Origin of the sequence: Psychrobacter sp. R86515, from assembly GCF_042466315.1 — a bacterium.
Lineage (GTDB): Bacteria > Pseudomonadota > Gammaproteobacteria > Pseudomonadales > Moraxellaceae > Psychrobacter.
In genome coordinates this window covers 346,030-461,372 of record NZ_JAXHCC010000001.1, presented here as the reverse complement: position 1 = coordinate 461,372, position 115,343 = coordinate 346,030, and the positions used below count along the sequence as shown (strand labels likewise).

The 115,343-nt window shown below is 43.0% G+C and carries 89 protein-coding genes, 2 pseudogenes and 1 riboswitch (1 of these 92 running past the window's edge); of the genes and pseudogenes, 59 read left to right on the top strand and 32 right to left on the bottom strand.

All coding sequences use genetic code 11. The annotated features are described in order from the left end of the window. The 8 genes from nusG to SJY28_RS01870 all read left to right on the top strand — a co-directional run. On the top strand, positions 1-29 hold the 3' portion of the coding sequence (nusG, locus tag SJY28_RS01905; RefSeq protein ID WP_057761729.1) for a transcription termination/antitermination protein NusG. Its footprint begins 502 nt before the window's first position; only the last 29 of its 531 coding nucleotides appear in the window; the start codon falls outside the window, past its left edge; it ends in the stop codon at positions 27-29. A 90-nt stretch (positions 30-119) separates the two neighbouring features. Continuing rightward, complete coding sequence (gene rplK / locus SJY28_RS01900; RefSeq protein WP_057761727.1) at positions 120-551, top strand: 50S ribosomal protein L11; 432 nt, start codon at positions 120-122, stop codon at positions 549-551. Beyond that, a complete protein-coding gene (gene rplA, locus SJY28_RS01895) occupies positions 551-1,252 on the top strand; it encodes a 50S ribosomal protein L1 (protein ID WP_057761725.1) in 702 nt (233 codons plus the stop codon). The genes rplK and rplA overlap by 1 nt, the downstream gene beginning before the upstream one ends. Positions 1,253-1,709: 457 nt before the next feature. Next, on the top strand, positions 1,710-2,237 hold the full coding sequence (rplJ, locus tag SJY28_RS01890) for a 50S ribosomal protein L10 (RefSeq protein WP_057761724.1): 528 nt from the start codon (positions 1,710-1,712) through the stop codon (positions 2,235-2,237). A 120-nt stretch (positions 2,238-2,357) separates the two neighbouring features. After that, positions 2,358-2,729, top strand: a complete 372-nt coding sequence (gene rplL / locus SJY28_RS01885) for a 50S ribosomal protein L7/L12 (RefSeq protein ID WP_057761722.1) — start codon at positions 2,358-2,360, stop codon at positions 2,727-2,729. Between the two features lie 764 nt (positions 2,730-3,493). Continuing rightward, positions 3,494-7,612, top strand: coding sequence for a DNA-directed RNA polymerase subunit beta (rpoB, locus tag SJY28_RS01880; RefSeq protein WP_201568644.1), 4,119 nt, complete (start codon positions 3,494-3,496; stop codon positions 7,610-7,612). Positions 7,613-7,763: 151 nt separating this feature from the next. Next, entirely contained in the window at positions 7,764-11,981 is a 4,218-nt protein-coding gene (gene rpoC / locus SJY28_RS01875) for a DNA-directed RNA polymerase subunit beta' (protein WP_102090387.1), read from the top strand. A 166-nt stretch (positions 11,982-12,147) separates the two neighbouring features. After that, positions 12,148-12,672: a DUF6586 family protein gene (locus SJY28_RS01870; protein WP_290178582.1), complete on the top strand. Its 525-nt coding sequence runs from the start codon at positions 12,148-12,150 to the stop codon at positions 12,670-12,672. Between the two features lie 158 nt (positions 12,673-12,830). Here the strand turns inward: SJY28_RS01870 and SJY28_RS01865 are convergent, their stop codons facing one another. Next, positions 12,831-15,467 carry a penicillin-binding protein 1A gene (locus tag SJY28_RS01865; RefSeq protein WP_379543243.1) on the bottom strand — a complete coding sequence of 879 codons (2,637 nt, stop codon included), beginning with the start codon at positions 15,465-15,467 and terminating at the stop codon, positions 12,831-12,833. Positions 15,468-15,660: 193 nt separating this feature from the next. Here SJY28_RS01865 and pilM point away from each other — a divergent pair, with 193 nt between their 5' ends. The 11 genes from pilM to SJY28_RS01810 all read left to right on the top strand — a co-directional run bounded on the left by pilM (position 15,661) and on the right by SJY28_RS01810 (position 32,669). Continuing rightward, positions 15,661-16,716 carry a type IV pilus assembly protein PilM gene (pilM, locus tag SJY28_RS01860; RefSeq protein ID WP_296208230.1) on the top strand — a complete coding sequence of 352 codons (1,056 nt, stop codon included), beginning with the start codon at positions 15,661-15,663 and terminating at the stop codon, positions 16,714-16,716. Then, entirely contained in the window at positions 16,716-17,375 is a 660-nt protein-coding gene (locus SJY28_RS01855; protein ID WP_296208229.1) for a PilN domain-containing protein, read from the top strand. The genes pilM and SJY28_RS01855 overlap by 1 nt, the downstream gene beginning before the upstream one ends. Beyond that, positions 17,372-18,091, top strand: a complete 720-nt coding sequence (locus SJY28_RS01850; protein WP_379543242.1) for a type 4a pilus biogenesis protein PilO — start codon at positions 17,372-17,374, stop codon at positions 18,089-18,091. The genes SJY28_RS01855 and SJY28_RS01850 overlap by 4 nt, the downstream gene beginning before the upstream one ends. Continuing rightward, positions 18,091-18,624, top strand: a complete 534-nt coding sequence (locus SJY28_RS01845) for a pilus assembly protein PilP (protein WP_379543241.1) — start codon at positions 18,091-18,093, stop codon at positions 18,622-18,624. Before SJY28_RS01850 ends, SJY28_RS01845 begins: the two co-directional genes overlap by 1 nt. A gap of 27 nt (positions 18,625-18,651) precedes the next feature. Next, positions 18,652-21,006, top strand: coding sequence for a type IV pilus secretin PilQ (pilQ, locus tag SJY28_RS01840; RefSeq protein ID WP_379543240.1), 2,355 nt, complete (start codon positions 18,652-18,654; stop codon positions 21,004-21,006). 203 nt (positions 21,007-21,209) lie between these two features. Then, the gene (gene aroK, locus SJY28_RS01835; protein WP_102093188.1) at positions 21,210-21,770 is read left to right on the top strand and encodes a shikimate kinase AroK; all 561 of its coding nucleotides are present in this window, start codon (positions 21,210-21,212) and stop codon (positions 21,768-21,770) included. Between the two features lie 75 nt (positions 21,771-21,845). After that, positions 21,846-22,967, top strand: coding sequence for a 3-dehydroquinate synthase (gene aroB / locus SJY28_RS01830; protein WP_379543239.1), 1,122 nt, complete (start codon positions 21,846-21,848; stop codon positions 22,965-22,967). A 130-nt stretch (positions 22,968-23,097) separates the two neighbouring features. Beyond that, positions 23,098-24,186: a hypothetical protein gene (locus SJY28_RS01825; RefSeq protein WP_379543238.1), complete on the top strand. Its 1,089-nt coding sequence runs from the start codon at positions 23,098-23,100 to the stop codon at positions 24,184-24,186. 865 nt (positions 24,187-25,051) lie between these two features. Further along, complete coding sequence (gene gltB, locus SJY28_RS01820) at positions 25,052-29,515, top strand: glutamate synthase large subunit (protein WP_379543237.1); 4,464 nt, start codon at positions 25,052-25,054, stop codon at positions 29,513-29,515. A 231-nt stretch (positions 29,516-29,746) separates the two neighbouring features. Then, entirely contained in the window at positions 29,747-31,168 is a 1,422-nt protein-coding gene (locus tag SJY28_RS01815; RefSeq protein ID WP_379543236.1) for a glutamate synthase subunit beta, read from the top strand. Between the two features lie 289 nt (positions 31,169-31,457). After that, entirely contained in the window at positions 31,458-32,669 is a 1,212-nt protein-coding gene (locus SJY28_RS01810) for an FUSC family protein (protein WP_379543235.1), read from the top strand. Between the two features lie 83 nt (positions 32,670-32,752). Here SJY28_RS01810 and SJY28_RS01805 read toward each other — a convergent pair whose 3' ends face one another. Beyond that, entirely contained in the window at positions 32,753-33,886 is a 1,134-nt protein-coding gene (locus SJY28_RS01805; protein WP_057761690.1) for a PotD/PotF family extracellular solute-binding protein, read from the bottom strand. A gap of 375 nt (positions 33,887-34,261) precedes the next feature. On the opposite strand from SJY28_RS01805, the gene SJY28_RS01800 reads away from it, so the two are divergent. Further along, positions 34,262-35,089, top strand: a complete 828-nt coding sequence (locus SJY28_RS01800; RefSeq protein ID WP_379543234.1) for a 3-oxoacyl-ACP reductase — start codon at positions 34,262-34,264, stop codon at positions 35,087-35,089. 196 nt (positions 35,090-35,285) lie between these two features. Here the strand turns inward: SJY28_RS01800 and SJY28_RS01795 are convergent, their stop codons facing one another. Then, positions 35,286-36,116, bottom strand: coding sequence for a Cof-type HAD-IIB family hydrolase (locus SJY28_RS01795; protein ID WP_379543233.1), 831 nt, complete (start codon positions 36,114-36,116; stop codon positions 35,286-35,288). A 299-nt stretch (positions 36,117-36,415) separates the two neighbouring features. Here SJY28_RS01795 and SJY28_RS01790 point away from each other — a divergent pair, with 299 nt between their 5' ends. The 4 genes from SJY28_RS01790 to SJY28_RS01775 all read left to right on the top strand — a co-directional run bounded on the left by SJY28_RS01790 (position 36,416) and on the right by SJY28_RS01775 (position 39,288). Then, positions 36,416-36,922, top strand: coding sequence for a hypothetical protein (locus SJY28_RS01790; protein ID WP_379543232.1), 507 nt, complete (start codon positions 36,416-36,418; stop codon positions 36,920-36,922). 452 nt (positions 36,923-37,374) lie between these two features. After that, positions 37,375-37,848 (top strand): BLUF domain-containing protein, encoded by a 474-nt coding sequence (locus tag SJY28_RS01785; protein WP_379543231.1) that lies wholly within the window; start codon positions 37,375-37,377, stop codon positions 37,846-37,848. A gap of 372 nt (positions 37,849-38,220) precedes the next feature. Beyond that, positions 38,221-38,700: a BLUF domain-containing protein gene (locus tag SJY28_RS01780; protein ID WP_191114249.1), complete on the top strand. Its 480-nt coding sequence runs from the start codon at positions 38,221-38,223 to the stop codon at positions 38,698-38,700. Positions 38,701-38,808: 108 nt separating this feature from the next. After that, positions 38,809-39,288, top strand: a complete 480-nt coding sequence (locus tag SJY28_RS01775) for a BLUF domain-containing protein (protein ID WP_379543230.1) — start codon at positions 38,809-38,811, stop codon at positions 39,286-39,288. Between the two features lie 129 nt (positions 39,289-39,417). Here the strand turns inward: SJY28_RS01775 and parC are convergent, their stop codons facing one another. After that, entirely contained in the window at positions 39,418-41,724 is a 2,307-nt protein-coding gene (parC, locus tag SJY28_RS01770; RefSeq protein WP_379543229.1) for a DNA topoisomerase IV subunit A, read from the bottom strand. Between the two features lie 457 nt (positions 41,725-42,181). Here parC and SJY28_RS01765 point away from each other — a divergent pair, with 457 nt between their 5' ends. The 6 genes from SJY28_RS01765 (at position 42,182) to SJY28_RS01740 (ending at position 50,777) form a co-directional block, all read left to right on the top strand. Then, positions 42,182-43,975: a von Willebrand factor type A domain-containing protein gene (locus SJY28_RS01765; RefSeq protein ID WP_379543228.1), complete on the top strand. Its 1,794-nt coding sequence runs from the start codon at positions 42,182-42,184 to the stop codon at positions 43,973-43,975. A gap of 353 nt (positions 43,976-44,328) precedes the next feature. Then, positions 44,329-46,056, top strand: coding sequence for an AMP-binding protein (locus tag SJY28_RS01760; protein ID WP_191114245.1), 1,728 nt, complete (start codon positions 44,329-44,331; stop codon positions 46,054-46,056). A 509-nt stretch (positions 46,057-46,565) separates the two neighbouring features. After that, positions 46,566-48,365 (top strand): AMP-binding protein, encoded by a 1,800-nt coding sequence (locus SJY28_RS01755; RefSeq protein ID WP_379543227.1) that lies wholly within the window; start codon positions 46,566-46,568, stop codon positions 48,363-48,365. Between the two features lie 181 nt (positions 48,366-48,546). After that, entirely contained in the window at positions 48,547-49,263 is a 717-nt protein-coding gene (rph, locus tag SJY28_RS01750; RefSeq protein WP_379543226.1) for a ribonuclease PH, read from the top strand. 118 nt (positions 49,264-49,381) lie between these two features. Continuing rightward, complete coding sequence (locus tag SJY28_RS01745; RefSeq protein WP_379543225.1) at positions 49,382-49,873, top strand: hypothetical protein; 492 nt, start codon at positions 49,382-49,384, stop codon at positions 49,871-49,873. Positions 49,874-50,138: 265 nt separating this feature from the next. Further along, positions 50,139-50,777, top strand: a complete 639-nt coding sequence (locus SJY28_RS01740; RefSeq protein WP_379543223.1) for a hypothetical protein — start codon at positions 50,139-50,141, stop codon at positions 50,775-50,777. 111 nt (positions 50,778-50,888) lie between these two features. Here the strand turns inward: SJY28_RS01740 and hemJ are convergent, their stop codons facing one another. From hemJ to serB, 6 genes are all read right to left on the bottom strand, one after another. Then, entirely contained in the window at positions 50,889-51,323 is a 435-nt protein-coding gene (gene hemJ, locus SJY28_RS01735; RefSeq protein ID WP_057762639.1) for a protoporphyrinogen oxidase HemJ, read from the bottom strand. A 40-nt stretch (positions 51,324-51,363) separates the two neighbouring features. Then, positions 51,364-52,389 (bottom strand): biotin synthase BioB, encoded by a 1,026-nt coding sequence (gene bioB / locus SJY28_RS01730; protein ID WP_379544891.1) that lies wholly within the window; start codon positions 52,387-52,389, stop codon positions 51,364-51,366. Positions 52,390-52,772: 383 nt separating this feature from the next. Further along, positions 52,773-53,279 (bottom strand): SCP2 sterol-binding domain-containing protein, encoded by a 507-nt coding sequence (locus SJY28_RS01725; RefSeq protein WP_102090478.1) that lies wholly within the window; start codon positions 53,277-53,279, stop codon positions 52,773-52,775. Positions 53,280-53,485: 206 nt separating this feature from the next. Continuing rightward, positions 53,486-53,878 carry an AciT family ciprofloxacin tolerance protein gene (gene aciT, locus SJY28_RS01720; protein ID WP_379543221.1) on the bottom strand — a complete coding sequence of 131 codons (393 nt, stop codon included), beginning with the start codon at positions 53,876-53,878 and terminating at the stop codon, positions 53,486-53,488. A 282-nt stretch (positions 53,879-54,160) separates the two neighbouring features. Beyond that, the gene (locus SJY28_RS01715; protein ID WP_379543220.1) at positions 54,161-55,156 is read right to left on the bottom strand and encodes a DUF368 domain-containing protein; all 996 of its coding nucleotides are present in this window, start codon (positions 55,154-55,156) and stop codon (positions 54,161-54,163) included. A 367-nt stretch (positions 55,157-55,523) separates the two neighbouring features. Then, complete coding sequence (serB, locus tag SJY28_RS01710) at positions 55,524-56,714, bottom strand: phosphoserine phosphatase SerB (RefSeq protein ID WP_379543219.1); 1,191 nt, start codon at positions 56,712-56,714, stop codon at positions 55,524-55,526. 449 nt (positions 56,715-57,163) lie between these two features. Between serB and SJY28_RS01705 the strand changes: the two genes are divergently transcribed. From SJY28_RS01705 to SJY28_RS01680, 6 genes are all read left to right on the top strand, one after another. Beyond that, positions 57,164-58,621 (top strand): hypothetical protein, encoded by a 1,458-nt coding sequence (locus SJY28_RS01705; protein WP_379543218.1) that lies wholly within the window; start codon positions 57,164-57,166, stop codon positions 58,619-58,621. Positions 58,622-58,807: 186 nt separating this feature from the next. Continuing rightward, the gene (locus SJY28_RS01700; RefSeq protein WP_057761656.1) at positions 58,808-59,044 is read left to right on the top strand and encodes a PA3496 family putative envelope integrity protein; all 237 of its coding nucleotides are present in this window, start codon (positions 58,808-58,810) and stop codon (positions 59,042-59,044) included. 316 nt (positions 59,045-59,360) lie between these two features. Further along, entirely contained in the window at positions 59,361-59,918 is a 558-nt protein-coding gene (locus tag SJY28_RS01695; RefSeq protein ID WP_101206057.1) for a UPF0149 family protein, read from the top strand. A gap of 108 nt (positions 59,919-60,026) precedes the next feature. Beyond that, positions 60,027-60,467, top strand: coding sequence for a YbjQ family protein (locus SJY28_RS01690; protein ID WP_379543217.1), 441 nt, complete (start codon positions 60,027-60,029; stop codon positions 60,465-60,467). 93 nt (positions 60,468-60,560) lie between these two features. Next, positions 60,561-61,067: a YbjQ family protein gene (locus SJY28_RS01685; RefSeq protein WP_296208188.1), complete on the top strand. Its 507-nt coding sequence runs from the start codon at positions 60,561-60,563 to the stop codon at positions 61,065-61,067. 306 nt (positions 61,068-61,373) lie between these two features. Beyond that, positions 61,374-62,297 (top strand): bile acid:sodium symporter family protein, encoded by a 924-nt coding sequence (locus tag SJY28_RS01680; RefSeq protein ID WP_179799341.1) that lies wholly within the window; start codon positions 61,374-61,376, stop codon positions 62,295-62,297. Positions 62,298-62,548: 251 nt separating this feature from the next. On the opposite strand, the gene SJY28_RS01675 is transcribed toward SJY28_RS01680, so the two are convergent. Continuing rightward, positions 62,549-63,643 (bottom strand): formate/nitrite transporter family protein, encoded by a 1,095-nt coding sequence (locus tag SJY28_RS01675; protein ID WP_379543216.1) that lies wholly within the window; start codon positions 63,641-63,643, stop codon positions 62,549-62,551. Between the two features lie 260 nt (positions 63,644-63,903). Between SJY28_RS01675 and SJY28_RS01670 the strand changes: the two genes are divergently transcribed. The 4 genes from SJY28_RS01670 to SJY28_RS01655 all read left to right on the top strand — a co-directional run bounded on the left by SJY28_RS01670 (position 63,904) and on the right by SJY28_RS01655 (position 70,624). Further along, positions 63,904-66,873: a valine--tRNA ligase gene (locus tag SJY28_RS01670; RefSeq protein WP_379543215.1), complete on the top strand. Its 2,970-nt coding sequence runs from the start codon at positions 63,904-63,906 to the stop codon at positions 66,871-66,873. A gap of 127 nt (positions 66,874-67,000) precedes the next feature. After that, positions 67,001-67,279, top strand: a complete 279-nt coding sequence (locus tag SJY28_RS01665; RefSeq protein WP_379543214.1) for a hypothetical protein — start codon at positions 67,001-67,003, stop codon at positions 67,277-67,279. A 94-nt stretch (positions 67,280-67,373) separates the two neighbouring features. After that, complete coding sequence (locus SJY28_RS01660; protein WP_379543213.1) at positions 67,374-69,269, top strand: protein kinase; 1,896 nt, start codon at positions 67,374-67,376, stop codon at positions 69,267-69,269. Positions 69,270-69,325: 56 nt separating this feature from the next. Further along, positions 69,326-70,624: a VWA domain-containing protein gene (locus tag SJY28_RS01655; RefSeq protein ID WP_379543212.1), complete on the top strand. Its 1,299-nt coding sequence runs from the start codon at positions 69,326-69,328 to the stop codon at positions 70,622-70,624. Positions 70,625-70,733: 109 nt separating this feature from the next. On the opposite strand, the gene SJY28_RS01650 is transcribed toward SJY28_RS01655, so the two are convergent. Further along, complete coding sequence (locus tag SJY28_RS01650; protein WP_379543211.1) at positions 70,734-71,630, bottom strand: ABC transporter substrate-binding protein; 897 nt, start codon at positions 71,628-71,630, stop codon at positions 70,734-70,736. A 174-nt stretch (positions 71,631-71,804) separates the two neighbouring features. After that, a riboswitch (TPP riboswitch) is annotated at positions 71,805-71,921 on the bottom strand. On the opposite strand from SJY28_RS01650, the gene SJY28_RS01645 reads away from it, so the two are divergent. From SJY28_RS01645 to SJY28_RS01635, 3 genes are all read left to right on the top strand, one after another. After that, complete coding sequence (locus SJY28_RS01645; RefSeq protein ID WP_379543210.1) at positions 71,882-72,043, top strand: hypothetical protein; 162 nt, start codon at positions 71,882-71,884, stop codon at positions 72,041-72,043. (Overlaps the previous riboswitch by 40 nt.) A gap of 298 nt (positions 72,044-72,341) precedes the next feature. Then, on the top strand, positions 72,342-72,764 hold the full coding sequence (locus SJY28_RS01640) for a YbaN family protein (RefSeq protein WP_379543209.1): 423 nt from the start codon (positions 72,342-72,344) through the stop codon (positions 72,762-72,764). A 243-nt stretch (positions 72,765-73,007) separates the two neighbouring features. Continuing rightward, entirely contained in the window at positions 73,008-73,217 is a 210-nt protein-coding gene (locus SJY28_RS01635) for a cold-shock protein (protein WP_045453470.1), read from the top strand. 296 nt (positions 73,218-73,513) lie between these two features. Here the strand turns inward: SJY28_RS01635 and SJY28_RS01630 are convergent, their stop codons facing one another. After that, positions 73,514-74,638, bottom strand: coding sequence for a YeiH family protein (locus SJY28_RS01630; protein WP_379543208.1), 1,125 nt, complete (start codon positions 74,636-74,638; stop codon positions 73,514-73,516). 220 nt (positions 74,639-74,858) lie between these two features. Here SJY28_RS01630 and SJY28_RS01625 point away from each other — a divergent pair, with 220 nt between their 5' ends. Next, positions 74,859-75,788: a LysR substrate-binding domain-containing protein gene (locus tag SJY28_RS01625; RefSeq protein ID WP_379543207.1), complete on the top strand. Its 930-nt coding sequence runs from the start codon at positions 74,859-74,861 to the stop codon at positions 75,786-75,788. A 124-nt stretch (positions 75,789-75,912) separates the two neighbouring features. Here SJY28_RS01625 and SJY28_RS01620 read toward each other — a convergent pair whose 3' ends face one another. Together SJY28_RS01620 and SJY28_RS01615 are read right to left on the bottom strand one after the other, a co-directional pair. Next, positions 75,913-76,374, bottom strand: coding sequence for a universal stress protein (locus SJY28_RS01620; protein WP_057761630.1), 462 nt, complete (start codon positions 76,372-76,374; stop codon positions 75,913-75,915). A gap of 99 nt (positions 76,375-76,473) precedes the next feature. Beyond that, on the bottom strand, positions 76,474-76,935 hold the full coding sequence (locus SJY28_RS01615; protein WP_379543206.1) for a universal stress protein: 462 nt from the start codon (positions 76,933-76,935) through the stop codon (positions 76,474-76,476). 295 nt (positions 76,936-77,230) lie between these two features. On the opposite strand from SJY28_RS01615, the gene SJY28_RS01610 reads away from it, so the two are divergent. Then, the gene (locus SJY28_RS01610) at positions 77,231-80,311 is read left to right on the top strand and encodes an insulinase family protein (protein WP_379543205.1); all 3,081 of its coding nucleotides are present in this window, start codon (positions 77,231-77,233) and stop codon (positions 80,309-80,311) included. A gap of 82 nt (positions 80,312-80,393) precedes the next feature. Here the strand turns inward: SJY28_RS01610 and SJY28_RS01605 are convergent, their stop codons facing one another. Further along, complete coding sequence (locus SJY28_RS01605; RefSeq protein WP_379543204.1) at positions 80,394-80,957, bottom strand: NUDIX hydrolase; 564 nt, start codon at positions 80,955-80,957, stop codon at positions 80,394-80,396. A 557-nt stretch (positions 80,958-81,514) separates the two neighbouring features. On the opposite strand from SJY28_RS01605, the gene SJY28_RS01600 reads away from it, so the two are divergent. Beyond that, on the top strand, positions 81,515-82,249 hold the full coding sequence (locus tag SJY28_RS01600) for an NUDIX hydrolase (protein WP_379543203.1): 735 nt from the start codon (positions 81,515-81,517) through the stop codon (positions 82,247-82,249). A gap of 10 nt (positions 82,250-82,259) precedes the next feature. Here the strand turns inward: SJY28_RS01600 and SJY28_RS01595 are convergent, their stop codons facing one another. From SJY28_RS01595 to nhaA, 3 genes are all read right to left on the bottom strand, one after another. Further along, the gene (locus SJY28_RS01595) at positions 82,260-83,648 is read right to left on the bottom strand and encodes an oxygenase MpaB family protein (protein WP_379543202.1); all 1,389 of its coding nucleotides are present in this window, start codon (positions 83,646-83,648) and stop codon (positions 82,260-82,262) included. Positions 83,649-83,725: 77 nt separating this feature from the next. Further along, a complete protein-coding gene (locus SJY28_RS01590) occupies positions 83,726-84,328 on the bottom strand; it encodes a DUF2799 domain-containing protein (RefSeq protein ID WP_379543201.1) in 603 nt (200 codons plus the stop codon). 227 nt (positions 84,329-84,555) lie between these two features. Further along, a complete protein-coding gene (nhaA, locus tag SJY28_RS01585) occupies positions 84,556-85,758 on the bottom strand; it encodes a Na+/H+ antiporter NhaA (protein WP_102091810.1) in 1,203 nt (400 codons plus the stop codon). 464 nt (positions 85,759-86,222) lie between these two features. Here nhaA and SJY28_RS01580 point away from each other — a divergent pair, with 464 nt between their 5' ends. Then, positions 86,223-86,978 (top strand): TSUP family transporter, encoded by a 756-nt coding sequence (locus SJY28_RS01580; RefSeq protein WP_057761611.1) that lies wholly within the window; start codon positions 86,223-86,225, stop codon positions 86,976-86,978. Positions 86,979-87,096: 118 nt separating this feature from the next. On the opposite strand, the gene SJY28_RS01575 is transcribed toward SJY28_RS01580, so the two are convergent. The 3 genes from SJY28_RS01575 to radC all read right to left on the bottom strand — a co-directional run bounded on the left by SJY28_RS01575 (position 87,097) and on the right by radC (position 92,961). Next, positions 87,097-88,473, bottom strand: a complete 1,377-nt coding sequence (locus SJY28_RS01575; RefSeq protein ID WP_101206037.1) for a dicarboxylate/amino acid:cation symporter — start codon at positions 88,471-88,473, stop codon at positions 87,097-87,099. A gap of 524 nt (positions 88,474-88,997) precedes the next feature. Beyond that, complete coding sequence (locus SJY28_RS01570; protein WP_379543200.1) at positions 88,998-91,928, bottom strand: acyl-CoA dehydrogenase; 2,931 nt, start codon at positions 91,926-91,928, stop codon at positions 88,998-89,000. A gap of 349 nt (positions 91,929-92,277) precedes the next feature. Then, positions 92,278-92,961 carry a DNA repair protein RadC gene (gene radC, locus SJY28_RS01565; protein ID WP_379543199.1) on the bottom strand — a complete coding sequence of 228 codons (684 nt, stop codon included), beginning with the start codon at positions 92,959-92,961 and terminating at the stop codon, positions 92,278-92,280. Positions 92,962-93,089: 128 nt separating this feature from the next. On the opposite strand from radC, the pseudogene coaBC reads away from it, so the two are divergent. Together coaBC and SJY28_RS01555 are read left to right on the top strand one after the other, a co-directional pair. Beyond that, positions 93,090-94,470, top strand: a pseudogene (gene coaBC / locus SJY28_RS01560) (bifunctional phosphopantothenoylcysteine decarboxylase/phosphopantothenate--cysteine ligase CoaBC). 80 nt (positions 94,471-94,550) lie between these two features. Continuing rightward, on the top strand, positions 94,551-95,333 hold the full coding sequence (locus SJY28_RS01555) for a sulfite exporter TauE/SafE family protein (protein WP_238069312.1): 783 nt from the start codon (positions 94,551-94,553) through the stop codon (positions 95,331-95,333). A 32-nt stretch (positions 95,334-95,365) separates the two neighbouring features. On the opposite strand, the gene SJY28_RS01550 is transcribed toward SJY28_RS01555, so the two are convergent. The 3 genes from SJY28_RS01550 to SJY28_RS01540 form a co-directional block, all read right to left on the bottom strand. After that, positions 95,366-96,280 (bottom strand): histone deacetylase, encoded by a 915-nt coding sequence (locus tag SJY28_RS01550; protein WP_379543197.1) that lies wholly within the window; start codon positions 96,278-96,280, stop codon positions 95,366-95,368. 127 nt (positions 96,281-96,407) lie between these two features. After that, the gene (locus tag SJY28_RS01545) at positions 96,408-97,232 is read right to left on the bottom strand and encodes a hypothetical protein (protein WP_379543196.1); all 825 of its coding nucleotides are present in this window, start codon (positions 97,230-97,232) and stop codon (positions 96,408-96,410) included. A 30-nt stretch (positions 97,233-97,262) separates the two neighbouring features. Further along, complete coding sequence (locus SJY28_RS01540) at positions 97,263-98,372, bottom strand: hypothetical protein (protein WP_379543195.1); 1,110 nt, start codon at positions 98,370-98,372, stop codon at positions 97,263-97,265. 175 nt (positions 98,373-98,547) lie between these two features. On the opposite strand from SJY28_RS01540, the gene ccmA reads away from it, so the two are divergent. From ccmA to ccmE, 5 genes are all read left to right on the top strand, one after another. After that, positions 98,548-99,177: a heme ABC exporter ATP-binding protein CcmA gene (ccmA, locus tag SJY28_RS01535; protein ID WP_379543194.1), complete on the top strand. Its 630-nt coding sequence runs from the start codon at positions 98,548-98,550 to the stop codon at positions 99,175-99,177. 84 nt (positions 99,178-99,261) lie between these two features. Further along, on the top strand, positions 99,262-99,969 hold the full coding sequence (locus SJY28_RS01530; RefSeq protein WP_379544889.1) for a heme exporter protein CcmB: 708 nt from the start codon (positions 99,262-99,264) through the stop codon (positions 99,967-99,969). Between the two features lie 286 nt (positions 99,970-100,255). Beyond that, a complete protein-coding gene (gene ccmC / locus SJY28_RS01525; RefSeq protein WP_290175925.1) occupies positions 100,256-101,044 on the top strand; it encodes a heme ABC transporter permease CcmC in 789 nt (262 codons plus the stop codon). A gap of 16 nt (positions 101,045-101,060) precedes the next feature. Further along, positions 101,061-101,282 (top strand): heme exporter protein CcmD, encoded by a 222-nt coding sequence (ccmD, locus tag SJY28_RS01520; RefSeq protein ID WP_057761592.1) that lies wholly within the window; start codon positions 101,061-101,063, stop codon positions 101,280-101,282. Positions 101,283-101,525: 243 nt separating this feature from the next. Further along, positions 101,526-102,026: a cytochrome c maturation protein CcmE gene (gene ccmE, locus SJY28_RS01515; RefSeq protein ID WP_379543192.1), complete on the top strand. Its 501-nt coding sequence runs from the start codon at positions 101,526-101,528 to the stop codon at positions 102,024-102,026. A gap of 100 nt (positions 102,027-102,126) precedes the next feature. Here ccmE and SJY28_RS01510 read toward each other — a convergent pair whose 3' ends face one another. The 7 genes from SJY28_RS01510 to SJY28_RS01480 all read right to left on the bottom strand — a co-directional run bounded on the left by SJY28_RS01510 (position 102,127) and on the right by SJY28_RS01480 (position 110,631). Continuing rightward, positions 102,127-102,975, bottom strand: a complete 849-nt coding sequence (locus tag SJY28_RS01510; protein WP_379543191.1) for an aldo/keto reductase — start codon at positions 102,973-102,975, stop codon at positions 102,127-102,129. A 349-nt stretch (positions 102,976-103,324) separates the two neighbouring features. Further along, positions 103,325-104,302, bottom strand: coding sequence for a MetQ/NlpA family ABC transporter substrate-binding protein (locus SJY28_RS01505; RefSeq protein WP_379543190.1), 978 nt, complete (start codon positions 104,300-104,302; stop codon positions 103,325-103,327). A 170-nt stretch (positions 104,303-104,472) separates the two neighbouring features. Further along, on the bottom strand, positions 104,473-105,129 hold the full coding sequence (locus tag SJY28_RS01500) for a methionine ABC transporter permease (RefSeq protein ID WP_370587210.1): 657 nt from the start codon (positions 105,127-105,129) through the stop codon (positions 104,473-104,475). Positions 105,130-105,178: 49 nt separating this feature from the next. Next, a complete protein-coding gene (locus SJY28_RS01495; RefSeq protein ID WP_057761581.1) occupies positions 105,179-105,949 on the bottom strand; it encodes a methionine ABC transporter ATP-binding protein in 771 nt (256 codons plus the stop codon). Positions 105,950-106,205: 256 nt separating this feature from the next. Then, positions 106,206-108,335, bottom strand: a complete 2,130-nt coding sequence (locus SJY28_RS01490; RefSeq protein ID WP_379543189.1) for an ATP-binding protein — start codon at positions 108,333-108,335, stop codon at positions 106,206-106,208. 85 nt (positions 108,336-108,420) lie between these two features. Further along, on the bottom strand, positions 108,421-109,143 hold the full coding sequence (locus SJY28_RS01485; RefSeq protein ID WP_057761578.1) for a response regulator transcription factor: 723 nt from the start codon (positions 109,141-109,143) through the stop codon (positions 108,421-108,423). A 258-nt stretch (positions 109,144-109,401) separates the two neighbouring features. Then, positions 109,402-110,631 carry an efflux RND transporter periplasmic adaptor subunit gene (locus SJY28_RS01480; protein ID WP_379543188.1) on the bottom strand — a complete coding sequence of 410 codons (1,230 nt, stop codon included), beginning with the start codon at positions 110,629-110,631 and terminating at the stop codon, positions 109,402-109,404. Between the two features lie 679 nt (positions 110,632-111,310). Between SJY28_RS01480 and pilG the strand changes: the two genes are divergently transcribed. From pilG to SJY28_RS01455, 5 genes and pseudogenes are all read left to right on the top strand, one after another. Continuing rightward, on the top strand, positions 111,311-111,688 hold the full coding sequence (gene pilG / locus SJY28_RS01475) for a twitching motility response regulator PilG (protein ID WP_114701589.1): 378 nt from the start codon (positions 111,311-111,313) through the stop codon (positions 111,686-111,688). A 161-nt stretch (positions 111,689-111,849) separates the two neighbouring features. Beyond that, a complete protein-coding gene (locus SJY28_RS01470) occupies positions 111,850-112,212 on the top strand; it encodes a PleD family two-component system response regulator (protein ID WP_296208133.1) in 363 nt (120 codons plus the stop codon). A gap of 3 nt (positions 112,213-112,215) precedes the next feature. Continuing rightward, positions 112,216-112,746: a chemotaxis protein CheW gene (locus SJY28_RS01465; RefSeq protein WP_379543186.1), complete on the top strand. Its 531-nt coding sequence runs from the start codon at positions 112,216-112,218 to the stop codon at positions 112,744-112,746. Between the two features lie 315 nt (positions 112,747-113,061). After that, positions 113,062-114,336: pseudogene (locus SJY28_RS01460) on the top strand (methyl-accepting chemotaxis protein); the annotation flags it as partial. 70 nt (positions 114,337-114,406) lie between these two features. Further along, positions 114,407-115,342 carry a protein-glutamate O-methyltransferase CheR gene (locus tag SJY28_RS01455; RefSeq protein ID WP_296208128.1) on the top strand — a complete coding sequence of 312 codons (936 nt, stop codon included), beginning with the start codon at positions 114,407-114,409 and terminating at the stop codon, positions 115,340-115,342. The last annotated feature ends 1 nt before the right edge of the window (position 115,343 follow it).

Here is a 115,343-nt window from a genome sequence, read left to right as displayed (position 1 = left end):
AATTTAGTAAAGTTGAAAAACTGGACTAAATTAGCAAAAAATTCATCAACCGGGGAGCTGTTAGTCAATTAGGTATATACCACGTTGATTTGGCGCTATTACCCATTTAGGAGAGTATCATGGCTAAGAAGATTGATGGTTACATCAAACTGCAAGTGCCTGCAGGCAAAGCAAATCCTTCACCACCTATTGGTCCAGCTTTGGGTCAAAAAGGCGTGAACATCATGGCGTTCTGTAAAGAATTTAACGCTGCGACCTCAGGCCAAGAGCCAGGTCTACCGATCCCAACTGAGATCACAGTATACAGCGACAAGTCTTTTACCTTCATCATGAAGTCACCACCAGCTGCATACTTACTACGTAAGGCTGCTGGTATTGCTAAAGGTTCAGGTACACCGAACACTGCTAAAGTTGGTAAAGTTGACCGTGCACAACTAGAAGACATCGTTAAGACTAAGAATGCAGATTTAACTGCAGCTGATCTTGACGCTGCTGTCCGTACCATCGCTGGTACTGCACGTTCAATGGGTATTACCGTGGAGGGTGTATAATGTCTAAGCTAACCAAACGTCAAAAAGAAATTCAAAGCCGTATTGATAATGAAAAACAGTACACTATTGAAGAAGCGGTTCAAATCCTAAACGATTTGCCAGCGCTAAAGTTCAAAGAGTCTATCGATATCGCAGTAAACTTGGGCGTTGACCCACGTAAATCTGACCAAGTAGTTCGTGGTGCAACCAACCTACCTGCTGGTACTGGTAAAACCAAACGCGTTGCTGTATTTGCTCAAGGCGCTGCTGCTGAAGCCGCTAAAGAAGCTGGTGCAGACATCGTTGGTTTTGAAGACCTAGCAGAGCAAATCAAAGCCGGTAACATGGACTTTGATGTTGTTATCGCAGCTCCAGATGCAATGCGTGTTGTTGGTCAGTTAGGTACTATCCTAGGCCCACGTGGTCTAATGCCTAACCCTAAAGTTGGTACAGTAACGCCAAACGTTGCTGAAGCTGTGACTAATGCGAAAGCTGGTCAGGCTCAGTACCGTGTTGATAAAGCTGGTATCATCCATGCAACTATCGGCCAAGTTGGTTTCACTGCTGATCAAATCGAGCAGAACGCTCAAGCGATTCTTTCTGATCTAAAGCGTGCTAAGCCTGCTACTTCTAAAGGTACTTTCATTAAGAAAATTACCTTGTCTAGCACGATGGGTCCAGGTCTAACGATCGACGCTGTTCCTTATCGTACTGCTAAATAATTAAAGTTTTTATCTTCAAATATTTTGAGTGATAAACACAAACAGTTTTTAAAGAATTAGGTCAGCGTAGTATTTGCTACGCTGTCTAAGACCGTAGGTAGAGAGTAGTTTAGAGTCATAGTTAGCGATCTTCGGATAGTTGCTTATGATAATAAGTCACTTTTGTTAATCGACGACAGATGAAAATCTTAGTTGTCCTACGCAGACGGTGGCCCACACAGTTTAAGACACGAGCGAATAGGGCGATAAGGTTATTTATAACCTTCAAACTATTACTCAACGTCATTCTGATAACGGTGCCGTAATCAGTCGTTACCAGTAGATGCTTTTTTTATTAATTGAATCCACTGGTAATGTGTCGTATCAAGTCAGTCTTAGCTTACAGTTTGAGCGCATAAAAACCTTGTTTTTGGCACTTTTATTATAAGTCGATTGATAAGATTAAAGGAGTCAACTTATGGCATTAACGCTAGAACAAAAACAACAAGTTGTGGCTGAAGTGTCTGAAGTTGCTGCTAATGCTTACTCAGCAGTAGCTGCCGAATATCACGGTATTGGTGTTGCACAGCTTACTAAGCTGCGCGAACAAGCTCGTGATAAAGGTGTTGTTTTGAAAGTGGTAAAAAATACACTAGCAAAACGCGCTTTTGAAGGCACTAAGTTTGAGAGCATGTCAGACCGTATGACTGGTCCACTACTTTTGGCTTTCTCTATGGAAGATTTGGGATCTGCTGCTCGAGTCGTTTTCGACTTCAGCAAAGATAACAAAGCTTTAGAGACCAAATTAGTATCAGTCGGTGGTGAAGTTTATGGTCCAGAAGAGCTAGAGCGCGTATCGAAGCTACCAACTCGCGACGAAGCAATCTCTATCTTGATGGCTACTATGAATGCACCAGTGACCAAGCTTGTCCAGACTATGAACGCTGTTCCTGGCAAGTTCGTTCGCACTGTAGCGGCAATCAAAGACGCAAAAGAAGCTGCTTAATTGCTTGTTTTAACGTAACTTTAACATCGCTAATTTTGGTTGCATTTTATTGTCACATTAGGCAAGCAATCAAGGCGATATTAGAATCAATTAATTTTTATCAGATAACGGAGAGTTCTCATGGCACTATCTAAAGATGACGTGTTAAATGCAATCGCTGAAATGTCAGTAATGGATATCGTTGAGTTAATCAGCGACATGGAAGAAAAATTCGGCGTAACAGCTGCTGTTGCTGCTGCACCTGCTGCTGCTGGTCCTGCTGCTGCTGCTGCTGAAGAAAAAGACGAGTTTGACGTAGTTCTTGCCAGCTTTGGCGAGAAGAAAGTTGGCGTAATTAAAGCCGTACGTGAAGCTACTGGTCTTGGCCTAAAAGAAGCGAAAGATTTGGTTGAAAGCGCTCCAGCTCCAATCAAAGAAGGCGCATCTAAAGCTGAAGCTGAAGAGTTGAAAAAGAAACTTGAAGAAGCTGGTGCAACTGTTGAACTAAAATAAGTTTAACACTGTACGAAAAAAAGCTGGTAATGCCTTGCATTGCCAGCTTTTTTTTACTATAATTCGTAGCTTGACCTTTTGTGTCTGCCAACATACGTATGCAACATCACGGTGGATACCCATCAAAAGGACAGACGATATACATGCAAGCACACATGCCAGTTTTTGAAATCAGTTAATATGAGCTAAACGTCTGTAGATGTTTGGCATTTTTTTGTGTCTGCATGCTTTCCTATCAACACTATAGTTTATACTGATTCTAAAAGTTATAGTTACCCCGATTATTAATCCTGAAAAAAGCGGTATTCTTAAAAAAGCTGTTGATCATAAGTTGCCTACTTGATGTGGCATGACTGTCGATATTTAGTCTCATAGACAGTTTGTATGTGTAGGGAACATAGTTCGGTGATAAGTAGTCTAGATGGCAAGTAGTATAGATGCAATCTTAATAGACATTATTTCCCAGCAATGTATTTGTAAATTAAGCCTGATAGGCAATGCGTTACAGATTATATAATATTGAATTTTTTGGTTGCAATAGTCATATAGACTGATTCACTTACCATGAATCTAGCAAGCAACGACGATATTAAATGAAGTGTGCTAGGTAAGCACTGAAGAGTAAAGTAGTAATTGACAGAAAAGACATGAACTGAACACGAAGACCCGTTTTATATTATCGTTTACGTCGTCACGTTTGCATCGTATTTATGCATACTGGCCACGCTTTTAATTTGTTTCCACGTTTACTGTAAGGACTCTCGATGGCATATTCTTATACTGAAAAAAAGCGTATTCGCAAAAGTTTTGCTGAATTGCCCACTGTAATGGACATTCCCTATTTACTGTCTATTCAAGTAGATTCTTACGAGCAATTTTTGCAAGAGCACAAAAAGCCAAAAGCTCGTGAGAATACTGGTTTGCAAGCTGCGTATTCCTCTATTTTCCCAATTGAGAGTCACTCTGGTAACGCAGAGCTACAATTTGTTGAGTACTATTTAGGCACGCCTGAATTTGATGAGCGTGAGTGTATCTTACGTGGTTCAACGTTTGCTGCGCCTATGCGTGTCAAAATCCGTTTGATCATCAAAGACAAAGACAGCAAAGACAAAGATAGCAAAGCTGCTATCAAAGATATCCGTGAGCAAAGCGTCTATATGGGTGAGATGCCTTTGATGACGGCTAACGGTACTTTTATTATCAATGGTACTGAGCGTGTTATTGTATCTCAGCTACATCGTTCACCTGGTGTGTTCTTTGATCATGATAAAGGTAAGTCGCATTCAAGTGGTAAGGTGCTTTATAACGCACGTATTATCCCTTACCGTGGTTCATGGTTAGACTTTGAATTTGATGCAAAAGATTTAGTATTTGCTCGTATTGACCGTCGCCGTAAACTACTTGCGTCAATCATCCTACGCGCACTTGGTCTAACAACTTCTGAAATCCTAGATTTATTCTTTGATAAAGTTGCTGTTTATAAAGGCGAAGAGCAGTTTGAAATTGATTTAGTTGCTGATCGTCTACGTGGCGAAATGGCTCAGTTTGATATCGTATCACCTGAAGGTGACGTTATCGTAGAGCAGGGCAAACGTATTAACGCACGCCGTATCCGTCAGCTTGAAGAAGCAGGTATGACGAAGATTGCTGTGCCTGATGAGTATTTGTATGAGCGTATCTTAGCAGAAGACATCGTTGTTAATGACGAAATCATCGCTAAAGCAAATACGCCAATCGACCATGAATTATTGGTTAAATTGAGCGCGTTTGAAGCCAGTGAATCTATCAAAGAATTCAGCATTCTATTCACGAACGATATCGACCAAGGTAGTTATATTGCTGATACGCTACGTGCTGATAGTACATCAAGCCGTGAAGAAGCGTTGATCGAAATCTACAAAGTAATGCGTCCAGGTGAGCCACCAACGGTCGAAACTGCTGAGAAACTGTTTGAAAGCATGTTCTTCAACGCAGATCGTTATGACTTATCAAACGTCGGTCGTATGAAGTTCAACCGTCGTCTTGGTTTAGAATTTGATAACACTGATGATCCTGATATTCAGCGCGAACGCAGTGTATTGACCAACGATGATATCGTTAACGTTCTAAAAGAGCTTATCGAGATTCGTAACGGTCGCGGCGATGTCGATGATATTGACCATCTTGGTAACCGCCGTATTCGTTCAGTAGGCGAGATGGCAGAAAACCAATTCCGTGTTGGTCTAGTACGTGTTGAGCGTGCCGTAAAAGAGCGTTTAAGTTCAGCAGAGTCAGACAACCTGTCACCACAAGATTTGATTAACTCTAAGCCAGTAGCGGCTGCGGTTAAAGAATTCTTTGGTTCAAGCCAGTTGTCACAGTTTATGGATCAGAACAACCCGTTGTCTGAAGTTACCCATAAGCGCCGTGTATCAGCGTTAGGACCTGGTGGTCTAACTCGTGAACGTGCAGGCTTTGAAGTACGTGACGTACATGATACCCATTATGGCCGTGTATGTCCTATTGAAACTCCTGAAGGTCCAAACATTGGTCTGATTAACTCACTAGCAACATTTGCTAAAACCAACAGCTTTGGCTTCTTAGAAACGCCTTATCGCCGTGTGGTTGATGGTAAAGTGACTGACGTTATTGAGTATTTATCAGCAATCGAAGAAGTAGGTACTGTCATTGCACAGGCTGATTCTCCGATGACTGAAGATGGCGCGTTATCTGACGAGATGGTCAGTGTACGTAGCTATGGTGAATTTGTTCGTATGCCGCCAGAAAAAGTGACGCATATGGATGTATCACCAAGTCAGGTAGTATCGGTTGCAGCAGGTTTGATTCCGTTCCTAGAGCATGATGATGCTAACCGTGCCTTGATGGGCTCGAACATGCAGCGTCAGGCTGTCCCTACGCTACGTGCTGATAAGCCGTTAGTAGGTACTGGTATGGAGCGTCACGTTGCTCGTGACTCTGGTGTCTGTGTTATCGCTAAGCGTGGCGGTGTGATTGAAGATGTTGACGCATCACGTATCGTTGTTCGTGTAAACGAAGACGAGATGACTGCTGGTGAAGCGGGTATCGATATCTATAACTTGATCAAATACACGCGCTCTAACCAGAACACTTGTATCAACCAACGTATCATCGTTAACCAAGGTGACGAGATTGCTTTGGGTGATATCTTGGCTGATGGTCCTTCAACGGATCTTGGTGAGCTAGCATTAGGTCAGAACATCCGCATTGCATTTATGCCGTGGAATGGTTACAACTTCGAAGATTCAATCTTGTTATCTGAAAAAGTAGTTAAAGAAGATCGTTTCACTACGATTCATATCCAAGAATTGACTTGTGTGGCTCGTGATACCAAGCTAGGTACAGAAGAGATCACTGCTGATATTCCAAACGTTGGTGAAGCAGCACTATCAAGTCTTGATGAAGCAGGTATCGTCTATATCGGTGCTGAAGTTGACGCTGGTGATATCCTAGTTGGTAAAGTGACGCCAAAAGGTGAAACACAACTAACGCCAGAAGAGAAACTACTACGGGCTATCTTTGGTGAAAAAGCGGCTGACGTGAAAGACACTTCACTACGTGTACCAACTTCAAGTAAAGGTACGGTTATTGATGTACAGGTCTTCACCCGTGATGGCGTTGAAAAAGACGCACGCGCAAGAGCGATTGAAAAATCGCAGCTTGATAGCTATCGTAAAGATTTGAAAGAAGAGCTACGTATCTTTGAAGAAGCAGCACGTGGTCGTATTGGTAATCTATTAGATGGCCAAAAAGTCAGCGGCGGTGCTGGTCTAAAAGCTGGTACGGTTATGGCATTGGCTGATATGAAAGATATGAGCCTTGAGACATTGCTTGATATTCAGCCAGTAGAAGAAGAAATCTCTGAGCGTCTAACGCAAATCGCTGATTACTTGGTTGATAAGCAAAAAGACATCGATGTGAAGTTTGCTGAGAAAAAACGCAAATTGACTGCTGGTGATGACTTGCAACATGGCGTACAAAAAATCGTTAAAGTATATCTAGCGGTTAAGCGTCGTATTCAGCCTGGTGATAAGATGGCTGGTCGTCATGGTAACAAAGGTGTTGTATCGCGCATCATGCCAGTTGAAGACATGCCTTATGATGAAAATGGTAATACCGTTGACATTGTATTGAACCCACTTGGTGTACCATCTCGTATGAACATTGGTCAGGTTCTAGAGACGCATTTGGGTATGGCAGCGAAAGGGTTGGGCGAGAAGATTGACGGTATGCTCAAATCGCAAGCAGCAATCAAAGAGCTACGTGACTTCTTGGACAAAATCTATAACCAAGTAGGCGGTGAGCAAGTTGATCTTGATAGCTTGAGTGATGATGACATCATGGCGCTAGCAGACAACTTACGTGGCGGTGTACCGATGGGCACAGCAGTATTTGACGGCGCAAGAGAAAGCCAAGTTAAAGATTTGCTCGAGCTTGCTGGTATGGATCGCGATGGTCAGCAGACGTTATATGATGGTCGTACAGGTCAGAAGTTTGACCGTAAAGTAACCGTTGGTTACATGTACATGCTCAAGCTTAACCATTTGGTTGATGACAAAATGCATGCGCGTTCAACCGGTTCTTATTCTCTAGTAACGCAGCAGCCATTGGGTGGTAAAGCTCAGTTTGGTGGTCAGCGCTTCGGTGAGATGGAAGTGTGGGCACTAGAAGCATACGGCGCGACTTACACGTTGCAAGAAATGCTAACAGTGAAGTCGGATGACGTTGAAGGCCGTACTCGTATGTACAAAAACATCGTTGATGGTGAGCAGTATATGGATCCAGGCATGCCTGAGTCGTTCAACGTACTGACCAAAGAAATCAAATCACTGGGTATTAATATTGAGTTAAAACAAAGCAACTAGCCCGTTGTTTAACTTAGTTGTCCACTAAAGGCAGTCTGCTTTATTGCTGCTGCTTTTAGTGATTTGTCTCAACCCTATTCATTGCCTTCATTCATCTTATCTGCGTCAATGGTACGCTGTCAGATGATTATAAAGATAACGGAGAAGCAACTTGAAAGATTTACTCGATATCATGCAAAGCCCTACCGGCAACGGTAACCAAGAGTTTGATAGCATTCAAATTACTTTAGCCTCACCTGACGTCATTAAGTCATGGTCGCACGGCGAAGTAAAAAAGCCTGAAACCATCAACTATCGCACGTTCAAGCCTGAGCGTGATGGTCTTTTTTGTGCCAAAATCTTTGGCCCAGTAAAAGACTTCGAATGTTTATGTGGTAAATATAAGCGCCGTAAGTTCCAAGGCGTTATCTGTGAAAAATGTGGTGTCGAAGTTACCACTGCGAAAGTCCGTCGTGATCGCATGGGTCATATCGACCTAGCCAGTCCAGTTGCGCATATTTGGTTCCTAAAATCATTACCAAGCCGCATCGGTCTATTGTTAGACATGACGCTACGTGATATCGAGCGCGTTCTATATTTTGAAAGCTATATCGTGACTGAGCCTGGTCTGACCTCTTTAGAGAAGTATCAGTTGCTTGACGACGAAGATTATTACAAAGCACTTGAAGAGTTTGGCGATGAATTCACTGCCAAGATGGGTGCTGAAGCAGTTCAAGACCTATTAAAAGACATCGATATCGATCTTGAAATTGATGAGTTGCGCGAAGCGATTCCACAAACTGGTTCTGAGACTAAGCTTAAGAAGATGTCTAAGCGTCTCAAATTATTAGAAGCATTCCGTGATTCTAATAACAAGCCTGAGTGGATGGTAATGAACATCTTGCCAGTACTACCACCAGATTTGCGTCCTCTAGTACCGCTAGAAGGTGGCCGTTTTGCGACGTCAGATCTAAACGATCTATATCGCCGTGTGATCAACCGTAACAATCGTCTTAAGCGTCTGCTTGAGCTAAGCGCACCTGATATCATCGTACGTAACGAAAAACGTATGTTGCAAGAGTCAGTAGATGCGTTGCTTGATAACGGTCGTCGCGGTCGTGCCATCACTGGTAGTAACAAGCGTCCATTGAAATCTTTGGCTGATATGATCAAAGGTAAGCAAGGTCGTTTCCGTCAGAACTTACTTGGTAAGCGTGTCGATTACTCTGGTCGTTCGGTTATCGTTGTAGGTCCAACACTACGTCTACATCAGTGTGGCCTACCTAAGAAAATGGCACTAGAATTATTCAAGCCATTTACTTATAACAAACTATTGTCTCATGGTTTGGCGACTACGATTAAAGCTGCCAAAAAGATGGTAGAGCGTGAAGAGCCACAAGTGTGGGATATGCTGGCCATGGTTATCCGTGAGCATCCAGTACTTCTTAACCGTGCGCCAACCCTTCACCGTTTGGGTCTACAGGCATTTGAGCCAGTATTGATCGAAGGTAAAGCAATCCAGTTGCATCCGCTTGTTTGTACTGCATTCAACGCCGATTTCGATGGTGACCAAATGGCCGTTCACGTGCCATTGACGCTTGAAGCACAGCTTGAATCACGTGCCTTGATGATGTCTACCAACAACATCTTGTCACCTGCGAACGGTGATCCGATCATCGTACCATCTCAGGATGTTGTACTAGGTCTATATTACATCAGTCGCTCGTCTATCAATGCCAAAGGCGAGAGCATGATTTTTGCGACCGTTAACGAAGCATTGCGTGCAATTGGTTCAAACGACCTACATGTAAACGCCAAGATCAAAGTGCGTGTTACTGAGACGCAAATTGATGAAGAAGGTAACGAGACCAAAGAAATCAGTATCAAAGATACGGTTGCTGGTCGTCTACTTATCTGGAATATCATGCCTAAAGGTATGACGTTTGATGAGTGTAACCAAGAGATGACGAAGAAAAACATCTCTCGTTTGATCAACTCTTGCTACCGTAAAGTTGGCGTAAAAGAAAGTGTTATGTTTGCTGACCAATTGATGTATCTTGGTTTTGCTCAAGCAACACTATCTGGTGTGTCTATCGGTATCGACGACATGGTCATTCCACCACTTAAAAAGCAAATCATCGAAGTGGCAGAAGGCGAAGTTCGCGAAATCGAAGATCAGTTCGAGCAAGGTTTCGTAACTGCTGGTGAGCGCTATAATAAAGTAGTTGATATCTGGTCACGTACTAATGACAAAGTCGCTAAAGCGATGATGGACAACTTGGCAACAGATAAAGTTATCAACGCACAAGGTGAAGAAGACGAGCAGAAGTCATTCAACTCGATCTTTATCATGTCAGATTCTGGTGCTCGTGGTAGTGCGGCACAGATTCGTCAGTTGGCAGGTATGCGTGGTTTGATGGCTAAGCCGGATGGCTCAATCATTGAGACGCCGATTAAAGCTAACTTCCGTGAAGGTTTGACTGTACTACAGTACTTCATCTCAACTCACGGTGCACGTAAAGGTCTAGCGGATACGGCACTGAAAACGGCTAACTCGGGTTACCTAACTCGTCGTCTGGTTGATGTGGCACAAGATTTGGTTATCACTAGCGACGATTGTGGTACTGAAGAAGGCCTACTCATGAAACCACATATCCAAGGTGGTGAAATCATTGAGAAGCTAGGTGAGCTAGTACTGGGTCGTGTGACTGCTCGTGACGTTACTTATAACGATGATGCTGATAAAGTATTGATTCCAGCTGGTACATTGATCGATGAGTACTGGGTTAACGTCCTTGATAACAACGCAATCGATGATATCTGGGTACGTTCAGTAATTACGTGTGATATCGAACATGGCGTATGTTCACAGTGTTATGGTCGTGACCTTGCACGTGGTCATAAAGTGAATATCGGCGAATCAGTCGGTGTTATGGCAGCTCAGTCTATTGGTGAGCCGGGTACTCAGTTAACCATGCGTACGTTCCACGTGGGCGGGGCAGCGAGCTCAGCATCTGTAGACAACAGCATCTCTGTACGTAATGCTGGTCAAGCGCACTTTGAGAACATGAAAACAGTACAGCATACCGATGGTCACTTAGTCATCGTATCGCGTTCAGCCGAAATCGCATTGACCGATGAGCTTGGCCGTGAGCGTGAGCGCTATAAAGTACCGTACGGTTCAAGCGTACTTGTGAAAGACGAAGAGCAAGTTGAAGGCGGTCAAACTATCGCTAAGTGGGATCCGCATACGCATCCAATCATTACAGAATTTGCTGGTACAGCACGCTTCAGTGACATCACTGATGGTATGACTGCAACAGTAAAAGTTGATGATGCGACTGGTATGAGCTCATTTGAGATTCTAGCTACTCGTGACCGTTCAAGCTCAGCAAAAGACTTACGTCCTGCGATTATCTTGAACACTGACGAAGGCAAAGAAGTGGTTTACTTCTTACCAGCTGAAACTATCATCCGCGTAAGCGATGGTGAAAAAGTAGCAGCAGGTTCGATTCTAGGCCGTGTACCACAAGCGTCTTCTGGTACGAAAGATATTACCGGTGGTCTACCACGTGTTGCTGACTTGTTCGAAGCACGTCGTCCAAAAGATCACGCCATCATGGCAGAAATGACTGGTGTGGTAAGCTTTGGTAAAGAGACTAAAGGTAAGAACCGCTTCATTATTACTAATGAAGATGGCGAAGTACATGAAGAGCTAATCCCGAAATGGCGTCAAATCAACGTCTTTGAAAACGAGACGGTAGCACGTGGTGAAGTGATCGCTGATGGTCCACAGAACCCACATGATATCTTGCGTTTGAAGGGTCAGACTGCACTTGCTGATTACATCGTCAACGAAGTACAGGACGTTTATCGCTTGCAGGGTGTAAAAATCAACGACAAGCACATCGAAGTTATCATTCGTCAGATGCTGCGTAAAGTTGAAATCACTGACGGCGGCGACTCAAGTCACTTCAAAGGTGATCAGGTTGAGTATGCAGATATCAAAGCATTGAATGCGAAGCTAGAAGCGGAAGATAAATTCCCAGTACAGTTTGAGCGTCAATTACTAGGTATCACCAAAGCAAGTCTAGCAACTGAAAGCTTTATCTCAGCGGCCTCTTTCCAGGAAACAACCCGTGTACTAACTGCGGCTGCTGTGACTGGTAAAGTGGATGAGCTACGTGGTCTGAAAGAAAACGTGGTTGTTGGTCGCTTGATTCCTGCAGGTACTGGTCTTGCTTATCATAAAGCACGTAAAGAAAAAGCAGATCAGAAGCTACAAGATAAAGATTTGAATGCAGCGTTTGATATGACTGCAAGCACTGATAGCAAAGACTTTGCAAGCTTCGACGAAGCATTTGCTCAAGAGTTAAATCAAGATAATTAATCGTATTAAGTATTTTGATTCATTCTTAATTTGATAAAAAAGCCAGCCTAAGTTGCTGGCTTTTTTGTGCGTATAAAAAACTGAGAAAGGCATGGTGCTATCATCTAAAAAAATAGTACACTGGAAATAGGCTCTAATTCACTACTTATAAAAGGATAATTAGCAAATGGCAGGTAAAACTCGCGTCGCCAAATATCAAGCAGATCGAACCAATCAAAAGTTATATTTTTGTCGTTTATCTTGCCAATCTGCAGGAAGTACCAATGATAAGCAGTTATACCAAGCACACTGTGAGACTGCTATTTTTCACTTGCATGGTGCTTTATTGGCATTCATTCAGGAGCTCGGTCATTTCTATAGCCTAAATATGACGGCGCCAACTTTGCTCGATATTGAACAAGCGCTAAGCGAGCGTACCCAAGTATCTCCTGAGATTCAGCGTTTGCAGCAACTGCAACAGCAAGGTTTTATCGCCAATATAGAGCGTGCTTATCAGCGTTGTCTTTATGCGGTACCGCCAGATACTATCGTCGATGAAGCACCAAGTAGCCAATCAGCGTCGCCAGACTTGATTGTCAATGTCGTCACTTTATCCAATCAATGGCTGCCTGATGAGACCACAATACGGGAATGGCGCAATCAGCTTTTAGAGCTGATTGAACAACTGCGTGCAGGTATGGTCGAGTTCTAATAGGAAGTTCACCAGAAGATTTATTCTTGATCGCTATTTATTGAACCATTTGAAAGGATGATTAAGTAGGGTAGATCATAGTCTACAGCGCATAAAAAAGGCTTATTCAGTCATTACTGAATAAGCCTTTTATTATTAATTGAGAATTGTCTTGTTTATCACTCTGGCATCGGTGGCATACTTTCAACGGGTGTCACCGTTAATGGATTCTCCGGTACGCTGTCATCACTACGATTGCTGCTTGATTTCGTTGATGGTGGAGTGCTGGTATCTTCAGTAGGCTCTGGAACCGAAGGCTTACGCTGCTGGGTTTGAGTCTTGACTGGTTTCGCTGATTTATTGGAGGCATCGTTAACTAGGACGCCATCATCAGTCATCTCTATGATGTCTTGCTGTTGCTTTCTGGATTTTGAGCGGTTATTGATAGATACCCACTGGCTTGGAGTGTCTTTGAGCTGGGCTTTCATAAAGTCCATCCATACTGGTAGCGCTGCCACACCACCATATTCACGGCGGCCCATAGTAGATGGTTGATCGAATCCCATCCATACTACTGTCGCATTGGTAGGATGAAATCCTGCAAACCACGCATCTTTGGCCTGATTGGTGGTACCAGTTTTGCCACCGATATCATCACGTCCTAATGCTTTTGCTCTTACCGCTGTACCGCGTTGGACTACATCGCGTAGTATATCTGCCATCTCAAAAGCGACTCTCGGTTGCAGTATACGAGGTGCTTGTTTGGCTCTCACATATTGTACGGCAGGCGCTTTTAGACGGTCTGATTGTGGACCTGCGTTATATACCGTTAAATCAAGCTCTTTATCTGTTGTTTCACTATCATCATTACCTTCTAATGATGAATTATCGGTAGTTATTTCATTAGTACTATCATCAAGCGCTTCAATTGACTTCTCATACTCTTCAACTAAGCTGCTATTAACCTTTTCAAGTTTTTCGTTAAAGCATAGTGCACATGCTTGACGTGGATTTGCCTGAAACAACAGCTCGTTTTTATAATTGTAAATTTGTTCAATAAAGTAAGGTTGGACACGATGACCACCATTCGCGAAAGTTGAGTAAGCCGTAGCCATTTGTAAAGGTGTGGCTTGTCCGGCTCCAAGTGCTAATGACAAGGTTGTTGGTAGTTTCTCTTTATCAAGACCGAATTCATCTAATAGGTTGCGCGTACTTGAGATACCGATAGCTTGTAACAAGCGAATAGATACGAGGTTACGGGATAAATATAAACCACGACGTAAAGTGATATCACCTAAGAAACGTTCATCAGAGTTTTTGGGTTTCCAGTCACCTACTTGGATAGCTCGGTCAGACACGATAGTATCTGGGCGATAACCTTTCTCTAAAGCAGCGGTATAAACAAGTGGCTTAATAGTTGAGCCAGGTTGACGCCAGCCCTGTAGAGCGCGGTTGAACTTACTGTGGTTAAAATCAAAGCCACCAACCAATGCATTGACAGCACCAGTCTCTGGATTCAACGAGACCAAACTGCCTTGAATTTTAGGTATTTGACCTAATTGCCAGTTCCCATTTGAAGTAGGTATCACACGAACGATATCGTTTTTCTTAACAACTTGACTGGCATTGCTAGGGTAATAACCAATACGGTCAGCAGAAATATATTTACGTGCCCATTTCATACCAGACCAATTAACGGTCACTTCTTCACCAGATTGTAGGACTGCGTCAAAACTACGAGAATTGACTTTAGTCACCTTGGCAGGAGACATATTGCTGTAACGTCGGAAGTTTTCGAGAGGCTCATCATTTGCTTCAGCCCCGCGCCAACCATGGCGATGCTCATAGGCAATCAATCCTGTTACTACTGCTGCTTCTGCATCTGTTTGTGCTTTACTATCTACTGTGAGACGTACGCGCCACCCACCGTGCATGACTTGATCGCCATAACGTTCGACTAAAGAAGCTCGCGTCATTTCTGCCAAATAAGGCATATTTACATCGAGCTTTTCTTTATATAGGTTGATACCTATAGGAGAGTTGACCGCTTCATCGTACTGAGCTTTGGTAATATAGCCAAGCTCATGCATGCGTCCAACAATCCAGTTACGGCGAGTCAATGCGCGGCTAGGATTGGCAACAGGGTTATACTTAGAAGGGGCTTTTGGTAGACCTGCTAACATCGCCATTTCAGCAATAGTTAGATTGTCTAATGACTTACTATAATATTTTTTGGCCGCAGCGCGGATGCCATAGGCGCCTTCACCCAGATAGATCTTATTGACATATAGTGTCAAGATGTCATTTTTGTTCAGTTCGTCTTCGATCTTCCGCGCCAAAAACAACTCTGTTAGTTTGCGGTTTAAAGTACGTTCTGGACTTAAAAAATAGTTTTTAGCGACCTGCATCGTAATGGTAGAGCCACCGGTTTGACCATCGTCATCAGTGACTGCTTCGGTGACAGCGCGACCAAGACCTTTAATACTAATTCCGCTATGCTGAAAGAAAGAAGCATCTTCGGCTGCTAAAAAGGCATGAGTTAAATCTTCAGGAATCTCATCAAAACTAACTGGTAACGATAAACGATTGCCATATTGGCCGATTAATTTATCATCACTACTATAAATCTGTAATGGCATTTCTAGTTTGGCTGTTTTAATTTCTTGCGTACTAGGTAGGGTTGGTGACAAATACATGGCCATCCCATAAAAACCAATAGGTACAGCAAGTGCTAGAACAACTGCCAATGCTAGGCAAGCAATAAAGAGTCCCACTAAAAAACGAATGAGACGAGCGGTAGCATTTTTCTTGGCCATAATAAGACTTATTAGTTAGAATTTGTAGCAGACAATATTATTATACCTTGAACAAAATGAGCAGGTAATAATAAATGTGTAAGTTAGCCTTAATATATTTTTAAATGCTTGAATCTATCAATTAAGTAAAGTATTGTATTCAATTATTACAAATAACTATCAGATTGTACACTTAATATAAGGTATAGAGTTTGTGAGGCTATTTACTTCGAAAAGTCGACATTTGATTGGTGTGGATATTTGTGCCACCTCAGTAAAGTTGGTTGACATACAGCGCCAACAAGGCATGTTCCACCTAAAATCTTATGGTATTGAAAGGCTGCCAGAAGGTGTCGTCATTGATAAGCTTCTAGCAGATACGGAGGCAGTTGGCAACATTATAACGAGTCTGGCAAAACGTTGCCAGGTATCGGGTAGTAGTGCTGCAACTGCGGTCTCAGGGTCTGCAGTGATCACTAAAATCATAGATATGGATATGGCACTTAGCGATGTTGAGCGTGAGGCTCAGATACGTCTAGATGCTGACCAATATGTGCCTTATCCATTAGAAGATGTCAACTTAGACTTTGAAGTATTAGGACCATCTTTGGTCAGCGAAGATATGGTTCAGGTATTGCTTGCTGCTTCTCGCTCGGAAAATGTTGACCAACGTGTAGATGCTTTAGCGTTCGGTGGGATGCAAACAAAAGTCATGGATATCGAATCGCATGCAATTGAGCGTGCGTTTGGATTGATGGTGGATAGTCTCCCAAATGTACCAGAACTGGTGGCTTTGATAGACATAGGTCATAATCAAACTACTTTATATATCGCCAAAAATGGTGAGTTTATCTATAGTCGGGAACAGTTATTTGGAGGTGTTCAATTAACAGAAGCCATACAAAACCGCTATGGCTTATCGGCAGAAGAGGCGACGCTGAGTAAGCGCGAGCGCACATTGCCTGATGATTATTATCCTGAAGTTTTGACACCCTTTATAGAAAACACTATTCAGCAAATCACTCGCTCTCTACAGTTTTACTTCTCATCAAGCCAATATAGCAGCATCGATCATGTAGTGCTCGCAGGGGGCAGTAGTTCCATTGCAGGTCTTGCTGGTATGGCACAACAAAAGCTAGGCGTTACTGTCAGTGTTGCTAATCCATTTACTAATATGACTATTGCACCAAATATTGATAATGAGCAATTGGCTATTGATGCTCCAAGTTTAATGGCTGCATGCGGTCTTGCGTTGAGGAGCTTTGACTAATGGCTCGTATTAACCTTTTACCTTGGCGACAAGAAGAACGTGAACGTCGCAACAAAGAGTTCATCACTTTAGTAGTTGCAGTTACGTTGCTAACTTTATTGGCAGCCTTTGCTTCATGGAGTTATTTTAACAATGAGCTTGATGAACAGCTTGATGCCAACGCTTTGATCGAACAAGAAAACACTCGCTTAGACACAGCGTTGACTGAAATTGATAGTTTAGAACAGCGTCGTGACGATATTATTTCACGCATGCAAGTTATTCAAGATTTACAAGGTCGACGTCCTGTCCCTGTACGCCTATGGGATGATCTTGCTAAAGCTATTCCACCAGCGCTATATCTAAATAACCTTAAACGTGAAGGCGATGTCTTAACTTTAACAGGTTTAGCAGATAATCCAAATATTGTATCAAGCTTAATCCGTAACCTTGATAGTAGCAAATGGATGGGTAACTCAGCAGTAAGTAACATTCAACAGAATATTACCGCTTATCAAGCTGCACCAGCTCTCAATAATACAGTTGAGACAGGTGAACAGCCACGTCCTGTGTATCCTGAAGACAGTTACGTACAGTTTATAGTGACGACTAAAGTCCAGTCAGAGACACCTAACCCTGATGACGCTGATACTAGTGCTAGTCTTGGAGGTGAGTTATGAAGCTTATCCGTAAAAAAAGCCTCACTAAAACCAAAAAATCTGCTTTAAAACCAAAAAAGCAATTTGATTTAAATGAGTTTCGCCGTAGCTTTGAGTCGTTAGATTCAGAAAATTATGGCAGTTGGCCATTACCAGTAAAAGTGACAGTAATTGGCCTTATTATTATCTTTATCGCAGCTTTGTCATGGGCCTTACCGATTAGCAGCAAAATTGATGCAATTAATGCTGCTGAGGCTCAACAACGAACCTTACTTGATAGCTATCGTGAAAAAGAGTCGCGCGCTCGTCATTTAAAAGCTTATCAGGCGCAAGTGGTTCAGATGGAAACTGAGTTTAATACTCTATTAGATCAGTTGCCAAAAGATACTCGTGTGTCAGAATTGGTAGAAGGCATAAACATGACAGGCGTTGGTAGTAATATCCGTTTTCAAGATATTTCGGTAGAGCCTGAGATTGAAAATGAATTCTTTATTGAGCAACCAATACGTATTGCTGCGTTAGGTGAATATCATCAGTTTGGCAGCTTTATTAGTGGTCTTGCCGCACTTCCTCGAATTATCACTATGCATGATTTTGAAGTCAGTAATCCGCAGCCTACTTTGGATGTTTTACCAGAGCTTAACTTAGTCTTGCAAACTAAGACTTATCGCTCTAAAGAGGCGACTCTTGAAAGTGATGAAGCCGTCCCTACTGATGCAAATGCAGGAGGCAACTAATGAATATTCAAAGAATGCCCATGCTGTTGGCTCTGAGTTTTACGGTTTTATCTATAGCTGGATGTAGTGATCGAATAGGTATGGCAGAGCAGTCAATGACTGATATCCGCAATCAGCCTGCACAGCCTATTGAGCCGCCACCCAAAGCTGAACTAGTAGAGGATTTTGTTTATAGCGCTAGTTCTCAGCGTAGTCCTTTTTTACCGCCAAGCTTGGTCAGTGTGCAAGGGGCTAGAACCTCTATTGAGGGTGTACGTCCTGATATTAACAGAATAAAAGAACCACTTGAGCATTACGAACTGTCGCAACTGATTTTTCGAGGTGTAGTAATTTCGCCTGAAGGTCAGCGATATGCGTTAGTACAACGTCCCGATGGTTCAGTTGCCAGTGTTAAAGTAGGCGATTATCTTGGAATGAACGACGGCCGTATTGTTGAAATCACGCCGACCCAGATTAACTTGATTGAAATTGTGCCAGATAGCCGCGCAGGGTTTGTAGAAAAACCCCAGTCGCTGGTATCCCCTATAAGCTAAGTCGGCAGATTTTTTGAGGAATAAATAATGACAGTACGCAATAACAAGGTAATGATGATGAGCAACCGCGTTTCTTCTGCTTTTGCTATTTCAGCACTGGCAGTCAGTATGGTGGCTGTGACTAATAGTGCTTATGCTGCGCAGCGCATTGATAGTGTTTCTGTAGTACAGACTGCACCTGCAGTGACTCAAATGCGTTTGGGATTCACAGGGTTGCCAGTATTGCCTGCAGCTTATCAGCTTGATGATCCTAGTCGCTTGGTGCTAGATTTCGAACAAGTGCAAAATGGACTTAGCAGTCGTTTTAATGAATATAACGTCGGTGCAATCAATGATGTGACTACGCTAAGTAGCGATAGTACCACACGTCTCATTGTCGGTTTAAAAGAGTCAGGAAATTATACGACAGCGATTGAAGGCAATGATTTATTACTGACAATTACTGATCCTAATCGTCCAGTTATTACCAGCGACCCGATTCAAGATGTACTTAATAACAATCATAGTATGACAACGACCGCAGTCGTTACGCCTATTGTTGAGAACTCTACTGTACCAGTGGCACCTGTACGTACTACGAGCAAGGCAGTAGTAAAAAATGAAGTGCCAGCTGATACGATGGTAGTGAGAGTAAACCCACTATTAAATCCGCAACTCGCTGCTTCACAGGTAAGCAAACAGTATAGCTATGACGGACTAAGTGCAGTCAATTTTTCGGCAGGTAATGATGGAGGTGGTAATGTAAGTGTTGTACTTGCTAACGAAGCCATCCCAGTAGATGTACAGCGCCAAGGTAAAAAGCTTGTCATACGTTTGACTGGTAGCACAGTTCCGAGAAATTTATTACGTCGTTTGAATATTAATAGTGGTCTTGTTGATAGTGTTGATACTAAGAATCAGGGTCAAAACGGTGTCGTCACCATCAATATGACGGATGATTACGAGTATCAGGCTTATCAATCAGGTAACCAGTTAAATATTAGTATCAAGAAACCTGAATTGTTACGTGAGCCAACGCTTGAAGAAAGAGTCTATAGTGGCGAACCCTTATCGATGGAGTTCCAAGATGTTGAGATCCGTAGTGTCTTAGATATTTTGGCACAGTTTACTGAGATGAATATCGTTGCGAGTGATTCTGTTGCCGGCAACATCACTTTGCGTTTGATCAATGTTCCTTGGGATCAAGCGCTTGATATTATTTTGAAAAGTAAAAATCTTGGTAAACGTGAAAATGGTAATGTGATTTTGGTTGCGCCTTCTACTGAACTTGCTGAGCAAGAGGCTCGCGAGCTTGAAGCGCAGCAAGCTGTTGATTCGTATGCGCCTTTACGCAATGAATATATTCGTCTGAACTACGCGAAAGCACAAGATGTATTGACTCTTATTTCTCAAGGCAGTGGATCATCTAGTAATAGCGGCAATAACTCCAACAGTGCTGACGATAACAATACGTTATTATCTAATCGTGGTACGGTAACGATTGATGAACGCACCAATACTTTGATTATTAAGGATGTGGCTGACAGCATTGAAAATATCCACAAATTAATCAGTAAAATTGATATTCCTGTTCGCCAAGTTATGATTGAAGCACGTATCGTTAGCGCGTCTGATACCTTTAGTAAAGAAATTGGTGTACGTTGGGGTATATTATCAAACGGTGCAGCCAACAACCGTAGTTTATTGGTTGGTGGTAGCGATCAAACCCTATGGGATTTAAAAGATTTCGATGTAGAAACAACGACGGTCAATGGGCAAACGGTTTCTTATCCTTCTTATGATATTAGTCGCCCTGATAACTTAAACGTCGATTTAGGCGTTTCTAACCCAGCTGGCAGTATCGCTTTTGGTTTGCTCAGTATGTCTGATGTAATGCTTGATCTTGAGTTGTCAGCGCTACAGGCGGATAACCGTGGTGAAGTTATTTCTACACCAAAGATTCTGACCGCGGATAAGCAGACAGCGAAGGTTTCTTCTGGTACTCAGATTGCTTATCAAGAAGCCTCAGCAAGTGGTGCAACAACGACTAGCTTCAAAGAGGCTGCGTTAAGTTTAGAGGCTACACCAAACATAACGCCAGATGGTAAAATTGGTTTAAAGTTGGTAATCACAAATGGTACTCCGACTATTATTAATAGTCAGGTTGCAATTTCTCAGGATTCTATTTCCACCAACGTCATTATTGAAGATGGTCAAACAGTCGTGTTAGGTGGTGTTTTCAAAAACCGTACCAATAACGAAGTAACGAAGGTTCCTTTCTTAGGTGATTTGCCTTATATCGGTCGTGCTTTCCGTAAAGATGTACGAAACAACACTAAAGAAGAGCTACTTATCTTTGTGACTCCAAAGCTTATTAATGATGGTACTAGCCGTATTAACTGATTTAGTTTTTTTAATCTTTCATTGAAAAAGTAAGCCATAGTGCTTGCTTTTTTTATGCGCGAAATTAGTGGTTTTCGTGTTGCAATATTTATGTAGGTACCGATGAATAGTGTGCTCTAAATTTTACTCACAATAATCACGGCTCATTACTAGCCAGAATAACAATGACGTTGTATCATACCTAATTTAGCTGAGTAAGTATTATGGGGCAGGAATTACCGTCGGTGTTTTTAGTGGGTCCGATGGGAGCAGGGAAGACGACAATCGGAAAACTGCTTGCCAAGCAGTTAGGTCGCACTTTTGTAGACAGCGATTGGTATATTGAATCGCAGACGGGTGCCGACATTGCTTGGATATTTGCCAAAGAAGGCGAGGCAGGTTTCCGTGAGCGTGAAACGCGTGCCATTGATGAATTGACCCAAAACTCTCAAATCGTATTAGCGACCGGTGGCGGTGCAGTCATGTGTGCTGAAAACCGAGAGTTCCTAAAACAGCGTGGCATCGTCGTTTATCTTAATGCACCTGTTGAGGTGCAGCTGGCACGTACCTCTAAGGACAAGTCTCGACCATTATTGCAGCAGCCTAATCCTAGAAAAATATTGCAAGATTTGTATAGTGCTCGCGATCCACTCTATCGCCAAGTCGCCCATATTATTATGCCTACTGGTCACACGTACCCACGCCACATGGTCAATCAATTGATGCAGCAGCTAGAATCATTCGTCGATTGCACTACCGACGCATCAGCGCACCAAGAAGATTAGTAATAGACTGGCAACTACGATTGATATGCAGACTCAATTACTTTTACCTCATCGAAAATGCTTTAGGAGTATCACATGGTAATGCCGTTTCATGATGGCCTAATAGTTCATACGCAAAGTCATGATTATCCTATTGTCATTACTGAACAATCTGCGACTGAACAATCTGCGACTGAGCATAGCAGTATGGCGAAGCAGATCATGCCTTATATCAGTGGCCTTCAGGTTTTGATTGTCACTAATGATACTGTGGCACCTTTATACTTAAAAGCATTAGAAGATGAGCTAGCAGGGCAGTTTGTGGTAAAGGTGTGCGTATTGCCAGATGGTGAACAATACAAAAATCAGGCAAGTATTGATCAGATTTATGATGCGCTGATGACAGAACACTTCAATCGCGATGTGACACTTATTGCTCTTGGAGGTGGTGTAATCGGTGATATGACTGGCTTTGCTGCTGCTAGCTTTATGCGCGGTGTCAATTTTATTCAAATTCCAACGACACTATTGTCACAAGTAGATTCTAGTGTTGGTGGTAAAACAGGTATTAATCATCCGCAAGGTAAAAATATGATTGGTGCTTTTTGGCAGCCGCAAATGGTGCTTGCCGATATGAGTACGCTTAAGACACTGCCTGCGCGTGAGCTATCGGCTGGAGTGGCTGAGATTATTAAATATGCCCTTATCATGGATGAGGCATTTTTAACGTGGCTTGAGGCAAACTTGTCTGCAATGATGGCGCTTGATTTGGCAGTACTCGGTGAAGCTGTAAAGCGCTGCTGTCAGTACAAGGCCGATGTAGTGGCACAAGACGAAAGAGAGTCAGGTGTGCGCGCGCTATTGAACTTTGGTCATACTTTTGGTCATGTGATTGAAACATATGAAGGCTATGGTAATTGGTTACATGGCGAAGCAGTGGCGGCTGGTATGGTACAAGCAGCTGAGCTATCGCAAAAAATTGGTTGGCTAACTGATGATGAAGTTGTACGTATTAAGCGTGTTTTAGAATTGGCAAACTTACCTATTACGCCACCAGCTATCGATGTAGACACTGCTTTAGATTTAATGGGCCACGATAAAAAAGTGAAACACGGACAAATCCGCCTAATTTTGTTAAAATCAATTGGCGATGCGGTAATGACTAATGAGTTTGACGGCGAACTATTACATGAAGTTTTGTCAAAACATAGCGCGTAACGTCTCAAGAATTTATCGTTTATATATTTATACTAAAATCTCGTACTTATAGCCAACTGGTTAGCTGTACCTCTGTTTAAATAAGCATTTATACCATGCTGTAAAACATGTTTTTACCAAGGACCGCCTCATGGCAACATCAAAAACAAAAACGCGTACTGCTAGCCAATCATACAGTCGTCAAGCACTGATTTGGCTAATAGTGACCTTGCTTCTAGGGGTAGTCACAGCGTTAGTATGGATGTTTAGTCAAACGCCAGCCATGGGTGCCAAAATTGAGAATGCACCGATATCAGCGCCAGAGATTTTGAATGAAGAGTTTGAACAACCACTAAAAGTCGAATCGCTACATGAGCTAGATACGGATGTACAACCGATTAACTTTGATGCAACGATTCGAGATTTGCGCGATTATCCTGATGAGTTCAAAGACAAGCGTTATCTGCTAGCTAATAAAGGCAAGTGGACTGTTCAAGTAATGAATGTCGCTGAAAACGATGTGATTGTTAGTTACTTAGAAGGCCGTCAAGATCGCGATAAATTTGCTTATTTCCGTTATCTTGATGATGAAAAGCAAGTCCGTTATATGCTGACTTATGGGATTATGAGTAGCCCGCAAGAAGCGGTAGGAGCAGCAAAGTTAATAGACTTTAAGCTACCTACGAATGTACGTGTACTGCCAGAAGAGATTAATCGGTATGTTAGTATCATTGATAATTATGAGCGTCCTGATCCAGTAAAAGATCTAAGTACAAAGCGTACACGTGCCGTCGACTTAAAACCTACCAAGCGCGAAGTGCCTGCTCGTTTGCAAGAAGAAGCTGATGATACCGCTGCTCAAGCAGCTAGTGCTAACAGTAATCGAGGTAACCAAGAAAGCGCTAATGGTAGCAGTACTCAAGAGAGTATTCGTCAGTCGGTAGATACCTCTGCCACGTTATCTGTTAGCGAAGAGCGTACAGTTGGTGGTGAGACGCAGACAATATCTGAATCATCGCCAAAAGACGAAAACAACGCAAGTAAGCCTGCGCCAGAAAACAAAAAGCCTGCGGCACCGGCGGAGAACGCTACTAGTAAGAAGCCACCAGTCGTGCCAACGCCTAAACCCCCTAGTAGCACAAACAATAATTCAAATGCTAATGGCAAAAGTGCTAACGCTAATCCTCCCAAAAATAATAGCGACAGTATAAAAGCGCTAATAGAAGACAAGAGTAATTAATTTTTGCCTGATTAATTAAACCCACTAGCTATTTGGTTAGTGGGTTTTTTTTAGCACTATACAAAATAGTTTTATCGTCATGATAAACGGCAAGCTACTACTGCTAAATATTATCAAAGCCTTTTGCTAAATGTCATTTATATAGTTTGCATTAAAATTTTAATAGCAGTTTTATTTGTCTCATAACCAATAGTAATAAGTCCTCTTACAATTTATGGCTGATGAATCGATAGAAAAGACTAGATTTTTCGACAATCATTAACTAATATAACTGTGGGCGACGTTCTGTATAGTTATCGTAAAAAATGTCTATTTAACAACTATTTAGTGGTTTTTTCTTAGTTTTTAGAGTTCTTTACTAAATATTATTGTCTCAAGCGCGGTTACTTACTATCTATAATAAGGTTATCGTAAGTGACGCAACCTCTCTTATTGTCACTCTTTTTAGGGTAAACAAAGTGCTTGAATACAGAGCGTCAGATATTCAAGATAAACAAGTGCACCGTTATTAAGTTATTGTATGCTTAGCTCTAAATGCTAGACATGACAATATAACAAATGATGCTTAAATGAATGGCATTAGATATCACTGATTGAGTAACTGGCATTTAAGGGCGTAGATTCTCCCGTTGCCAAGGGCTGCTACTTACTATCTTTTGATACACGGACCACATGTCAAGACATCAGCTAATGACCAGGAGGGTCAAGGGTTTTACTTTCTCTTAGAGTATGATGTCTATCGAGCATTGCACTATTTGCCAATTCGAACACACGAATATCCACTATCAGCCCGTTCTGCTTACGGGTACCAACTTATACTCCGCATTGGAAATGTAAGTTGCCCGTCTACTTAAAAGGACAAGCTATGTCAATGATTTCCTCACAAACACACCTGGCCACGCCAGATGATTTTTCTGATAATTGCGGTTTTGGCCTAATTGCCCATATTGAGGGTGAAGCGAGCCATGATTTGGTAAAAACTGCCATTCATAGTTTAAGTTGTATGACACATCGCGGCGGTGTTGCTGCTGACGGTAGAACTGGTGATGGTTGTGGCTTACTATTAGCGACGCCTACCGATTTCTTTAAACAGATTGCTGACGAGCAGCAATTTTCCATTACGGACAACTTTGCTGTCGGTATGGTGTTCGTTAATTTAGATAGCGATAAAGCCGAGCATAGCCAACAAGTATTAAGCGATGAGATTACAGCCCAAGGATTAGAAGTGGCTGGCTGGCGTGATGTACCACTCGACTTGAGTATTGTTGGTGAGATTGGTCGTGAGACATTGCCAGACTTTAAGCAAGTGTTTGTTAATGCGCCAGATGACTTGGCTGCTGACGACTTCAACCGTAAGCTGTTTGTTGCACGCAAAAAAGCAGAGCAGCGTTTGACGGATGATGAGCTATTTTACGTTTGTTCATTGAGTTGTCAGACCATTATTTATAAAGGCTTGGTAATGCCTTCAGATTTACCAGCGTTTTTCTTGGATTTGCAAGATGAGCGTTTGGCGTCACATATCGTAGTCTTCCATCAGCGTTTCTCAACCAATACCTTGCCGCGCTGGCCATTGGCACAGCCATTCCGTTATCTTGCGCACAATGGTGAGTTAAATACCATTACAGGTAACCGCAACTGGTCTAAAGCTCGTACGCCAAAGCTAAAATCAGACAAACTGCCTAACTTGAATGAGCTGACACCACTTGTAAATAGTACCGGTTCAGATTCATCTAGCTTAGATAATATGCTCGAAGTGCTTATGTCTGGTGGTATGAATCTGTTCCATGCAATGTCTATCTTGGTACCGCCAGCGTGGCAGAACGTTGATAGCATGGATATGGATCTGCGTGCGTTTTATGAGTTTTACTCACAGCATATGGAAGCGTGGGACGGTCCAGCAGGTCTAGTCATTCAAGATGGACGCTATGCGGTCTGTATGCTCGATAGAAATGGTCTGCGCCCATCACGTTGGGTAACCACTAAGAATGGTTATATCACTGTTGCATCAGAAGTGGGCGTTTGGGATTACGAGCCACAAGACGTGTTAGCCAAAGGTCGCGTTGGACCTGGTCAAATGCTGGTCATTGATACGTTGACTGGTCAAATTCTAGATACAACAGCTATTGCAACTTTACTAAAAACGGCGCATCCATATCGCAAATGGTTGCGTGAAGAAGCGACGCGTGTCCGTGATGATGAACGTCTAGAAGAAACGTTGGCGACGCAAGCGTGCCGAGGTGATAAACTCAAAGCACTACAAAAGATGTATCACATCACTAATGAAGAGCGTACAGAAATCATTCGCCCTAATGCTGAAAATGGTCAAGAACCAGTCGGCTCAATGGGTGACGATACGCCAATGGCTGTACTGTCGCAGCAAATTCGCCATGTCGGTGATTTCTTCCGCCAACAGTTTGCACAGGTGACCAATCCGCCAATCGATCCATTGCGTGAATCAATCGTGATGTCGTTGCAGACCTGTTTAGGCGCTGAGACTAACGTATTTGCGCCATCTGCGAGAGATGCGCATCGTATTATTTTGTCATCGCCAGTATTGTCAGCCAGCAAAATGCAGCAGCTTGAAACCTTGGATGATCCAGCGTTCAAGATGGCTCGCATTGATCTGAACTATGACCGTACTTTAGAGTTATCTGATGCTATCGTGGCTATTTGTGAGCAAGTGGCAGATAACATTCGCTCAGGTAATACATTGATTGTCTTGTCTGATAAAGATATCGATGCAGACAAAGTACCCGCTAACGCCATTATGGTTACTGGTGCTGTGCATCATTATCTAATCGCGCAAGGTATCCGTACTGATGCTAACTTAATCATTGAGACGGGTCTTGCCCGTGACTCGCATCAAATAGCGGTATTGATTGGCTTCGGTGCAACTTGTGTATATCCATATCTAGCATATGATGTCATTGATGATTTGGTCGCGACTGGTGAGCTACTTGGTGATCCGATTCAGGCCCGTGTTAATTTCCGCAAAGGCTTAGATAAAGGTTTGCTAAAAATCTTGTCAAAAATGGGTATCTCTACCATTGTTTCTTATCGCGGTGCGCAGTTGTTTGAAGCAGTCGGCCTATCAGAAGAAGTCGTCAATTTATGCTTTAAAGGCGTACAAAGTCGTATCAAAGGCGCTACCTTTGCAGACCTTGCTGCTGATCAAGCACAATTGGCTGCCAATGCGTTTAAGCGTCGTGCCCCTCTAGATCAAGGCGGTCTGCTTAAGTTCGTCTTCAACAAAGAGTACCATGCCTTTAACCCTGATGTGATTAACAGCCTGCATACCGCGGTGCGTACTGGTGATTATGATAATTACCGTAATTATGCCGATCTAGTTAATAGCCGTCCGGTTGCGACCTTACGTGATTTATTGCAACTGAAAACTGACAATAGTATCGATGTCAATGAAGTGGAAGATATCTCTGAAATCTTGACGCGTTTTGACTCAGCTGGCATGTCATTAGGGGCGCTATCTCCTGAAGCGCATGAGTCAATTGCGATGGCTATGAATACCATCGGTGGTCGCTCAAATTCTGGTGAAGGCGGTGAAGATCCTGCGCGTTATGGCACATTGCGCAACTCAAAGATCAAGCAAGTTGCCTCTGGTCGTTTTGGGGTCACACCTGCCTACCTTCGTTCCGCTGAAGTCATGCAGATTAAAGTAGCTCAAGGTGCCAAGCCTGGTGAAGGTGGACAGCTACCTGGTGGTAAAGTCAATGCGCTGATTGCACGTTTGCGTTATTCAGTGCCAGGTGTGACTTTGATTTCACCGCCGCCGCATCATGATATTTATTCTATCGAAGATTTGGCACAGCTGATTTTTGATTTGAAGCAAGTCAATCCAGATGCACTGGTATCGGTTAAGTTGGTTTCACGTCCAGGTGTCGGTACGATCGCGACAGGCGTTGCAAAAGCCTATGCCGATCTGATTACTATCTCGGGCTATGACGGTGGTACGGCAGCGTCTCCGTTATCGTCTATCCATCATGCAGGCTCGCCATGGGAGCTAGGTTTGGCTGAGACTCACCAGTCTCTACGAGTGAATGGGTTACGTGATAAGGTACGTGTCCAGACTGACGGTGGTCTAAAAACAGGACTGGATGTAGTAAAAGCTGCTATCTTGGGTGCAGAGAGCTTTGGCTTTGGTACCACGCCGATGATTGCAGTTGGTTGTAAGTACCTTCGTATCTGTCATTTAAATAATTGCCCGACAGGTGTTGCTACTCAAAAAGCCAAGCTGCGTGATGAGCATTTCATTGGCGAAGCAGAAATGTTGATTAACTTCTTTAAGTTTGTCGCAACCGAAACGCGTGAGTGGTTGGCAGCGCTAGGTGTTCGTAGTATGGAAGAGCTGGTCGGTCGTACTGACTTGCTCGATATCTTAGAAGGTAATACGGACAAGCAGCGTCATCTTGATTTAACGCCATTGCTATTTAGTCACCCAGCCAGCGTAGGCAAAGCCCAAACTTGTCAGGTTGAGCGTAACGAGCCGTTTGATAAAGGCTTGCTTGCTGAGCAGATGATTAGCGATATGCTTGTGAATATTCGTAAAGGGGCAGGCGGCGACTATAGCTATTTCGTTGGTAACTGTGACCGTTCTATCGGTGCTCGTATTTCTGGTGAGATTGCGCAAGTCTGGGGCAACCTTGGCATGAGCGATATGCCAATTAAGCTTCGTCTAACTGGTACGGCAGGACAAAGTCTGGGTGTATGGAATGCTGGTGGCCTAAATATCGAGCTTGAAGGCGACGCCAATGACTATGTGGGTAAAGGTATGGCAGGCGGTGAAATTGTGATTTATCCGCCGAAAGACTCAAACTTTGTAGCACAAGAAACGGCCATCATTGGTAATACCTGTCTCTATGGTGCAACTGGCGGTAAGCTATATGCTGCTGGTACAGCAGGTGAGCGTTTTGGCGTTCGTAACTCTGGTGCACATGCAGTCATCGAAGGCACAGGCGACCATTGCTGTGAATATATGACGGGCGGTATCGTCACGATTCTTGGCCGTACTGGACTCAACTTCGGTGCTGGTATGACGGGTGGTTTTGCGTATGTACTCGATATGGAAGGCGACTTCTTTGACCGTTGCAACCATGAGCTAATCGATCTAAACCGTATTTCAAGCGAGCAAACAGAAGAGCATCGCATTCATTTGCAACAAGTGATTGAAGCTCATGTAGATAAAACAGGCAGTGCATGGGGTCAGACAATTCTGAACGACTTTGAGCACTATGTTCGTAAGTTCTATTTGGTGAAGCCAAAAGCGGCGAACATTGCAAGCCTTCTTAAAACTACCATGGCCGACCCACAATAGCCGATACGTAACTGCCTATCGTATCAATGGAATGCATTGATGGATTGTATTGATGGATCGGCAGTCGCTTTAATCAGGTTAGCCAGCGTTCCGTTTTTAGAGACGTTTTAACTCACAGGTTTTCAGCAGGTACGTGACAGCAGCGATATATGTCTTAAATTTTAGACAAACCAAACATCGTTGACTGTCGCCACCCACTGCAAAAGAGCCTTATATAAAAGAGATAGCACCATGGCAAAACGCTTAGAAAATAACTTCCAGTTTTTAGATGTACCGAGATTTGATCCAACCAAAAAAGACATTGCAACGCGTTCAACAGAGTTTGTTGAAATTTATAAACCTTTCGAAAACGAAGCTGTTGCTCAGCAAGCGCATCGCTGTCTTGAGTGTGGTAACCCGTACTGCGAGTGGAAATGTCCAGTACACAACTATATTCCTAACTGGCTAAAGTTGGCGACAGAAGGTCAGATATTTCAGGCAGCTGAATTGTGCCACCGTACCAATACCTTGCCTGAAGTATGCGGACGAGTTTGCCCACAAGATCGTCTATGTGAAGGCGCTTGTACGTTAAATGATGGTTTTGGTGCAGTGACCATTGGTAATGTTGAAAAATATATCAACGATACTGCGTTTGCACTTGGCTGGCGTCCAGATATGTCTGAAGTCGTTTGGACAGATAAAAAAGTCGCTATCATTGGCGCGGGACCAGCAGGTCTGGGTTGCGCGGATATTTTGGTCAGAAATGGTGTCAAACCAGTCGTCTTTGATAAGCGCCCTGAGATTGGTGGCTTACTGACATTTGGTATTCCTGAATTCAAAATGGAAAAAGACGTCATGCGCAATCGTCGTGTGATCTTTGAAGACATGGGTATCGAATTCCGTTTAGAGACAGAGATTGGTACAGACGTCACGATTGATGAGCTATTGGCTGAGTATGATGCGGTCTTTATGGGTATGGGTACATACACCTATATGCGCGGCGGCTTCGCTGGTGAAGAGCTGACAGGCGTCTACGATGCGTTAGATTACCTGATTGCCAACGTGAACCGTTGCAATGACTGGGAAAAAAACGCTGAAGAGTACATCGACTTTAAAGGTAAAAAGGTGGTGGTACTTGGTGGCGGCGATACAGCAATGGACTGTAACCGTACCAGTATCCGTCAAGGCGCCGAAAAAGTAGTTTGTGCTTATCGCCGTGACGAAGAAAACATGCCAGGTTCACGCCGTGAAGTGGTCAATGCTCGCGAGGAAGGCGTCGAGTTCTTATTTAATCGTCAGCCAACCGAAATCATTGGCTTAAACGGTAAAGTTAACGGCGTAAAAGTCGTTACTACTCAGCTAGGTGCACCAGACAACCGTGGTCGTCAACGCCCTGAGCCAATTCCTAATTCTGAAGAGATCATCCCATGTGATGCAGTCATCATGGCCTTTGGTTTTAGACCAAGTCCTGCTGATTGGTTTGAGTCTCAGCAGGTGGGGATGGACAGCTCTGGTCGTGTACTAGCAGCCGAAAAGCAAACCTTCAAATTCCAGACTCAGAATCCTAAAATCTTCGCTGGTGGCGATATGGTGCGTGGTTCTGATTTGGTTGTGACCGCGATTTGGGAAGGCCGCGAAGCTGCGGAAGGTATTCTAGACTACCTAGAAGTGTAATACGCTAGCGCAATAGACTATTATTCATTAACACTGACGCAGTTCTCAATGAAGAATTTGACGAGTCATTTGATAAGTAATCTTCAATAGCGTAGATTTCAATATAGTGTGCTAGGATATTTTTTATAACGCCTTTTACCTGTGAATAATAGGTAGAAGGCGTTATTTTTTGCCCGTCATTTTACTGATAGAATATTAACTTATACTTACCGCTAGTTATTGAGATATTTTAATAACCCTTTATTAAGATGTCTCACTTAAATATTCCACCCAAAAAGAGTAGCCTTGCGTGAAACCCACCCTTTATCAGCGTATTACTGCTCCATTTGTCGAACCCTATGTTCGCTACCAACATGCAGATATCCTACATGCCACCCGATTAGGTACGGCTGTGATACTGGCTTTATTGGTCAATAAAATCACCAATCTTCCGCACGGTGAATGGACGACTATTACCGTATTTATTATTCTAGGGTTATTGCAATACCAAGGCGCTATTTATACTAAGGCGAAAGAGCGCGTGATTGGTACTTTATTAGGTATTGGTACTGCGCTTGGGGTGTTATGGTTTAATCAAAATGCGGGTGCATGGCTATGGGTAGACTATGCGCTTATTGGTTTGCTCAGTGGCATTATTGGCTATCTAGCCGTCAGACAGCTCGGGTATACAGGACTGTTAACGGGTATCACTATGTTGATGATTGTCTCTGATTTAGGCAATAATAGCATTGGTCAAGACGGCATCTACCGCGCATTAAATATCTTACTGGGGACAGGCGTTTCGGTAGCAGTGACGCTGATTTTACCGCTCAAATCAACGTTGATGTGGCGATTTTTATTGAGTAGCAATCTTGACGCGTGTAGTAGCCTCTATGCTGGCGTAGGTCATCATATTGACGCAACGGATGGGGTAGTGGACGACTCTAACCAAAAGTTAAACCCAGCGGCTTTTCCTGTTAAGGAAATACCCGTTGATAGAGCATTGGTCACAGCGTTACAGCAGATCAATAAACGCTTGCTAGCCGTGCGCCCCCATATCGCGGCGACAGCTAGTGAGTCAGGAATCGAAAAAGAAACATTAGAAACGATCCAGCGTACTCATCGTAATATTATCGGAACGATTGATCTACTGTTAAGTGCGGCACCGCGCTTGGCAAATATCGAAATTGATGAAGAAAACCATGTTTTATTGGTACATTATCAGCATGAGCTAACCCAAGCGATGCAGCATATGGCAGCGGTATTACGTAGTCCAAGTGATGAAGTATTTCGACCCATTACTCGTATTGCTGTCTCGGAGTATCCAAGCGTACAGCATCTGGCGTTTGAGTGGCAGGGCTATTTTTGGTTGACACAAACCTTGCAGACTCAGTTGCAGCAGCTGAGTGATTTACTACAAACATCGAAGCCGCATTGGTTTGCTGCATCTGGTCTGGGCTATCAACGCCGCGAGCAGCGCCGGATGAAAGAGCAGGGCGGCGAGACGGATTTACATTTATAACGAACAAAAAAACGCTGACCATTTAGGATCAGCGTTTTTTATTTTAAAAGATTACTTTATTCTAAAATGCTAAATCAAAACTATTAACGACCAGTCTTTAGCTTATCCCAGTACTGTTGATACACTTGCAACGCTTCATCACCTACATCTTCTTGGAACTCAGCTTTTGCTAAGACTTCTTTAGAAGGATAAATCGTTGGATTGTTTTGGACGCTCTCATCCATCAGCTCACGCGCTGCTATGTTTGGTGATGCGTAGCCGATCTCTTCGCTAACGATTTTTGCATTTTCAGGACGCAACAAGTAGTCAATAAACTTATGTGCTGCATCAACTTGCTTGGCGTTTTTTGGAATGACAAAGTTGTCCATCCATAAGATAGCGCCTTCGGTTGGATACTTATAAACCAAGCTAGTCAAACCTTCGTCATTGGCCATGACTGCTTCACCATTCCATGTCATACCAAGCGCAGTCTCACCCTCGATATACGGCATACGTGTCGCATCAGAGTTAAAAGTTTTGACGTTTGGCATCAACGTGGTGAGCTTATCGTAAGCGGCTTCGATTTCGTCAGGATTGCTACTATTACCTGAGTAGCCAAGAGTCAGCAGTGCCATACCAAAGACTTCACGCACGTCATTGGTCAGCATCACCTGACCTTTATACTTAGGGTCCCATAGGTCATTCCAGCTATTGACAGTTTTCGGATCGACACTGTCACCGTTAATGGCTAGACCGGTGCTGCCCCACATATAAGGGATAGAGTATTTGTTATCAGGATCAACTTTGGTATTGGTAAATGAGGTATCAAGGTTTTTAAAATTGCTCAATTTAGATTTATCTAGTTCTTGCAACAGCCCTTCTTTCGCCATTTTTTCGACGTAATAAGTCGATGGAATCGCTAAGTCATACTGACTAGAATCATCCAATAGTTTGAGCTTGGCATACATCGCTTCGTTAGAGTCAAATGTGGTGTAATTAACTGAGATGCCAGTCTCTTCTTCAAAACCGTCTAAAATCTCTTGCGGCATATATTCTGACCAGTTGTAAAGGTTCAGTGTCTCATTGCTCGCCGCAGCACTGCCATCCGCTGCATTATCAGAGTTGCTACAGCTGGCAAGCACTAAGCCGACAGCCGCTGCTAACAATGCTTTAGGCACTATTCGACCGACACTAGCCGAGGTGTGAGTAGTTGGATGGGACGACGATAAATGGGTCAAAATATCTCTCCTAAATAAAGATAATGCAAATCAGAAAAATTCAATAAAAAAACCAAAAAGATAAAAGCCTGACATGGCCAATAAAACTATTATGGTCATTAATTTACACAATTTAAAGGGTTATTATTAAGGCAATACTTAATAATACTAATAAAAATAGCCAGTTGGGCTAATGAGATGAGTAGAAAAACTAACTCAATGACAGCTAATTCTGAGTAGAATTGCTAGCGAGCTGCTAACGTCGAATCGAAAAAAGATAGCATATAACCATGCTATGATTGGCGCAGGCCGAAGTATGACGAACATCATCTAAGCAGATATAAGCCTTTGGCTCTAAGACACTAACCATACCATAATAATAAGGGATACAGCACAATGACCGAAAGTACCTCAACTCAAAACACCTTGAATAAAAGCCACTCAGTTATACCAGCATTGCTTACGGATAAAGTCGCCATAGTCACTGGTGCCAGTCGTGGGCTTGGTGCACAAATTGCACAGCAAATGGCAGCAGCAGGCGCTATCGTTTGCGTCAACTACCTCAATAGTAAACAGGCTGCTGAGGCGGTAGTGGCTGATATCATCGCGACAGGCGGTCAAGCATTTGCTTATCAGGCGGATGTCACCGAGCTTGAGCAAGTACAAGGCATGGCAGCTGAAGTCACCGCTCGTCATGGTCGTATCGATATATTGGTCAATAATGCCTTGCCAAGTTACCAGTTCAATCCAAGCGCTGCGTACACCAGTATTGAAACAGTAAAGTGGTCGCACTTTTCACAACAAATGGATGGTATTGTTAAAGGTGCGGTCAATATGGTGCAAGCGGTGCTGCCGCAAATGAAAGCGCAGCAAGTAGGCAAAATCATTAATATCTCAACCAACCTTGTCTATAATCCGGTGGTTACTTATTACGACTATACGACTGCTAAATCGGCGCTAATAGGGCTGACACGTAACTTGGCATCTGAATTGGGGCAGTATGGTATCCGCGTCAATCTACTGGCAGGCGGACTTTTAAAGACGACTGATGCGAGTAGCCTGACGACAGAAGAGGTATTTGATTATATCGCGACTACAACACCGCTGCGCCAAGCGACTTCGGTAGCTGATTTTGCCAATTCAGTATTGCTCATGGCGTCTGATTTGAGCATGGCTATTACTGGACAATCTATCGCCGTCGATGGTGGATTGACTATGCCTTAATTGAGGCCTTAACTGATGCCTTAACGTTCGATTAGACTGGTAGAAGAAAAAATGATCGTCAAGGTATTGGAGTCATTGCTAAAGATTTCATTTGTATTTTCTATATAAAATTAGCTCATAACAAAAAGCCCTTACTACTCGGTTAGTAAGGGCTTTTTTTAAATGAACGTTAATGGCTTTATGTGCCTGAACAGTCTTACGACTTCATTGCTAACTGATTAAGCACGGTTTGAATACCATACTCTTCGATCGTCCCAGTGACGAAATCAGCGCGTTCTATTAAAGCTGGCTGTGCATCTCCCATTGCGACAGCAAAGCCAACCAAGTCGAACATTTCTAAGTCATTCATACCATCACCAAATGCCATACATTCGCTTGCATCTACCGCATAGTACTCGCACATATCTTTGATACCGCGGGCTTTTGATGCATCTGCTGGCAAGATATCGGCACCAATCTGATGCCAATGTACCAGCTTTAAATCATACTGGGCAAAATCGATGTCTTGCATCTTTTCTTGTTGATTGTTAAAAAATACCGAGCACTGATAGACAGTATTTGATTTGTAATATTCAGGGTCAAGAATCGAATTGGGTGTGACCGCATTGAACTCGCGTAAACGTTCATTTTCACCTGACCAAGCGATATGAGTGGCAGAGTCAAACTTATGAATCAAATCACTCTGCTGGCATAGGCGTACGATTTTATCTGTCTGTTCAGCAGTTAATGGGTAGTGGCTGATTCGGCCGCTTTTATCAAAACTATATTGTCCATTCATACAAATAATGGCGTCCAATATATCTGCATCAAGCAACGCTAGAATGTCTTCAGGCAGTATGGCTTTAGAACGACCAGTGGAAATCACTAGCTTAATATCGGTATCTGCAAGCTGCTCAAGCGTCGCTTTATTGTGTTCAGCGATGATGCCGTTACGGCTCAAGGTATCATCGATGTCAAAAAAGATGATTTTTGGGGTCGAAATCTTAGTAGTCATACTTTCTTTGGCAATCTTATCTTCGATAAACATGATGATCCTATTATTTTTAGTCGTGTAGATACAATGATTCAGATACTACTACAACATACCCAATCAGATAAATACCTATCGAGTAACCTATGATGCTGCAAATATGCTTATTGAGACAGTATTTGGATGTAGCCTGTAGAACCGCTCATTGCTTGTCCAGAGGATTAACAAAAATGCTAAACGATATGATTAACTTAACCGTGTTTATTTATTATAAAGTTATATTCAATTATCAAAACTAATCTACGAAATAAGATGGACTATCGTTATTAATGCATCAGCTATCTAAAGGAACAAGTATGAACTTTTTCACCTTAAAATCGGTTACAGTTTTGGCAACAGTAGCTTTATCTGCTAAAGCTTTTGCAATGGATGTTGAATTTAATGATGCTGCTTGGGATGGCAAGAAAATACCTGAGGGGCAGCAATGTTTAAACTATGATGGTAAAAGCCCAGCCACGCCTAGCATGACTGTTTTAAACATTCCTACAAGAGCTGAAAGCTTGGTGTTCGTCTACAACGATGTAAGCAATAAACGTATGCAGCATGGTGGCCATGGCATTGTCGAGTTTGCACTACCAGAGGGTGCTACGAGCGCAGAAGTGCCACGAGTATTTGGTCATACTTACGAAGTACCAGTAGGTATTGAGATGGTCGCAGAATACCGTAACCGCAAAGGTGAGGCGGGCGGTGCATATAAGCCGCCTTGCTCTGGCGGCAAGAACCATCTGTATACGGTAGATGTACAAGCATGGCAGGGCGATTCGGTACTTGCTGAAACAACAGTTGAGATGGGTCGTTATTGATACGTTAGCTATTCAATTAATATGCAACAATTAGTATGCAACAAAGCCGTCTATACAAAACTGTTTATACATAGCGTAGACGGCTTTTCATTGAGGGCAGGTTATGTTTGATATACCTATAAACAGGCTAGCTTAATAGACATTAAAGACCCTGATTAATGCTTGCAGGGCTTAGTCTATAAGCAAACGTGGCTCAGTCATATGAGGGCGTTGAGGCAGGGCTATAGGAGAATATAGATTAGGCTTGTTAACTATTTGAATAATGCCAAGATACTGAACGTGACAACTTTGTAGTATAATTTTACTACTATGGATATCGGTATGCTATATCATTGAAACTTCTATGTTATAAATCTAAAAAAATCATAGCAAATGATAAAAAACGTTATTAATTATACTTTATCTTAAAGTATACCTTGATTTGAATGAATTTTTTATAAATAAGGTTTCTTATGAACATAACTACAAGCCAACCTTCAGAAGATAGAAAAAGGCATGGCGAGCATATTCTTATCCACATGACATATATCGCCAAAAATGTCGATCTAGATTCGGGGATTGAGCTGACTCGCGCACTTGAGTACTGGCGCAGATATTTTGAAGAAAACGATATCGTTTCAGCTTTAGTCATTAGTGAAGGTTATTTCGTTCAAAGTTTTCAAGGGACAAGGCCTGCTATCAATACTGCCTTGGAAAAGATACTTGACGAGCATTCAACTATTGTCCCTAATATTGTGAATATAGAGGAAATCGAATCGCGCCAATGGAAAGGGTTTTTAGTTAAACATCTAACCTCAAGCGTTGAAGATGAAGAGCATGCCCTAAAGAACTTCTCAGCAGGCTCTGACTACAATCCTTATCTAATGAAAAGCTCTCAGATTGAAAGCTTCTTGAAGGCGGTTTTTGAAAATGCTGAATCTAATTAATTTTTAATGAGTAGCATTTATTTCTTGAATATTTGCCTCTTATAGTTGTTAGTAGCACTTGCCCTAGCTAGAATAGAAAAGTCGTCCATACGTTTGTATAGGCGGCTTTTTTTTGAAAGCAAGTTAGCAGTATCGGTACAGGATGTTTTCTTAGCAATTGGACAGAATATTGGCGGATGTTCATAAGTGACTATTCATAAGTGACTCTTACAGGACTTAACTACTAAAAACGCCTTGGTGATACCTGTTTTTGTCATGTTATTTTAAGGTATGGATGATAAGAAGCTGGTCAATTCCCAAGAGTTTTATTGATTATACTTTATGATAGAGTGTATATTAATTTATATACCTACTATATAAATGGATTTTCTTATGCAAATAACGACCAGTCAAACGTCAGAAAATAGGAAAAGACATGGCGAGCATCTGCTGATTAGCCTAACGTATATCGGTAAAAACATCGAAATGAAAACAGGTATAGAGTTGACTCGTGCTCTTGAACAGTGGCGAAGATACTTTGAGGAAAGTGGGTTAGTTGCAGCGCTTGTGATCAATGACGGTTACTTTGTTCAAAACATTCAAGGTTCAAGACCGGCGGTTAACGCTGCTCTAGCGAAGATAATTGATGAGCATTTCAAGATTATTCCTAATGTTGTCAAGGTTGAAGAAATAGAAGCGCTTCGGTGGGATGGGTTCGTAACCAAACACCTGACGGAAAGTGCCGAAGATGAGGAGTATGCCTTAAAAAGTTTCTCAGCAGGTTTTGACTTCAATCCTTATCTAATGAAAAGTACTCAGATTGAAAGCTTTTTGACAGCAATATTTGAAGGGGCTGAATCCGATAGGTTTTAAGTGAGTAGCATTTACATATCATAAGAGTCATCTATTTTAATTGGCGTAAAAAAGCCGTCTATAAAGTGTCTTTTGATTTAGATAATTTTTTTATAAATAAGGTTTCTTATGCATATCACTACCAGCCAACCTTTAGAAAATAGAAAAAGACATGGTGAGCATATTACTCTAAGCCTAACGTATATTGGCAGAAATAGTGACAGTAATAATGGAATAGGGTTGGCTCGTCTGCTTGAGCAATGGCGAAGGAATAATGAAAAAAGTGGTGTAACCTCAGCGCTTGTCGTGAATGACAATTACTTTATTCAAAATATTGAAGGTCCAAGACCTCTTATCAATGAAATACTAGTAAAATTAATCAGTGAGTACTCTTACCTAGTACCCCACCTCAGTGAGATTGAGGAAATAGAAGAACGTAGGTGGGATGGGTTTTTAATAAAATATTTAACATCAAGTGCAGAAGACGAAGCATATACCCTAAAAAGCTTCTCGGCAGGTGCTGACTTTAATCCGTATCTAATGAAAAGCACTCAGATTACAAGCTTCCTGAAAACGATCTTTGCGGTTAGTGAATCCAATAAATCTTAAGTAAATTCTTGATTTTGATTGTCATAAGAAAGCCGCCTATACATTGTGTATGGGCGGCTTTTTAATAGGAGCTGTTTAATTTTATCAGCTAAGTTTTAAACTAGGATTTCCAAAATTTAACTAGTCAAACTAGCCAACCTCAACACTCGTCACGTTCTGAAAGCCTCTTGGCAACTGTCCACCACGATTACCGCGAACACCCGTATAGTTAGCCAAATCATTTGGCTTGAGTGTCACATGGCGTTTGCCAGCAGTAATGACAAGGCTGTCTTGCTGACTAAGTGGTGTGATTGCGAGCACTTCTTCACCGTCTTTTAATTTAATAAGTTTGTTCCCTTTACCGCGAGCTTGTTCAGGCAAATCATCAAGGGCAAATATCAGTAGATACCCTGCATTGGTTGCAACGGCAACATGATCAGGTGTCACACGTATATTGCTATTTTCACCTTCGGCATTGGCGGCCGTCTCTACTGGTGCGTCGATACGTGCAACAGGGAGCAAACGACTATCAGTTGCTAGGTTAATAACGTTTTTACCGGCTTTTTGATTGCTATCGAGATTACCAATGGTATTGATAAAACCATAACCTGCTGAGCTGGCAAGGATAATGCGTTGCTCGTTATCACCCGTTAATAGCTGCTCAAAGCTAGCGCCTGCTGGCGGCTTTAATACACTGGTCAATGGATCACCTTGACCACGCGCAGACGCTAAGTTGTGCGCATCGATACTATAGCTACGTCCCGTACTATCGAGTACGTAAATCCTTTCGTTTGATTTGCCGCGCACGTGCGCTTGATAGCTGTCACCTGAGCGGTAACTCATACCAGCAGCATCGACATCATGGCCCTTGGCGGCACGAATCCAACCTGCCTTTGATAAGATGGCAGTGACCGGCTCACTTGGTACGAGGTCTGACTCTTTTAGTGCCTGAGCTTCTTCGCGTTCTGCTAATGGCGACACACGCTCATTACCGTGTTCTTTCATATCGGCGGTAAGCTCATCGATCATCAGATTGGTTAGACTATCTGGATTGTCTAAGTACTCTTGAATGATGGCACGTTCGGCAGCAAGTTCGTCTTGCTCGCGGCGCAGCTCAATCTCTTCTAATTTTGCCAACTGACGCAAACGAATATCCAAGATAGCATTGGCTTGAATGTCAGTCAGGTCATAGTCCTGCATCAAGGTTGCTTTTGGATCGTCCTCTTCACGAATGATGCGAATCACTTCATCAATATTCAGATAAGCAATCAGCAAGCCCGCCAAGATATGCAAGCGTTTATCAATTTTATCTAGGCGATACTGTAAGCGTCGCGTGACCACCGAGCGGCGACAGATTAACCATTCTTCCAAGACTTCTTTTAAGTTTTTCACCTGCGGCTTACCATTTAAGCCAATCATATTCATATTGACGCGGTAATTGCTTTCTAGGTCAGTACTGGCAAATAGATGACTCATGACACGATCGACATCGACTCGCGTTGAGCGCAACTCAAGGACGATACGACAAGCGTTTTCGTGATCTGATTCATCGTGAATGTCGGTCACCCAAGGCAGCTTCTTATCAGTCATAAGCTTAGCAATTTGCTCTTGGATTTTGTTGCCCGAGACTTGGTAAGGAAGCGCATCAATGATGACGAGATTCTTTTCTTTAGAGTCAACATGAAAGGTGGCGCGCATCTTATAACTGCCGCGTCCAGTCTCGTACATCGCTTGCAAATCTTTTTTGCTGGTGATGATTTCCGCTGGTGTCGGTAGGTCAGGTGCGGGTATCGATTGGGTAAGCTGCTTGATCGATAGTTCAGGATTTTTAAGCAATCGAATAGCCGCGCGTACCACTTCATTAAGGTTATGCGGCGGAATATCCGTTGCCATACCAACCGCGATACCTGTCGTACCGTTTAATAAAATATTAGGCAAGCGGGCAGGTAGGGTAGTTGGCTCTTGCATCGTACCATCGAAGTTATCTTGCCAATCGACTGTACCTTGACCCAATTCTGCCAGCAACGTATTGGCATAAGCTGACATTTTGGCTTCGGTATAACGCATCGCGGCAAAAGATTTCGGATCATCTGGGCTACCCCAGTTACCTTGACCAGTGATGAGTGGATAGCGATAGCTGAACGGCTGAGCCATCAGTACCATCGCTTCATAACATGCACTATCACCATGCGGATGATATTTACCCAATACGTCACCGACCGTACGCGCGGATTTCTTCGCCTTGGCAGAAGACTTTAGCCCAAGCTCGCTCATAGCATAGACGATGCGACGCTGGACAGGTTTTAGACCGTCAGCGATATTTGGCAACGCCCGATCCATAATGACGTACATGGCATAGTTGAGGTAGGCCTGCTCAGTGAATTCTGCGACTGAACGAGTATCCATCGGCTCATTGGGAATAGTTGGGGCGATCGTATGATCAATAACATCAGACATAAAATAGGATTCACTTATCAGTTTTAATAGGTATAGATAGTTGGTTCAAGCATAAAAATAGGATAGTGCTATCGTAAAGGATATTGCACCAATTAAAAAGACGTATGTCAGAATATACGACATCTCGTGACGTGCTTAAAACAAGCGCTTATAAGGGTCTTTTATAGTGTGGTGATTCATAGCTTTTATAGATTAAGTTAAGTATAGTAAATCTAATATTTGTTTTTTATATGGTTAATAAATGCCTTAAGGTTGAATTCTTTTTATTTAAGACATTTTGTCTATCATCAATCTGAAAACAGTAGGTTTAGAATAGCTTTAATGCAAAATTAATAACTGAAAGTATGACAGTTAATAGATTGAATAAGGCGGCCGCTTTGCCTATTTAAATAGCGTTAACCATATATTGACACGGACAAGTCGCTACTGAATTATCTTGCAATAAGGAATTTCTGTTATGTCATTTGACCCTTTATCTAAAATTTCCGCCTCTACAATGCTAAAAAACGAAAGTAAGCACCTAGGGAAAAACGCTACTAGAAATGTACTATTGATTACTGCTATAGCCAGTCTAGGATTGACAGCCTGTAGCCCTTCACAAATGAGCAAAACGCTACCAGCTGAGACAAGCAGCACAGTCAATCAAGATGCAGCAGTGGTGTCAGAGTCTATCATGGCGTCACCCAGTGTTAAGCCCTCAGTCATCAGCCAACAGATGATGATACGTTCTGCGGCGCAGACAGGTATCGTACGCCCATTACCGAGCATCATAGTCACGCCAGAGGCAAAAGACAACTATCAAAAAAACGCAGCCAATCCTGTACATCGAACTACGGATATGGCGGTATCCACTTTGTCTATCGATACCGATACGGGCAGCTACGCCAATGTGCGCCGCTACCTAAACGAGGGTCAACTACCGCCTGTTAATGCCGTACGGGTAGAGGAATTGATTAATTATTTTAACTATCAATTTGATGATGGTAAACGCTTAGGTAGTGCCCCGTTTATTGTGTCAACTGAGGTAGTAGACTCACCTTGGGATAGAGCAGATCAAGATAATAAAATCGTAAAGGTTGGCATCAAAGCCGTTGATAGTAGCTGGTCGCAAAAAACAGATAAGCAATCTATGCCCCCTGCCAATCTCGTATTTTTGGTAGACGTGTCAGGATCTATGTCGTCACGCGATAAGCTGCCATTGGTACAGTCGTCGCTTAAGCTGTTGACAGAGCAAATGCGCGCTCAAGACAGCATCAGTATCGTGACCTATTCAGGTAGTACTAGTGTGGTATTGCCTGCGACCAGTGGTGACCAAAAAGCAAAAATATTGGCTGCAATCGAGGGATTAAATGCCTCAGGCTCAACCAATGGGGAAGATGCTCTTAAATTGGCCTACAGGCAAGCTGAGCAGGGTCTAAAGAAGAATGGTATCAATCGAATCATGATGTTAACGGATGGCGATTTTAACGTTGGTATTAGTGATGTCGATGAGATGCTTGATTTGGTCAAAGCCCATCGCGATCGCGGTATCTCTTTATCTACCGTTGGCTTTGGTCGTGGTAACCTTAATGATCACATGATGGAACAGATGGCGGACAACGGCAATGGAAATTACAGCTATATTGACAGCTTAACTGAAGCAAAAAAAGTCTTTGGTGATGAATTAGCCGCGACATTTAACACCGTCGCTAAAGACGTAAAAGTCCAAGTTGAGTTTAATCCTGATGTGGTGAGTGAGTGGCGCTTGATTGGTTATGAAAATCGCGTACTGGCTGAAGAAGACTTCAATAATGACAAAATTGATGCAGGGGAGCTCGGGGCAGGCAAGGCAGTTATCGCCTTGTTTGAAGTGACACCAAAAGGTCAAAAAGGGTTATATAGCGATCGCCGTTATGCTAATAGCAATGCCAGTATTAGTTCGAATAACAAACAGAATTCTAATGAGCTTGGCTATCTAAAAATTCGTTATAAAGCACCGACAGGAGGTAGATCCAAACTGATTAGCCAACCGATTAATAAAGCTAGCCACGCTTTAAATAAAGCCAGTATCGATACCCAGTTTGCGATGGCAGTAGCAGGATTTGGCCAACGCTTGACTCAAAGCGATTATATTAATGACTGGCAGTACAGTGATAGCACTAAGCTTGCCAAAAGTAGTATCGCAGATAGACCAAGTAGCGATACTGATGGTACTCGTCGCAACTTTGTGACGTTGACTGAGCTGGCGAGTGCGCTAAAAAATAGCCGATAGTGAACAGTTATCGTGTCGGGATGGTCATTAGGGAGCAAAAATCAAGGGTCATATTTTCTAATAGCTTGACTGATATTTTTAGTCTAATATATTGATATTTATAGGGATATTGAGCGTCAAGCCTATTTGAGAACTGGTGTAGCAATCTTTTGTATTGAGTACTATGTATAAAGTGTGTATGTTAATGAACAAAGGGCTATTTACCGCTATATTGTTCGCTCAGCACTATACAAATATGTCGCAGCCTTGCTTTTTATCATAACGATAGGCAAGAATCTGACGTTTTGTATATTTATCACACTGTGATTGGCGTGGGTTGACGGTAATGTATTATTACTAGGAGAGAAAAGATTATGGAAAATCAAGGAAACTTAACCCGTCGTGACGATAAAGTTTGGCTAAAAACGTATGAAGAACTTGGTCTGGAGTATGACATTGAGTTGCCAGCCGACAATACGTCACTTATCGATATTTTCGAAAAAAGCTTCGCTGAAAATGCTGATAAAACTGCCTATATCTGCATGGGTTCATCGTTAAGCTTCCAAGAAGTGGATCTATACAGCCGTCAAATGGCCGCTTATCTACAGTCATTAGGATTGGTCAAAGGCGATAAAGTTGCGGTCATGATGCCCAATATTTTGCAGTTACCCATCTCTGTCATCGCTGTACTACGTGCAGGCTTTACTTTAGTTAACGTCAACCCTCTGTACACTACCAGAGAGCTTGAGCATCAGCTGACTGATTCAGACGCCAAAGTGCTGATCATGGTCGAGAACTTTGCCAAAACCTATCAAGACATCGGTCGCAATGTGGTCGATAAAGTCGTGATTACGGGTATGGGCGATTTGATGGGTACGCTCAAAGGCTTTATGGTCAATACGGTCGTCCGCCATGTCAAAAAAATGGTACCAGACTATAGCATTTCTAATAGCGTTAGTTTCAAAAGTGCATTAAAGCAAGTCACCGCTAGTAAATATAAGCGCCCAACCAATATCACGCTTGATGATATCGCTGTCCTACAATATACCGGTGGTACGACAGGTGTGGCGAAAGGTGCGATGCTAACGCACAAAAACTTGGTGGCAAACTTAATTCAGTCTAATACCTTTTTAGGCACCGCTTTTGATGATTTCGATCAAAGAGGTGAGCAACCTGTGATTATGACGGCATTGCCGATGTATCATATTTTCTCATTCACCGTATGTGGTATGTTCGGTCTGTATCGCGGTTGTGTTGTATTATTAGTACCAAACCCACGCGATCTTGATAGCTTGTTAAAAGCATATAAAGCCAATCCACCAGCATTCTTCCCAGCGGTAAACACGTTGTTCAACGCACTTGCCAATAACGAAGAATTTATCGCGATGGATCATAGCAAGCTGCGTCAATCGATGGGCGGCGGCATGGCAGTATTGAGTCCAACGGCGGAAAAATGGCGTCAAGTAACTGGCAATATTATCATTCAAGGTTATGGCCTGTCTGAAACAGCACCAGTAGCGACCTCTAACCCTAGCAACAGTAAAACATTCACGGGTACCATTGGTGTACCGATGCCAGCAACAGATGTGGCAATTTTGGATGATGCAGGTAATGAAGTAGCACTTGGTGAGCGCGGTGAGATTAGTGTTCGTGGTCCACAGGTCATGAAAGGTTACTGGAACCGTGAAGATGCTACTGCCGAAGTCATGACAGCAGATGGATTCTTCCGTACTGGTGATATCGGTATCATGGCTGACAACGGATATGTGACCATCGTCGATCGCAAAAAAGATATGATTTTGGTTTCTGGTTTTAACGTTTATCCAAACGAAGTCGAAGAAGTCATGGCTGGCCATCCTAAGATTTTGGAATGTGGTGTCATCGGTATTGAAGATGAGAAAAGTGGTGAGATTCCTAAGATCTATGTTGTCCGTAACGATCCAAGTCTGACCACCGAAGAAGTTCTTGAGTACGGTAAAGAGAACTTAACAGGTTATAAACGTCCTCGTCGTGTTGAATTTATTGATGAGCTACCAAAATCGAACGTTGGTAAGATTTTGCGCAAAGATCTACGCGTACTTGAAGAAAAAAACCACGGTTAATTTGCTGATACACGTACCTAGAAAGTTGTTTGATAGCTGCGTGTATTAACTAAAGGCACATGTGAAAGTAACGCTCGATTAGATACTGTAGTAACTAAAGTAGTAACCAAAAATGATAAGGCTGCAACCATGCTGTCTTATCATTTTTTTGTCTTTATCGCTTTTGACATTTGCGGATGACAGCTACTATTAATAGAGAATATCTATTAAAACTGCTATAGTGCCCATCGACGTATTTTTGTTTTTATCCAAAAAACCGTACTAGTTTTACTTAAGACAACTAGTGAAATCATGGTAGTAAATATCGTTTTCGACTTGGTCGTGCTGAGTGGTAGTATTATTTATCATAGACCCAGTAACACACTTTAATTTGCAAAGCTTATGAATGAAAAACCCGATCATACTTATCTATTTCTTATTCATAAGCTTCTGCTGTCAGCGATAATCATAAAAAATGGTGTTTCCATTAGCATATTCAATGTTTTTAACAGTAACATTTAGGGAAAATTATGACGGATAATATTAATAAAAAAACGACAGATAATAGCGCTGCAATTGATGATAAAGCCAATACTACCAACGACGTTTACCAAAGCAATGCGTTTCCTACTATGCCTACCATCGACAGTGATAGTCCGTGGCTGAGTGCTTATGAGCGCTATAGCATTGATGCTACTATCGAGATGCCAGAAGACAGTACCTCTTTGCTTGATGTGTTCGAGCGTAATTTTAGCCGTTATGGCCAAAAACCTGCCTATATCTGCATGGGCTCATCGATTACTTTTAAGCAATTAGATCTATATAGCCGACAGATTGCTAGCTATTTGCAGTCAATAGGACTGGTCGCAGGCGATAAAGTTGGGGTAATGATGCCCAACGTCTTGCAGTATCCAGTAGTCGCTTTGGGTATCATTCGTGCAGGAATGGTGTTGGTCAATGTAAACCCTCTATACACCAGCCGTGAGCTATCACATCAGCTGCATGATAGTGGTGCTAAAGCGCTATTTATCGTTGAAAACTTTGCCAAGACGTATCAAGATGCCGAAGACAAAGGTCAGGTAGAGCATGTAGTCGTGTGTACTATTGGCGATATGCTAGGTACGATTAAAGGAGCCGTGGTCAACCTTGTGGCTCGTCATGTCAAAAAGATGATTCCTGCTTATAGCATACCGAATAGCGTGAGTTTTAAGCATGCCTTAAATGCTGAGTCAGCAAGCAAATACCAACGCCCTGAGTTAAACTTAAGCGATGTGGCCTTGCTGCAATATACTGGTGGTACGACGGGAGTAGCGAAAGGCGCGATGCTGTCTCACGGCAATCTAGTCGCCAACATGCTACAGGTCAGTGCGCTGATGAACAGTGCATTTGACGATGATATAGATGGTAGAGACGTGATTTTGACTGCACTACCGTTATATCATGTATTCTCATTTATGGTCTGCGGTATGTGTAGTATGTATCAAGGTTATGCCTCGCTACTCATTCCGAATCCGCGCGATCTTGATGGACTTATCAAAGAGATGGCCAAGTACAAGCCAGCGTTTATCCCTGCCGTAAATACCTTGTTTAATGGCTTAGTACACAAAGATAACTTTGCTGATTTGGACTTTTCTAACCTAAAAGCGTCTATCGGCGGTGGTATGTCAGTATTGCCTAGCGTAGCGAAAGAGTGGCACAAAATCACTGGTCTGCCTATCGTTGAAGGTTATGGCTTGTCTGAGACCTCACCTGTCGTAGCATTTAATCCGATGACTATTGCAGAATTTACTGGAAAAATCGGTATTCCTGCGCCTAGTACGGATATTGTGCTCATTGATGATGACGAAAATATAGTAGCGATGGGCGATCGTGGTGAAATCTGCGTAAAAGGTCCACAGGTCATGATTGGTTATCAGAATCGTCCGAAAGAAACTGCTGAATCCTTTACGGCTAGCGGTTATTTAAAAACGGGCGATATCGGCATTATGGACGAAAAAGGCTTTATCAAAATTGTCGATCGCAAAAAAGACATGATTTTGGTCTCTGGTTTCAACGTCTATCCAAACGAAATTGAAGAGGCGATGAGTGAGCATCCAGCAGTCGTAGAATGCGGTGCTATTGGTGTACCGAACGATGATCGCGGCGAAGAGCCAAAACTGTTTGTGGTCAAAAAAGGTGACGTGACTGAAAAAGAGCTACTAGAATATGGCAAAAAACAACTGACTGGCTATAAGCGCCCACGTCATATACAGTTCGTTGACGAATTACCAAAGTCGAACGTTGGCAAAATCCTACGTAAGGAATTGCGTAAGATGGAAGGGTTAGAATAGTTTATATCTGACATTCTGTTGATAACGGTGGCGTAATGGCAGGAGCGAATCTTGCTATTGCGCCGTTGTCACGTTAGGATATCTTAAGATTTTAGTCGACTACATATCTATCAATGTGTTTACTAAAGACTGATAGGTATTTTTATGACACTGCTTTTATAACATTGTACTAGGAATTTTTATGCGTATTGACAATCGTGAGCTTGACCAACTTCGCTCGATCAGCTTTGAGCGCCATTATACGAAGCATGCTGAAGGGTCAGTATTGGTAAGTTTTGGCGATACCAAAGTACTATGTACTGCCAGTGTAGAATCTGGTGTGCCGCGCTGGCTCAAAGGTAAAGGCAAAGGTTGGATCACAGCTGAGTATGGTATGTTGCCACGTGCGACCAACACGCGCAATCAGCGTGAAGCGGCTCGCGGTAAGCAGTCAGGTCGTACGCAAGAGATTCAGCGTTTGATCGGTCGTAGCTTACGTGCCATGATTGATCTGAGTAAGCTTGGTGAAAACACCATCTATCTTGATTGCGATGTGTTGCAAGCGGATGGTGGTACTCGTACGGCTAGTATCACTGGTGCTGCAATTGCGCTTATCGATGCGCTAGAGAGTATCCAAAAGGCCAAAAAAATTAAAGCAGATCCGCTAATTGGACTGGTTGCGGCGGTCTCTGTTGGTATGAAAGATGGCGAAGCATATCTTGATCTGAACTACGAAGAAGACTCTAGCTGTGATACCGACTTGAACGTTGTGATGACCCAAAAAGGCGAGTACATTGAGCTGCAAGGTACTGCTGAAGAAAAGCCGTTCACTCGTGCTCAAGCAGATGCTATGCTGTCATTAGCTGAAAAAGGCATTGCCGAATTGATTAAAATGCAACAGACGGCGCTTGGTTGGTAGACTAGCGTTTAGATACAACACACTATCTTTGTTTTTAGTGTCAATAACTGCCTGTTAGCTGCTAATAGGCAGTTTTTTAATAGAAAATATTCGTACATTACGTAATAGGTAACAACACATGCTCAAGCTGACTGATGATGGCGCCAAAATCACCTTACAAGGGCAATCAAATGCTGCTGATAATGGCATGTTTTGGTTTGGTTCTGCATTATTGGTAGGGGCCGTCGCAGTCGCCATGGCGATGAGCTTATTGCCTGAGCGTCTAGCCATTGGTGCACTTGCCCTGCTTATCATTGGTAGCTTTATTTTCAATAAAAAGCGCCAACAGCATAAAAAGGCTATGAGCGGTATGATTAGCAGTGGCACATTGTGGGTAAGGGCTGGCGAGTTGGTCCATGACAATCTAGGTAAGCGTGAACATATTCATTTAACTGACGGTGATAAGATAACGCTGATTGGCGAGCAATTACAGGTTATCGATAGCAGTGACGTCCGCAAATATCATATTACCGGTTTTGAGAGTGCTCAAGAAGCAAAAGCTGCAAAAGCTATCCTAGAAGGGCAAGCGCTAACGAAACGTCATGTAAATATTAAAATGAAGAGTAATTAGTATCTTTTCTCAATTTCATACTCTATGAAAGCATAGTTATTATCTTCGTGCTATCCAAACTTCCAACTCAAGTGTCATCTTAAATTTTACTCGACGCGCGTCTTCCTAATATCGTAATCTATCAGTATATTTATACCGTCTATCACCTATCGCAGGCGAATAGTGCTTGCAGATTTGTGGCTAAATGGTTTATAAGTAGGATTATAAAATTTGTCTTTCTTATTATTGATACTGTCATTGAGATTTAGTTGACAAGGAGTTAGTCATGTCGCGTTTGTCTATACCGTCAGTCGCCGCGTCGTGCGGTTTTTTACTATTTACCTGCGGTATGATAGGGCAAGCCCATGCAGATAGTATGAGTATGCTTATCGCCCAAAAATCTATTCAACCAACGATGAATACGTCCTATCGTTATCCTGAGGTACAGCGTTCAGCACCTACGGTCTTACCGGCGTTTTTATCAGGCAACTATGACAATGTCGATAGCGAGTATCTACCGCTATTAAGCAATGCCGAGACGCAGAGTAGTATGGCAGCACGTGAGGTGGTCAGTACCGCCCGCAAAATGGCACTTAACGAGCGCACAATTATTCAAGGTGGCTGCTGGGATTATTTAAATGCGGTATTTAATCGGGCAGGGGTATCGCGCAATACCATACACAAAGGCACTTATGCGCAAGGGCCCTATGCTAGTAGCAGCGAGATTGAAGCAGGCGACTGGCTCTATTATATCAATCATGGTTACAATGGCGTCGAGCATAGTGGACTGTTCGTCGGTTGGGTCGATGAGCGTGCCAAGCAGGCATTGATACTGAGCTATGCTGGCGAAAATCGCCGTGAACCAGCTCGTTATCGCGTTTATGACTTAAGCAATGTTTATCAAATTATGCGCCCTAGTATTTAGTGTTCGATATTTCCAGTTTGATAACACGGTCTATAATTGAATAAAAAAGCGTCCGCAACTCATTAAAGTTACGGACGCTTTTATTTTGCATGTTAAAGGGTTTTTCTAATATTAAAACGGTTTTACCACGACTAGAATCACGATAATCACTAAGGCAAAAACAGGCACTTCATTAAACCAGCGCCAGAATTTATGCGTTTTATAATGTGGATTATCAATTAGCTTCTTACGATAAAAGCCGCAAGCACCATGATAGCCTGACAGCAGCACTACTAATAGCAATTTAACATGTAGCCAGCCTTGGGTTTTATAGACATCCCATCCCAGCCCCAACATCCATAGACCAAAGATCCATGTCGCTATCATCGATGGGGTCATGATACCGCGATATAGCTTGCGCTCCATAATGGCAAAGCGCTCATGACTGATGCTATCGTCGCTCATCGCATGATATACGAACAGGCGCGGCAAATAAAATATCGCCGCAAACCAGCAGACCATCGAGATAATGTGTGCCGCTTTAATCCAGTTAAAATAATCTGCCATCATAGTTTCTCTTGCTTAGCTTATATTTTTTAGCGTGGGCTTAGTCTGCCAATACAACTTGTGTTTGATGACCACTCATAGCATCCATTACAGGCAGTACTTTAGGTGCTCTTGGAGCGGCAAACTGTTTGGTTAGACCAAGCTCACGCATGAGTCTGTCATCGCCTGATTGACTTGCATTACCGGTGGTAAGAAGCTTGTCACCATAAAAGAATGAGTTAGCACCTGCCATAAATGCCAACGCTTGCTCAGAATCAGATAGACTTTCGCGGCCAGCAGATAGACGCACATAGCTAGTCGGGCAGCAAATACGGGCGACCGCAATAGTACGAATCCACTCAAGTACAGATAGCTGACCCTCAGCCAATACTTTGTCACCAATTGGTGTCCCTGCAATAGGCACCAGTAAGTTGACTGGAATTGATTCAGGCGCTTTTGGCATTTTTAGCAGCTCAAGTACCCAATCGATGCGGTCATCACGGCTTTCGCCCATACCAACGATATTACCACTACAGACATTAATGCCAGAGTTACGCACGTTTTCTATCGTGTCTAAACGCTCATCATAGCTACGCGTGCTGACGACTTGTTCATAGTAGCTGCGCGAAGTATCTAGGTTATGGTTGTAGTAATCCAACCCTGCATCGGCCAACTGTGTTGCTTGATTGGTATCGAGCATACCTAGCGTCATACAAGTTTCAAGTCCCAATGCTTTGACTTCTTTGATCAGCTCAACCACATAAGGCATGTCTTTGGCACTTGGATGTTTCCACGCGGCACCCATGCAGAAGCGCGATGAGCCACTGTTTTTGGCACGCTTGGCCGCAGCGATGACTTTGTCAACTTCTATGCGCTTTTCTGCTTGTAGTTTGGTGGTGTCGCGATGGTGACCTGACTGTGAGCAATAGCCGCAATCTTCAGGGCAGTTGCCCGTTTTGATAGAGAGTAGCGTGCTGATTTGCACTTCATTAGCAGTGAAGTGCTTTCTATGGATGGTCTGTGCTTGTAATAACAAGTCCATTAGAGGTAAATCAAACAGTTGCTCGATTTCTTCACGGCTATACATGGTAGCTACTTTACTATCAGTTTGAGTCGCGTCTGTGGCTAGATTGGCCAAAAAATCACTATTGGTCGTATCTGGCTGAGTAGCTACATCAGTTGGCTGGTTGGCGTCAGGTTCGGAGATGCTAAGCAATCCTGCCATAAGGTAAGTCCTTTTATAAGAATGAGAGGGTATTAAATAAAACCAATGTTTTTATCTATTGTCATTTATAAGGTAACAAAAAAGGTTGCCGTATAGTATACCGCAACCTTTTTAGAAAATCAGAACACTGCTAGACAGTATGTATAATTGTCACAGTAGCGCACATAAATAGTAACTATACGTTTGGCTATTTAGTTCTATATCATCCATTCTACCAATGACTACCGCTCAGTGCACCATTCTATTTATTTACCAAGTTTGTGCTTAGCAATACCAACCCAATGCTCAGCAAATTTCTGTGCTTTATAAGCGTAAGGCTTGGCTTTTTGGATATATGGTTTGCACTCTTCTGGGATAGCTGGAACGATATGCTTAGCAAGTTTGTTGAACCACATCATTAGGCTATAGTCGCCTTCGATGCTCAAGTTACCTTCTTGTACTGCAGTCATAAAGGCAGGCAAGCTACCTTTGGTTAGGAGTCTAACGCCAGTCATAGAGTCTTTGAAAGTGATGGTCAAATCGGCTTCTTTTGCATGACCGCTTTGTTGACTGAACTGTCCATTGTCAAAGCTAAAAGAACGGGCGATATCTGACTCAGTACTAGCAAACTCAATCGTAACTTGACGATCAGCGAATAACGCTTTGACGTCTTCGTTATCGCTATCAGCTAACATAGACAAACGATAGCCAACGACAGCCAATAAAGCATCTAATGGATCAGATTTGATATCTAATACAGGAACAGTAAACATAGCAGAACTCCTAAAGAAATGAGGCATAAAAATAAAGCGTACTTTATACCAGTTTTTATGACAAATATATAACTGGATTATAAACTATCACAGGGTGTCAACTCTTTAGGAGTTAAGTAGAGAGCGTTAAGTATCTTGTAACATTCGATATCACTGACGTAAGCAAGGTATTGATATAGACAAACAGAGGTATAAATAGGACAGTTTTAACGGAAACGTGGCTGATAGTTATCATCGTAGACAGGAGTGTGTTCGATATAGCGTGCGGCTTCTAGCTCACGTTGCTGACTAACTGTTTGGCTCACATCATCATAGCGTAATGCCCGATACAGTACCCAAGCTGCTAACGGTAACCAACTGATGCTCATAGCGATGATATAGCGATGCCATGATGATAGCTCCATCAACATAGGGCGACCTGCTAATATATTTTGAATCAACTCAACGGTGAACCAATAAGCCATACCGCCAAATAGATATAGCAGTAGCCAACGATATGACGATAAGGCGAGCACCACTACTAAACTGGCTAGCAGCCCATAACCAAGCCATGCCGCGCCGTTCCATGCCTCTATACCGATAAAAGAAAATATAGTCATTAACATCATTCATCTCGCTATTCATAAGGTGAATTCCAATGAGACTATTATGAGAGGTTATTGAGTAAAGCTGAAGAGGGTACAGGCGACTTTGCGACAACCGTTGACGTTTGGTTTTTTGGCTTGTTTTGTGATATTTGATGGCTAGATGTTAGGCTAAGCGCCTTAAAGGTAGGCGCTTATTTTGAGGAATATGGAAATGGTTTTGCTGGACTAGGAAAGCGTTTATTAGCTAGCAAACCACACTAAACTAGAAAACAGGATTGACAGTTTGCTAAATACTTAGACTCGATTGGTACGATTACCCCACCACGATAATAACGAAACTAGGATAGCACCGAGTAGCATAAGTCCTACTGTCGTTGACCACTGTGCGCCAGTAGGGTATTGCCATGGCATGACATTATGGACAGCTTCAGTATTTAGCGAGCCTAGCGCATCTACTTTCCATGGCCATACTTTTATTAGAGAGCCTGCAATAAAGCCTGTCAGCAATGCCAAAGTAGCTTGGTAATAATGCGAAAGTAGCCACTTAAGTGCGCGCGTGAATAGCAATAGCCCAGTCGCCATACCCGCAATGACTGTGAAAATGGCACTTAGATTCATGGTATTGACTGCTTCTAATACCGCATCGTAAGCGCCTAGCAATAGCAAAATAAACGACCCTGATATGCCCGGTAGGATCATGGCACAAATAGCGATTGCCCCTGCAAAAAACAAATACGGTAAGCTAGGCGTGGTCGTGAGTAACGGCATACTACTAAGGACCACAGCGGCAATAAGCCCAGTCGCGAACAGTGCGACACGCCCTATATTCCAGCGTTTAATTTCACTGAGTAAGATAAATACCGTTGCGACGACCAGTCCAAAAAAGAACGACCAAATAAGCAATGGTTGGTTGTCCAATAAATGCTTAATGATACCGGCTAAGGTCGCAAAGCTAGTGGCAATGCCTAGTAGCAAACACAATAGAAACGTCGCATCTACTTGTCGCCAAATAGCCGCGAATCCTTTTATGCCACCTTCCTGACAGAATATCGTCCAAAGATTGGGGCCGATACTGCCAAGTGCGTTAATCAAGCGCTCGTAAATCCCTGCAATCAACGCAATGGTGCCGCCAGAGACGCCAGGCACAATATCAGCTGCGCCCATGGCCATACCTCTGACATAGATACCTACCAGCTGTTTTGGGCTATCGGTACGTACAGGTACCGTATCTTTTTCTAGTGGCGTTGGCGCTGACGGCTGAGTTGGCCGTGGAGGTTGTGGTGCCGTCATGGGCATTCCTTTATCATTTAAAAATAAGTGTCATCTGAAAGTAAGCATTAGCTAAAAATAAGTAGCATCTAAAAATGAGTAATAGTTAAAAATGAGTAATAACTAAAACAGGCGTTAGCTAAACATCAGTATGAATAGAATATTGTATTAATTATCATCACGTACTAGGGCGTGTCTTCTATTCACTTAATAGGCATCTAACTGAACTAAAAATGGCCAATTTTTACCAAACATCGTCAAATAGCTAGTTAATATATCGATACTATCTACGCTGCTTTTCTTGTTTAAACCATGCCCTAAAGCATAAAAGCTAGATTAATGACAAAACATTAACCTAGCTTATGAAATGGCATAAAGCGTTCTACAATTACTCAGTAGGCGCTAGTGCTGGATAGCCAAGAGCGTACAGAGTACCTTCAAGTCCTGTCACGTTGATAGCGGCATCAGCACGTGCTTGAACGATTGGTTTGGCATGATAGGCCACACCCAGATCGGCCAATGCCATCATCGGTAAGTCATTTGCACCGTCACCAACACAGACCACTTGTGACATCTCAATGCCTAAGCGCTCAGCGGTATGCTCAACGATAGCAGCTTTTTTGGCACCGTTGACAATAGGCCACTGTACATGACCAGTCACTTCACCTTCTTCGATATCTAGAGCGTTGGCATGTACTTCATCGATACCCAGCTGCTCAGCGATATAACGGGCAAAATAAGTAAAGCCGCCCGAGACCAGCACCGTATGATAGCCCAGTGCTTTTAGCGCACTAATCGTCGTGCGCGCACCAGTCGATAACGTTAAGCGGCTACAGATATCATCTAGCACGTCAGTAGAGGTGCCTTTTAGCAAAGCCACACGCTGAGCAAACGATTCATCAAAATCAATTTCACCGCGCATTGCTGATTCAGTGATGGCTTCAACTTCTTCGCCAATCCCAGCCGTTTTTGCTAGCTCTACGATGACTTCTTGCTCGATCAAGGTTGAATCCATGTCAAAGCAGGCAAGCTTATGTGTCCGTAGCATATGACCGACAGACAAGATATGACAGTCTACGACGTTTATGTTGCCTGTGCTATCTGCACTGCGTGTATTGTTATATTCTTCAGTTAGGTCACGACGCAAGCGAGCGGTCAGCTGATCATCAATGATGTGAGCGGCTGCTGTTTTTTTGCCAGGATGCATTAGTGTGTCAGTGACTGGCGCTAACAGATAACGGTAGACCTGAGTATGGGTAAAGGGTAGGCGCTGTGCGTCCGCTGCTGTGGGCTCTGTATCAGATACCGTGATATTGACGAAGCTAGCGTCAGTATCTTCGGCAACGGTCACTAGATGCCAACTTGGCTGTTCGTCGACCCACGACTGAACGTACTGATGAATATCTAACGCGGATACCTGAGTCGGCAGTACTACGATGAGCGCAAAAACAGGTAGCGACTGTAGCGCATCAAAGTCTTGCAAATTGGTATCTTCGGGTAATAATGCCGCAATAGAATCAACGGCTTGTTGCCATGCTTTGCTGTCTTTTGGTAACGAATAAGATGTATTTTTTGGCATGGCTCAATTGTCCCTTGTATGCTCATATAAGATTAGGAATAATAACAGTTTTACTGGGCAGCGCCTATAGATGACGCGCAAAGTAACAATGATGCTAAAAAACAGATTTTATGGCGTAAGAAGCCATAGAAAATGCAATAAAGTTATTATGATAAATTTATAAAGCGCTCACGCTATAAGGCTTATTATGGTGATATAGTAGATGAGATAAGCTGGCTGTTTATCAACGGTGCTTTCTTATTAACGATGCCTTTGCAAAAGATTGCAAGGCAAAAGATAGCGAAGCTGGCAACAATATTGATGGTGTCGATAGTCGTTAATAATCAGTACTGCTTTATAACTACGTGCGCATCACAGTTGGCGCACATCACAATTGTTTAAAAATTAGCCAAAAAATGAGCAGTAGCCTCGTTTTTTAATTTCTTCTCTCCAAAAAAGTTTAACATATCATGACGTATTTAGCGCCGCGGCAAGGGTTGTTTGCCATTATTCTTCTGGTTAGTTTTTGTTTGCAGACGCTGTTATTGGTCATTAGTACTGACCAACAGCTGAGCAATAGTCGTGCGTTAAAAGGCGAGCAGATGGTCGCCCAGCTGATTGATGAAGCAAGGTTGTCTTTAGAAAATAAAGACCGTGTGAGTTTAAGCGTTATTGCCAATCGTTATACCAGCGAGCAAGACGTCACACGGATACTGATTAAAGACAACAACGATGATATCTTGGTGCCAGTAGGCAATGCGCCGATGCAGCAAGGTGACACCATTCGCCAAATCGCCACCAATGGCGATGCAGTCATCGGTAGCGTTGCACTGACCCTAAAAGACGTCAGCAAAGGCGAGATTATCGCCATGCAATGGCCGTTTGTTATCGGTACTATGCTGTTACATTTACTGCTTTGGTTGATTTATGGTTACCTCGCTCGTCCGACCAAAGAGCAAATAAATGCATTAAGTCGAGATATCCAAGAATTGTATCGCGACCAATACAGACTAGTCGATCAACGCGGCTATGACCGTGAACTTGAGCGCCAGTCAACGGGTCAATCAGCGTCTCATTTAGCAGACAGTCAAGTAGCGACTGACAATACGGTTAATGCCACAGATGACGAAGTGACTAATGCGCGCAAGTTTAATGTGCATAACGAAGTGAACGAGTATCTTAGAACCCAGCAAAACCAAGAGGCAGGTAGTGATACTGACAATCTAGAGAGTGCGAGTGAAGGTAGCGAAAGCGAAATAGCAGATACAGACGGTGTTGCTTCGCAAGTTGCCAGCCATACGTCTAAGCTATCTGCCACACGGTCTGTTGATAGCGTCAAAGTCCAAGTGGTATTCCATGATGAGTTCAATATGCTTGAACGCCTTGCACCTGCGCAGCGTCTGCCTTATCTAGCACTCTGCACCCAGCTGCTTAATCAAGCCGTGACTGAGTTGTTAAGACAACCATTGCTATTGGGCGTGAGTGCGATGAATGAAGCGCACTTTGAAGATAATGGCGCAAGTGTGGTACTAAAGGCTGATAATAGCCATGCAAAAGTGGCACTCGCAGGCGTGATGCTTGCCAAACTATATTTAATGCTCAACAAAATTATCCACGACAAGCATATTGAGCTGTCGCGCTTTGCTTTGCCAGCGAAAGCAGGCGTGAGTGATGACGCGCAGTCAGAGCCAATGACTCACTTGCTCCAGAGTATCGGCAAAAAAGAACAGCTATTAATACTATTGCCAAACGCCGGTCTCAAGCAAATCAGCAATCATGTACAAGTACATAACATCATGCGCCCAACCACTGTCTATGAGCGCGAGTGTGCGATATTTGATGGTGCTAATGACTCATTGATTCAGCGTTTGGCCGATGTGCGCAACGCAGTTCTAATGATTGAAGATGAGGACGAGCTACACATTTAATGCCGACTGTATTTGGTCATTTATATTACAATTGTCTATTATATAGCCTACTGGACTATCTTAATCGTAGAGTTGAAATGTACCATATTGCGAAAAAGGATTGACAACATTCAATAGAGACTTTATAAGGCATATATATATTGATGTATTCTTAATACCCTTGCCTAAAAATGATAGGAGTTTGTCATGAGTGACGCTGATATTGACGACGATTTTGATGATGATTTTGTCGACGATGATGATGCAAAGATGGTTGAAGAAGCTGAGACGAGCGTACGCACACGTTTAAGTAGTCTTGAAAAACGTCGGCTAATCGATAATTTGCTAGAAGAAAAGCGTTTGGCTAAAGAGTTAAAAGACGATCTAGACGACATAGACAACTTCGATGAAGACGGCGATGATTGGGATGATGACGATTTTTAATTTGTCGGCATCAGTCGTTTCAGTGGACTAAAGTGCTCTAATGGCTACTTTAATGACGGTAACTACTTTAATGACAGCGACTATTTTAATGACTAAAATCATTTAACCAGTCAAGTTGGTTGCCTGCTGTTTGCTACTTTTCTAATTTTCTAAGGTTGCTCGCAACCAGTTCATCTCGATAATACTTACCTGATAAAGGTTGCTTGAGTTTGGTTAATTAAGCAGCCTTTAGTCTTAAAATAAGTACTCGTCCTCTTTTATTTAACCGATCGCCCACTGCGATTGATGACATCTATCTGCTAAGGAAAACCAAATTATGAGTAACCAACTAAGTTTTGATGAATTACTAGACTATTTGGACAATCAAGAAAGCCAGTTCGTGCTAGATAGTGTCGCAGCGCATGGTTTTTTGACGGCGACGGTTATCGGTCGTCCATTGCCTAACTGGATGGATGCCCTGTTCGAAGGTCACGTAAGTGAGATTCCAGACAACGTCATCGATGGCATCAAACGCTGGCGCGATTCGATCATGGCTGAGCTAAAAAACGAGACGCCGATCGAATTACCGTTTGGTGAAGATGCTGGTAACGAAGAAGTGGCGGTTGATTTCTCTGACGAGTCAGACATCGTTGCTTGGTCAATCGGTTTTGTCGATGCCATGTATGGTGACGAAGCAAGCGATTGGTTCGAAGATCAAGAAACGGCAGAAGACGTAGCAGTATTGACCTTGCCAATGATCGTACTAAGCGGTATCGATGATGAAGATCCAGAGCTGTCTGAGATGCGTAAAGACGAAGATAAGATGGTACAGATGGCCAATAGCATCGAAGGCAATTTGACTGAATTGTTCTTATTGTTCCATACCAACGATTAGTAATGCTAAGAAACAGCACTATTAGCAGTGCTGTTTCTATTTTGCTTATGCTGTATTACAGTGCTTTGATTTACCCTGTATTTTATTAGTCACCGATAAGGTCATCCTATGACTGTGCAACTCTCTAATCTTGAACACTTACCTAACTATCAAATTACTGAACGCCTAGACGTGGTTTACGGTAGTACCGTGCGCTCAAAGCACGTGGGTAAGGATCTATTTGCTGGGTTAAAAAACATCGTTGGCGGTGAGCTGACGGCTTATACCGAGCTATTAGAAGAGTCACGCCAAGAAGCAATCGATCGCATGATTGTCAAAGCAGAGGCGCTCGGTGCTGATGCGGTGGTCGGTCTACGTTTTTCGACTTCTAGTATCGCCCAAGGTGCCTCAGAGCTGTTTGTCTATGGTACGGCGGTCAAGGTCGCGCCGATATCACAGCAGCAGTATCAAACCCCGCCAAGCGATGGTTACAACCATTCTAGTCAAAATGTGAGTACTCAGACCCAAGTCGCACCCGATGATTTACCGCGTTTCAATCCTTTTGGTTAATCCTATAATACTAAAAGCTACAATGCTAAAAACTATAATACCAAATCCTATAATGTTAAAAGCACCGATGCTTTTTATGATGAGAAACGTGCCATGAATGATTCACTCACGCAAGTGCTCATCAATTATGGGCCGTTTGTCTTCTTATTCGCGGCTGGCTGGTTCTTTGGGTCGCGCCATGAGCGTCAGCATTTGGCACAGCTAACAGTAGCAGAGCAAGCATTGGGCGATATCACTGTCTCAAGCGAACGTTTATACCGTCCCAAGTTAGCAGCGGGTAGTGAAGGCGAGTTGGTGCTTGGTAGTGTCGTCATCGCTCAAGATTATTTCAAAATGATTATCGCTCGCGTATTAAGTGTCTTTGGCAAAAACTTAACCACCTATGAGACTTTGCTAGATCGTGCCCGTCGCGAGGCCATCGTTCGTATGCGGACTGAAGCAAAAGCCAAAGGCTACACGCATATCTATGGATTACGTCTTGAGGTAACCAATGTCAACCAATTAGGCAGTATGGTCGAAGCCATCGCCTACGGTACAGCGGTTATCAGTATCGACCATATTCACTCTACATCTGCTATAAATCACAAAACCTCCGCTTAAATCATTTCTAGTTTATTTTCAAGTGTAAAAACCTATAATTGACTGACGAGTAGTCAGAAAAATCAAAACCATACACTTTTACAACGATATACTGAATTTTGTCGTTCCGTTATTATTTCGGTTCGTAGTAACCAGTTTTATCAAAAATTGTCGGTTTGAAAAGCACGACTGTATGGAAAAGTGTCATATAAAGAGCTGACAACGTCGGTGGCTTTTACCCAAGATATCAGCAGGATTGGCTGATTGAGCATGACGAGGTTGTCATAAACCTGCCCGTGTAAGGGCTCTATCTACAAGGATGTAGTTATGGAAGGTGTTGAGTTAGTCACGTTTATAAATGCAAAAGTCATTCCTATTAGTATCTTTTTGATTATGATGGGAATGGGATTGTCCTTAGTTACCAATGATTTTAAGAGAGTCGTCAAATACCCTAAAGCAGTCGCCATAGGCTTGACCAATCAGCTAATATTCTTACCGCTCGTAGGTTTTGCCTTGGCAACCACCATGTCTCTCGAGCCAGAATATGCCGTCGGGGTTATGTTGCTGGTACTGTGTCCTGGTGGCACGACATCGAATCTATTTACCTATTTAGCCAAAGGTGATGTTGCACTTTCGGTCACCATGACCGCTATTGCCAGTGTCATTACCGTATTTACTATTCCTATCGTCCTCAGTTTTTCGCTCGTATATTTCATGGGTGCGGGTAGTGAGTTTCAGTTGCCAGTGGTCAAGACCATGATCAGCCTAATCGCTCTGACTATCTTACCCGTCAGTATTGGTATGTTGATCAAACGCTATGCCCCTAACGCGGCAGACAAGGGACAGGTGATGGTGTCTCGTTTTGGCGTGATATTTTTGAGCTTCTTGGTACTTTTCTTAAGCTATGTGCAACGAGACATTATCGTTGAAGCGTTAATCGCTACTGGCCCTGTGGCATTGATATTGAACGTATCGACGATGGCGCTTGGTTATTACACCAGTAAATGGTTCGGTCTAAATCCTGCGCAAAGACGCTCGATTACTATGGAAGTCGGCCTGCAAAACAGTACGCTTTCAATGTTTATGGCACTGACGCTATTGGCCAATTATAAGATGTCAATGACGCCAGCCATTTATACACTAATCATGTTCTTGACCGCTGGTATCATGGTCAGAGTATTTACTGCCCAGCACAATAAAGCCAAAAGAACCGAGATAGAAAACAGTGTATTGGCAGCACGTAGAATGTAAGAGGTTTAAGATAACCGTAGTAACGCATTGTTGCGCCAGTTGAGACAATTCTTGGCAAACAAGCAGCAGTTTATAGTGCAATAAAAAAAGCCCATAATCCGCTTCGTATATTGAAGCAGGTTATGGGCTTTTGCGTTTAATGCTCGTTTTAACTCAAACCAGTTTTGGCTCAAACCAGTTTTGGCTCAAATCAGTTTAACTCAAATCAGTTTAGCTCAAATCAGTTTAGCTCAAATCAGTTTAGCTCAAGTCTAAAATCTTCGTCTGTCCATTTTCGCTCTTGCCTCAGCGGCTTGTTCTTTCACTTTTTCAATTTCAAATAAGAACGTACGGTTTTTGAGTACCGCGACGAATACCACACCGCCGACCGTATTGCCCACCAGTACCACGACTAAAAATACCAAGTAGCGCCAGAGACTGACGGTATTGCCATATAGCAGCGCTGAAAATACCTCGATATTACCCACGATACTATGATGCAAGCCTAAAAACCCAATACTACCAGTAATAAGCGTCACCAGTACGATACGGCTAAGTGTGTCCCGTGCAGAGGTCACTAGCCATGCAGCCACGCCCATCATCCAGCCTGCCAACACCGCGCTACCAAAGATAACCCACCACTCAAAACCTAAGATATGCTCGGCATAGACATCGATAGCATGGTCTGTAAACAGGTGCATATGAAGCCCCAGACCAATCATTAACGCTGCAAAGATACAACCGCCAACGATATTACCAGCGATGACGATACCCCATAGCCGCAGGAGCTTGTGCAGCGGTTCAATTTTATTTAAGACAGGCAGGCTCAAGAGGGACGTCTGCTCTGTAAATAATAACGATTGACCAATCACCACGATAATAAAGCCGATTGGATATAGCAGTGACGACAGCACCATGGCATAGCGACTTGGTATCACGTCATTGAGTAGAGCAAACGCTGATAAAATCATAAAAAAGCTGATGCCAATCTCTAGCCCAGCCGTAAAAGCACTGGTAAATAGCGAGCCAAGTGAACGCTCAAAGGTTTCTTTTGCGTGGATAACCTGCTCGACTAAGATGCTGGCGTAGCTTTTTGCTTGGCTTAGATTGTCATCACTGGCGACCTTTTTGATGGTTTCTTTGTCTTCGTCGCTGATTTCTTCTGGCAGGTCGTCATTTTCTAAGTCTTCGGTGGCTTTGATAGGTTCGTCTGCTTCCTTGTCTACCTCAATGTCTTTAGAAGAATCGCTGCTTTTTTCTAGCGTATCGTCACCTTCAGGCACAGGAGTAGTGGTACTCGCATTTGTACGCTCATCGTTTGGTCGGTTAGCCTGAGAATCATGGTCATGCTCGGTATCTTGGGACACGGTTGGCTCGCTGGTTATAGGCTAATGATTTTGCTACGTAAGTAATCTCTATTATATTTCTCATTCTTCGGATTGCTGTTGTTAATTGATTAACAATTTGAGTAATAAATCACCTTCAAGCTTTATAAATTACCTTACCATCTAACAAAATCTGCCTATCTGCGTTAAAATCACACTATCAACTATTTTTCCTGTTTTTATAGCGTTTTGCGCTATCTCATTTTGACCACATTCATTATCAACAATAAGATTACCCTATTATGAGCAATCCTAATACCGATACCAGCATTGATAGCAATGCGAAAACCAATTTGACCCAGTCGATCCAAGCGGCGCTAAGCCAATTAGAGAGCGCCTACAATCCTGCGGAAGTCGAAGCAGGTATGTATCAAGGCTGGGAAGAAAGCGGCTATTTTCAGCCGACTTTTGATAAAGACGAGTCGTTTTCTATCGCGCTGCCACCGCCAAACGTCACGGGCTCGCTACACATGGGTCATGGTTTTAACAACGCTATTATGGATGCGCTCACCCGTTATCACCGCATGGATGGTGACAATACGCTATGGCAGCCAGGTACGGATCATGCGGGTATCGCGACTCAAATGGTTGTTGAGCGTCGCTTGGAGGCGCAAGGCATCAAGCGCCGTGATATGACGCGTGAAGACTTCATCGATAAAGTATGGGAATGGAAAGAAGAGTCGGGCGGCAATATCACTAGCCAGATTCGCCGTTTGGGCAGCTCGGTTGACTGGTCGCGTGAGCGCTTTACCATGGATGATGGTTTGTCCAATGCAGTAAAAGAAGTGTTCGTACGCCTGTTTGACGATGGACTTATTTATCGTGGTAAGCGTTTAGTTAACTGGGATCCAAAGTTCCAAACCGCATTATCTGATTTAGAAGTAGAAAACCATGATGAAAAAGGCAGCTTGTGGCATTTCCGCTATCACTTCACGGATACAGAACTATTAACTCAAGATGGTAAAAACTATCTAGTGGTTGCTACTACGCGTCCTGAAACGCTTCTTGGTGATACCGCTGTCGCAGTCAATCCTAGCGATGAGCGTTATGCACACTTAGTCGGCAAAACCATTACCTTGCCAATTACGGGTCGTGTCGTGCCTATCGTCGCTGATGACTATGTCGAAAAAGACTTCGGTACGGGCTGTGTCAAAATCACCCCAGCGCATGATTTTAACGATTATGAATTGGGTCGTCGTCATAGCTTGCCATTGATTAACATCCTTGATGAGCGCGCCAATATTTTGCCAGCGATGGAAGTCTATCCTGATCTGCAAACACGTGAGCCAGAGCTAGAGACTACGCCGAGCGAATATGCAGGACTTGAGCGTTTTGCGGCGCGTAAGTTCCTTGTAGAGCAAGCAGGCGAGCAAGGCTGGTTAGAAGATATCGAAGACTATGCACTCAAAGCCCCGCGTGCTGAGCGTGGCGGTACGATCGTTGAGCCGTGGTTGACCGATCAGTGGTATGTCGCGGTCAAAGAGCTTGCTAAGCCTGCGATTGATGCAGTAGAAGACGGCAGCATTGAGTTCGTCCCTGCACAGTACAAAAACATGTATATGGCGTGGATGACCGATCTACAAGACTGGTGTATCAGCCGTCAGCTGTGGTGGGGACATCGTATCCCTGCATGGTATGACGATGCGACAGGTGAAATCTATGTCGCCCGTGACGAAGCAGAAGTGCGTAGCAAATACAACCTAAGCGATGACGTAAAACTGCGCCAAGATGATGATGTGCTCGATACGTGGTTTAGCTCAGGTCTATGGACGTTCAGTACGCTTGACTGGGCAGACGTCAACGCCGATCCACGCGTGATGGACACTTTCCATCCGACCAGCGTGCTCGTAACAGGTTTTGACATTATCTTCTTTTGGGTTGCGCGCATGATCATGATGACCATGCACTTTGTGAAAAACGAAGACGGCACGCCGCAAGTACCGTTTAAGACCGTCTATGTGCATGGTCTGGTACGTGATGGCAACGGTCAAAAAATGTCAAAATCAAAAGGTAACGTCTTAGATCCGATTGATCTGATCGACGGTATTGAGCTAGAAGCGTTGGTGGAAAAACGTACCAGCAATATGATGAACCCAAAAGACGCGGCCAAAATCGAAAAGCAAACGCGTAAAGAGTTCCCAGAAGGCATCCCAGCGTATGGTACGGATGCACTGCGCTTTACCTTTACCTCACTTGCCAGTACCGGTCGCGATATCAACTTTGATCTAAAGCGTGTCGAGGGCTATCGTAACTTCTGTAATAAAATCTGGAACGCCAGCCGCTTTGTACTGATGAACTGTGTCGATGGTGATAGCAATGCTAAGCCGATTGACCAAACGGCAAACACTGATGTATGGGAGTTACCAGAAAAATGGATCATGAGTCGTCTAAACTCTACCATTACTGATATCCATCAACATTTCGCTCAATATCGTCTCGATATGGTCAGCCAAGATATCTATGAGTTTATCTGGAATGAGTACTGTGATTGGTATGTTGAGCTTGCCAAAGCCAGTCTAAATGATGACTCGGTATCGGACGAGCGTAAAGCGCAAATCCGCTATGTACTACTGCACGTACTAGAGACTGCGCTACGTTTCACCCATCCAATTATGCCGTATCTGACTGAGCAAATCTGGCAGACCATCGCACCGCTACTGGGTCGCAAAAACACCGACAGCATCGTGGTTGCTGACTATCCACAGACCGATGCCAGCCAAATCAGTGAGCAGACCGAAGCGGATATGGCATGGCTACAGGAGCTAATCGCGAGCGTCCGTAACATCCGTGGTGAGATGAAACTGGGTAATGCAGTACGTCTGCCAGTGTTACTACAAAACGTCTCTAGCGATGAAGAAGCGCGTCTATCACGTATCAAAAACCAGTTCAAAGCGCTTGCCAAAGTCGAGAGCTTAGAGATCGTCAAAGAAGGCGATGAGGTGCCACTGTCATCATCAAGTATGGTCGGTCAGCTACGTGTACTCGTACCGATGAAAGGTCTGATCGATCCAACGGCTGAGCTGGCACGCTTAGGTAAGTCATATGATAAGTTGAAAGGTCAAGCCGAAGGTATCGCGCGTAAGCTAGGTAATGAAGGCTTTGTGAGTAAAGCACCTGCGGAAGTGGTCGATGCTGAGAAGGCGAAATTGGCTGAGCTAGAAGGGCAGTTGACCGCGATGACGGCGCAGATGGAGCAGTTGAAAGCGTTGTAACATTTTTAACTTAGACATGAAAAGCCACCTAATTTTAGGTGGCTTTTTTATTTTTCTAAAAATAAGTCTACAGTTATCTGTATAGTTGTATTATTAGTCAGATGTAATTCAAAAAAGGAGCTTTACTATGGATGAGTCATACTACAACAAATTTATAAGACTGCATGAGACGAGCGATAGTGTGGAAGCTAACGAATATCTGGAGTGCGAATGGGTACTATTAAATGTGGTCAAAACACAAGTTTCTGAGGAAAGTTGGAACACATATTATGTTCTTGGTTGGAATAAAAAAGTAGAAGATATTAAGCGAGGCAGGTCTTGGAAGGAAAGGATGGACACAGATATTGAGAACTATAAAGAAGGTAGAAAAAAAGCTGTTCCAGATGATTTAGATGCTTTGTTCTAATCAGTAGGAGGGTGTCAAAAGTAGATAGTATAAACGACATCTTCTAAAGGTACTGACAGATAATTAATTATATAAATATAAAAGAGTTTGGATAATGAGTTTTAAAAATATAAAAGTTGGTAATGTTATTAAGGGAAACTATAGTGATTGGGTATTAGATAAAAAAATAGGTAAAGGAGGTAATGGAGTAGTGTGGTCAGCTTCTCAAAAAGATATGGAATCTGAAAAGATAGCTATTAAGTTTGTTCGTTGTGGACAAGATTATCAGAAACAGCGATTTGAAAGAGAGGTTACTACGCAATCAAGCTTTGATCACGAATCCATCATAAGCATATATGAATATCATACAGGATTAAATAATTGTTGGTTTTCAATGCCTATTTGCACCTCGGCCTCTAGTCTGCTAAATAATAAAAATGCAACGGAAGTATGTGATGAATATCTAAATATAGTCTCTTCTGTAAATTATATCCATAGTAAAGGTATGGCTCATAGAGATATTAAGCCTGACAACATACTTAATTTAGATGAAAACCTTGCTTTAGCTGATTTTGGTTTGATATCAGCTCCTTTAAGGTGTAAAGATAGACGTATTACTCAGGTTAAAAATAAACTTGGTAATTTTGCAACTATCGCTCCTGAATTAAGATTTGTCAAAGATATTAATGCTGATTTTAGACCAGCGGACGTTTACTCCTTAGCTGTTACTCTATGGATGTTTCTAACTAAGGATAAAAATGGGTTTGATGGACAATATGCTATTTCAGCTAAAAGTAAGCTAGAACTAGCTCTAAAAGATGAACGATTAGAATTGAGAGACCTACATGATCTACTTGAGAAAGCTACAGAAAATGACCCTAATCTAAGGCCAAATATTGAAGAGTTTGAAGAAAATCTAGTGAAATGGATAGAAGCGACTAAAGACTTTGCTGCTCTTATATCCTCAAAATGGACAAATCTTCAAGAGGAAATAAACCCATATAATGCTCATTACTTAGTATTTAATGATGTAGACGTTATTGTTTCTGTTTTAAATAAGATTGTTCGAAATGACACAGCTGTGCATCATTGTTTCTTACCTAGGATGGGTGGGTTAGATTTGATTAGAGCTGAAGTCAAAGAAAATGGAGAAATAAGGCTACTAATGGATGGCGGCTCTAACTATGACTGTCTTCCAAAGGCATTACATTATGTCAATTATCAATATAAACCTTCGGAAAGCTATTTTTTTCTCGAAACAAAACCAATTGAAAAGCCTATTAATTCAGAATTATATAAAAATAATGAGGTAGTAGATTATACAGAGTTTGAAAATGGAGATTTGACCTTTGCTGAAGTGCATAATAACAGCATTTGGCAGGGTAAATATATTTTTGGCGATACTAGAAGTGTTACAAGGGTATATGAAGGTAGTTTTCTTTTCGTCTTCAGGCATTCTCTATACAATTCACTTCCCTCAACATATGATGCCAGACATTCAGAAATGGGCTTTGATAAATTTCGAAGTTGTTATCCAAAACCTTATTCAGAAGTACATATTAAACCTGAACCGCCACAATTTCTAGAAAATGATAGTAGTTGGGAAAATGACCCAGAGTTTTATATATATTTGAATTCATTAGATGTACCAAGGATACTATTATTATTAGAGAAATGGCCTACTGATGAAAAGAGTGATGATAACGAATGGGGAGTTATAGGCTCAGGGAGTCTGTTTAAATTTGCTATAGATCATTTATCTGCAGATTTTAGCTTTCTAGAAGAGTTGAATCGCAAAGAGCTATTAGAGTTAGTTTCTATCATGTATCTAGGGAGAGAGACATATGGAAAAAGAACCACCCGAGATATATGGACTTTCCATCTAAAACATGTGAAAAACGAATCAGATGAAGAGTTGAGAAGAATTATCAAAGATAAAATGCCTTCTGCTACCAAAGAGTATATTAGTCAGGGTTTGAAAGCTTTAGGAGCTGAGCAAGCTGACTATTAAAAGTAACGATAAAATTTAGGCTTCTGAAGAGCTTTTGTATGAATAAGAGGAACACCATGAACCATCTCACTGTCGGACAACGCGCGCCTTTAAGCAACCTTGCTATTGACGATACTGCACCCATCACGCTCAAGTTCACCCGCCAAAGCCCGATAGAGATGGATATCAGCTGTTTTGCCTTAGACGCAGCGGGCAAACTGATCAATGATGATTACATGGTGTTTTATAATCAGCCAACCTCACCATGCGGGCAAATCAAGCTCACCCATTACGAGTCGCAGCCAACGGCGAGTAAGGGCATCCAAGCCGAGTTTGAAGTCAATCTATCCAAACTGGCTACTAATATAGACAGCTTGTTTTTTGTATTATCAGCCGACACGCCGCTCAATCAAATTCAATCGTTAGAGATTGGCATTTGGCAGCAGTCGCAAAAGGCGCAGGCAGAATATCAAGCAGCCGACTTTGCCCAGCAGCAAGCCAGTATGCTAATGCAGCTTTATCGTAAAAGTGGTGTTTGGCGGGTTTCTAACGTGGCGCAAGGCTTTAATGGAGGACTTGCCGCCATCGTGCAGCATTTCGGTGGCGATGTAGAAGAAGGTAGTCCGCAAGTACTCGAGGCGACCGCAACGCCAGTTCAAGCAAAGCCATCGTTAGAGAAGGTCATGCTAGAAAAAGCGCCAAAACTGGTCAATCTGGCCAAAAAAGCCACGATATCGCTTGAGAAGCGCCAATTGCAGCAATTAACGGCAAAAGTGGCGTTGGTGCTAGACGCTTCAGGCTCAATGAATAGACAGTACAAAAAAGGCCGCGTGCAAGAGGTGGTCAATCGCATATTGCCATTGGCAGTGAACTTCGATGACGACCAAGCGCTAGACTGCTGGGCGTTTGCCCGAGATCCGCAGTATTTGGGCGAGATTGGACTGAGCAACTATGACGGTTTCATTAACAACGCTCATGGCGGTTGGCGTAAATGGGCACTTGGCCCGCGCATCAACAATGAAGCAGAGGTCATGAAAGCCGTGACGGAGTTTTATCAAAAGGACGGCTTGGATGTGCCTGTCTACGTGCTATTTATCAGTGATGGCGGGGTAAATGACAACCGAGGTATCACGAGAGTCATGACGGAAGCCGCGAAACTACCGATATTTTGGCAGTTTGTGGGCTTGGGTGGTCGTGGTTATGGCATTCTCAAAAAACTAGACGACATGACAGGGCGCGTGATTGATAATTGCGACTTTTTTGAATTAGATGACTTGGACGATATCAGCGAAGAAGCCTTGTACGAAAATATGCTAGAAGAGTTCCCATTGTGGCTAAAAGAAGCCAAGCAACTTGGTATAGTCACTACATTATAAAAGTATGACTGCGTTGATCTCATTATTCGATGACAGCTAAATAAAAAACCGCCATAGCAAACACTATGGCGGTTTTTTGTTATTTAAAATATCTTAAAATCTAAAATATCTATAGTGCCCAAAGCGATTGGTACTGCCCATCAGTCAAGGTTACGATATCGATTTCGGCTAGCATCTCGCGCAGTTCTTCCCACTTACTTGCATCAGGCTTGATAGGCGTGAGCAATCTGCCCAGCGTATTATCAATGATGGCATCCATCAGCGCATCGACTTCGGTTTTACTATAGTCGTAATACATACGGTGGGCAGTGGCTGGCTCATTTTTACACAGTTCGGTCATTTGATTGGTCACTTGGATAAAGGTATCTATTGCGTCTTTTTTCGCGCTATAGATCTCATCTGTCGTCAGAATCTCTAACGCTGAGAAGTTCGGATAGGGTGACAGGTGTTGATCGATAAATTCAAAATCCAACCCTTCATGAGTCGCCTCAACGCCCTCAAAATTATAAAAGCATAGCCATGCGCCATCTAGGCTTGGGTCTTCTTGCAAGTTTTTTATATGATAAAAGTCTTTTTGTACAAAGCTCACATTATCACGGCTGATACTAAAGCCATCTTTCTTGGTATAGCGCGCTAATATCTCAAAGCCAATACGATTGGTTTTTTCTTCAGCAGCAGGGGTGCAGATGCGGATTGGCTGATTGTTTTTTAGCTTGTCCATGCTAGCGCGTTGCATCAATATGCCGCCATCGGTCTCAAAAAAGCAGCCTAGCGCACGTAGATTAGGCGCGTAATGCTCAAACAGATGGATAGGCTCATTGACATGCAGATCGATGCTTTGGTTCTGTAATTCGGCAAAGCCATCATAGTGGTCATCTGGTTCGATAATGGTGATATTAAGCCCTGCCTGCTCATACGCCCCCGTGGTCACACCAGCGATAAAGGGCAGATGATCAGGGTTTAAAAACCATTCGAGGGTCAGTGTAAGTTTGGTGGTCGGCTGCATGGTTGTTTCCTTTTTGATTATGGAAAACAATCAGACTGATACTATTAAAGTAAAACAAGAAAGGCCAAATAAGAAAGACGAGGTCTCGATGCTAACTGTCAGATGCTCGGCGTTTGATATGGTTATCATCACCAGTACATCATCTATAGACTGCTCTTATTTATAGACCTCTGAGGGTATGTCACGCTTGTTTCCTACGTCAGTGCTAACTGCTTCAGGTTCACGGGTATATCTCAGCGATGATGTGGGCTGTGTCTACAGCGTTAAATCAAAGCACCCCGACAAGATTGATTGGTATTGCATTATTTTTGGTCAGTACCGCTAATGAATCGGTACTGCTAATGGCTATTATCGATAGCTACTGCGTCATCATAGACGACTTACGAGACGTGATGCAAGCGTATCGGAAATGACGATGACAGGTAATGACTGGTGTTCGTTAACCGCTCTTTATAACAGCTGTTGCTTATCACGGCTTTTTATAAGCGCTTTCAATCGACGTGTTAATAGAAGAGTACAGCATTTATTATTGGTACTTACCCAATTACTAACCAAACATACCTATCAATAGCAAAAACCTTATATAAATAGTCTTGTGCGCAGACGGGCGATATTGCATGATTAGCCTTCTATGCCACGGCTTTACAATAGGCGCTACTCTAAACAATTGACATTTGGCATAACTGACAACTTACACGACCGACAACTTATATGACCGATAATAAAAAAGCGTTCTATTACCGACCTAAGACTGATCAAGCCAACAGCCCAATGCTGCGTTGGACTTTTGTGACGCTTGGTTGGCTGTTTTTTATCTTAGGGATTATCGGTATATTGTTGCCAGTGATGCCCACAGCGCCTTTTATCTTGCTAGCAGCAGGTTGCTGGGCGCGCAGTTCTCGACGTTTTCATTTTTGGTTGATTAATCATAAATACTTTGGCAAATTCGTCCGTGACTGGGAGGAGAATCATGCCGTTCCGCTTTATGCCAAGTGTTTAGCGACGGTTATGATGGCAGCATCAACAATTATGTTATTTTATCGTTTGCCTGCCGATATGATGTGGATGGCATGGGCGGTAGCCGCTGTCTGTAGTGGGGTAGCGATATATTTGTTCCGTTTACCAAATGCTTAAATCCGTTGCAATTTGCGCCAAAATCAGCCAATAAACGGCTCTGGTTACACGAAACATGAGATAAGACTTGCGATACTGGGATGTACCCCTTATAATACGCCCAAGCTTAAGAGCAGTTCTGCACCAAATCATTACCTCGTAGTATTAGTTATAATCCTTCGTTTTAATATTTATCGTTCAGTAGCTATTTGCAAGCGTTACCGGTCACTAGACCATTAATAAATTTAAAAGTAGGATTATACTATGTCAGACGTTCAAAAAGGTACAGTTAAGTGGTTCAACGAAGCTAAAGGCTTTGGTTTTATCGCTCCAGAAACTGGCGCAGACGTTTTTGCTCATTACAGCGAAATCACTGGTTCAGGTTTCAAAACTTTGGCTGAAGGCCAAGAAGTTGAGTTCACTGTAACTCAAGGCCAAAAAGGCCCACAAGCACATAACATCGTTGCTATCTAATTTGTCTTTATAGGCAGATAGATGAATAGATGTAGAAAAGCGAACCTTCGGGTTCGTTTTTTTTCGTCTATGTTTTAGTATTTAGAGACTTGGTATTTACAGCATTAGTGTTTAGAGCATTAGTACTTAAGAGATTGATATTTAAGGTACTAAAGTTAGTACTAGTCCAAGATTAAAGGTTTTAGCCAATCATATTAGACCGAATGACAGATACAAAAAGGCCTCCAACTATAGATAGTCGGAGGCCTTTTATATTATGCAGTGACATCAGCTGTTAAGAATGAATATTTAGCTTATTATATAAAGCTAATACCGATATTAATCAGACCACCACCCAGTATTAACCAACCAAACATAATAGCACCCAAGATAAGCGGTCTAACGCCAGCTTGCTTGATCGCACTTAGATGAGTAGTCAGACCTAATGCAAACATGGCCATCGTAAGTAGTACATCATCTAGCATCACCATACTGCGTACGATACTCCCTGACATTGGCACCCACGTATGTATCAATACAATGCCGATAAAAATAAATGCGAACCATGGCACTTTGACTTGTTTGACCCGAGTCATAAATGACGCTGTCTCGTTTTTACTGCTCTTATCTTTTATAGTCGAATTATCTACGGTGCGATCTTTGGTTAGCGCAAACGATAACACAAGCAGGAAAGGCGCAAGCATCATGACGCGTATCATCTTGGTCACGACAGCGGTATCGCCAATCTCAGTATTGATTGCATTGCCCGCGACCACAACTTGTGCGACCTCATGGACGGTTGAGCCAGTGTACATGCCATATTGCTGAGCGCTGAGCCACGGTTGTAACCAACCGAGATGATATAAAAAAGGATAGAGCAGCATCGCGATAGTACCAAACACCACCACAGTTGCCACGGCGATAGTGACCTTGTGAGCTTGCGCGTTGACGACTGGCTCTGCAGCAATAACGGCAGCAGCACCGCAAATACTTGCCCCTGAGCCAATCAAGATAACCGTTTCTTTATCGACTTTTAACCATCTAGTACCTAACCAATAGGTCAGCAAAAAGGTTGACGTCAGTACCAGTGCGTCAGTCATAATCGCTGGCATACCGACGCTCGCAACTTGTGTCATGGTTAGCTTAAACCCATAAAACATAATCGCAAGTCGCAGTATCTGACCCTTTGCAAAGCAAACGCCGCCGTTTAAACGTTCAGTGAATTTGGGATAGATAGTATTGCCCAAGATCATGCCTAGCAAAATCGCTAGCGTTAAAGAGGACAAGCCAACGATACGTCCGTTTGACCATACATCTAAACTGCTGTCCAACCATAAGCAAAACAAACTACCAATCAGAACGACTACCAATCCCGTTAAGTGACGGTGATTAGGGGTATAGTTATGAACGGAGTTGCTGACTGATTGGACGAATGTGTGCATGATGCGGCATCCTATTACTTATATTAAGATAAGCATAAGCTTATGAATAGACAGTATATGCCCGCCACATTTATAATAAAAACAGATTAATAAGATATAAACTATCGATTTTTTAGGTTAAAGTTTATGATAGAAGTCGATATACCGCATATGAGCATCAAAAAAGACAAACATCACGAACAAAACAGCGTAAAAACTGACATAAGGCATCATTGATAACATGAAAAAATCTGTGCAGACAATGCCAAAGATTACGCTTAAGCAGCTTGCTGTTTTTGTCAGTATTTATCAGACAGGTAGCACCAGTCGCGCCAGTGAGGAGCTGCATTTATCACAATCAGCAGTTAGCAGCGCACTGACAGAGTTAGAGTCTAGACTACAGATGCCGCTATTTGAGCGCGTCGGCCGTCGGCTCAATCAACACCCCAATGCTCATCCTATTTATATACAGGCACAGGCTATCTTGGGTCAGTCGCTCACGCTTGAGCATTATCATCAGTATCAAGCAGGACAGATTCACATCGGTGCCAGTACCACTATTGGTAATTACGTGCTGCCATCTTTACTTGGTAAGCTATATGGGGCGCTACCTGATGCCAATGTCGATATGTATATTGCCAATACGCAAGAGGTAGTGAGCGAGGTTGAGCAACTAAATATCGATATCGCGCTGGTAGAAGGAATGCCGCGTCCGGTAGATATGAAAGCTATTGAGCAGCGCGAATGGCGTACCGATACGCTAATGATATTTGCCAAGCGTGATAGCAAGTGGCTAAAGGGTATAGCTACCTATAGCGAAGACGAGGACTGCTATCAGCTGACCATTAATCAGCTAGCGCAATTACCGTTACTGGTACGTGAGGCAGGGTCAGGCACACGGCAAATTATCGATGAGCAATTGCTTAAGTATCTACCCAATGCAGAAGTGGTCAAGGCGATACATCAGTCTGAGGCCATTAAACATATGGTGAGTGCAGATATTGGTCTTGGTTGTCTATCGCAGCATGTAATTGAGACAGAATTGGCAACAGGTGAGCTGGTACAAGTAAATGTAGCAGGAATTGATCTATCGCGTACATGGTGGCTAGTCTGGCACAAAGCTCGACACCAGAGCCCCATTTGGCAAACCTTTATAGATATTATTCAATAGGGTTAAACGATGAGTCTGGATGAACCTAAAATCTATTAGCCATAAAAAAGCGCAGCGTTAAAAGTTACGCTGCGCTTTTTTTTGAGACATGCTTTAGATAATATAAAACAATCAAAGCATATTGTTATGCTGAAACAGGCTTGTCCAGTCGCACCACAAAGCTGTCGCAAGGTACATTGGGCAAGATATTATCCGCAGTTGCGCCACTGATCCATGCAGCGATACCAGTACGCTTATGACGACCGATGACCAATAGATCGACATCGTGTTTATGACAGTAGCTGACGATACCTTCACTACTAGAGATGGCAGTTGTGACTTCCGACGTTGCTGCATTTAGCTGATTGCGTTCAAGGAATTGCGCCAGCTTTGCACGTGCTTCTTGGCAGCGTTCATCATCAATCTCATCGTAAAGGCTAGAGGCAGGCACCAGCTCATAGCCGAAGCCAACCATGGTGTCTTTGACAATATGCAAAACAGATAGCTTAGAGCCTGGACGGTTTTCAACGATGCGCTTGGCCTTTTGGGCGACTATATCTGCATCAGAGAGTAAGTCGGTAACCAGTAAAATATGTTCGTAACTCATAGCGTCTTCCTCATGTCAGATAGTATTTACTATAGCACTACTCTAGGGCGCTGTTAAGTAAAGCTTGTCGTCTTTAGCAGCGGATGAGAGCGATGCCAATTATTCCAAGACAGGCTGATCAAGTTTCACCACTAAGCTATCGCAAGGGACATTTGGCAAGATACTATCAGCGGTCGCACCCACCAACCAAGCAGCAATACCATGGCGCTCATGGCGTCCAATGATAAGTAAATCGACCTCTTTTTCACGGCAATACTTAATGATACCTTTACTATTAGAGATGGCAGCGGTGACCTCAGAGTTGATTGCTTCTAGCTCGTTACGTGCCAAAAATTGCGCCAGCTTAGTCCGTGCTTCTTGCCACTTCTCACTATCGACATCACCCGAGAGGCTAGAGGCAGGCACGAGCTCATAACCGAAGCGCACCATATCATCTTTGACTATATGCAAGACGGACAGTCTGGCTTCAGGAGAGCCTGCGAGGATATGCTTGGCTTTTAGCGCCACTTTGTCTGCATCGGACAGCAAGTCAGTGACCAGTAAAACGTGTTGGTAGCTCATAAAGTACTCCACTCCTGTTAATAGTTAACTTTATAGTAGCAGCGCAGGTTGTCTTTGTTAAGTGATAAATCCATAATAAAATTGTGGATATATATAAATTTGTAACTATAAGGCTCTGATAGCTAAGTTGATAGCCACGTAGATTATGTGGTGGATTATTGCGTGACTGCTGCCTTGACTTATCCATGTCGCAGCCCCACTAATAGCGCTAAGCCAACTCTTTTTTAGCCAATTTATTACTCTATTTTCCCTGACAGTCAGGGCACTATACGCATAATAAGCGATAAGGATAACTATGACGGATACGCCATTTACTGCTGATTTAACCTTGCATCCAGCATTTGAGCTGATTGAGCATCGCCATATTGAGGCGCTATCGATGGATGTGCTGATCAGTCAGCATGTAAAAACAGGAGCGATGCATTATCATCTGGCACACCCAAGTGATGAAAATGCGTTTTTGGTCGGTTTTCGCACCCAGCCGATGGATTCAAAAGGCGAGGCGCATGTCTTAGAGCACGTGGCATTATGTGGTTCGAACAAATTTCCAGTACGTGATCCGTTCTTTTCGATGATTAAACGTTCATTAAACACGTTTATGAATGCGATGACCGCAGCCGATTGGACGGCCTATCCGTACGCGACGCAAAACAAAAACGACTATTTTAACTTGCTCGCTGTCTATCTAGATGCGTCGTTTTTCCCCAATATCCATCCGCTCGATTTTGCCCAAGAAGGCATCCGTGTAGAGCTTGATGAAAATGATAAGCCGCAGTTTAAAGGTATCGTTTTTAATGAGATGAAAGGCGCGATGAGTGGCGAGATTGATCAGCTATATCATACGGTTGCTCATCATCTGTTCCCAACGACAACCTATCATTATAATTCAGGCGGCGATCCTGCCGATATTCCTGACTTGACACATACTGAGTTGACCGAGTTTCACCAGAGCCATTATCATCCGTCAAACAGCGTCATCATGAGTTTTGGTAATATCCCTGTTGCTGAGACGCAAGCGAAGATACACGAAGATGCCTTGATTCAGTTTGAAGCAGGTAAAAAGCATGTATCGCGTCCTGAGCAGCGTTTGTCTGCACCAATCAGTGCGGTCGATACTTATACTGCTGACGAAGCAGGCCCAGATCAGACGCATCATGTGGTTGCTTGGTTACTACCATCAATTACCGATCCTAAGCAGCGCTTAGCATTGCGTCTATTAGAAGGCGTATTGATTGAGCATGCAGGTTCGCCATTGCGTGCTTATCTTGACAGCCATCCACTAGGTAAAGCGCCAAGTCCGCTATTGGGTCTTGATGACAGTCATTATGAGATGGTCTTTTATACGGGACTGCGCGGCTCTAACCCTGAACATGCCGAAGCGGTTGAGCAAGGTATTATCGACTTACTGACCGAAGTAGCCAATTCACCAGTCGATGATGAGACAATCGAAACCATTCTGCATCAGATTGAAATTGATCAGCGTCACATCGGCGGCGATAGCATTCCTTATGGTCTAAACCTCATGCTAGAGGGCTTTAGTACCGCCATTCATGATGGCAATCCTATCGACGTTTGGGAAGTAGACGAGCATCTACAGTGGCTACGCGAGCAAGTTGTCGATCCACAGTGGCTACCGAACTTGATTAAAATGCATCTATTGGACAATCAGCATCGCGTACGCGTAACGATGACCCCTGATAGCGAAAAAACAGCCCGTTTGGCAGCAGCTGAGCAGACTCGTTTAGATACTATCGCGATGGACTTGACTGCTGATGACAAAGCTATCTTGAAGCAACAAGCCTTAGATTTGGCTGCACGTCAAGCTGCGCCAGATGATTTAAGCTTATTACCAAAAGTAGGTCTAGAAGACGTACCAACGGATATTAGCTTTAAAGAAGGCATCCAAAAGCAGGTGCGTTTGAGCGGGCAAGACAGCACGCTATTTGAGTATGAAGCTGGCACTAATGGTATTTATTATTATCAAGTGATTGTCCCGCTCACTGAAGCAATCGGCAATGCGAGCGCAGATGAGCTACCAGTCAATGATGTGATTAATCATCCATTGTTACCTATTTATTTAAGTCTATTGTCTGAGCTAGGTACTGACTCGCTTAGCGCTCATGAGATGCAAGCCAAGCAGGCCGCGCATTCTTCTGGTGTGACCGCTCGTATTAGCCAACGTACCAACGTCGATGATAGCCAAGCGATTAGCAGTTATTTTGTGGTGGCAACGCGTGCGTTAAATCGCAAGCCTGAAGCGATTGATTTGCTCAAAGAAGTGATGGAGCACAGTATCTTCTCTGAGCATGACCGTATCAAAGAAATCTTGCAACAGCGCCAGGCGGGTTGGCAGTCAAACTTAGCGGGCTCAGGGCACTCTTATGCGATGCAAACGGCCAGTCGTGGTATGAGTCGCCAAGCGCAGTTGGAATATGTGCGCAGCGGTCTACCAGCATTGAACGCGCTTAAAGATTTCTTAGCACATGCTAGTACAGATGATGCCCAGTGGGATCAATTGGCTACGAGCTTGATGGATTTACATCAACGTCTGATCAGTTTGCCTAAGCATGCCGTTATTATCTGTGAAGCAGAGCAAACCGAACGTTTAAGCAGCTTAATCGTTGATAGCTGGAAAGACAGCCAAGCGACGACTGCTTCTAATGATCTAACGAACGCAGCAGCAAATATCCCAAGTGAGTTTGCAAACCTGCAATTAGATACTGCGTTAAATGGTGCGACTGATACAGTCAAAGCATTAGAAAATGGCGACGATGTTAAAAACGACGTGCTTGATGTTGCAAATCTAGCATGGCTAGTACCAACCAATGTCTATCATAACGCTAGTGCTTATACTGTACCTGCTGCTGACCATCCTGATACCGCTGCACTCATGGTATTAGCGCCTTACTTACGTAACGGCTATTTGCACAGTGCGATTCGTGAGCGCGGCGGTGCCTATGGCGGCGGCGCAGGTTACGATGCCAATGCTTGTGCCTTTAAGTTCTTTAGCTATCGTGATCCACAATGTGCTGAGACCTTTGCTCACTTTGATGCCAGTATCGAGTGGTTATTAAACGAGCCACAAACCGATGAGCAATTAGAAGAAGCTATTTTAGGTATTATCTCAGGCATGGATAAGCCGGGCTCTCCTGCAGGCGAAGCAATCAAAGCGTGTTTTGCTAACTTGCATCATCGCGGTGTCGACTGGCAGCGTAAAATGCGTGCGTCAATATTGGCCGTGACGGTTGCTGATTTGCAGCGCGTTGCCAAGCAATATCTGCAAGGTCAAAAGCATGTACGTGCAGTGCTAGCGCCTTACGACAAAGAAGAGGCAGTAAAAAGTCTTGGTTTTGAGGTTTGTAGAATAAAGAGCTAAGACAAGTAGGTTTGTTCTTGATTAAAAGTTAAGCACAAAAAAGCCAAGCATCATGCTTGGCTTTTTGTGGTTAGGTAATTGATTAATATCGCTTGATACTCAAATCTTTGCCAATTTTGTCTTGATGAATCGGAAATTCTGACAACTCGTTATACTGCTTACGATCAGCAAAGTAGCTTTTTAAAGTACGGCGAATGGCTTCAAACGCCAGTGTATCCCATGGGATATCTTCTTCGCTAAACAGTGCACAGTTGAGACTTTCTGAGCCAATACCATACGCACCATCTTTTAGATCGGCCAGATAGATAGAGTAGATCTGCCCAATATCTGGCAAATCATAAATGCAGTATAGATGCGGATTCAGTACGATGGCATCAGCTTCTTCGTAGCTCTCGCGTGCTGCGCCTTCAGCCATGGTCTCGCCATTTTCCATAAAACCTGCAGGTATCGTCCATAGTCCGTACTGCGGCTCAATAGCACGGCGGCAGAGTAGTACTCTATTTTCATGTACCACCAGCGAGCCACAGATAACTTTTGGGTTTTCGTAGTGGATATAGTGGCAATTGGGGCATACCAAACGCGGCATATTGTCCGTAGGTGGGATTTTTCGTTCTGCTTCATGACCGCATTGGAGGCAATAGCGCATATCAACTACCTTGTTATAAAAGTTATTGTGTATGATGTTTTTTATAGGTTATAAGACCTATATTCTGAAGTGCTGCTATCATCGTTTCGAGATAAGTTAGATACAAGGACGGTGAGACAAGTACTACAAGCAGTAAACTGAGTGAACCTGACGATAAACCTAACTTAAACGTACCTGACTTATATAAGATCGACTATATAAGATATTATTCTAAAGAGCAGCTATCGTCTTAAGATAGCACATATTATCGATGGACAGAATCACGATAACAGTAACGCATCATTTCACAGATAGGCTGACTACTATTAGTTAATAGGGCCGTTATTGAGCATTGATAAGCAATGAATCAGTCACATAAATAGCATGCAGCCACTATTATATTGCGCTAGTCTAGTGAGTGTTCAGTAATTATTGATATCAAAACCGCTAATAAATCGAGCGGTCGAAAACAATAGATAGATTATTGATTGTATTTATTAGTCGCGATTTTAATAATAGAAAACAAGAAAGATGCTGTTGATACCGCTTAGCAACGATAAAAATATAGGGCAATTATAATGTTACTCCCACCGGAGGCTGTAAGCTTCGATAACCTGTCAGTTGCTGTACCTACTTTTATTCGTCATCCGACGCTTCGTCAATTAGCCGAGCGAGTGCAACACGAGACATTAAATGCGCTGACAAGTCCAGCGATGTACGAGGCAAATAACGCCTCTTATAGCTCTCGCATTTTAGATAGTCTATATCAGACACCGATTGCCGATGCATCAATACTGGTCGCTATTACTCATGAGCGCAGGCCTAAATTATTATTAACACGCCGCGCCGCCCACATGAACAGTCATGCGGGTGAAGTGTCTTGTGTGGGTGGTAAGCATGATCGAGGCGATGGCAATAATGTCGTCACCGCATTGCGTGAAGCCTGTGAAGAAACAGCACTACCGCCCAATAAAGTCCAATTACTTGGTCAGCTACCGATCCAAACGTCCAAAAGTGGTATGAGCGTACGTCCAATCGTCGCGCTTATCGCTCCTGGTCTGGTACTCGTACCTGAAGCGGGAGAAATATCACGTATCTTTTGGGCAGATTTAGAGTCGTTAGTCACTCAACCAACGGTAGAGTATGAAATTGAGTATAAAATGCAAGAGCAAATGGCTACCATACTGACGCCGAGCTGGCAGGTCGATGGCGAGACAGTATGGGGACTAACAGGACGGGTAATTGCCAACCTATTAGAAACAGGGTTTGATCGACAGCTCGAATGGTATTACCGCGTAGAAAACAAACGCTGATAGATGTCATCTACTTATAATAATCATCGTTCTTTTTCAGCCACCAGTTCATATTGTCTTGGCGCTTGGCACGGAATGCTTCTAGCTTGTGGGCTACGGAAGCATTATGCTGCCGTGCAGTATCGAGCGCAAAAAGAATCGGTACTGAAGACAATACGCCAAAGCGTATCTTTGATTTTGGTAAGTCTAGCCCATCACCAATATCATCACCGACCAAAGTGCGAGTGACACTTGCGTTGACCATTTCCACAAAACGTCCACGGCGATTGTCTTCACCCATGAGCTGACGCGGTAAATCATGCAATGCTTTTGCCAATGGCTGACCCATCTTAAAGTCTAGCTGCTGTATCGATAGATAGGTATAGAGCCATTCCCAACATGCGGCCTCATCTTTTGGCAGACGATCTAAATCAACACCCATCCAATAACTGGCAAGGTTCCATAGATGTAAGATACCTTCAGCTTCTTCTGTACTAATACGTGCGCCTAGTAATCTTAGACCGCGCATAATCAGTAACGAGAACTGTAAGTGGGTGGCAATCATATCGGTTTGATTGATAGGGATGCCCCAATAGTCAGTATTCCAACTACCATCAGGGTTATGATGTTGCTCGGCGTTTGGTACCACGCCTGTAGCAGCATTGCCTTTCCCTTTGAGTAAGTTTTGCCGTACCAAGGTATGTATCTGACGTACTTGGATCGATTGTCGCCAGCCCTCAGAGCCAATAGCTAGTACTTGCTCGATGGGTTTATTTTGATTAACTGCACTCATATTAGATGAGGGATGTTCAGACACAGCCAAGATATAGGCATAAGTACGCATCAATCGCGGTAGCGCATCGTGCATCAGTGCGCCCGTCTGAATGAGTGGTAGCGAGAGGGCAGGGATGCTATAGCCGGCCATCAGAGCAACATTACGCAGTAGCCAAATGAGCATGAGTGGATAGCGCCGATAGGCAACCGCACCTATCTGAGCAAGCTTTGGGTCGAACCAGTCAGGGTGGCTGCTAAACTGCTCAGTGAGTGCGCTAAATGATGAATTGGTTGCAAGGTCATTGTTTACAAGGTCTTTGTTCGCAGAATTATTGTTTGAATTATCGCCAAGAATAGTATGCTGTAAAGGCTTCGCAAGCTTTATGCTCTGTGCAGCTAACGCGTCTGCGAGTGGATCGCCAATATCATAACCTGCCACTATCTCATCAAGTAGAGCAGACGATATCGTAAAGTCTTTTGGTAATAGATAACGTTTAATTCGTTTTAAAACCTGCAAATCGCTATGGTCATTGATAGCAGTGGTACGTCCATGACGCTGATAAGCGTTCGATGATTGAGCATTCGATGACTGAAAGTCAAGTTTGTCAGTTGGAGTACTTGCCGTATTGATGATTTTCTTATCCATAATTATCAAGTACCATTTTTGGAGTGAGGACACGCCTTAGAACGTAAAACTTGCATTGCGATAGCTTCGCATCCCAGTCATTCGTAAAAACTACTGGATTGGTTCAATGAATCTAATTGCTGCTGTGTTGTTCGGATACGGCTTTTGGTATCACGAATCTCATCAGATAGAGATAGCAGCCTTGCACGGGCTTCTTTTTCATTAGCGAAGTCTAGCATTTCACCATTTTCTAGCTTATTGAACTCTGATTGATAAGTATCTAAGAGGCGATTGTCTTTGTCTAACTGACTGTCTAAGGCGTAATAATCTAGCCCTTTTTGATTAGCCGCTTGCAATGTATTGGCCATAGTGATCGGGCAAACATTGTTCAACTGACGACCACGTCTACCCATGTTATAGGCATTATTGATGGTGCAGTACTGTTGCAGACCAAGTTTACGACCGTGTTCCCATGCCTGATAGTCAGGCGAGACGCTAGCTTTGGCACAGGCTTTTGTATGAGATGCTAAGCGGTCTGAATGGTAACCTGCTACGCCATCGTTATAACCGATAGCTTGCCAATCACCGACGAGACATTCTTGCTTGGAGAGTGTTGCACAGCCTGCTAGCAGATAGATACTACCAAAAACAGATAATCCTAATGCCAGTTGATGTACAACGCGGTGTATAGGTCGGTACATGGTTAGCTCCGATAGCTGTGATAACGATAATAACTATGATAACTATGATAACTATGAACACAAATAAATGATTTAGCGATCAATCACATTATGTAGTCTTGTCATTGATTGCTAGGTCACTTGTAGGTATCTCGATAACGTACATACAAATAAAATAGAGCAGCTTATAAGTGGCATCAATATTAAGCAGTACCACTATAAGCTACTCTATATCTCAAAGGTATTCATTAATGCGGGCGAGTCAAGTCGACCGATGTACCGCTCGCATTGTCTTTCAAGCTCATTTTTAGCATGATGTAACCAGCAATACCAGAGACGATTGAACCCATGATAATACCCAAGCGCTCATCAAACATAGTAGTGTCGCCAGCGAACGCCAAACCACCGATGAACAAGCTCATGGTAAAACCAACACCGCACAATAGAGCTGCGCCGTAAATTTGCTTATAGTCCATACCTTTTGGCATGGTTGAGATACCAAGCTTAAAGATTAACCAGCACATGAACATGACGCCTAACTGCTTACCAATAAACAAACCAGCGGCAATACCTAGCGGTACTGAGTGGAATAACTCAGCAAAACCTGCGCCTTCGAGCGAGATACCCGAGTTGGCAAAAGCAAAGATTGGCAAAATACCAAAAGCGACGGTATTGTGTAGATCATGCTCTAGCTCTTCAAGCGGAGAGTGCTCAGGATCAGTACGGTCGAACATTGGGATAAATAGTGCTAGTACCACACCTGCCAATGTTGCATGGATACCGGACTTGAGTACGGCAATCCACATGATCAGACCGATGAGTAGATATGGTGTGATATTGGTGACGTTACGGCGATTAAGAACATATAAGAACGGCAAACATAGACCAGCTACTGCCAATGATTCTAGCGACAACTCACTGGTATAAAATAAAGCGATAATCAGAATCGCACCAATGTCATCAAAGATAGCAATAGATACCAAAAATACCTTTAAAGAGTTGGGTACACGATTACCTAAGAGACTCAAAATACCGAGTGCAAAGGCAATATCTGTAGCCGCAGGAATGGCCCAACCTTTCCAAAACTCAGGCTCATTGTAGTTAAAGAGCAGATAGACAATCGCTGGCATAATCATGCCGCCAAGTGCAGCACCTGCTGGCAGTATTATCTGCTTGACGTTGGACAGCTCGCCAATCAGTACTTCACGCTTAAGCTCCAGTCCAACCAAGAAAAAGAAAACCGCCATCAGACCATCGTTGATCCAGTGATGAGCGTCTTTGGCAATCGCAAACTCACCAATCTGAATGGCGACTGGTGCATGAATAAAACCTTCATACCAAACATTAAGAGGGGAGTTGGCAATGATCATTGCAGCAATGGCAGCCAATGCTAAGACGATACCGCCTGCTGCCTCAAATTCAAAAAATGCCTTAATCCTTCGTATTGCCATATCATCCTCATTCGCTAAATACAATTTACTAAATAACCTCAAATATCCATCAATGTCTGCGCTACCTATAATTTTGAGGTAGCAAATAGACAGAAACAGTTTCTCATACTCTTATCAATATAGACAACAAAATACGTTGAGCCAGTGCCAACGGTCTACTTTTTTATATTCACAATAGCAATATTATAAAGAGGATTTGACGAGCACAATAGTTGTAAGTCGTTACATCTTTTTAATAAGTCGCTATTCGGCTGAGCATATTCGGAATGTTATTAGACAAATTTAGCAGACTTTGTTACGTTTTTGGCTTTTTTTACGGTTTTATCTTTATAATGAGCAGCGCTGTGCAACGTGTCATTATTTCTTTTGCTAGCACTGGTAAGCTGTCAGCTTATCGATAACGATATTTTAGCCTTATCTCAGAACTCCTTTTCTCTTCTTATCATATTTTGCAGGTCAGTGTCATGGACTTAACTTTCTCGTTAGAGATTATTTTAATGCTTACTGCGGTGGCCGCATTGGCAGGATTTATTGATGCTATCGCTGGCGGTGGTGGATTATTGACCATCCCAGCCATGCTACTGGCCAATATCCCACCAGTATTGACGCTCGGTACCAACAAACTGCAAGCGGCATCAGGCGCACTAGCGGCATCTATTACTATGATTAGAAAAGGGGTCGTCAAACCGCAACGTATCAAAGTCGCTATCATCGCCGCTTTTATTGGTTCCGTTATTGGCACCATTGCTGTACAGATGTCACCACCTGACTTGCTTGAAAAGGTCATTCCATTTTTAATCGCGGCTATCGGTATCTATACGTTATTTGCCCCTAGGTTGGGTGAAGTAGAGGCTGCGCCGCGTATCTCAGAGGGCAAATGGCAAAAAGTCGTGGCACCGTTGATTGGTTTTTATGATGGTTATATCGGTCCAGGTACTGGGATGTTTTTTGCGCTTGGCAATGTAGCATTACGTGGTCGTCAAATTATCGAAGCAACAGGCGCAGCTAAAGTATTGAATTTATCGACCAATATTGGCTCGTTAATTTTCTTTATTTTGGGTGGCAACGTACTGTGGAAAGTGGGGCTAGCGATGATGGTTGGACAAACCATCGGCGCTTATTTTGGCTCGCATATGGTGGTTAAAGGCGGTAGCAAATTGATTCGTCCAGTGATTGTACTGGTTTGTTTAGCAATGTTGACCAAGTACGTGTTTGGCTAATTAGTTGTTGATAGAACCTTATCAACCATGATTATTTACTGATTATTGATCATAAAAAAACCTCAGCCAATTCGACTGAGGTTTTTTATTTTATACATTTCTATCTAGCAAGCGTGGGTTAGCGGCGACGATCAACATCATCGTATTCACTACCCATGATGCCATCACTAAAGACTTCAGAGAACTCACGCTCATTGTCTTCATCGATATGACCATCAAATACGTCTTTTGCACCAGCGTTAGGATCATTGTAAATAGCCAGATCCATTTTGCCTTCTGATTTTGCCACGATAGTAGTAACAGCAGCATCACCACCGACGTTTACAGCAGTACGTAGCATATCAAGGATACGATCCACACCCAAGATTAGACCGATACCTTCGATTGGTAGACCCACTTGAGCAAATACCATAGATAGCATGATTAGACCAACACCAGGTACACCAGCCGTACCAACAGACGCCAGTACTGACATCAAGATGACGGTTAAGTATTCAGTCACGCCCAAATCAATGCCGTAAATGTTGGCAATAAAGATGGTCGCAGTACCCTGCATGATAGCCGTACCATCCATATTGATGGTAGCACCAAAAGGAACAGTGAACGACGCAACTGAGTTGTTTACACCCATACGCTTGGTAACCGTACGCAAGGTAATAGGAATCGTCGCATTCGAGCTTGAGGTACTAAAAGCGAAGATCTGTACTTCACGCATTTTTGCCAAGAACGTCTTGATAGATAGGCCTGAAGAGACCTTAAGTACAATCATCATGGTGATAAAGAAGTGGAAGGCCAATGAACCGACCAATACCGCAACATAACCTAGTAGTGACCAAATCAAGTCTAAACCTAGCTCTGCCATTGCTTTGGTTAATAGAGCAAATACACCATATGGTGCAAGGTTCATGATGATCGTGACCATCTTTAAGATAACTTCGTTGATCAGTTCTAGGCTCTGCACTAAGCCTTTGGCAGGTTTACCTACCATCAAGATACTGACACCGATCAAAATAGCAAAGAAGATGATCGATAACATATCGCCATTTGCCATCGCACTGATTGGGTTCGATGGGATAATGTTAGAGAATACATCAAGTAGAGGCGGCGCTGACGCTGCTTCAAACTCGGCTTCCGTTCCGATATTCATGCCTTTACCAATACCGAATAGCGAGCCAAGACCAATTGCAGTCGCAATAGCGAGTGCAGTGGTTATCATATAAATAATGAACGTTTTGGTACCAATACGTCCAAGTAGGCGAATATCACCAATACCGCATACACCGCAAATCAGTGAGATAAGCACCAAAGGTACGACCAACATTTTTAGCGAGTTGACAAATAGTTTACCAACAATGGCAAGGAAGCCATTGGTGATATAAGTATTAACAAAGCCACCTTCGCCGTTCAATCCTGAGTAGTTTAGAAATAGGCCCAGTCCAATACCGAGCACCATGGCAACAATGATCTTGCCCGTCAGTCCCAAATTCTTCCACATAATTCATATCCTTTGTGTGCATAACAGCTTTATAGTAAGTGTTCATTAGCCAACATGATTGTACTTATCAGCCTTACTACAAAGCTTGTTATGACTATTAAGTTCCCGTGATTGTCGCTCGATGTCACATTTTCGTGGACAATATAAAAGAATAGCTAAGGGCACTGCAAGATTTTTTTCTGATTTTATTCTAAATGTACATTCCTCGTTACAACTATGTGCCCATAATATAGTCAATATTTATTCTAAACGGTTTGTTTCCCATATGAAACAAAATATTCATGAAAGAGTTTTTAGGGTAAGCAAATATGTCAAACTATTGATATTGAACCATTGATTTTAAACTATCGAGATGTAAAGAAAGAAGTAAGACTCATATGGTTAATTAAGCTTAAAATTTCTAATAGGCCAAAAAAAGCCAGACTATCGTTTATAGATAGTCTGGCTAATAAAAAGTGAAAGTTTTACTATAAAATCTAATAATACTCAGTTTCTAATAGCAATATTAAAAACAGAATAGACCATTAAACCTTATCGTCTTCTTCGCGTGATAAAGGTGATTGGCGTTCTAAAGGCTTGTTATCATTATCACTTACTTCAGTATTGATCTCATCAGGTGGTGCAATATGACGATTATGATTATTGCCCATACGCTCGTTAAGATGTGATTCAGCATCACGATGGCGATGATCGAGTGCCTCTCTCTCAGGCTCTGACTCTTCAAAATCTGTCTGCGAATTTACTTCTTTGACAGTATCTTGCTCACTAACCAACTCTACATCGCCATCACTTTCATAACCATGATTAGGATTAGCATCGCCAGTATGGTCGTCTGTATTTGCAGTACTGTCTAGATGGCTAATAGCTGGTCCGTTAGTGGCTAGCTCATCGACGGCAGCTGCATCGGTATCCACAGCGATACCGTTTTTACTCTGCGCTTGTCTTTTTAGCTGTGCATAATCAGTCAGTTGATGAACCGCATTTTCAAGCGCATGCGGATTGTCACGTTCTAGCGCTTCCGATAGATGCTCGTCAAACGTATCGGTCAATAATGAATCAAAACGCATGGCATTATATTGAATCAGCACTTCGGCTTCTTCTTCAGTAATGCCGCCATTTTGACTGGCGTGTACCACATGGTCTTCAAAGGTTAGACCTTCAAAGCTGTCTTGATGCTCTGCCTTTTTGAACTTCTGCCACAATGGTTCGATTTCGACTAAGGTCTGATAAGCATGCTCCATACGACCAGTTACATCGTCTGCATCGGTATTGTAATAAACCATGGTTTTCAGATAATCGCGGAATGGGTTGGCTGCAAAATCATCCATGAAAGTATCACCTAACTGGCGTTTTAGCTCATCGCTTGCTGGAGTGAAGATACGTCCACTTGGGAAAGTCACAAAGCTAACCACATTGGCTGCCATACGATTCGGGAAGTTGGCAAAGAATGATACAAAGGCTTCTTGAATCGTATACAAGCTGTTTTGTAGCGCAACTTCGGCATGCAACCGTTCAGACTCTGATTTACTACCATGCTCATAGAACTGCAAAATAGCAGTCGCAATAAATAGATGACTATGAATATCTGCTAAACGACCAGATAGCATTTCTTTACGCTTTAAGTCCCCTGCTAGTAGTCCTAATGCCATATCAGCAGTTAGGGCAAAGCTCGCACTTAAACGATTAATGTGTTTGTAATAGGGACGAGTAAAGCTATCGGCGAAACTCGGGGCCTTATCGCTACCACCAATATATCCAGCGACAAATGCTTTTGCTCCGCGGTTAAAGGTATAGCCTAAATGTTTGAAGAAAAGGGTATCGAATTTTTCAGTGGCAGCAGCTTTATCTTCGCTTTGTAGTAACTGAAGCTCATCGAATAAATAAGGATGGCAACGCATCGCACCTTGACCAAAGATCATGAGCGAGCGGGTCAAAATGTTAGCGCCTTCTACCGTGATAGAGACAGGAATCGCTTGATAAGGTGTCGCTAAGAAATTGCGCGGACCCATCTGTACAGCACGACCACCGACCACATCCATACCGTCGTTGACGACGCTACGCATGGTTTCAGTCGCATAGTATTTGGCCATGGCAGTCATGACTGATGGCGTGCCACCTTGGTTTAATCCGCAAGTGACCAAATGACGGAATGCTTCTAACATATAAGTGTTACTCGCCATACGGCTAGTGGCATCCTGTACACCTTCAAACTTACCTACGGAGATTTTGAACTGTTCGCGGACTTTTGCAAATGCGCCGACAGACAGATAGGTCATTTCACTGGCTGATGTCGATAGAGCTGGTAGAGAGATACCGCGACCAACGCCCAAGCATTCCATCAGCATACGCCAGCCGCGACCAGCGTTCTCGACGCCACCGATGATATAATCTAATGGAATAAAAACATCTTTGCCATCGACCGTACCATTCATAAATGGTGAGCCGATTGGATTATGACGTGGTCCTGTTATGACACCTTCGTGATTAGCTGGAACGAGGGCACAGGTAATGCCGTAATCGGTCTTTTGAGAATTACCAAGCAGACCTTCAGGATCGTGCATTTTGAACGCTAAACCAACCACAGTGGCGACAGGTGCTAGGGTAATCCAACGCTTGGAGAAGTTCATGCGCAGGCCAAGCACTTGCTCGCCTTCGTGCATACCGTAACAGACCACACCTGTATCAGGAATGGCACCTGCATCAGAGCCCGCTTCAGGGCCAGTCAAACCAAAGCAAGGTACTTCGTCACCTTTGGCAAGACCTGGCAACCAGCGCTGCTTTTGCTCGTCTGTACCATAATGCATCAATAGCTCACCAGGGCCGAGCGAGTTGGGAACCATACAGGTAACAGCGGCAGTCGGCGAGCGCGAAGCAATCTTGCTCATTACACGACTTTGCGCATAAGAGCTAAATTCTAAGCCACCAAATTCTTTTGGAATGATTAAACCTAAGAACCCATTACTTTTGATAAATTGCCATGCTTCAGGTGATAAATCCTTATCTTTATGCTGAATTTGCCATTCATCAAGCATGGCACATAAGGTTTCTACTTCATTATCGATGAAACTTTGCTCTTCTTCTGAGAGCTGCGGATAAGGATAATTGGCAAAGGTATCCCAGTTTGGCGCACCCATAAACAGCTCTTTTTCCCACCAGCTAGTACCCGCATCAAGCGCTTCACGTTCTGTATCACTCATACTTGGCATCGCACCGCCTAGCGCTTTATATACAGGCTTAGTGATTAACGATTGGCGAAGCGGTGCAACGAGTAAGACCAAGCACAGTAGTGCCATTGGTATACCCAAAATTAGCGACCATGGGCTGATAATTGCGGTGACGATAACCGTAATTAGGGCGACGATGCTACCGGTGACCCGTGATAAGGACAACAAAAAGATGGCCAAGACCACGGCTAACTGAATGATGACTGCCAAAATAAACAAGCCAATTGCCATGACTATCTCCTTTAAAGCGCTGAATAAAAAATGCGAAAAGTACGTAAATGAAAGAGCTAACTATAATTATTTTTCGTCTTGCCACTTACTGTCTTACAAGTAAATCGAATGATTTGTTAATCTCTAAATGCTCGGTTCTACGTCTCTTAAGTACTAGTATTAACGGTCTAGTAAGTAATTGACAAATAAATGACAAGAATGGCTACTAATATGAAACAGTTGTCGATAACTATCAAGAGCCAAAATGCTACGCTCTGTCGATGATATGTATCAAACATAATTGTTTGCAGGTTAGTCATATGACTAGTTAGAACACGTAGCTAACTATTATCGAAAACTAGCCAAAGAGCTAACCAAAAGGGGCAAGGCAGCTTTCTGCATAAGACAAAGTATCGTTACGTCCGACGATGATGTGATCGACAAGCGAGATATCCAACAGGTCACAGGATTTTTTTAGCTCATAGGTCAGTAAGTTATCTGCCGTTGATGGCTTGGCATCGGTATGAGGATGATTATGCGCGATGATAAGTTGGCTAGCAGCGTGGCTTAGCGCATGTCGTAGTACGTGCTTAATGCAGACCGAGCATGATGAGATGCCACCAGTGAATAATATCTCGAAGTTTAAAAGGTTAAGGGCATTATCCAGACAGAGTACCGCAAATACTTCACGGTGCTCACCGCGCAACTGAGTACTGATATAGTCTTTGACCGCTTGTGAACGTCCTAGTGCTTGCCCAGTTTTGAGTTGGCTGTCCAGATAGCGCGTACCCATCTCAAGTGAGGCTAATATTTGGGCGTACTTTGCAGGGCCCATACCATGGCAGGCAAGAACCGTCTTTTGAGGGGCGGCCAATAGCTCGGCTAAGCTACCAAACTGATCAATCAAATGCCGCGCTAACTCAATCGCTGATTGAGACTGAGTACCGGTGCGCAAAAATATGGCCAGTATCTCGGCGTCAGACAAATGAGCTGCACCAAATTTTAAAAGTTTTTCGCGTGGCCTGTCATCCTCATGCCAGTCTTTGATCGCCATTGTCACTCCTTGAAAATGGGTTGATACTTGTTATCTGAGATAGATACGGAAAATCTTACCCAATTTATCTCATAATTGTTACTATAAGCGCAATTTTATCTTTTTACTTTTTTGTTGATGCCATGCTTATGTCCAATATTGTGCTTGCTATTACTGGCGGTATCGCCGCTTATAAATCTGCTATATTTGCCCGCTTGTTAGTCAAGGCAGGCTTTGATGTGCGCGTTATCATGACGACAGGCGCACAAGCATTTATCACACCGCTGACACTACAAGCGTTGACGGGTAATGAGGTGCACGTCTCGTTGCTCGATGAGCAAGCTGAGGCAGGCATGGGGCATATTGAGCTGGCCAAGTGGGCCGACTTAATCGTGATTGCACCAGCTTCGGCCAATACGCTCGCGCGTCTGGCCATGGGTATGGCTGATGATCTATTGACCACAGTGTGTCTTGCCACTACTGCGCCCGTCATTATTGCTCCTGCCATGAATCAGCAGATGTGGGCGCATCCAGCAGTCAATCTAAACGTGCAAACATTGCACGATATGAATTATCAAATTATCCAACCAGCTAGCGGTGAGCAAGCGTGCGGTGATGTGGGAGCTGGGCGATTGCCTGAGCCTGAGCAATTGTTGGATGAGGTGTTACTGTTCATAGCGATGAATACAACGCCGCAATTACTGGCAGGCAAAAGAGTAGTCATTACCGCAGGTCCAACAGTAGAAGCGATTGACCCTGTGCGTTATTTGTCTAATCACTCTTCAGGAAAAATGGGCTTTGCATTGGCGCGCGCCTGTGTGGCTGCTGGTGCAGACGTTGTCTTAATCGCTGGTGGTAAAGTGGCATTGGCCACGCCGCTCAATGTCACACGAATCGATGTACTGTCTGCTGAAGATATGCTGATAGCGGCGCAGCAATGTGTGGATGGCACGCATAGCGAGCTGCAATGGGTCCTTGAAGATGAGCATGACCATTCTCATGACCATCATCATGGCGACTGTGGTTGCGATGATGAAAGCGTGAGCGACCACGACCATCACCACAATCATGACTCGCTACATTCTCATGATGAAAACCAAGTCATAACAGCAGATATATTTATCGCGACCGCAGCCGTGGCAGATTATCGTACGGAAGAAGCCGCACCGCAAAAAATTAAAAAAACGCAAGATGCCATGACGCTTAGTTTGGTGAAAAACCCTGATATTCTAGCGACGATTTCTCTTGCGCATCCTGCGTTGTTTGTCGTTGGTTTTGCCGCAGAGACGCAAGATGTTCGAGCGTTATGCCCGTGGTAAATTGGTCGCAAAAGATTTAGATATGATTGCCTGTAATGATGTCTCACGTGCAGATATCGGTTTTGCTAGTGATGACAATGCGATGCAGGTGTTTTTCTCTGAGCGCTATGAGCGTGACGCGGTAACACTTGAGAAGACCAGTAAAGATAAAATTGCTGAGCAACTGGCTAGCATTATTGGTCAAGCAATCGGTCAACGTAAAGATAGTTAGAGCTACAGGCGCTAAATCTGATAGCTAGCATGTAGATAGTGTGTAGATACAGACGCTGAGCCTCAAATGGTGTGACCGATATGATGAATATAGCTGGTAACGATAGCACTCAGATGTTAGTGCTGACGGTCATTTTTGCGCTTGCCTCATTGCTGCATGGTATTAGCGGACTTGGGGCAACGCTAGTGACGACCACTGCGCTTGCTAGTATGTACCCATTGCAACACGCCATTGTGTTAGTGATTTTCCCCTCGCTAGTCGTTAATGTGATGACCTGGCTAGTAGGCGGTGAACGCACCATTTGGCAAAACTTTATCTACTACGGCAGACGCTATTGGTTGCTTGCGCTTACCAGCCTGCTAGGTAGTATTTTAGGTGCGAAACTCTTGCTATGGGTCGATAGCGCTTATATTCTCTTATTGTTGGCCGCGGTCATTGCTTTCTACGTTGTGAGTAGTTTACTCGGCAAACAAATCCGTTTACCAAATACTAAGCCTATATTGATTGCCGTTGGCTTTGGTGCAGGTGTCATCGGCGGCTCGACCAATGCGATGTCGACCATACTGATGATGTATTTATTGTCTGCCAGCGACGATAAAAACACCATCGCCAAAGTCGGTAACATGTGCTATTTCTTAGGAAAGATTGCTCAAATTATCGTGTTGCGTGAGCCTATCATGGCACTGAGCAGTGGTGAGTGGCAGCTGATTACTTTTTTGAGTGTGCTGTCTATAGTGACTCTTTTGGTTGGAATCCGTTTGCGTCGCTATTTACCGCAGGCGCGTTTTCGTCAGCTTATTTTATTAATCTTAATCGTGCTTGGAATACGTGTCGGTTGGCAAGGTATTACCGCTTTGTTATAGCTAAAGATATAAGCCTTTTCAGCGATATCTTATTAGACCAATTCTTCAAAAAATATCTGCTGTGCCAAACGAAAGGTATTACAATGCGCTTCGACCACATCTTCGATATCTTCTGAGTAGCCGCCACCCATCACGATAGCGACAGGGATGTTGGCGGCTTTTGCTTGCTGCAGAACATATTCATCACGCGCCTTGCACCCTGCTTGTGTCAAACCAAGTTTGCCGAGCTTATCGGTAGCGAGCACGTCGACAGCAGACTGATAAAAAATCATATCTGGCGCAACTTCAGCGATTAAGCGTGGCAGTGTATCTTCTAATATCTGTAAATACTCAGCATCGCCAGTATCATTGTCTAGCTCAATATCTAAGTCTGATACCTGCTTACGAAACGGGTAGTTCTTTGCTCCATGCATACTAAAGATAAAAACGCGTGGTTCATTTGCCATGATACTGGCATTGCCATTGCCTTGATGAACGTCCAAATCGATAACTAAAATTTTCTTTGCCTGTCCACGATTTAATAGTAAGTTGCTAGCGATACAGACATCATTAAAAACACAAAACCCTTCTCCATGACCAGCAAAAGAGTGATGAGTACCGCCTGCAACATTCATAGCCACGCCATATTGCTGAGCATATAGCGCGCACTCATACGTTGCATGGGCAATATAACGACCGCGTTCTACCAACTGCGGGGTCATCTCAAATCCGATCGCACGAGCAGCCTTGCGCGGCAGTGTTTGGGTTTTAAGCTGATACCAATACTCTGCGGTATGCGTGGTCAAAATCTCATCTTCGCTTAAGCGAGCAGGGGCAAAGAAGTTATCTTGGTTGATCGTTCCTTCTGCCAGCAAACGCTCAGGAATCATATTGTACTTCTGCATGGGGAAGCGGTGCTTTTCGGGCACGGAGTAGCGAAAAACGTCAGAGTAGGCAATTTTTAGCATAAGAATTCTAGCTTAATATTGATGGTTTTTGGATAGAAAAATAAAGGGACAAGTATTAGCTATCGTCGGTTATGGCTTGACTAAACAACCAGTTTATCGAATGAACTTAAGTATCGAATGAACTGAGCTATTGAACAAACTGAGTCGGTAAAAAGAACGTGCGCGCGTCGGTCTGTTGACGTAGCTCTACAAGTAGCGTTTGCATGTCTTCAGCAGGGTCTTGATTATTAACCAAGTTGCCAAATAGCTCGTTGGCAACCGTGGTCATCGCGACCACGCTTTGTAGTAAATGCTCAATAATCTCATTATCTATACCAACTGCTTCGACATCGATAGCATTTTTGTAGCGTATCTCACCATCGTTGACATCCATCTCTAGATTACCGACTAGCATGTCATAGTTGATTTGGGTGATAAGTAGCATTGCGGCACTTTGATGAGTTTCTGGTATCAAAAATGGCAAGATGCCATAGATGGCTAATAGTTTGTTTTTTTCTTGAACCCGAAACAGATAGCCACAGTTTATTTGCTTATGACGCATTCTCAAGGATAAGTGATGCGATTTTTGGCTGTCGTTGGTTTTGGGTCGATAATGCGTGTAGTGCCATTGTTTGTCATTGAAGTATTGCTTTAAGCAGTCGACGATAGGTGTGTCACTCTGGTTTTGAGGTTCTGCATTTGCGCTATCGGTTTTTAAGTTATCGGTTTTGAGTTGAGATGTATTTGTTTGCGCTTGTGCTTGAGGGTTATTCTGTTCGCTGCCCTGATTCGCCTCTAACTCATGAGAGATATCAGAAATATCAGCTGATATATTTTTTGTATTATTAACCTCGCTGTCAGCAAGTGATGCAGGCCTTTGCTCGCTTGCAGCATCGACGACTGACTGCGGTGCGGCAGCAGTCAGTAACCGTTTGATCTTTTGCCACAAGCTGAGTTTATTGCGTTGACTCATAATAGTATGCTGACAAGTAAGGGTTATAAATTAATCGTGAGTGAATGCCAAACCTTCTTTGATAGCAGGCTGTGCATAGAACGCTGCTAGCATTTCACGAATATGAGCCGTTAACCAAGGCGTCTCAAGAGCATCGTACACGATAGGCAGTAGGGTAGTGCTACATTGCTTCATGGCCGCTTCATCAATGTGCAAGCTCGCCGCGATGGTCGCCATCGTGTCAGACTGATGATTGGCATACCAAGTGTCAATGCTTGCCGTTACCAAACTGTGCAGATACGGTGACAGTCGCAGGCGGTTATAGCTTTGTTGGATACTGGCTTCGATATGGTCGATGCTACTATTACCACGCTCATCGCTTAAGTAGGTTTGCAGCTCGCTGATCGGTTGGTCTTTGATACGATCCCAGCCCATAACCATCAGACGTGCTACCTCTTCGTTTGACAAGTGTTCTTGGGCATTGGCTTCGGCTTTGCGCGTCAAATCTTTGATATTGCGATGCAGGTACGTTTGCAGTTTTTCATCGAGGTTTTTGTTGGTCGCCTTTTCAAAAGAGCTGCGCCCAAGCTTCATTAATTTACCAACGCCACCTGCTTTATCGAGGGTGCTTTCCATGAAATCATTGATAGCGTGATAGAGTGTTTGGGTCAATAAATCTGCAAAGGTTTCGTTACCGACTAGCGTATGAATCAATATATTGCGCTGCTGCTCGTGACTACCGATATAGTTGGCCAAAGTTTCAACTTGGGCATCATCGACCAGCTCAGATAAAGGCACATTATCATTAACTGGGTGATAAATAATAGTGTGTAAAATATTACGGATATCGGTACGCATCACCTCAGTCATCGGCTGATTTAACAGCCAGTCTTTCATCAGCTGTTGTAAATGGTCACAGGTAATATATTTGCTTAAAGGCTGCGCACCAAACCATTGCCAAGCTTCCATCACTAGGGGCTCAGCTTGATTGTGCAACCACTGCTGCATAAAGTTGACTTGAGCATCAATCAAGCTATCTACTGTCAAACGGCTGGCTGATGGCTCTTTTGACAAGCGAGTGTCTGCGTTGTCATTGTTAGTCTCTGCAGCAGTATTAGGTTTTTGGCTATCTTGTGAAGTCGGCATAGGTTTTGAAGTCATATTTTAAAGTCATATTTTAAAGTCATGTTTTTTTGAGGTCGTACTTTTTGAAGTCAGAGTAATCGACAATTTGTTATACTGTGTGTTTGTAGCGAGCATAGGGTATTATGCCACGAACATTGCCTTTGTTTGTGATGAATATTGACTGCTGCTTGATAAATAACCAGAGGTTTTGATGACGGTTTTGGATACGCCTTTACTTGCACTTGATGAGCTGACGGTTCAGCGCGGTGAGATACCGCTGTGCGAAGGAGTTGCGTTACAGCTATCTGCGGGTAGTATTTGCCATCTAATCGGAGCAAATGGGACGGGAAAGACCACGTTACTTATGCAATTGGCTGGATTGTTACCTGTTTTGTCAGGTGAAGTTACTTATCAAGGACAATCGGGTCTGCCCATCCAGCCTTTATATGTCTCGCATCAATTAGGCATCCATCCAAATCTGACAGTAGCCCAGAATCTGACGTTTCTACTGAACTTATATGGCATTACGCCAAGCGCTGCTGATATTGACGATGCACTCACATGGGTTGGGCTGCAAGGGTTTGAAACGATCAGCTCCAGTCATTTGTCCGCTGGGCAAACGCGGCGCATCACGCTGGCGCGATTGTACCTACTAACTCCTGACGTGACACCGCTCTGGTTACTTGATGAGCCTTTCACGGCGCTGGATGTCGATATGGTGGCACGTATGGAAGAGCGGTTACGCGAGTTTGCACAGGTTGGCGGGTCGATACTAATGACCAGCCATCAGGCAGTTGGAGTCGCCAATCAGGTGCTCGATTTGTCAAATCACATGGTATAAGTTCGATTGCTATCAGTACCATCAGCATATGTGAAAGGACAAATAATGACAGACCGTCCAATACAAGTAGGATCAGTAGCCGCTATGAATAAAAGTCCAAATGCTATTGTTGCAGCGCCTCGCAGTATTGGCTTCCTGCAGCTGTGGCGCCGTGAATGGCAAGTCAAGCAGCAAGGAGCGGTACAATGGTTGTATCCGTTAGTACTGTTCTTAGTTATTATTACTTTGTTTCCGCTGGCAGTCGGTAGTGAGCCTGCGCTATTGCAGCGTCTGGGCGTATCAGCAGTGTGGATTGCTGCATTGCTGTCACTGGTAATGGGCGTTGATGGATTGTTCAAGCCTGCGCTTGATAATGGTACGCTTGCGCAATTGGTCGTTGCCAAAGCGTCACTACCGCTATGGGTGCTGATTAGACTGGTAATCCATTGGATTTTTAGCAGTGGTATTGTGGCGGCGCTTAGTTTGCTTGCCGTGCCGTTATTTCAGCTCAGTTGGTTTGAAGCGTGGATATTGATGGCGTCTATCGTGACAGGTAGTCCAATGCTCCTAATGCTATCCGCGATTGCCAGTAGCTTGACGCTATCGTTAAAGAATGGGGCAGTATTAGTTCCCTTGATTGCTTTACCGATGCAGCTGCCAGTATTGATTTTTGCTACGGGTGCGGTTGATTTATTTGCCTCTGGGCTGAATGGTTTGCCAATTTTGGCTTTATTGCTGGCAGGAAGTATTGTTTCTGTCTTGGTCATGCCATGGGTGATTGCTACAACTTTAAAAATGTCATGGCTTAATTAAACGATTTGCTTGTTGCAATCCTAAAGTCCAGATTTCGAAATTTGATTATTTAAGCCCAGTTATCTAAATCTAGTTATCTAAGCATAGCCATCTAAATCCAGTTATCTGTATCACATGTATTAACATCGTGGTGAAAACTGGCAATTTTGCTATAATAGTCAATTGAATACGTAAACAGCTCTTTGTAGATTCTATCCAGTGTTTAACGCCAGCAGGTGAGTTAATAGTGGTGCTTTTATAGACCGCATTCTTTATCGCCAGTAAGCTGTGTAATAGGTTTCTTCCCATGCCCAACCTGAATAACGTCTCATCCCCTAGCTTGTGGCAGCGCATTTGGCAGGGTTTCTTGACCACTGTGGGTACCAAGCAGTTTTTTCGTATCTTTAGCCCTTGGGTTAAGTGGTTAGCGATATTGGCCGGTCTCTGTTTGCTCATTGGTAGCGTATGGGGCCTTGCTTTTGCGCCGCCTGATTATCTTCAGGGCAATAGCTATCGCATTATCTTTATCCATGTTCCAGCGGCCAGTCTTGCCATTTCTATCTATTTTTCCCTTGCAGTTCTAGGGGTGATTTATTTGGTGTGGAAGATTAAGACGGCCAGTTTGGTCGCGCAGGCACTTGCCCCGATGGGGTTTTTGCTGTGTGTCATCAGTTTGCTTACAGGCTCTATCTGGGCGAAACCAACGTGGGGTACTTACTGGGTGTGGGACGCACGCCTTACGTCAATGTTGATATTAGCGTTTCTATACGCGGGCGTGATGGCACTGTTTGCTGCGTTTGAACATACAGCCAATCGCGGTAAAGCGGCTGCTATTTTATCTATCGTGGGCGCAGTGAACCTGCCTATTATCAAGTACTCAGTAGAGTGGTGGAATACCTTGCATCAAGGCGCGACCTTTAGCTTGACCGCCGCACCGAAGATGTCGGCAGATATGTGGATGCCCTTATTACTGATGATTATCGGCAGCTATTTACTGGTTGCGACATTAGCGATTTATCGTACTAACACGCTGATTCTATACCGTGATCAAGGCAAAGCGTGGGTTAAAGAATACATTCGTGGTCAACACAAATAACGGCTAGGAAAATACTATGCAGCCTTACTTTTATAGCGTATCTGAGTTTTTCGCCATGGGTAAGCATGGGGTTTTTGTGTGGTCGTGCTGGGCGATAACGATCGGCGTGATGTTGGCATTCATTATCTATAGCCGCAAACAACGACAGTCACTTATCAAACAGCTGACCATCCAGCAAGCGCGTCAAGCACAGCGAACCACCAAAACCTCAACGCCTGTGACCAAACAAGCTGAATAAAAATCATCTTAATATCAGGGTTTTAGCGTAAGAAACCGTATCCTTACACTGACAAAAATATGACCTTATAGGCAGTGATGAGGCTTATTGATTCGGCCGAAAAATGCTACCATATAGCGATTAGAAGAGTACGATTAGAAAGACATTTTTAGAACGTTTTTCTAATGGTAGTTTCTTCAAACTTTTCTGTTTTATAGATTGATTATGGTTTATAAAACAGTGACTCATTAATGGGGTAGTGGTATGAATGCAGTTCGTCGGAAAAAACTGACGTGGGTTATGTTTACGCTGGCAGGTGCGGCAGTAGCAGTTATGTTGGTTATCTATGCCATCGGGCAGCAAACTGACTACTACTTTGATGCAACCGCTATTGCCCAAGGCGAAGCGCCTCAAGACAAACGTATTCGTGCTGGTGGTATGGTGGTTGCCGGTAGTGTGCAGCGTGCAGCAGACAATCCATTAAATGTTGAGTTTGCGATTACTGATTTTCAGTCAACCGTGCCAGTAACTTACCAAGGTATTTTGCCAGACCTATTCGCTGAAAACTCAGGTGTGGTGGCTACGGGTAAAATGCAAGGTGATACTTTCGTCGCTGGGGAAGTACTGGCTAAGCATGACGAAAACTATATGCCACCAGAAGTTGCCAAATCTATGAAAGAAAATAATCGTACTGGAGCGATACCTACTTCTGAACAGTATAATCCTGCTGAAAAGATTCATGAGACCGAAACGCTACAACAGTAATGATTGTGAGTTTTCATACCATATAAAAAAGCCACCGATAATCGGTGGCTTTTTATTGAGCTCTGTTTAGCTAATCAATTAATCGTACTTATTAACCCTATTAGTCATCCCATACTGGGCTATAGTCAGGATGCTCAATTTTACGACCGTCAGAGCTTGCTAAGTTACCGATTTTTTCTAATTCGTCTGCACTTAACTCAACCTTGATAGCATCTAGATTACCTTGCAGGTGATCAGGGTTAGACGTTTTTGGAATAGCCACACGATGCTTGTCTGATAAGATCCAAGCTAGTGAGATTTGTGCTGGGGTTACGTTGTGCTTATCTGCAATCTCTCTAATCACTTCGTTATCAAATACATCACCACGCGCTAATGGCGAGTAGGCTTCTAGTAAAATATGATGATTATTCAAGAAGGTCTGCAATGTGTTTTGCTTAATAAAGGGATGAAACTCTACTTGGTTCACGACGATAGGCACATCAGCATATTTCTTGGCTTCAATGATATTAGCAATATTGAAGTTTGAAACACCAATATGACGCGTCAAGCCTTGCTTTTGGAGTTCACACAGCGCAGGAATGGTCTCAGATAACGGTACGCGGTCATCAGGCCAGTGCAATAGCAACAGATCAACATAATCTGTACCCAAATCTTCCAAAGACCGTTTTGCTGCTGCGACCAGTTTTTCTGGCTTAAACTTCATATCATCTGGAAAAATCTTGGTAGTCAAAAAGAATTTATCGCGAGCTACACCTGATTGTCTGATACCTTCGCCAACTTCCTTTTCATTACCATAAGCCTGAGCAGTATCGATATGCTCATAACCCATTTCTAACGCTTTTTTGACCACGTCTACGCAATCTTGTCCTGTTGACTGCCAAGTACCTAGCCCTAGGATTGGGATATTTGCTTGTCCAGCGGTACGAATATTATAGTTTTTAGCACTCATATTATTATCCTTGTTATGTGTATCTTATAATTTTCATTAGTTTTAAATGTCATCAATAGTATGGTCTAACGAGTAAATTACTATTGAGCTTGTCCACTATAGGAAAAACCAAGAACAAGTGGAAGAGTGAGTGACGGTTTCCTACAAAGGGCAAACAGGCTGTAACGTGATTTTTGATAGTTATTTGATAGTTATTTGATAGTTATTTAATGCACAGTTAGTCTTTTGATAACGGTATTGGAAGACAGCACTCCCAAAATTAAAGACAAAAAAACGCCCATTACTCTAAGTAATGGGCGTTTCTACTAATCATAACACCTAAAAAGCTAGGTATTTTTGATTTAAAGTCTTATTGAGCAGCAGCTTCTGCAGTTTCTGGAGCGTCAGCGCTTTCAGTTTTAGCAGCAGTGTCCGTATGTGCGCTATGATCAGTACCCCAGATTTTTGGGTACTTGTAGCCAGGGAACGTTTCATGAGCGTACTTTTTGAAAGCTTCTGAGTTATAAGCGTTGGTCACATCTTCAACCCATTTTTTACCAGTATCAGCAGATTTGATTGCTGACCAGTTTACATAAGCAAAGCTTGGCTCTTGGAACAGTGCTTCGGTCAATTTGATACCAGAGTCAGTAGCATAGTTACCGTTGATAACTGCGAAGTCAACTTCATCACGTGCGCGTGGTAATTGAGCAGCTTCTAGTTCAACGATTTCGATATCGTACTTGCTGTTATCAGCGATATCTGCTTTTGATGCTGTCAATGGATCAATGTTGTCTTTCAATTTGATCCAGCCAAGGTCGTTCATCATAACCAAAGCACGTGCAAAGTTACTAGGATCGTTTGGTGCAGAAACACTCATACCTTTGAATGCAGCATCAAGGCTAGTCTTTTTACCTGAGTAAATGCCAAGCGGAGCCGTTGGTACTTGGAATGCTTCTACTAGATCAAGATTGTTTTCTTTTTTGAAATTATCAAGATAAGGCTTGTGCTGGAAGATGTTGATATCCAAATCGCCTTCAGCCAATGCAAGGTTAGGACGGACATAGTCAGTAAAAGCAATCAACTCAACTTCATAACCTTGAGCTTCAAGCGTGCTCTTTACTTGGTTACGAACCATATCAGCAAAATCGCCTTCAGTCGTACCGATAACGATTTTGGTATGATCAGGATCGATATCGCTAGCGGCAGTTTCTGCAGTGGTACCTTCGGTTACTGGCTCTTTAGTCGCTTCTGGCGCTGATGAATTGCTGCAACCAACTAAAACTAGACCTGATACACCAACAGCGGCAAATGCAGTAGCTAACTGACGGCTGATATCTGTTAATTTCATAATATGTCCTTAATAATGAATGGGGTTGAGTAAAACGTTTATCGTCTGAACATTAAAAAAGCAACATTATAAATAGTAATGCTGCTTTTGTTGTAAGAGCTGAGATAAGGGTTGAGTGTTGCCAAAAATAAACCTAGTCGCTCGTAAAGTCAAGTATTCTCTAAAGCGGTTTAACGTTTGTCTAAACGATTGGCGAGCCAGTTACCAGAGGCTTGAATCGAGACGACCATGATGGATAATACAATCACGATAAAAATCATTACCTCGGTTTGATAGCGATAATAGCCATAACGAATGGCCAAATCACCCAAACCGCCACCACCGATCATACCAGCGGCAGCTGAATAAGAGAGCAAGCTGATACAAAGGATAGTGACTGACAATACTAAACCTGAGCGCGCTTCGTTAAGTAATACTTTAATAATGGTAAAAGGACGTGCACCCATCGATTCGGTTGCTTCGATAATACCGCGCGGCACTTCACGCAAATTTTGCTCGACCAAACGCGCAAAATAAAACGAACCAGCGATAGCAAGTACCAATGATGCAGCAATTGGTCCGATACCCGTACCAACGATGGCCTTGGTAAACGGACTCATTGCAATCATCAAAATCACGAAAGGGAAGGCTCGCATAAAGTTGGTAATACCACCAAGCACACCGTACAACGTCTTGTTTTGCAAAAACTGTCGATCACTAGACAAAAACAAGAATACGCCAAACAGTCCACCGATGACGATTGCTACCGTGGTCGAAATACCAAGCATCACAAACGTATCAATAAACGCGCTCACGATCTCTTTGCGTAACACAAGTAGCTTGTCTATAGAGGCGGATAATTCAGTACCAGTTAACATATCTATTTCTCCTGCCTCATTAGTCCTCGACGACTAGGCCTTTGCCAATCGGGGTGGTTGCTTGAATCAGACCGTCTCGCACATCCGCAACTTCTAGTAGCTGCCCTTGATGCAATAACGCTGCGCGATCACAAAGTCTACGAATAACACTCATCTCATGGGTCACGATGACGATAGTCACGCCAAGTTGCTCATTGATATCGCGCAGACAAGTCAGCAAACTACGGGTCGTGGCAGGGTCAAGCGCACTGGTTGGCTCATCGGCCAACAATACTTTTGGACTAGGGGCAATCGCGCGGGCAATACCCACACGCTGTTTTTGTCCACCTGACAACTGCGCAGGATAGTGACCAGCACGATCGGTCAAATCAACAATCGCAAGACAATCCATAACGCGCTTATGAATGTCGCGACTTGGATAACCAGAGATTTTTAAGTTAAATGCCACGTTGTCAAAAACCGTTTGATTAGACATCAGATTAAACTGCTGAAAAATCATACCTATATTATGACGGGCAATACGCAGCTCACTGGCAGACAGCGTGGTTAGGTCAGTACCGTCTATCACGACTTGACCTGAATCTGGACGTTCAAGCATGTTGATTAGGCGCAATAAGGTAGATTTACCTGCACCTGAATAACCCATTAGACCAAAGATTTCGCCTTGTTTGATAGTCAGAGATGTCGGCTCAACAGCGGTAAACCAATGTGGTTTGCCGTCTTTGTCTTTGATTGATCGGTCGCTTAAAAAACTTTTGGTCACATCGTTTAAGACAATCATGTCATTCATGGAGGGCTCAAAATTTAATAAATTTTTTAATGGTTAAAAACGCGTCATCAGGCCTCTTTCAATATGTAAGAAGCTTGTCAAAACGACAACAGTCAATAACCGTATAATAAGGGGCGGTAATATAGCATATTATCAGGCACTTTGGATATGCACATACGTGTCCGGCTTATGATTAATAGCTATTAAGAATAAGCAGTTAAAATGGCAAATGTGAAGGCGACAGCGTAATAGCTATCTATATAACGATGGGGATTGATTACTCGTGATAGTTGTAATGAGGATCGTGATGAATTGGGATGGTGACCAAAAATCTAGTATGACCATTTAAGGTATCTGTAATAATGCGTCCTTGATGAGCGGTAACGATTTGTGAGACTAACGATAACCCTAGTCCAGAGCCTTTGTTTTTCTGCTGCAAACGTACAAATGGGCTAAAGACTTCTTCTCGTTTGCCTTCAGGGATGCCAGTGCCTTCGTCGATTACCGCCAGCACGGCATATTTTGGCAAAGGACGTTCAGGTTCAGTTTTGGCTTTTTTCATATGCTTAGCAAATAAGCCTTCTTTACGCACAACTGCGCCTGAGTTCTCATTGTTTGAGCTATTAGATTTGGCGTCATCTTTCGTATTGTTTGAGCCATTATTCTTAGTAGCGGTATCAGTAATAGGTTTATCTGATTTTTGAGCACTATTATTAACAAGAGTGTCAGTATTGTCGCTTTCTACATTGTTTATAGAGCTTGTTAATGCTACTTCAGTCACGTTAGCATTGTTGGTATTATCGGCGTCGTTAGTAGGTTCAGTAGAATCTGGAACAGCTCTCCAAATAACTTTCTTAATTCTGTCAGTCAACTCACTGGTAAAGCTGTAATAGTCAGCAAGTAGTGATGTTTCGCCAGTAGTAGGTTGGGGTTTGCTAGCATTGTCTATCAAACTTTCATCTGAAAGGTCGTCATCAATACTGACTTCACCATTGCTCTCGTTGTTCTCATTGCGAGCAGCTATGTCTTCACCGTTTTTATAAATAGTCGGCGTTGGTAGATCTGCTATTGAGTCAGTCGTTTCTGATTTATTTTTATCAACCGAACTAGTAGCTTCATGTTTAGCGGTTTGGTTTTCAATTACCTTGGCATCAGCGTTTTCTTCATAATCATCAAAGTCTAAACTGTTGTAATCGACAAAGCTGCTGCATAGCACTGTTTGCAATAGATAGTCGGGCACAGTTCCAGCTTCTTCTATGCTCTGAACACCGTATAGCAATACCGTAACAGGTGGCTTGCCATGTAGCATAGCGTTGGTAAGTAAATTACGAATCAAATGAGTCAACATTGATGATTGACCATCTATCACAATGTGCTCACCAATGAGCGTGGCTTCAGGATAGTGCTGACGTTCTTGATTTACCAAATCGTATAAATCTAGGTTTTCAACTTGCTGTAGGGCATGTCCCGCATCCAAACGACTAACCAGTAATATGCTTTCTACTAAGTCATTAAGACCTGACAAGTCTCTATTGATCGCTTGTGCCCGTTTATCGAACTTTGCTTTGGTATCAGTTGGCAGCGCACCAGCCAACATATCCATCATTTCAATCTGTAGACGGATACGTGTAATCGGTGTGCGTAGCTCATGAGAAGCATGTGCTAATAGCAAGTTATTGGCATCAATTAAGTGTTCAATTTTTTGTGCTGCTTGGTTGAATCCACGTGCTAGTGCAGCGATTTCATCATTACCACGTGCGTTCACTCGTACCGTAAAATCACCATCACCCAATTGAGTCATTTGTTGGCTCAACTGGTCAATACGCCATGTCATCGTCCGAGCAATCAACCATAGTACGCCTGCCATGATTAATAGCAGTAGTAACGTACCAGTGAATAAGTTCAGGGCTGCAGAAAGGACAGGTTTTTTGGGCGTGAGACGTGATTCGTACAGTAAGGTATAACCCGTACTGCTATACACTTGGGCTTGTTTGGTAGGTGATGTATCTGCAAGTGATGGAAAAACACGTGAGAATAAAGACGGAGTAGGGGGAAGCTCTAGGGGTAGGTCACTGTTATCGGTTTGCATGAGTAGCCGACCTTCGCTGTCATACAATCCCATTTTTGCTTGCAGTGATTCATCAAAAATATCGAAGCTTTTCTTAACGACAGCCAGCATAAAACGCGACTGCAAACGATTGTCTTTGCTGATGGAAATATTCAATTCATGCAAGAATGGATCGATTTGCCCTAGAATCTGTGTGGCTAGTATCTCTGAGCGTATGCCAGCGTCTTTGTCATGAACAAGTTGGGTCAACAGCACCATTGCCACAGCAAATAAAGTAAGTGCCAGCATAACGCTGGCAAATAGTTTGGCAAATACGGAACGAAAACCCAATTGCTGCATTAAACGATCTCTATTATTAAACGCTTGTACCGACTCATAGTACAGAGTTTACACCATGAGTCAGCTAATTAGGTATCCTTTACAATTACACCTGATCAGTAGCAAATTGATAGCCGACGCCGCGTACGGTAATAATACGTTTTGGCTGGCGTGGATTGTCTTCGATCAAAGCACGTAGACGCGAAATATGTACATCAATTGCACGGTCAATATTGTCTGAGCTGTCATCGTTTGGCATCGCTTGCCAGAGTTGCTCACGATTCAGCACCTTGCCAGAATGAGTGGCAAAGTAGTGTAACAACTGAAATTGATGCGTGGTTAGGCGTACCGGTTGGTCATCGATAGTGACTTCATGACTATCAGGGAACACACTCAAACGGCCAAAGGTTAAGCTGTCTGATTGGCTATCGGCTTGATTTGGTTGCTCATGACGACGAATAACCGCACGAATACGAGCTAAAAGCTCACGTGGTTCAAAAGGCTTGGCGATATAATCGTCAGCACCCATCTCTAGCCCCAACACGCGATCGGTTGTATCACCTTTTGCGGTTAGCATAATAATAGGCACTTTATTGGTCATGTTGTTCTTATTGCCACGAATCTTTTGACATACTTGCATACCGTCCATATCAGGTAGCATAAGATCCAATACAACCAAGTCAATATCGCGCTCTTTGGTGTCTAATAAGTCGAGACCTTCTTGACCAAGACCAGCATGATGCACATCATAATAGTTCATGGTTAAATAATCGCTGATCAACTCAGCCAAATCTGGATCGTCTTCAATTAATAAAATCTGCTTACTCATGGGGTGTCCTCTAATTGTTATTGTGATTTATAAAAATATAACATTTTCGGTAATGATGACTGTTGGTAATAATAAATAATTAAACTATCAAGCCTCTACGTTTTCAAATATACAGAATAGCGCATAATTAAATATGAGACGTATTTTAATACTCGGATAATGCTATATATAGTAGGGTCATATTGCCTAATTATGCTGTTACAAAACAAGAGAAGCTTTGTTAATGTTTCTACCAAATGTAACTGTCAGCATAAGCTATTATGACACAATAACTTTTTTACCTTTAGAATCAACAGGTAAGTCCGCCAAACAAATTAAGCTATCATTGCTTACACCTGCTATCAAATACTGCTGCGTAGTAGGATCGTATTCAACTACCTCAATAGGTTGACGCGTTAGACGCTGATCTTGGCCTATAATCCAAACATTTGCAGTCAATGGTTGTAGTGGCATATAAGGAGGAGTTTGCAACTCTGTCAGGTCTACATCATGTAGCGCGCGCTTGGGTACGATAGTGCCTACATCTATTTGACCATAGTTGACGCGCCCTGTGACTTTCATATTTGGCAGTAACTTATCACGACTAACTTCGTTGTCGATGACATTAACATAGACCAAGAGCTTTTTGGGTTGACTGGTCGATACCAGTTTGCTGACCTGTCCCGTAAACTTGTCTGAGATACCTTCGGCGGTAAAATTGACCGTTTGGCCAACAGAAAGCTGTGGTTTTGCTTGTATAGGCAGGGTAGCCATAAAGTGCAGCTTGGTCTCGTCACTGATCTGTAGTAGAGACGCGCGCGCCGCTAGCTGTTGTCCTGCACTAGCAGATAAGTTTTCTACCCGACCCGAAAAGCTAGCATGAATGGTAATCGAATTATACTGTACATCTTGTTTAGCAGTATTAATGTCTGCATCCTGAATAATAGAAGTGTTGCTATCAGTATTTATCGTAGATTGTGCTTCTAATGTTTTATCACTCTCACTATCAGTTTTTCTTACAACAGCGATATCTGCGTCTGGCGCAGCTTGTGCGGAGTTAGCATCAGAGTTTTGCGTATCTTCTTGATTGTCCTGATTAGTATCCCCTGATTTTGAATTAACTTGCTCAGGCTTTTTCAAATCTTCAGCTTTGCTAGCCGTGCCCGTACGTCTAAAGACAAGCAATGGCGTGCCTTTTTCTACCCATTGACCTTCACTAACCAGTGTCTTTTCTATACGAATCGGATGTACCGCAACAAATGTAGTCTGCTTGATAGGTTCGATATTACCTTGTAATCCGAGACTCGGCTGATACCTTGAAGGTTTGATACTCAATATATGTTCTGGTGTCATTGTGACACTGTCGCTTGTGATGATAAGTGGCGTGTCTGCGGTCTCTTCTTCAGTGTCAGTAACGGCTGATTCGTTTATAGGTGACGGCTGACAAGCAGCGATAAATAATACGCTGAATAAATAGAGGCTTTTTTTTAAATATCTAGAAGCTGTCATAGCAGTCACCATTGTAATCGTCATATCATTATATAGTGAATTGCAATGTGGTGGAACGACTGTAAGATATTTACTAAACTTAAGAAAGCTGATGATCCAAACACTAGGAATAGTTGCAGTTACACCTTCGATATACAAGAATAGCTATTTGTGATACTAACGAGTTCGAACATAATTTTACTAATCACTGGCAAAGTGAAAGTAACTGTGCTAAAACAAACACTATAGAATATCTTGATACATTTTTATTACAAATGAAAATTATCCTGCAATGTTTTCATCGTTTATATATAATGCAGAAATATCATATAGTTGTTTGTCTCGTTAATCGAACCTTTTATCTTTAACGAAGGTTGTTTTGAAAGTACTTTGTATATGCTTAACGTCAATATTATTTCACTTGAGGTTTATGAATGTAGAGTATTATGTCCAAAACTATAAGCTCAAAACCTGATTTTTTGAGTTTACAAATAATAAAGTGCGTATAGTAGCTCATGTTTACACTGTGCTTAGTAGGCAGATACTAAAAGCAAATACTCGCTGTTGTGGTGAATTTTAATGTAAATCCAATCACTCATATTTGTCTAATAATATGTGATATAGCAGTTTAGGATAGTTATTTAAAATTTATATTAGTAGATAGCGTTACGAATAAATAGCCGTTTATAGGACAATGAGAATGGAAAATAATTTTGATGGTTTGAAAGTAATGGTGATTGATGATTCAAAAACCATCCGCCGTACTGCAGAAACCTTATTACAAAAAGCGGGCTGTGAAGTAGTAACCGCTATAGATGGTTTCGATGCATTAGCAAAGATTGTAGATAACAATCCAGATATCATTTTTGTTGACATCATGATGCCACGTTTAGATGGTTATCAGACTTGTGCATTAATAAAAAACAACCCTGATTACGCAAATAAGCCAGTGATTATGCTTTCATCCAAAGATGGATTGTTTGACAAAGCACGTGGCCGTATTGTTGGCTCTGATGAATACTTAACTAAGCCGTTCAGCAAAGATGAGCTTTTTGATGCCATTAATCAATACCGCTAATCGATTAAATATAGACTTAAATACATTGGTTGTTATTATTGACATAGATTGCTCAATACTGAGGAATCATGATTAAGAAATTGCTAACAATAAAATTTTAGGTAATCGTTTTAATTGAACAATATATCCTCGTGGTATCTTAGAAAATAAAGGAAACTCCTATGGCTACCGTTTTAGTCATTGACGACTCGCCATCAGAAATGGCGAAATTTCGCGATATGCTTGCCAAAAATAACTTCCAAGTACTGGAAGCGACAAACGGTGAGCAAGGCTGCCAAATGGCAGCTGATCATTTACCAGATGTTATTTTGATGGACGTGGTAATGCCTGAAATGAATGGTTTTCAAGCCACACGTAAGATTACTCGTGGTAAAACTACTGCTCATATTCCTGTCATTATGATTAGTACCAAAAATCAAGAGACAGATAGAGTTTGGGGCAAGCGTCAAGGCGCTAAAGAGTATATGAACAAGCCAGTTGATGAAAGTGGATTGGTCAATATGATTCGCAAAGTGATGGAGTAACTTGTGGCTTCTAGAGGGTTTATTGAGCTTCTGCGTCTAGCAGACTTGGCACGTGCACGTAAAAGCGGTCGCCGCGGTGGCCAAGAGTTTGATTGGCAGGGTGTGGTATTTGAAATTGGTGGGCAGCGCTTAGTTGCCCCTATGGGTCAGGTATCAGAGGTGTTATCTATGCCAGAATATACTAGCTTACCTCTAGTCAAGCCATGGATGCTAGGTATTGCCAACATTCGTGGGCGACTATTACCTTTAACGGATTTGTCGCATTTTTTACAAGTACCTAGTCGCTTGACACAAATGAGCCAACGAAAGGTTATTGTTATCGATTATGACAATATTTTTTCAGGACTGCTGGTTGATCAAGTACTTGGTATTGAACAGTTTACTCATGACCAATACCGTCCAGAAGCCATCGATCATGACTCGCCATTTGCGCCTTATAATCATGGTAAGTTTTTTAAAAATGACCAAGACTGGTATGTTTTTATGCCAAGCTTGCTTGCGCAGGATACTCAGTATTCAGATGCTGCAATATAATTGTCGATAATAGAATACCTGTCTTTTAAGTAACGACAGAATAATAGCAACTGACAAGATACAGTTTGATGTCAGCATTTATACAGGCTTTGCTAATCATTGTTTAGATAACAACAAGATTTTCAAAGTCGGTCACGATTAGACTTTGACGATTGTTTGAAAGGAATATGCAAGATGAGTGATGTTATAAAGAAACCTGTAGCTGGTATGGCTAACACAACAGCAGACAGCAAAGATGCTGATGGTACGTGGAAACTATTATTAGGATTTTTTGTTTTATTAAGTTTGGCCTGTCTGATTTGGTTGATTAACTCTCTATCATCAGTAAGTCAGTATTTTAGTAGCTTTAATCAGTCGGTTATCATACCAGCGGCTATATTTGCCCTTGGGGCGTTAGGTATTTTATTTGCTTCGTATCAGCTATTGAAGCAGCGAGGTGGTTCAGAGCGATTGCTTATTGAGAAAGAAACGCTGCGTCGTCGTCAAGAAGCAGAAGCTGAGTCTGAACGAGCTCGCCAAATTCAAGAAGAGAACGAACGTAATCAGATCGCTATTCTACGTCTGCTTGATGAGTTGGGTGATTTGGCAGAAGGTGATTTGACCGTTAATGCAACTGTATCAGAAGACTTTACAGGGGCGATTGCCGACTCGGTCAACTTTGCAATTGACCAATTACGTCAGTTGGTTTTGGTTATTAACAGCACTGCTGATCGCGTATCGCAATCTTCAGATCAAACGCAGATGAATGCTGTTGAATTGGCTGAAGCTTCTGAACACCAAGCACAAGAAATTGCTGGTGTATCGGCTGCTATTAATGAGATGACTGTTTCAATTGATCAGGTTTCGAACAATGCTGCAGAATCTGCAACGGTTGCCCAGCGCTCAGTTGCTATCTCCCATAATGGAGCAGAAGTTGTACAGCGCTCTATTGAAGGTATGAACGTTATTCGTGATCAGATTCAAGAAACGTCAAAACGTATCAAACGTCTCGGTGAGTCTTCGCAAGAAATTGGTGATATCGTTGGACTAATTAATGATATTGCCGATCAGACTAACGTTTTGGCATTGAACGCCGCTATTCAGGCATCGATGGCAGGGGAAGCGGGCCGAGGCTTCGCGGTTGTTGCTGATGAGGTTCAGCGTCTGGCTGAGCGTTCAGCGAACGCTACTAAGCAGATTGAAACATTGGTAAAAACCATTCAGGCCGATACCAATGAAGCAGTTATGTCAATGGAATCAACAACTTCTGAAGTTGTGCGCGGTGCACGCTTAGCGAAAGATGCGGGTGAAGCACTAGAAGAAGTACAGAGCGTTTCTAATACTTTGGCTGACTTGATTCAAAACATCTCAAACGCTGCATTACAACAAGCTGAGTCTGCTGGTCATATTTCTCACACCATGAATATCATTCAAGATATTACTTCACAAACCTCATCTGGTACCATGGCGACAGCCCGCTCTATTGGTGAGCTAAGTGAAATGGCAGCAGCGCTACAGGAGTCAGTGACTGGTTTTAAAGTAACGAATGATGACGAGCTGTTAGATGATGAAATGCTAAATACTGAGCATGAGTTATCAGAAAGTGTCTAATGCTAGCTTTTACCATAAAGTAATGCTGTGAGAAGTTTAATTATGTGCAGCACAAATTATAGTAGGTAACGTGAATAAACTTACTAAAGCAGATAAAAAGCCACTGAGTACAGTCGAATTTGCATCGAGCAATGCCTTAATGCAATACGATCATTTTGACGTACAAAAGTGGCAAAAGTACATAGAGAAAGAAATCGGTTTTGTGCTTCCAGATATACAGCTACAGTGGTTCATTAATGCAATTGAGTGTGTGGCAAAATCGAATGGATCAACTGCTGAGCAGCTATGGTATAACCTACCGAAGGACAATGAGTTACGTCAGCGACTATTAGATAAGGTACTGATTCATGAAAGTCGTTTTTTTCGTCATAAGCCTTCTATAGATTTTGTCATAAAATGTGCATCGCAGTATCGAACAGTAGACAATAATAAAGCCTTGTTCCGTATTTGGAGTGTGGGTTGTGCAAGTGGACAGGAAGCTTGGTCATTAGCTATGAGTCTATCAGCACAGCAATTTTCAAATTATTCAATACTAGGAACGGACGTTAGTGAAGAGGCAATTAAAAATGCACGTCTTGGACAGTATGACAAACGCCAACAGTGCTTAATTCCGCAACTGTGTCAGCAATTTATTCAACCGCTTCTAACTAAAAGTGAGACAAATAATACGAATGATAGTTTGTCTCCTACGCCAGAAGTGAATGATAGTATACAGCCAAACTGGCAAGTAGAGCCTAAATTACGCCCACACGTCAGTTTTTCTGTACATAATATTATTGAAAAAACCCCACCTACCGCTCACCCTCAACATGTGATTATTTGTCAAAATATGCTGCTATATTTTCGAAAATTCGATCAGCGTGATATTTTGACTCGGCTAGCAGAGCAGTGTACGTTAGGGGGATATATTATATTGGCTCCAGGTGAGGCGTTGTTCTGGCGTCCTTCAAATATGCGCCGTATTGCGCACCCACAGGTTAATGTGTGGCAAAAAATTAGTGCCTAAA

Bases quoted from the DNA above. Each gene is read 5' to 3' on its own strand.
- rplK (WP_057761727.1), top strand. From the start codon at position 120: ATGGCTAAGAAGATTGATGGTTACATCAAACTGCAAGTGCCTGCAGGC.
- rplA (WP_057761725.1), top strand. From the start codon at position 551: ATGTCTAAGCTAACCAAACGTCAAAAAGAAATTCAAAGCCGTATTGAT.
- rplJ (WP_057761724.1), top strand. From the start codon at position 1,710: ATGGCATTAACGCTAGAACAAAAACAACAAGTTGTGGCTGAAGTGTCT.
- rplL (WP_057761722.1), top strand. From the start codon at position 2,358: ATGGCACTATCTAAAGATGACGTGTTAAATGCAATCGCTGAAATGTCA.
- rpoB (WP_201568644.1), top strand. From the start codon at position 3,494: ATGGCATATTCTTATACTGAAAAAAAGCGTATTCGCAAAAGTTTTGCT.
- SJY28_RS01870 (WP_290178582.1), top strand. From the start codon at position 12,148: ATGGCAGGTAAAACTCGCGTCGCCAAATATCAAGCAGATCGAACCAAT.
- SJY28_RS01865 (WP_379543243.1), bottom strand. From the start codon at position 15,467: ATGGCCAAGAAAAATGCTACCGCTCGTCTCATTCGTTTTTTAGTGGGA.
- SJY28_RS01855 (WP_296208229.1), top strand. From the start codon at position 16,716: ATGGCTCGTATTAACCTTTTACCTTGGCGACAAGAAGAACGTGAACGT.
- SJY28_RS01850 (WP_379543242.1), top strand. From the start codon at position 17,372: ATGAAGCTTATCCGTAAAAAAAGCCTCACTAAAACCAAAAAATCTGCT.
- SJY28_RS01845 (WP_379543241.1), top strand. From the start codon at position 18,091: ATGAATATTCAAAGAATGCCCATGCTGTTGGCTCTGAGTTTTACGGTT.
- pilQ (WP_379543240.1), top strand. From the start codon at position 18,652: ATGACAGTACGCAATAACAAGGTAATGATGATGAGCAACCGCGTTTCT.
- aroK (WP_102093188.1), top strand. From the start codon at position 21,210: ATGGGGCAGGAATTACCGTCGGTGTTTTTAGTGGGTCCGATGGGAGCA.
- aroB (WP_379543239.1), top strand. From the start codon at position 21,846: ATGGTAATGCCGTTTCATGATGGCCTAATAGTTCATACGCAAAGTCAT.
- SJY28_RS01825 (WP_379543238.1), top strand. From the start codon at position 23,098: ATGGCAACATCAAAAACAAAAACGCGTACTGCTAGCCAATCATACAGT.
- gltB (WP_379543237.1), top strand. From the start codon at position 25,052: ATGTCAATGATTTCCTCACAAACACACCTGGCCACGCCAGATGATTTT.
- SJY28_RS01815 (WP_379543236.1), top strand. From the start codon at position 29,747: ATGGCAAAACGCTTAGAAAATAACTTCCAGTTTTTAGATGTACCGAGA.
- SJY28_RS01800 (WP_379543234.1), top strand. From the start codon at position 34,262: ATGACCGAAAGTACCTCAACTCAAAACACCTTGAATAAAAGCCACTCA.
- SJY28_RS01795 (WP_379543233.1), bottom strand. From the start codon at position 36,116: ATGTTTATCGAAGATAAGATTGCCAAAGAAAGTATGACTACTAAGATT.
- SJY28_RS01790 (WP_379543232.1), top strand. From the start codon at position 36,416: ATGAACTTTTTCACCTTAAAATCGGTTACAGTTTTGGCAACAGTAGCT.
- SJY28_RS01785 (WP_379543231.1), top strand. From the start codon at position 37,375: ATGAACATAACTACAAGCCAACCTTCAGAAGATAGAAAAAGGCATGGC.
- SJY28_RS01780 (WP_191114249.1), top strand. From the start codon at position 38,221: ATGCAAATAACGACCAGTCAAACGTCAGAAAATAGGAAAAGACATGGC.
- SJY28_RS01775 (WP_379543230.1), top strand. From the start codon at position 38,809: ATGCATATCACTACCAGCCAACCTTTAGAAAATAGAAAAAGACATGGT.
- parC (WP_379543229.1), bottom strand. From the start codon at position 41,724: ATGTCTGATGTTATTGATCATACGATCGCCCCAACTATTCCCAATGAG.
- SJY28_RS01765 (WP_379543228.1), top strand. From the start codon at position 42,182: ATGTCATTTGACCCTTTATCTAAAATTTCCGCCTCTACAATGCTAAAA.
- SJY28_RS01760 (WP_191114245.1), top strand. From the start codon at position 44,329: ATGGAAAATCAAGGAAACTTAACCCGTCGTGACGATAAAGTTTGGCTA.
- SJY28_RS01755 (WP_379543227.1), top strand. From the start codon at position 46,566: ATGACGGATAATATTAATAAAAAAACGACAGATAATAGCGCTGCAATT.
- rph (WP_379543226.1), top strand. From the start codon at position 48,547: ATGCGTATTGACAATCGTGAGCTTGACCAACTTCGCTCGATCAGCTTT.
- SJY28_RS01745 (WP_379543225.1), top strand. From the start codon at position 49,382: ATGCTCAAGCTGACTGATGATGGCGCCAAAATCACCTTACAAGGGCAA.
- SJY28_RS01740 (WP_379543223.1), top strand. From the start codon at position 50,139: ATGTCGCGTTTGTCTATACCGTCAGTCGCCGCGTCGTGCGGTTTTTTA.
- hemJ (WP_057762639.1), bottom strand. From the start codon at position 51,323: ATGGCAGATTATTTTAACTGGATTAAAGCGGCACACATTATCTCGATG.
- bioB (WP_379544891.1), bottom strand. From the start codon at position 52,389: ATGTATAGCCGTGAAGAAATCGAGCAACTGTTTGATTTACCTCTAATG.
- SJY28_RS01725 (WP_102090478.1), bottom strand. From the start codon at position 53,279: ATGTTTACTGTTCCTGTATTAGATATCAAATCTGATCCATTAGATGCT.
- aciT (WP_379543221.1), bottom strand. From the start codon at position 53,878: ATGACTATATTTTCTTTTATCGGTATAGAGGCATGGAACGGCGCGGCA.
- SJY28_RS01715 (WP_379543220.1), bottom strand. From the start codon at position 55,156: ATGACGGCACCACAACCTCCACGGCCAACTCAGCCGTCAGCGCCAACG.
- serB (WP_379543219.1), bottom strand. From the start codon at position 56,714: ATGCCAAAAAATACATCTTATTCGTTACCAAAAGACAGCAAAGCATGG.
- SJY28_RS01705 (WP_379543218.1), top strand. From the start codon at position 57,164: ATGACGTATTTAGCGCCGCGGCAAGGGTTGTTTGCCATTATTCTTCTG.
- SJY28_RS01700 (WP_057761656.1), top strand. From the start codon at position 58,808: ATGAGTGACGCTGATATTGACGACGATTTTGATGATGATTTTGTCGAC.
- SJY28_RS01695 (WP_101206057.1), top strand. From the start codon at position 59,361: ATGAGTAACCAACTAAGTTTTGATGAATTACTAGACTATTTGGACAAT.
- SJY28_RS01690 (WP_379543217.1), top strand. From the start codon at position 60,027: ATGACTGTGCAACTCTCTAATCTTGAACACTTACCTAACTATCAAATT.
- SJY28_RS01685 (WP_296208188.1), top strand. From the start codon at position 60,561: ATGAATGATTCACTCACGCAAGTGCTCATCAATTATGGGCCGTTTGTC.
- SJY28_RS01680 (WP_179799341.1), top strand. From the start codon at position 61,374: ATGGAAGGTGTTGAGTTAGTCACGTTTATAAATGCAAAAGTCATTCCT.
- SJY28_RS01670 (WP_379543215.1), top strand. From the start codon at position 63,904: ATGAGCAATCCTAATACCGATACCAGCATTGATAGCAATGCGAAAACC.
- SJY28_RS01665 (WP_379543214.1), top strand. From the start codon at position 67,001: ATGGATGAGTCATACTACAACAAATTTATAAGACTGCATGAGACGAGC.
- SJY28_RS01660 (WP_379543213.1), top strand. From the start codon at position 67,374: ATGAGTTTTAAAAATATAAAAGTTGGTAATGTTATTAAGGGAAACTAT.
- SJY28_RS01655 (WP_379543212.1), top strand. From the start codon at position 69,326: ATGAACCATCTCACTGTCGGACAACGCGCGCCTTTAAGCAACCTTGCT.
- SJY28_RS01650 (WP_379543211.1), bottom strand. From the start codon at position 71,630: ATGCAGCCGACCACCAAACTTACACTGACCCTCGAATGGTTTTTAAAC.
- SJY28_RS01640 (WP_379543209.1), top strand. From the start codon at position 72,342: ATGACCGATAATAAAAAAGCGTTCTATTACCGACCTAAGACTGATCAA.
- SJY28_RS01635 (WP_045453470.1), top strand. From the start codon at position 73,008: ATGTCAGACGTTCAAAAAGGTACAGTTAAGTGGTTCAACGAAGCTAAA.
- SJY28_RS01630 (WP_379543208.1), bottom strand. From the start codon at position 74,638: ATGCACACATTCGTCCAATCAGTCAGCAACTCCGTTCATAACTATACC.
- SJY28_RS01625 (WP_379543207.1), top strand. From the start codon at position 74,859: ATGAAAAAATCTGTGCAGACAATGCCAAAGATTACGCTTAAGCAGCTT.
- SJY28_RS01620 (WP_057761630.1), bottom strand. From the start codon at position 76,374: ATGAGTTACGAACATATTTTACTGGTTACCGACTTACTCTCTGATGCA.
- SJY28_RS01615 (WP_379543206.1), bottom strand. From the start codon at position 76,935: ATGAGCTACCAACACGTTTTACTGGTCACTGACTTGCTGTCCGATGCA.
- SJY28_RS01610 (WP_379543205.1), top strand. From the start codon at position 77,231: ATGACGGATACGCCATTTACTGCTGATTTAACCTTGCATCCAGCATTT.
- SJY28_RS01605 (WP_379543204.1), bottom strand. From the start codon at position 80,957: ATGCGCTATTGCCTCCAATGCGGTCATGAAGCAGAACGAAAAATCCCA.
- SJY28_RS01600 (WP_379543203.1), top strand. From the start codon at position 81,515: ATGTTACTCCCACCGGAGGCTGTAAGCTTCGATAACCTGTCAGTTGCT.
- SJY28_RS01595 (WP_379543202.1), bottom strand. From the start codon at position 83,648: ATGGATAAGAAAATCATCAATACGGCAAGTACTCCAACTGACAAACTT.
- SJY28_RS01590 (WP_379543201.1), bottom strand. From the start codon at position 84,328: ATGTACCGACCTATACACCGCGTTGTACATCAACTGGCATTAGGATTA.
- nhaA (WP_102091810.1), bottom strand. From the start codon at position 85,758: ATGGCAATACGAAGGATTAAGGCATTTTTTGAATTTGAGGCAGCAGGC.
- SJY28_RS01580 (WP_057761611.1), top strand. From the start codon at position 86,223: ATGGACTTAACTTTCTCGTTAGAGATTATTTTAATGCTTACTGCGGTG.
- SJY28_RS01575 (WP_101206037.1), bottom strand. From the start codon at position 88,473: ATGTGGAAGAATTTGGGACTGACGGGCAAGATCATTGTTGCCATGGTG.
- SJY28_RS01570 (WP_379543200.1), bottom strand. From the start codon at position 91,928: ATGGCAATTGGCTTGTTTATTTTGGCAGTCATCATTCAGTTAGCCGTG.
- radC (WP_379543199.1), bottom strand. From the start codon at position 92,961: ATGGCGATCAAAGACTGGCATGAGGATGACAGGCCACGCGAAAAACTT.
- SJY28_RS01555 (WP_238069312.1), top strand. From the start codon at position 94,551: ATGATGAATATAGCTGGTAACGATAGCACTCAGATGTTAGTGCTGACG.
- SJY28_RS01550 (WP_379543197.1), bottom strand. From the start codon at position 96,280: ATGCTAAAAATTGCCTACTCTGACGTTTTTCGCTACTCCGTGCCCGAA.
- SJY28_RS01545 (WP_379543196.1), bottom strand. From the start codon at position 97,232: ATGAGTCAACGCAATAAACTCAGCTTGTGGCAAAAGATCAAACGGTTA.
- SJY28_RS01540 (WP_379543195.1), bottom strand. From the start codon at position 98,372: ATGACTTCAAAACCTATGCCGACTTCACAAGATAGCCAAAAACCTAAT.
- ccmA (WP_379543194.1), top strand. From the start codon at position 98,548: ATGACGGTTTTGGATACGCCTTTACTTGCACTTGATGAGCTGACGGTT.
- SJY28_RS01530 (WP_379544889.1), top strand. From the start codon at position 99,262: ATGAATAAAAGTCCAAATGCTATTGTTGCAGCGCCTCGCAGTATTGGC.
- ccmC (WP_290175925.1), top strand. From the start codon at position 100,256: ATGCCCAACCTGAATAACGTCTCATCCCCTAGCTTGTGGCAGCGCATT.
- ccmD (WP_057761592.1), top strand. From the start codon at position 101,061: ATGCAGCCTTACTTTTATAGCGTATCTGAGTTTTTCGCCATGGGTAAG.
- ccmE (WP_379543192.1), top strand. From the start codon at position 101,526: ATGAATGCAGTTCGTCGGAAAAAACTGACGTGGGTTATGTTTACGCTG.
- SJY28_RS01510 (WP_379543191.1), bottom strand. From the start codon at position 102,975: ATGAGTGCTAAAAACTATAATATTCGTACCGCTGGACAAGCAAATATC.
- SJY28_RS01505 (WP_379543190.1), bottom strand. From the start codon at position 104,302: ATGAAATTAACAGATATCAGCCGTCAGTTAGCTACTGCATTTGCCGCT.
- SJY28_RS01495 (WP_057761581.1), bottom strand. From the start codon at position 105,949: ATGAATGACATGATTGTCTTAAACGATGTGACCAAAAGTTTTTTAAGC.
- SJY28_RS01490 (WP_379543189.1), bottom strand. From the start codon at position 108,335: ATGCAGCAATTGGGTTTTCGTTCCGTATTTGCCAAACTATTTGCCAGC.
- SJY28_RS01485 (WP_057761578.1), bottom strand. From the start codon at position 109,143: ATGAGTAAGCAGATTTTATTAATTGAAGACGATCCAGATTTGGCTGAG.
- SJY28_RS01480 (WP_379543188.1), bottom strand. From the start codon at position 110,631: ATGACAGCTTCTAGATATTTAAAAAAAAGCCTCTATTTATTCAGCGTA.
- pilG (WP_114701589.1), top strand. From the start codon at position 111,311: ATGGAAAATAATTTTGATGGTTTGAAAGTAATGGTGATTGATGATTCA.
- SJY28_RS01470 (WP_296208133.1), top strand. From the start codon at position 111,850: ATGGCTACCGTTTTAGTCATTGACGACTCGCCATCAGAAATGGCGAAA.